Here is an 89,468-nt window from a genome sequence, read left to right as displayed (position 1 = left end):
AGAGCTAAAAGGAAGGTTTTAATTTTAAGTTTATCTTTTTTATGATGCTTCAGCAGTTTCAAACTGGCTGTTGTACAATGAAGCATAGAAACCGTTTGCTGCAAGGAGTTCCTCATGGTTACCCTGCTCTACGATATCTCCGTCTCTCATAACCAGAATCAAATCCGCATCTCTGATTGTAGACAATCTGTGAGCAATGATAAAGCTTGTTCTGTCTTTCATGAGGTTTTCCATGGCCTTTTGTATCAGTACTTCCGTACGGGTATCAACGGAGCTGGTTGCTTCATCCAGAATAAGAATCTTAGGGTCTGACAAAATAGCTCTGGCTATTGTAAGGAGCTGTTTCTGACCTTGTGATACGTTGCTGGCCTCTTCATTCAAAACCATGTTGTAACCCTCCGGAAGGGTCTTAATAAAGTGGTGTGCATGTGCTGCCTTGGCAGCTTCCTTAACCTCTTCATCAGTTGCATTCAATCTTCCGTAACGGATATTTTCCATTATACTTCCATTAAACAACCATGTATCTTGAAGAACCATTCCAAACAATTCACGCAAATCACTTCGTTTGAAATCATTAATATTAATACCATCAATGAATATGTCACCGCTGTTTAAATCATAAAAACGCATTAGCAGCTTAACCATTGTAGTCTTACCTGCTCCGGTAGGACCAACTATAGCCACTCTCTGACCAGGTTTCACCTTAGCTGAGAAGTCATTTATAATGATTTTTTCAGGATTGTACCCAAAGTGAACATTTCTAAATTCAACTCCGCCTTTAACATTAGCAGTATCTGCTGGGTTTGTAACATCCTCTACTTCTTCCTCTTCTTCAAGGAAGGCAAAAACTCTTTCAGCCGCAGCTGCTGTTGACTGAAGCACGTTTGCAATTTGTGCCGCCTGACCTATGGGCTGCTGGAAGGTACGAACATATTGAATAAATGAAACGATATCTCCAACCGCAATCTTGTTCTTAATTGTAAGCCATCCACCCAGCATTGTTACCAGAACGTATCCGATATTTCCTATGAAGCCCATTATCGGGAACATCATACCTGAAAGGAACTGTGATTTCCAGGCTGACTTAAACAGTGTATCATTCAGACTGTCAAATTGTTCAATTGATTTTTTCTCACCGTTAAAGGCTTTCATTATGTTATGTCCGCTGAATACTTCTTCAACGTGACCGTTAACATGACCCAAATATTCCTGCTGGGATTTAAAGTACTTCTGTGACTTTTTAACTATCAGCGATATAAATATAACCGACAGAGGTATTATAAGCACTGATGCCAAAGTCATAAGCCAGCTTATTGACAGCATCATTATCAATACACCGATAAGTATTGTAAAAGAAGAAAATATTTGTGATAAGCTTTGGTTCAAGGTCTGACTGACAGTATCAATATCGTTTGTAACCCTCGACAAAACCTCTCCATGGGTAACCTTATCAAAGAACTTCAACGGCATACGATTTATTTTCTGAGAAAGCTCTTTTCTCAGCTTGTATGAAACCTTCTGTGCGACCCCTGCCATTACATAACCCTGTATGAATGAGAATATAGCACTTATTACATACAAACCTATAAGAAATAATAACTTTTCACCAATATAGCCAAAGTCAATCCCCTTACCTGTACCACTGACTTTATCTACCAAACCGAGATAAATCTTTGTAACAGCATTTCCCAGTATCTTTGGTCCAACAATGGAAAATGCGGCACTGCCAATAGCAAATATAAGTACTATTATAATAGACAATCTGTAAGGCTTCATGTAGGCAAGTAATTTTTTCATTGTGCCTTTAAAGTCCTTGGCCTTTTCTGTTTTCATTCCCATTGGACCTCCACCCATTGGGCCACCGCCCATGGGACCCCGTCTTCTGGGTCTTTCATGCTTTACATTTTCACTCATGCCAATTCCTCCTTTGATAACTGAGATAAGGCAATCTGTTCATAAACATCGCAGGTTTCCATTAACTCCCTATGAGTTCCTATTCCCACAACCTGGCCTTCATCCAGAACAAGTATCTGGTCCGCAGACATTACCGTGCTTATTCTCTGTGCAACTACAAGTACTGTTGCACCTTCTGTCTTTTCTTTAAGTGCCTTTCTTAATGCTGCATCTGTTTTAAAGTCCAATGCAGAAAAACTATCATCAAATATAAATATTTCTGGTTTTTTCACCAAGGCACGGGCTATTGAAAGCCTTTGTTTCTGTCCACCGGACACGTTGGTACCACCTTGTGATATATCAGTCTTAAAGCCATCTTCCTTCTCGCTTATAAAATCCATAGCCTGTGCTATATCAGCGGCAGTTCTAATATCTTCCTCGCCTGCTGATTCATTACCGTATTTAAGGTTACTTTCAATTGTACCTGAGAATAAAATTCCTTTTTGGGGAACATATCCTATTTTCTGCCTTAAATCGTGTTGAGAAATGTCTCTTATATCAACCCCATTAATAAGAATCTGTCCTCCGGTAACATCGTAAAATCTAGGTATCAGATTAATAAGAGTTGATTTTCCGCTTCCTGTACTCCCTATAAATGCAGTAGTCTGGCCGGGTTTTGCCGTAAAGTTTACATTAGATATAACATCATCCTCTGCACCGGGATATTTAAATGAAACATTTTTAAATTCTACAGTACCTTTCATTCCACTTACAAAATCTTTAGAAACAGCAGGGTCTTTAATTGAACCTTTTGTATCAATAACTTCACCTATACGTGCTATTGAAACTGATGCACGCGGTAGAATTATTGAAACCATTGAAATCATAAGGAAGGACATGATAATCTGCATAGCATATTGTATAAATGCCATCATATTACCAACCTGCATATTTCCCAAGTCTACCTGATGTGCACCTACCCATACTATTAATATCATAACACCATTCATTAGAAGCATCATTGCAGGCATCATAGCTGACATGATTCTTCCGACAAACAGATTGGTTCTTGTAAAATTGGTATTTGCCTGTTCAAATTTTTCTTCTTCTGTCTTCTGAGTACCAAAAGCCCGGATTACAAGCATACCTGTTAAGGATTCACGTGTTACAAGGTTAAGCTTGTCAACAAGTTTCTGCATACTTCTGAATTTTGGCATTGCTACAGCGAATAATATCCCTACTATAACCATTATAGCTAAAACGCCCACTCCAATAACCCATGTCATTGAAGTATCTGTTTGTAATACCTTTAATACACCGCCTATACCAAGGATAGGAGCATAGAATACCATTCTCAGGAACATTACCAGGAAAATCTGTACCTGCTGTATGTCGTTAGTACTTCTAGTAATAAGAGAAGATGTGGAGAATTTATCAAATTCGGCATTTGAGAATCCAACAACATTTTCAAATACGTTCTTTCTCATGCTTCTTCCGACGCCGGCTGAAACTCTGGCTGCCATCAGCCCAACCGTAACAGTAGCACACATACTTATAAGAGATATAAGAAGCATCTTTAATCCGGCTATCAGTATATAATTGGACTGAAGATTTCCGGTATCTCTTCCGAGATCTTTGTACTCCGTCTGGACATATTTAACTGCCCCCTGTGTGATTATACTGTCAGGCATATCACTAAATTTGTCATTTACAGTCTTCATTATGCCCTGAAGCTGCTCTTTAGGGAGCTTGGTAATAACAGTAAAGGGGTCGGTTCCTTTTGGCACATTGGCGAATAATTTCTCCATCTCACTGTTACCGGTCGTATTGCTTTTGTTTTCCGATGAATTATCCGACATTTTGATTGAACCTTCGATAGCACCTACAAACAGCATAGGCTTTCCGACTGCAGTATTTATCTTATCAATAACCTCACTGTCACTTGTATTCAACTTGTATACATCGTTATTTTCAATTTCAGGATACCTTTTTAAGTACTTATCCATATCATCCTGAGATGCTTTACCTTTTTCAATTAAAGTATAATTGTCCAAAACAGTTTTTTTATCATTTTCATTCATAAAAAAAGTTAATTTTGTCCATCTCAGTTTTTCTGATTATATCAGGTACAGCATTTTTAATACCTCCCTGTTGAATACCTACATTGACAATATCAGACATATAGTCCGGCAGGGATAAATCACAATATGCCTGGACAAGTAAAAATAAAACTATGCCAATAATTGATATTATATGAGGTTTCAAATGTCTCATTAATTTCCCCATGTATTACTCCTTTCTGCAGTAGGGTAAAGTCTTGCCTTAGGACACATTTATGTTCAAGACTATATCCAATTTTACTTTTATAATTTGTTGTATTACCAGTTCATTTTTTAATTATATTTATATAACTATTATATGTCAATAATAATTTGATTGTATTATTAATTTAAATCGTTTATAATTACAATATAAAGTAATAAATCAGTAATACTACTGTATAACAAATAAATATACGCGGATATTTATTTTATGTCTTGTTTATTGGAAAATATAGTAGTTTATTTATTTAAAAGGAGTTAATGGAATGTTACCCGAAGAAGAAATTAATAGTATATCTGATGATTTGTTTATGCTTGTACTTCATCTAAGCGGCAGAATATTTAACCCGTCAACTATGTTCAAAGGACTGCCCATTCCGCCGTCCCATACGAAAGTACTGTTCAGGCTGGCAAAACTCGGCCCCTGTCCGGTATCGCAGCTGGCGAATGATTTGATAATTTCAAGGCCTAATATGACACCGATTATTGACAAGCTTATTGCCGAAGGTTATGCGGACAGATATGATGATCCCAATGACAGAAGGGTAATAATGGTTAAATTGACTGAAAAAGCATGTACTTTGTTGCACAATATTGAACATAAAGCCAAAAGTTTATTTGTAGAAAAGTTGTCATGTCTGGATGATAATGATTTAATGAATCTAAAAAATCTTGTCCCTGAGTTAAATAATATTGTTTTAAGAATTAAATAGAGGTTTATTTTAAAAGGCTGAGGAATGATTCCCCAGCCTTTTTAATGTTTTTATCAAAATTTAAGCAGTGTTACCTTTAATACACCGTTTATCTTTTTAATAAGTTCAAGGACATTTGCCGGAACTTCGCAATCAACGCTTACAAATGCAACTGCTTTTTCACCCTTGTGGTTTCTGCTCCACTGCATTGCAGCAATATTGATATCGCTGGCACCAAGTATAGTTCCTATCTGACCGATAATACCCGGAACGTCTATATTCTGAATTGCCAAAACATAAGGAGTAGGTTCAAAGTCAAGTTTATAACCGAAGAAATCCACAACACGTATTTCTTCTTTTGCAAAAACAGTACCTGAAACTGATAGTGTTTTGCTTTTTGTAAAGAATTTTACAGTAATCAGGTTAGTGTATTTTTCAAGCTGTGAGCTTTTGCTTTCTATAAGAGATATTCCCCTGTTCTTTGCAATGAACTCAGCATTTACATAGTTTACCTTTTCTTTAATTACTATTTCAAGGAAGCCTTTTAAAACTGAAAGTGACAGTATTTTTGTTTCCTGCTCCGCAAGTTCTCCACTATATACTATCTCAATCTTGTTAACTGTTTCCTTTTCGGCCTGGTAATATATTTTACCCAGTATTTCAGCCAAATCAAGATAAGGCTTCATTTCATTCAAATCCTTGCTCTTCATTGGAGGCATGTTAACAGCTGCAACCATTTCACCTTTTAACGCATCTGAAACAAGCTTTGAAACGGCCGTACCAACATTGTAGTTTGCTTCAGCAGTAGAAGCTCCAAGGTGTGGAGTGATTATTACATTGTCAAGTTCAAAGAGCTTGTTTTCATAATCCTGCTCTTCCGGCTTTTTGTCGTAGTTGGGTTCAGGATCAAGAACATCCAGTGCAGCTGCCGCTACATGTCCTTCTTTCATTGCGTTATACAAAGCGTCCTCATTAACCAGACCGCCCCTTGCTGCATTTACTATTCTTACACCTTTTTTACAAAGCTTTAATTGCTCCTCTCCTATCATTCCATAAGTTTCTGATGTCTTAGGAGTATGGAGAGTTATAAGATCACTCTGTTTCAAAAGGTCTTCAAGAGCTTCACATCTTTCTACACCAAGCTTTTTGAACTTTTCATCAGTTATATAGGGGTCGTATGCAACTACCTTCATATTGCATCCCTTTAATTTTGTTGCTACTATAGCACCAATTCTACCCAGGCCGATTATACCGGCTGTCTTTTCATCAAGCTCGTTACCATTAAATTTGCTTCTTCTGAAATCCTTCTGAGTTTTACCTGCCCAGTGTGCCTGAGGTATGTTTCTAAATATCGCAAATGCGTGTCCGATTGCCAGCTCAGCAGCAGCCATAATGTTACTTTCAGGGGTATTAACAACAATGATGCCTCTCTTGGTACATGCAGGCACTTCAATATTGTCGATACCGTTTCCTGCACGTCCTGCAACCTTTAATTTGCCGGCCCTTTGCAAGAGCTCTTCATTTACTTTCGTAACACTTCTTACTATTATAGCATCGTAGTTCTCTATAATCTCAAGTAAATCCTCATGGGATATTCCATACTTTGTATCTACTTCATGTCCATTCTCCAGAAGATAGTTAATTCCGCCTTCTGCGATTCGTTCTGCAACAATAATTTTCATATAACTAATACCTCCTGTTATTTATTCTTAACATTTTATAACAGTGCCTTCTGAACTGCTCCCACTGATGCTCCCATTTCTACTTTGTAGCCTGCCTCACTCAAGGAATACTCCAATGCTGCAAATGTTTTAATAAGGTCAAGGCTGTCTGTATATCCGCAGTGCCCTATTCTGAAAATTTTTCCTTTAAGATGCTTCTGTCCGCCTGTAATCATTATGTCATACTTCAGGTTCATAGTTTTTATAACCTTTGCAATATCTATACCTTCCGGCGCTTTAACAGCAGTTATTATGTAAGAAGATACTTTCTCATCAGGGAACAGCTCAAGTCCCAGTGCCTTAATTCCTGCCTGTGTCGCCAATGCCAGCTTTTTATGTCTTGCATAGACATTTTCAAGCCCCTCTTCCTTTATCATCTTTAAGGCTTCCGCCTGAGCCATTAATAAAGAAATTGCAGGAGTATATGGTGGATTTTCTGCTTCCTTCAGCAAACCCTTTTTGTACTTTTTGTAGTCCCAATAAAATTTAGGAAGTTTGGATTTACCAACTGCTTCCCATGCCTTGTCACTTAATGCTGCATAAGCCAGTCCTGGAGGTGCCATCAACGCTTTCTGTGAGCCGGTTACAACCAGGTCTATACCCCAGTTATCCATTTGAAGGTCCAGTCCTCCAAGTGAACTTATAGCATCAACAAGTAAAAGTCTTTCAGTATTCTTTGTAATTTTTCCAAGTGCTTCAATATCATTTGTTACACCGGTTGATGTTTCATTGTGTGTAACGAGAATTGCCTTGATCTCGTTATTAATATCTGCATCCAGTATTTCTTTAACTTCTGAGACATCTACCGCTTCACCCCAGTTAACTGACAGTTTTTGAACGTCAAGACCAAAAGTTGAAGCTATGTCTGCAAATCTATCTCCGAAAGCTCCTATGCTTATTGCCAGTACCTTATCTCCCTGTGAAAAGAGATTTACGATTGCAGATTCCATTGCACCTGTCCCTGATGATGCAAACATTAGTACCATATTTTTTGTTTGAAATAGGAATTTTAAATCTTCTTCCAGTTCATCATATATAGTTTCAAATTCCTTTGTCCTATGATGAATAATCTGTCTTCTCATAACTTCTAAAACCCTTGGTGGGACCATTGTGGGTCCTGGGGTCATAAGTAATTTTTCTTTTTCCATGACAAATCCCTCCAATATATTTATATTAATTTTTATTATTGAACATGTTTAGTCTGAGTATCCCCGATAGCTGAATTGTTAAAATTAAAAAAGGCCAAATAATAAAATTATTTGACCTCTGAAATGCACTAAAAAAACAATGGTATAATGCATCGTTTAGATACTCTGTCCTTTTGCCTGAGAGATTAAGCTATAATATTTCTAGCCCTTGCCCCTTCGGCGCCATCATAGGTCTCTCCAGAGGTCCGTCCTGTTGTAGTCTTTTTTACCTGAGAGTGCTACTCCTTCGGTGAGTTTTAGTATTCTAAAACGTCTCTCCCACAACAATCATCCGACTTATATTCAATTATTGTTTTTATTATAGTTAAATCAATAAACTATGTCAAGAAACCAACAAAGCTATGTACTAAATTGATTTTAAACAAAAATCCCGGCGGAGATATATCCGTCGGGATTTTTGCCAAATAATAAATCAGATGTTACTGCTCTTAATTGTCCTTACAAATTATTTACAACATCCAAATATAAAATTACCATATATAATCTATTTTGTAAATAATTCTATTGTAAATTATTGAACTTTATTGTAAATTATTGATTTCGGTTGTAATATCTTGAACTTTACTGTAAATAATTGCATTCCTAAAATGCACCAATAAAATACCTAACGAATATTAGGTTTTTATCTGATGTTCGTTAGGTATTTTTAAGTGGTCATATTTTTAAACATATGCGAATCTTTTTTTATACAATTCCATTTCCCTTAAAGGATCTATTTCGTTATCGGTTTTCATGTATTCTTCCAACTCACTGCTTAAATCTGTCGCGGTAATTAAATCGTTTAAGGCAAGACTCAGATTACCCATATGAACGTAAAAACAAGACCTGTTATAGTACAAAAAAGAAGCATCAGAGTTATATTTTATCCCATTCGAAATAACCTCTATGGCTTTACTTATGTCGTTTTCCTCCATATATATAAGAGAAAGATTCAAATAGCTATAAGGATATCTGGGATTCTTCTCCATAGACGTATTATAATACGCTATAGCCTTCTGGGTATAACCCAGCCTGTTCATAATTACCCCTGCATTAAAAAGCGCCTTAAAATGGTTGGGTTCCAGCTCCAAACCTTTTCTTATAGCAATCAGTGCTTTATCATACTTTCCCATTTCTTCGTAAACGGCTGCAAGGTTATTGTATGCCCAGAAATGGTATGGTTCAAGCTCTGCTGCCTTTTCGTAGTACTCAGCTGCTTCATCTTTTCTCCCGCCCTCATCACATGAATTGGCAAGAAAAAAATATGCTTTTGAGTAGTCAGGATTTATCTCAATAGCCTTTTTGTACATTTCTATGGCTTTGTCAAATTCCTTCCTGTCATCATAGATTATTGCCAGACCGTAATATGCTCTGGCCTCATGTGGATTAATTTTCAAAACTTCTTTGTATGTTTTAACCGCATCGTGCTGTTTTCCAAGGGAATCAAGGGTCACCGCAATATTCAGCAATAAATCTATAAAGTCAACTTCCAAACTTTTTTTAAAATAAATGTCAAGAGCTTTGTTATAAAAATAAAGGGAGAGTTTCGGGGCCTTATCCATCACCAACTCTCCACAAAAACAAAGAGTTTTATAACAAACTAAATACAATATTATCACTATCCCATATACTAAAATTGTTTTTATATAATATTAATCGATACTTTCCAAAATGATTCTATGTTCAACTAGTTCCATTTCTTTTATTCTTGCTCTTACGGTTTTTCTTTCGTTATAAATATTTTCTAATATTATTTCATCTTTATCAGGAATCACCTTGTCTACCGAATCAAGAACAAGAGTCTCCTTACCATTCTTATCTACAAGATATACATTAGCTTCGCACACTTTTATCACTCCTTATTACGCTTCCAACCATAGCTATTGCATCATCCAAATGATGTGGAAGCGGCTCATCACAAGTTCCGGTTACCAGAATGTTGCATCTGTTCAAAGGAATCAATATCTTTACCGCTTGGCTTTGTGCAATAGCCGCTGCCATTACAGGTGTAAGCTCGCCCAACATGGAATTTGCACATACAATCCCTATTGTCCCAATTATTATGTCCACCTTCGATGCATTAAATAAAATTGCATTTTCACCGGAGGCTCCCTCATTTGCACCGGCCTTGAGCATTAATGATGCGGCAAGTGCATTTGTTCCTAAGGCAAGCAACTCAATTTCATTGCCAAATGAAGCCCGGAGCTTTTCAATCATAAGTTTGCCTATACCTCCGCCCTGACCGTCTATCACTGCAATCCGCATATAACCTCCCTAAATTCCTCAAAGACAGCTTTAAACTGTTTACCTGGTCATTAAGTACTGTCGTGTCTGAACAAACATTCTACTACCATTATAAGTAATAAATACATTCTGTAAAGTATTGAACGCTATTTTTTAATATTTTTTTAAATAATCTCTTTTCATAAACGCACAACAACTCATAACAATTTAGATTTCTTACATACAGGACAATTTTGCATTGCAAGAGGTATCTCAAGCCCGCATCGGTCCATAAGACCGCTATCTCCCAAAATATCCACCGTAAGCCCGTCAGCTGCTATTTTGCCATTTTTCAGAACTATTGTCCTATCACACATATCCATTATCATGTCCAAGTCGTGACTTGTTATAATTTTTGTATGTCTGAAACCTTTAAGAATATTCATAACCTTGCGTCTTGCCTTCGGGTCCAATGAAGCGGTAGGCTCGTCCATTATAAGTATATCCGGCTCCATGGAAATGACCGCAGCTATAGCTGCCAGCTTCTTTTCACCGCCAGAAAGCTTGTATGGAGGACGGTCTTTCAGATGATTTATTCCAACTTCCTCCAGTGCATGGTTTACTCTTTGCTCCACTTCTTTTTCATCAAGACGATAGTTCCTTGGCCCAAAAGCTACATCATCATATACCGATGTCATAAACAGCTGATCGTCAGGTTCCTGAAATACAAGTCCTATACTACGCCTCACATCTGAAAGGGTTTTCTTTGTAACAGGGATATCCCCAACCCTTACACTGCCTTTCTGGGGGAACAGTATTCCTGATAATATTGAAAGCAGCGTTGATTTACCGGCTCCGTTGGCTCCAACAACCCCTACCGATTCCCCATGTCCAAGCATAAAAGTGACGTTATCAAGTGCCTGATGCCCGTCAGGATAATTGAAGCTGACTTCTTCCAGTTCTATTTTGTGATGACTCATAAGACCTCCATAAAAATTCTCAATGAAAAAACCCCGATATAAACATCGGTATATTTATCAATCTTGACATTATAAAAAACGCAACCCACACCGGCAGATAAATTCCCTCTGCATACCCGAAACCCTTGCCTCCCGAAACATTGTACCTTCCATTATAGCCTTTTAAAACCATGGATTGATATATTATCTGGGCTCGGTTAAAGCTTCTGATGAGCAGCTGTCCTATCATTGAGCCCCAAACCTTCATTTTTACACCTTTTTGGCCGGGTGCTCTTAGTGAATAACCTTTTAAAAGTCTTTCAGCCTCATCCATAAGGACAAAAATATATCTGTATGTCAGCAAAAACAACAGTACAAATATGGATGGTATTTTCACCAGACTCATTGCTCCTGCAATATCGTCAATCCCTGTAGTTGCAATTAGCAGAAAACCCGCCGAGACCATCAGTGTACTTTTTATTATAAGCGAAAATAGTGTCAGCCATCCGCCGGACATGGTTAAATTTCCAATATGAATGGTACTTTTATCCAATATGGGGTTAAGTATTCCGGCCACAATAATAAAGGGTTCCAAAGTCAGAACCCTTTTTATAATCTTGCCCACAGGTATTTCGCAAATAATCATGACGGCAGCAGGATACATTATAAACGGTATAAGTGCAGATACCTCGTATCGGTCAAAGGATGCAAGTATCCCTATATAACTCAGAGTAACAATGAGTTTTACCAGAGGGTGAATATTATTTATAGTATTATCTCTTTTAGCTAGTTCATCCAAATGCTTTATTTCATATAATGCTCCTGCTATGTCTGTCATAAAAATACTCCAAAATTAACTGTTTATTTAGCTTTCTTCCGCTTTATCAACTTTATCAAATAGCCTGCAACAAGTACTAAGCCCACGGTAATTCCTGAGCCCACCAACCCGGAAACAACCGTCCCCATGGATTCACCGGCATTTTCCTGTTTCTTAAAACTGTAGTCCGGCAACACCGCAATATCCTGCTGAGCTTTTTCAAGAGATTTGTGTACCCGGGTTTCCCCTTTTATTTCTTTGTCCCCTGCTACCTTGCCTATTGACCACTCCAAACCGTCGGGATTTGCAGATGCAAACAGTGATATACCCCCTGCCAGAAGCAATGCAGCAACAAGAAAACCAACAATTACAGACTTATAACCCTGCTTTTTACTTTTTTCTGAAGATTCGGTATTAATTATGTCAGGCCTTACCTTCCAAACAAAAGATACTACCGCAGCCGTCACCACACCTTCCACGGCTCCTATCGCAAGGTGGATTCCCTGCATGGCAAGTGCGAACTGTGCAAAGGGCAGCTCTGTTTTTCCTGACAGCAGAGTTTGAATTACTACACTGAAAGCCCCCATCTGTAATGCAGCCACACTCGACAGAATACTTCCAGTCATTAGCCTTGTTCTGGTCATTCCCTTTTTAGTTATAGTACGGTATATCAGCGGGTATGCAATAAAACATGCAAAAAACCCCATGTTTATTACATTGCAGCCATAGGCAAGCAGTCCTCCGTCAGCAAAAAACAGTGCTTGTATAAGAAGAATTGCCGCTATTGACAAAAATCCCGCATAGGGCCCCAGCAGAATTGAAAGCATTATTGCCCCTGCAAGGTGGCCACTTGAACCCGTTCCCGGTATGGTAAAATTAATCATTTGTGCTGCAAAAACAAAAGCGGATATTACCCCCATTAAAGGAATTTTTTTCTCGTCCATGTCCCTTACTTCTTTTATTGAAACTGCCGCTGTTCCCACAGCTGCCGTTATCATTGTACCTCCGACCGTCGGAGACAGCATAAAATCTCCCATATGCATTGTTGATCTTCCCCTTTTACATAATAATAGACCCATAAGGGTATGTAGATACTAGCCCTTCTTGGGTCTAATTAAATTTAAAATAAATAATAAGTGTTAATCAGGGAGACCTTCATGATCTCGTTTCATAGCTATTCTACAATAAAGAAATTTATGTGTCAAACATAATACATGTTACTCCATAAGTTCACTCTGTTCAAAAATACCCTTGCTAAGGTATGCCAATAATATTGAAATTACAACGTTTACAGCCAACATGCATAAAGATGTTTCTATAACATTCGGTACACCATTTGAAAGAACTGCTATTACAATTAATATTATTATGGCAGGTATACATGCAGCAATTACAAATAGCATTCTGAGCATTGTAACTACTACCGCATTGGAACTTGAACCAATTAACCTGTATGTAAAGATCTCTGCAAAAACAAAAAGTATGGCAAAACTAAAAAATACAAGTATAATATTAATCCAATTCGTAGGGCTGAGTTTATATGCTATAGCTGCAATGGTTAGAGCTATTCCGCCGCTTAACATTGTTTTAATTAATCCCGGCAATACGGAATAGATTAGTTTTTTGAATGAGCTTTCCGGAATCAGAAAAACATAGGGTTTTTTAAAATCCCTGTGCCATGAATCATTAAGAGACATTGTCAAAGCCCCGAAGCTCACCATTGCCATTACAAAGCTGAATTCAAATCCAAAAATCAAACCAAAGGCTACGTAGAACAGTTGTAGTAATATTTCCCTGTTGTTGGATACTAAACCGAGTTTTCTGCTTTCCAACATCTGCTTGGAATATATTGCAGCTGCTCCGGTTCCAAATTTAACAGAGACAGGCTTGTTTTTTAACTTTGAAAAGGCATGTGAATCTGCCTTACCCGATGTCTTAATATCATCCATTATTTTTTGGAGACTAACCGAGTCTTCCAAAGTTTTTTCATAGAAATCAACTTTTACATTGTACAACATAATGCAAAGCAATGCATTAACAGCCAGAAGCATACATACAGGCGGAATAAATCCGGTCAGTATATTTCCTGTCAAAAGAGAACTTACGGCCCATTTTGTCCAGCCAAAAAGTGGTACCCAATTATACCACGAGCTTTCAAAGTATTTTTTTACTGTTATTTTTAATTCAAAATCATTATTAAAGAACATAACTGCAAAAGCAACTGCAAGTATCCCTATAAAAGCCCAGAAAACCTTCTTTGAATTCTTCTTAAAGCCTGTATTCTCCGCATCAACTATATAAATATAATAGTACGAAAGAAAGATGACTCCAAGGAAAAGACTAATAACAATAAGAGTTACCAGATACTTAGTAAAACTCAATGCTGAACCCATTAACAAAGGAAGATAAAAACACATAAAGAAACCTATCATCAGCGAAGCAGGTGCCACAGAAATCAAAAGATACATCAGTACCTGCCTTTTTTCAAAGGGCCCGGTAAAAAGGAAGTTTGCGTCCGCCATTGTCAATATTCCCGTATCTCTTGAAAGAAACGAATTGTACAGTAATACTCCCAAGAAAAGTATGATTGCTGCAATAATTGTTTCTGTAGATATACTCTGCAATGGGGCTTTTTTCATTCTGAAAGACGAAATAAAAACAAATATAAAGCCGACCACACCCAAGACTGTCAGAATTGCAGACGGGATACTTTTAAATGTACGTTTTACCTTATTAATATAGGTTCTTCTAATTAAATACATTATTGCCTGCATTCTTCTTCCTCCCCGGTGAGTTCAAAGAATATTGTTTTTAAATCCCTTCCGTTAAGCTCCTGTTTTGTAATGTCTGAAACTATTTTACCCTTATTCATTATGTATGCTCTATCCCAAACATCATTTATTGTGTCAATTATATGAGTGCTAACCAGTACACTCTTCCCCTGTTCTTTAAGCTCCCGGAATATTTTCAGAACCTCATTTATTGCTTTGGGATCAAGCCCAACTAATGGCTCATCAAAAAGTACCGCTTTGGGTTCTATAAGCATAGCCAGTGCAATACTAAGCTTCTGAGTCATACCTTTTGAAAGCTCCCTTACGTATTTGTCCTTTTTATCAAAAATTTCGAGTCTTTCAAATATGGCTTTTATCTTGTCCTCCCATCCCGTTTCCAGCTTGTAAGCCTTGGCAATGAATTCTGCGTGTTCTATCGGAGTGAGAAGATCATACAAAGCAGGTGTTTCTGGTATATACCCGAACACCTGCTTTGCATCTACTGTTTTATTTGGGAAACCCCATATTGTTATTTCACCTTCAAATTTTAGAAGTCCGGCAATGCTCTTAATTGTTGTGGATTTCCCAGCACCGTTAGGCCCTAGAAGTATAGTTATTTCACCCGGTTTTGCGGTCAAGGAAATTCCATCAACCGCTTTGAACTTACTATACCTTTTTGTAAGATTGTTTATTGCAATCATTTTTTTCCTCCATGTTTTTATTATTTAACTAACAGTTTAGTACCTTGTATATTTCGCTGTTTGTGCAACCTGCATTTTTCATTGGGTTAACAATGTCGTTTATTAAGTCAGGTATATATGTTTTTAAAGCCTTTAATTTCCCGGAAACGGTGTATTCCCCCGAAGCCGCAGGCAGAAATACGGTTTCACCGGCATTGACTTTTACATTTGCTTCTCCTGTTTTAATCGCTCCGTTCCCTTCAAGAAATATGTAAATACAGAATTTGCTACCGTCACATTTTTCTATAACCTCACCATCTAATTCATATCGTTCACATGCAAAATATCTGTTGGCCACAAATACTGTTTTGGAACAGTTGTCATTAACTTCAACCTTTACGCCATCACATTTAACCTTTCTGCGCCCGGCTTCAAAGTTAATAACATCAAGTGCTTTATTCAAATGCAGCTGGCGTCCTACTCCGTTAATGTCAACCCTGTTGTAGTCAAATAGCCTGTAAGTTATATCTGAGGTCTGCTGGATTTCCGCTATTACTATACCGTCACCAATTGAGTGAACCGTTCCTGCAGGTATATTTATGACATCTCCCGGCATAACCTCCACTTGTAACAGACAGTCTTCAATACGGTTTTCTTTGACGGCTCTTAAGAATTTCTCTTTGGTTATATTTTCTTTAAGACCAGCAACCAGCTTTGAACTTGGCTTTGCAGCTATTACATACCACATCTCATTTTTTCCGAAGTCATTTTCAAAAACTGCAGCATAGTTATCATCGGGGTGTACTTGAACGGAGAGTTTATCATTTGCATCTATAAGTTTTACCAGTAGAGGTATTTCACTGCACCCTGAAGGAAATTTTGTTCCTACAACACCTATTGGGTCAGACTTTATTAGTTCAGTAAGTGTCCATCCTGCAAACTCTTCATTTGCTACGACACTAAGTCCGCTTTTATGGCAGGATACCTCCCAGCTTTCGGCAACTACACCTTCCGGCAGCTCCCTACCCAGCTTTTCAAAGTATCGGCCTCCCCAGATATAATCCTTATAGACAGGCCTAAATTTAATAGGATAATACATAAGCTCCTCCGTAGCTAAAAAAGCCAAATGGTATTATTTGGCTTTTTTTAATATGTATTATATTTTATTCTAAACCATATCATATAATGATTCAATATTATTTACTATTAACCGTCTTGTTTTCTTTTGAAAACTGTAGCAGCTTTCCTATTTTCAATCTGTCGCCATAATGAAGCACCGCATAGGAGTAGAGCTTTACTGAAATCATCCCGACAAATACTATAGTTATCAGTAATATTCCCAGCGATAGTCCGATCTGCCAAAGTGGTACGTCTGTCGTCACCAGCCTTGAAGGTACTGAAAAGGGGGAAGTGAACGGTATCAATGAGGCCACTTTTGCAGCAGTACTGTTTGGAACCGCAAATGTTCCGTATGAGAAGTAGAATGCTATAAGTGCTATAAAGGACATAGGCATCATAGCTGAGTTTACATCCTCTGCCTTGCTTACGGTTGCACCAACAACAGCGTACATAAGTGCATACAGGGTATATCCCAGTATGAAGTAAATTATCACCATTGCAGATGTAAAAGGTGTAAAGCCTGATAAATCCAGTTTCATACCTCCAATAGTAAAGTCTGATGGAAAAACAGTATTGTATGTCAGTGCACCAACCCCAATTATCAATGCAAGCTGTATAAGTCCCAGTGCTCCCATACCGGCAGTTTTTCCAATTATTATTCTTGAAGGTTTCACGGAAGTTATCAGCAGCTCCATAACCCTTGAGGTCTTTTCTGATGCAACGGACATTGATACTCCATAGCCATAGAAATATATTGCAAAGAACAATATTATTACTATAAATATGCTGGAAATATATCCTCCTACTTTACTGTTGCCCAACTCATTTACATTAACATTTAAATCTGCTAAAGTCTTTGTAATAACATCTTCCGAAACATTTTCCCCTTTCAGCATGGTTGTCACGTAAATATTCTTGAATACCTTGCTTATCATATCAGGGTCCGGGCCGCTTCCATACTGCTTTGTGAAGTACTCGCCATTTGGAATGTTATCTTTCAGGCTAACAACTATCATATAGCTTTCGCCCTTATCCTTTATCTGAGCTTTCAGGCCTTCCTCCTTGTCAGCAGTCACCTTTTCAAGCTTAAAGCCTGACATTTGTTGCTGTAATTCATTTATTCCCTGTTCAAAAATTCCGGTTTTGTCAACAACATATACTGTTTTGATGTTGCTAGAGTCTGTCTGGGTCTGCTCATTCAGATTATCATTGACTCCAGTTTTACTCTTGGAAATTGCAGCGGGTATTACCATAGCTGCTATAACAATTACAAGAATCAAAACAGTTGATATAATGAATGATTTTTTTCGTGCATTCTCTCTGAAAGTATACTTGAATACTTCTAAAAATTCTTTCATTTTGCTTCACCAGCCTTTTCTATAAATATTTCATGCAGTGATGGCTCTCTTATTTCGAATTTATCAAGCATAAGCCTTTTGTTAAGTATTTTTTCAAGCAGTTTGTACGCCTGCTCTTCATTTGAGATTTTAATTTCGTAGCCTGCCGCAGTGCGATTTACTTTTGTAATACCCTCTTGCGCAGCAAGTTCAATAATATCTCCCTCAGAATTTATTAACAGATTATTTCTCCCGTAGCTATGCTTGATTTTTTTAAGATCTCCGTTAAGTACGGTGTTACCGTTTTTAAGAATTACTATATCCCTGCAAAATTCCTCAACAGTGGACATTTGATGACTTGACATTATTATGTATTTTTCTTTCTTTATCAGTTCATGTATTACTCCCTTGAACAGCTCTGTATTCACAGGGTCTAGTCCACTGAAGGGCTCATCCATGAATATCAGGTCGGGATCATGCAATATAGATGCAATAAACTGTATTTTCTGCTGATTCCCTTTGGATAGCTTCTCTGCTGCCATATTTGCATATTGGCTTGCTTCCATTCTCTCCAGCCAGTAGCTTATGTCCTTTTTTGCCTTGGCTGCACTGATTCGTCTCAAACTCGCAAAATACATTAGCTGCTCCGTAACTTTTACTTTAGGATACAGCCCTCTTTCTTCAGGAAGATATCCGAAATTTGTAATCTGGCTTTCTACAGGTTTGTTGTCCCACATTATGCTTCCCGAATCTTTTTTTACAATATTCAATATCATCCTTATTGTTGTGGTTTTACCTGCTCCATTTGTTCCTAGTAGCCCAAACACACCCGGTTCGCTTACTTCAAATGAAATATCGTTGACAGCAAGCTTTTCTCCAAACTTTTTTGATACATTTCGTACTTGTAAACTCAAATTACCCACCTCTTTATTTTAATTTTTTATTGTTTCTTTCTGAATTTAGTTATTTGCATCACCACATTTGTAATTATAAATGAAAAAAATGCCAGAATCAGGGAACCAAATATACAAAGAACGGGCAGCATCGCTTTGCTACTGTCATTATATGTGTTCCATATCAAATTTCCAAATGACACACACTCCATTATTGAAGCAACCACTACTATTGCAAGCAATGCTTTATTTCTGGCAATAAGGCTTTCAAAATCAGTGTACAGTTCAGGCCTCTCATCCTCATACTGTTTCCTCAATATATACCAGCCCATTCCTATCTGATACAGCTCCCATCCGTCATCCCTAACCAGTGTAACATAATCAGGAGTAAGCTTGGATTGGTAGTCAATACAATATCTGGCTTTTATGGGTTGGCACCTTTCGAAGTAAAAGTATAAGCCTTTGACTCTTGTTTCAACCAGTCTGAGACCATTTGACTCCATTTCTTCCAGCCAGTTTTCAATTCTTTCGTACTCCCAGGCCCACCACCATTTAAATATCTTGATCATGATTATATCCCCCCAGAACCTTGTGCCCGTTCACATACATCTCGTCTATACGACTCATTTCCTGTTCAAGCAGCCATTTACCCTTCTCAGTTATCCTGTATAGTTTACGCCTGTCCTCTTCTCCTGACGGCTCAATAAGATTATCCTTTTCAAACTTGGTAAGAGTCCCGTAAATAGTCCCTGCTCCAAGATTTATCCTGCCCCCGGTTATGTCCTTTACATGGAGTATAATTCCATATCCGTGTCTGGGCTCATTGAGTGAAAGCAGAATATAAAAACCGGTTTCGCTCATGGGTAAATATGCTTTTATTAGTTTTTCATTCATACCCTCATTCTCCTTCGTATATATCACGTTGTGATATATCATGAATGTAATATATCACAGCGTGATATAACGCGTCAAGATATATTTGATATAATATTCATTTTTTTAAATTTTTTAGTGCATATCAAGGGGCTGTTAGGTTAAACAAGATAAAAATTAATTTTGCGACAACCCCTTTATTCTTAGTGCATAATAAAAACAGATAGTCTCATAGAGCTACCTGTTTTTTTATTATAATACCGGCTACACAGCTGCCTTATTTTTTCCCTTTTTTCTCACAAGCCTTACTATAATTACAATAGCAGCAGTTATAACAACAACAACAGCTAATACAACCAAGTATAACCTTACTGCTATACTGTTGGGGTTACCCAGAATAGCCGAGAGACTGTTTGTATTATCAATAATTTTTCGTCCTTGTAAAGTATTGTAATAGTATGGAATTTGCGGTACACCCTCTGTTTTCGGGAAAGATTGCAGATATCTGGCAGTGGCAAGCCATTCCTTTAGTTCAGTGGTATGTCCTCCCGAATTCGAATAAATTATATAGGAATCGAAGTCTTTGATTGGTTTGCCCTCCTTGGTTTTAGGCACTACAGGCAAAAGGCCGAAAGACTTAGGCCCCACGGTGGCCAGCATCTGCGCATTATACAATCCGCTTACTACCCTATAGAGTTTTTTGTCATCTATTCTTTCCTGTGTTCCATCAGGCTTCTGTAGGTGAGCCTCAGTAACCCTATTGAGTATCATTCTGTTGGGATTAAAGGTGTAGTCTACACCTGACATATACAGCTGTGCATAGCTCATCATAGGAGATATGGAGGCATCCAGTTCACACAAGTTTTTCAGTTCTTTTCCCGTAAGGTACACTGATATAAGAGGATACCCCGATTTTCCATCCGGCCCGATTCCAAGGCAGCTTGAAATAAATGCATCCTGAACGGTTATATCGCCTTCCACAAATGACCCCCTCATTGTTCCAACAGGTACAATTGCAACTGCTACAGGTTCGTAGTCTTTACCCTCCGCCTGCTTAACCGAATATATATATCCGTCAGAAATAAGGTTTCCCAAAGTATCCTCCTGTAGTTTTTTTCCTATCTGTTCAGTAGCAATAAAACTAAAAGGAGACCGGCATAAAACCTCATCGAACTGCATGTCAAAATAATTGAGATATTCCTTCTGAACTATAGTCTTAAATTTACTTATGCTTTGTGAAATCCCTGAATCCTCAGTAATTGATTGGTCAATATGCTTTAAATGGTAATTTTTAAGAGACCATCTTTCTCCAGGAATTTGTACAAGTTCAATAACCCCAAGATTGTTTCCGTATTCCCCGCAGGACCCGATTACAGCATTTCCATGTATAATAGGCATTTTTAGAAGAGTATGAGTGTGCCCGCTTACTATAACATCAATGTCAGGAACCTTCTTTGCAAGTATTTCATCCTCTGATTTGGAAGCCTTTTCCCATGTACCCGAATGAGATAAGCATATTATAAGGTCTACACCTTCTTGTTTCAGCTTTTTAACTACCCTCTTTGAACTTTCTACAACATTGTCAAAAGATACTTCAGTAGTTGTTATACAATCTTCAGCATCCTTTCCCATAAGACCGAATATGCCAATTCTGATTCCGCCCCTATTAAGAATTGTGTAATCTTTCACTCCATATGCCTTCATAGCCTGTTGCAGCTCATAAGAGGATTTAGTCATTTTATCGCCGCCGGGAAACACTATATTTGAGCTGACTATTTCAGGTAGCTTGTCACTGCTGTTTTTTGCAGAATACAAATGCCTTGTCAGGCCGGTATCCTTAAATTCGAATTCATGATTACCCAATGTTGTTACATCGTATCCCATCTGGCCCATAATCCTAAGCTCCGGTGCATCTGTTGAATACAATGATTGAAATAAATCTCCCATTGAATAGTCCCCGGCATCTACCAAAACTATATTTTTACTTCCGGATTTTTCCTCGTCAATTACCGTTTTCAATCTTGAATATCCGCCTGTCCAAACAGTGCTGCCATTATATTCCCCTTTATTTGGCAGCAGGTGATCATGCATGTCATGAGTAAACAGAATTTTTACTTCTCTAGGCTCCTGATCTGCATATGTTTTTGAGAATACGAAAATAAATATCATTATGGTTGCTACAGCAAATAAAGCCGCACTTTTATACCTCATCTTTTTTATCACTCCTGTTCAATAAGCTATACTGCTACTTATTCATATACTCAGCAGTTTATGCATTTTATCCGGGTTTTTGATATACTCTAGTTATTATACTAAAAACAGAGGAGGTTTTGTAACATATGTCATTATTTACAGATAAATCCATTATTGTAACGGGTGCAGGGCAGGGTATAGGAACAGCGATATCAAGAAAATTTGCCCAAGAAGGGGCTAAAGTTGTAATCGCAGATATTGACGAAGAAGCAGGATTGGAAAACGAAAAACATATAAGGAAGGCTGGTCTTGAAGCCATTTTTATAAAAACTGACGTTTCAGACCCGGCCTCTGTCGAAGAAATGGTTAATTATACGAATAAAAAATACGGCAGAATCGACGTACTGGTAAATAATGCGGTTCTCACCGGCTTTGGCAATATATTTGAAACGACTGTCGAAGAATGGGACAAGGCTATTGCCGTAAACCTTTCAGGTGCGTATTATTGTGCAAAATTCTGCGCCGGCTTTATGAAAAACCAAAACAGCGGATGCATAATTAATATGGCCTCAACAAGAGCCTTTATGTCTGAACCGGATACAGAACCGTACTCCGCCTCCAAGGGAGGGATTATTGCACTGACCCACTCTCTGGCAATCTCTCTTGGTAAATACGGCATAAGAGTCAATTCCATCAGTCCGGGCTGGATAGATGTTTCCTCCTGGAAAAAAAGCTCTGTTGCATGTCAGGATATTTTATCAATAGAAGATCATGCTCAGCATCCGGCCGGAAGAGTGGGTGTTCCCGATGACATAGCGGAAGTATGCCTTTTTCTGGCATCCGACAAATCCGGCTTCATAACAGGTGAAAACATAACAGTGGACGGCGGAATGACTAAAAAAATGATTTATATATAGTCACTGTCATCCCTCAACCTGAAAGCAGTTGATAGGGTGTTCAAGGTTAGTCTTGCAATATTTTCTGGGAGACATGCCATACATTTTTGAAAAAGTACGTACAAAACTTGAGTAGTCGTTGAATCCGCATTCACCTGCTGCATCGGACGGGGATTTTCCCTCCTTTATTAGAGCGGCACTTTTTTGAAGTCTCTTATTATTTACGTAACTGTGGATTGAGAACCCTGTGTTGGCCTTGAATTTATGCATAAGATAGTACTTGTTAATGTAGAACCTTTCGGATAATGCTGCTATGCTCAGATCTCCCGACAGGTTCGCATTAATAAAGTGTATGACCTTCTGAATCTGTTCGTCAAACTCTACTTCAATGTCTTCTACTTGTTTATCCGGTTTTAGGTATAGTCTATTTATGTAAACCATGAATTGTACAAAAAGTGCATTTGCAAGGATACCTGAACCGAAGGTAATATTTTTAAGCTCCTTTTCAAGATTCCCCAGTATAGGCTTAATATTATTGAGGGAATTTGCACCCAGCCTTACCAAATGTTTTTTTTCTCTGGCAAGGTTAAAGCACGTCAAAAGATCATTATCGCGATTCCCATGCTCCTCTAAAAATCTATTGTTTATCCATATAACTATTCTTTCATAGTCACGGTCAGGTGCTATTATGGGCTTATGTACCTGATTTCCCGGAACGAAAAGAACATCCCAAGGTTTGAGTTTATAGTTTTTACCCTCAATATTGTATATAACGTCACCAAGTAAGAATATTATTATTTTATTAAAATCGTGATAATGGTGTTCAAACTGAATATTGTTTCTGTCCTTCAAGTGAAAAAATTTAAAGTCATCCTCCAAATAGCCTCTTTTAATACCCGGCTCCTTTTCCATCTTAACCATCCCTTCATAGCTTTTGATAATACTTAGTAATACTATTCTATTATATGTTTCAAATAAAATAAATGGACAAAAAGCACTTTTTGCAAATTTTTAAACAGTTTATGCAATAAACTTGGCTAAAAGTTAGAATATAATATAATATGTAAACTAATTAATTTAGGTGGGTACATATTATGAACATTATTACAAAAAACAACGCACAAATATTTCTTATCTTAAATGCCATACTCTGGGGTTCATCATATATATGGTCCAAAATGCTTTTGGGATTTCTTCCTCAGTTTTCAATACTCTTAATATGTGCCATATTTGGGTTTTGTTCCACGGTGGTACTATTCAGGAAAAAACTGCAGGGTTTCAGTAAAAAAATTGTTGTCACCTGCGTACTTATAAGCCTTATTTCAGTTATAAGCAACACCTTCTGCATGCTGGCACTGAAAAATACCTCAGGCTCAAACACGGCATTTATAGTACAGCTGTCAATTGTAATAACACCTGTAATAATGGCTGTTCTAGAGAGAAAATCGCCATCCCGGAAAACAATTCTTCTGGCTATGACTGCGATGGTTGGCATTTACTTTATTACTTTTGCAGGAAAGGGTTTTAGTATAAATATGGGAGATATTTTCGCATTATTTAATGCAATTTTTTTCTCCTTGTTCATTGCACTTCAAAATAAGTTTTCAAATGTATTTACCGCAGTACAGTTTACATTTATACAGCATAGTACCAACATAGTTAGTTTTTTGGCTCTGGCTCTGATATTTGAAACAGGTAAAATAGCATTTTCAAATGTGGTAAATCCCGTATTCCTATTGCTTATTTGTCTAAATGCTGCTGTTACTATATTTACCTCTTTGTTTCAAAGCTCTGCAATCAAATTTGTACGGCCTGAAAACGCAGCCATTACATATGCTCTAGAGCCTGTAGTTACTGCAACTCTGGGTATATTGCTTCTTGGAGAACGATTCACAGGCATTCTCACCGTTATTGGCTGTGTTATTATATTGTTTACCATAATCGTATCAGCATTTAAGAAAGGCAAGGCTTTTTCAAGACATTCTTTGAAACTGCGTATTACAACAAAAGCATAAATAAAAGGACGCATCTTTGTAAATATGCGTCCTTTTTTGTCAGAACAAACTAATCATGTTTTTTATTTTCCATCTTGTCCATCTTGAATTTCGGAAAATCTTTGCCATCCCACTGATCAAGCTCTTTTTTTAACTCTGTCAGAAACTTTTGGCCTTCCTCATTTGTTAATTTTCCTTCTGAGACCTTTTTATCAATGTGTTTCTGGAATCGACTATAGATTTTAGCTTTCTTTTCAGGAAGAGGCAAGCTGTTGAATTCCTTGATTTTCTGTATGCGCTGGTCGATTTCCTTTATCTTTTCGTCAGCTTCTTCCTTGGAAATACGACCTTCTTTCAAGTCTTTTTCTACGCTTTGCTTTTTATCTTCAAGATATTTTAAGGGATCCTTACGACACTTCTGACATTTGTCTTTGTCCTTAATCTCTTCTTTATGTTGATCAACTGCACCATCTTGTGATTTGGAACCTATGTCGGACTCAACTGCAAAGACATTAGAAGATAGTATTGAAATAACAAATGCGATAGTAACAAGAATTTTAATTTTTTTCACTACTATCACCTCCTTTCTACACTATCTTTCTCAACTAATGTGTAAATATTGTGTAGATTTTGTAAATTACTTCAAACAATTTTTTCCAAGGTCTCTAGGCCAAATCCGCTTCAAACCAAAAAAGGACACCTTCCGGCTTGTTTAAAACACCGTAAGCATTATTATGGGCTTTCTGTATTGCTTTTACAATGGACAAGCCAAGACCTGTTCCACCATAAGCTCTTGTTCTTGCCTTATCTACTTTAAAAAAGCTCATCCAAATGCTATCTATAACGTCACCCGGAATGTTTTCTCCTGAATTGAATACCTCCACCCGCGCCTTTGTATCTGTTATTTCAAGGTCAACATTTATTATTCTTTTATCATCCAGATGATTAAGTGCATTGCTGAGATAATTCATAAAAACCTGTTCAACATAATAGTAATCGGCATTTACTATTACATTTTCTTTTACCTTTGAATTGAAGGTAACTTTCGCGTCCTTTTCGGCAAATAGAATAGCTTTCTTTTTTAAAACATCAGTTATAAGCTCATTTATGGAAAATTCCTCCCGGTCAAGGGAAATCTGATTGAATTCAAGTTCCGAAAGTTCAAGAAGCTTTCTTACCATACTGTCCATTTTATTTGCTTCGTCAATTATCACGTCACAGTAAAAGTTCTTATTTTCCTCGTCGTCATTGACGTTAAGCTTGAGTCCTTCCGCATAGCCTTGTACAATAGCAATAGGTGTTTTCAGCTCATGTGAAACATTACTGATAAATTCCTTTCTCATTTCATCAATCTGTCTTTCCTTCTGTATATCCTGCATTAACTTAATGTTGGCCTGTTGCAAATCGCTTATGGAGGATTCCAACTGTTTTGACAGTGAATTTATACTTTCACCCAGTGTCCCGATTTCATCGTTCCTATTTACATCATACTTTTCGCTGAAATCAAGGACAGTCATTTTTTTTGCAATGACGTTGAGCTTTTCAATAGGTTTTGTAACTCTTGAAGTAAGAATGTAAATAATTACTCCTCCAAGCACCAGCGTCAGCAGGCCTGTAAGAATGGAAAAGCTAATGGCTATTTGTGAACTTTCCTGAATTGCGGCAAAGGGTGTTCCCATGTATATATATATATTATCATCTATTTTTGCATAGAGTGATACAAAATTGGATTCCATTCTTTTGTCGTATCGGATTTCTATTTTAGGAGTATTATCCTTGAGTCTGTTTATTTTATCTTTTATCAGCTTTTTGTCAATGGATGGTGTTGTACCCATAATCCGTCTGTTTTCCCGAAGCATTTGCAAATTCTTTTGCCCTGATTGGTAAATTATATTTAAATCCTCGTCAAACAATAAAATGCCCATGCCCCGAAGGTTTTCTATTTTTTCAATGTCCATCATTATATTGTCAGAATCTGTATTATAAGCATTCTTTATAACGTCATAGCTCTGTCTCATTGTATTTCTTTGATTGTGATAGTAATATTTCAGAAGAAGTGAACTGTTTAAAACCCATGTTAATATAACGGAGAGTACTATCAATCCAAAAAATGTACCGAAGAGTTTGGTTTTTAATGAGATTTTCATTTAGTCACCTCAAACTTGTAGCCCAGCCCCCTTATGGTTTGTATGAAGTCACCCTTGTATCCCAGTTTCAGTCTCAATTTTTTTATATGGGTATCAACGGTTCTGGCATCCCCAAAATAACCATAGTCCCAAACGCAATTAAGAATCTTCTCTCTGGACAAAGCTATTCCCTCATTATCACAAAGATAGAGCAACAGCTCGAATTCTTTTGGTGTAAGCTCTATCTCTCGTCCCCCGGCATGAACTGTATGAGCAGCGGGGTCAATCTCCAAACCGTCAAAGGATTTTTTACCGTTTATATTAATATTTACTCTCTTGAGAAGAGCCTGTACTCTTGCCAATAATATCATCAGGCTGAAAGGTTTGGTTATGTATTCGTCTGCACCGATTCCAAAGCTCAGTAGCTCATCTGCTTCTGTACTTTTTGCTGTCAGCATTATCACGGGAACCTTTGAATACTGGCGAATACTTCTTAATGTCTCCCATCCGTCCATAACAGGCATCATTACATCAAGAATTACCAGACTGATTGATTCTTTCTGCTCAATAAATATCTTTAAAGCCTGCATTCCGTTATCTGCTTCAATTACGGTATATCCTTGCTTTTTAAGAAAATCGGCAACCAGCCTTCTCATTCTTTCCTCGTCATCTGCAATAAGAATTTTAATTGAACTCACGAAAAGTATGCCCCTTTCATATGAACTATTAAATAAAATTATAGTTTATATTTGTGAACAGTACGTGAATTTCCCCGGCAAATTTCGTCAGAAATTTAAGCTTGGTCGGTTGGGCCAGCTTTTTTGTTTTTTAAGTATGCCACAAAACCCGGCAGTACAGATATTGCAATTATAGCCAGTATTACAAGTGTAAAGTTCTCCTGAACAACGGCAACATTTCCGAAAAAGTACCCTGCTGCCAGAAACAGTGAAACCCATAAGACACCACCAATAATATTGTAGCCTATAAATTTCATATAACTCATTGAACCCATACCCGCTACAAAGGGTGCAAATGTTCTGATTATGGGTATAAATCTTGCAAGTATTATGGTTTTACCGCCGTGTTTTTCGTAAAAGTTATGAGTTTTTATCAGATGATCCTTTTTAAGGAACCTGACGTTATCCTTTCGGAATACCATAGGGCCGAATATCTTACCTAAATGATAATTACAGGTATCCCCAAGAATAGCCGCGGAGATCAATACTATTGTTATAATCTTTAAATCAAGCTCACCGCTCGCCGAAAGGGCCCCTAGCACAAATATCATGGAATCCCCGGGCAAAAAAGGAGTTACTACGAGACCTGTCTCACAAAAAACTATGGCAAATAAAATCACATAGGTCCAGATACCGAAGTTATTCGCCAGCATTGTCAGATTTTCATCCAAGTGCATTACAAAATTAAAAAAATTTACAATAATATCCATCTATACCTCTTTAATTAGTTTTATGTTTACTGCTTTATACAATATACTTAAATTTAACCCAAAAGTCTGTTTATATATACTTAATCTTTTTTAATTTTCTTTATTTTGGGGTAAAAAAGAACCGGATGGCTGATTAAAAGCTGTCCGGTTCAATTATATCGCTGATATTAATATTTGCAATCATTATTGTGAATTAAAAGATTATATAGAGAAGCATGCCTTAATTCATCCGTAATTATTTCTACCATCATGTTTATATGTTTTCTGTTTTTCATGGCCGCTAAAATCCTACGGTATTTTTTTACGGCATTAGTTTCACCCATAAGTGCCCCCCTGAGCCCGTCACAATATGTTCTAGGTTTTTCAAATGTAACATTTTCATCAGGCTTTACTGTCTTTCCCGTAAGTTCAAAATAAAGCTGTCTGAACATCTTTGCATGTTTTATTTCATTATCCCTTATCTCTGTAATAATTTCCTTGTCCAGCAGTGCCGGGGCATTGTCTAAAAGATATTGATAGAATAATCTGTCTTGTGTCTCACCTTTTATTGCCTCTTTAATCAACTCAAGTGCCTCTGACATATCTGCATCCATTTTTTCATGTTGCATCATGTCAGGACACATCCCGGGCTGCATCATCATGCCCTGTTGCATCATGTCAGGACACATTCCGGGCTGCATCATCATGCCCTGTTGCATCATGTCGGGACTCATCCCCGGCTGCATCATGCCCTGTTGCATCATGTCGGGACTCATTCCGGGCTGCATCATATTCTTGCCCATGCCCTGCTGCATCATGTCATTACCCATTTCAGACTGCATGTCTTCCTCGTGGTTTATATGTGGTGTGTATCCCGGCTGTAAATCAGGACTAATGTTTGGCTGCATAATCCAAGGGTTTGTCATCCCTGAACCTGCATTTTTATTTGAAGGGCCCGGAGCCATCATATTACTGCTTACATATGGCCAATTTCCGTAATTACGCACAATTATACCTCCTCTATGATTAACATAAATTTCCCTTATTACATGTTATGTAAGTTATGTGGGATTGTTTCCAAATAATAGCAACAGTTGCTAAATACGATACAATACATTTTATGTTAATATATTTCGGTAACAATTACACCAAAATGAGTATAAGATATCTGGGATATCACCGTTATATGATATTTATCATTAATGATAAATTAGATAATAGCATCAGAACTTTGAATTTCTTTGTGGTTTTCTATTACATAATGCATGTAGGCACATTTTATCTCTTTCCTGCCTGACTGTCTTATCGGAACAGTAGAGCTATTTTTCAAAACAAACTCATTCTCTTTGGTTGCAATTATATGCTGCATATTTACAATAAAACCGCGATGGGACCTTAAAAACCTTTTATCCGTAATAACATCACAAATTTTTGCCATAGGCATATGTATTTTATATTCTTCAAGTTCGGTAGTTATAACAACACCATTTCGGACAGCTTCAATATATAGGATATCCCTAAGATTAATTTTTACAGACTCTTTCCCAAAGGGCAGTTCTATGTACTGTGCATCAAAGGCTAAAACCTTCTTGCAACGGTTTAAGGCCTGCTCCACACGTTTATATGTAATAGGCTTAATCAGATAGTGTGTTGCAGCAACCTCAAATCCTTCACCTTTGTGATCCAAGCTGGAGGTTGTGAAAATAATTTTGCAGTCCTCATCAGTTTCCCTTATTCTCTCTGCAACTTTAACTCCGTCAATACCTTTCATATATATGTCCAGAAATACGATTTTATAATTTTCCTCTGAAAAAGACGACAACATCTCTTCACCACTGTCAAACTCAACAACATCTATATTTATAAAATTATTTTTTGCATACTGCAGTATGTACTCGCACAGCAATGTACGATCAAATCTTAAATCGTCACAAATAGCTATTTTCATTGTAACCTTCCTAAGATGCCTTAAAAATAATAATTGGTATATCTTTCCTGTTAAAATTATAACATGAAAGATTTGTTTTTTTCAATCGTATTGCACTTTTTGCCGTCGAATTGCACATATCGCTTCACTTTTGTCCAAAATACTGATATGATTAGCCTTGATAAGAAAAACGGGTATGGAGGGGATACTTTAGAGAGATACTAATCAAAAATTATCATTATGCATATAGTTACCTTATTTAAAAGCTTTCTTTCAGTAAATTTAAATGTTATTACTTAAAGAATAATAATGGTGTTTACAGCAAAATTTCAAACAAAGAGGCGAGGCAAATTGGATAGAATTAAGAAACTACGGTTAAGACCTATTGTAAATTTTAAGGTTGTCACCTTTTTGCCGGATGACGAAATCAACATATGTGAAACATGTAATCAGGCAAAAGTAGGCAATAAAGAGTTTCCTACACTGGAAAAGGCACTTAATTCCATAGATAGCCCGGAAGAAACTACTATCACTCTGCTCACAGATGTGAACCTTGGTGAATCCACGCTGACACTGGGTACTAATACTAATATAGTCCTTGATTTGGCAGGTCATAAAATCACCAGTAGAAATTTTGACGGTACAATATATCTGGAAGGTGCATTAACTTTGAAAGACTCCAGCGAAAAGGAAACTGGCGTAATTGAAAATTTATATCCAAAAGGTATGGGAATCTATTTTAATAGATCCGGTGTTCTTAAACTTGAAGGTGGAACAATAAAAGGCTATAGTGCATTATACAATTGGAGTAATACTCCCGCGCCTTTTGTAATAATGAACGGCGGAACATTGAAAGGTAGTTGGTACGGAATATCATATCTTGATGCAGCAAATATAATAATAAACAATGGCACAGTACAAGGCGGAGTTATGGCTTTTAATAATTGGGGTAAATCACAGCATTCATTCTACATTGGAGAATCCAGTTACATAAAAAAGGGTGCATTGCTACACAATGGTATAGCTAAGAAATATGATGCTACTGAAAATATTGTCATAGTTAAGAACCAATATGAAATTGTTAATTCGTTTTTTACACAGAGTGCTATTTCCTCTTCTTTTTCATTGGCTTAACTTATGATTTGATTAGTTACAAAATACCTGGTAAAAATATCGTCCGGTTAGGAAGTTAAAACTTCTAAACCGGACCTTTTTATATTTGTCTAATTACTACTTTTCGAATAAAAAAATTAATAAAGCAAATAATTTTTATATCTTATATTTTTGTATAGGGTTAATATTTCTCTTTTCATAATAATAATTATACTTGGAGGTAGTTATGAATAAAAAAGATGCACAACTAGACGGACGTGATAACAGGCGGAGGACAGCATACAGGCCCACAGACAATGAGGGAACGGCTGCCTGGACAAATGAGGCCACAAAGCAAAAGCACACTAATGTTGTAATTCCTAAAATTGAAGGTGTTTCAGAAGCAAAAAGCTGGGTAGATAATGGAAGTAAACTTTAATTACGGGGGTGTTTTTTAAATGTCAAAAATCAAAATGACGGTTGACGGTAATACTGCAGCTGCATATGTTTCCTATGCCTTTACCGATGTCGCTGCAATCTATCCCATAACACCATCATCAAACATGGCAGAGTCAGTTGACGAATGGTCTGCCAAAGGTAAAAAAAATATTTTCGGACAAAAAGTCCGGGTAGTTGAAATGCAGTCAGAAGCAGGCGCAGCAGGTGCCCTTCATGGTTCTCTTCAGGCAGGCGCCCTTACTACTACATTTACGGCTTCCCAAGGCTTGTTATTGATGATTCCGAATATGTACAAGGTTGCAGGAGAACTGCTGCCTGCTGTTTTCCATGTCAGTGCAAGAGCTATTGCAACCCATGCCCTCTCCATCTTCGGAGATCACCAGGATGTAATGGCAGCAAGGCAAACCGGAGTAGTCATGCTGGCTTCAGGTTCAGTTCAGGAAATAATGGATTTGGCACCTGTAGCCCATTTGGCTGCAATTAAAGGAAGACTTCCTTTCCTTCATTTCTTTGACGGATTCAGAACATCTCATGAAATACAGAAAGTCGAAGCACTTGAATATGAGGATCTGGCGAGTCTGGTTGATTATGAGGCAGTTAAGGAATTCAGAGACAGGGCCTTGTCTCCTAACCATCCTGTTACAAGGGGTACGGCTCAAAATCCTGATGTTTATTTCCAGGGTCGAGAAGCATCTAATCCTTTTTATAACGATATTGTTGGTATTGTTGAGGATTACATGAATAAGGTAGGGGCTCTCACAGGCCGCAAACATAGTCTTTTTGATTATTATGGAGCACCTGATGCCGAAAATATAATTGTTGCAATGGGTTCAATTACCGATGTTGTTGAAGAGACAATTGATTACATGAACAGTCAGGGTAAAAAGTACGGACTGGTAAAGGTTCACCTTTACAGACCATTTTCTGTAAAACATCTGCTTAATGCAATCCCTAAAACAGTTAAAAAAATAGCTGTTCTGGACAGGACAAAAGAGCCGGGTTCTGTAGGAGAGCCTTTATATCTTGATGTTAAAACTGCTTTTTACGATGTTCCCAATGCCCCTGTTATCGTAGGAGGAAGATTCGGTCTTGCTTCAAAGGATACTACCCCTTCGGATATCAAGGCAGTATATGACAATCTTGAACAGCAGAATCCTAAAAACCAGTTCACCATCGGTATAGACGATGACGTTACTCATACATCACTGCCAGCAAATGAAAAAATCAATGCAGAACCAAAGTCAACTATCAGATGCAAGTTCTGGGGGCTTGGTTCCGATGGAACTGTAGGAGCAAACAAACAGGCAATAAAGATTATAGGAGATCATACCGAGAAATATGCTCAGGGTTACTTTGCTTATGACTCAAAGAAATCAGGCGGAGTTACCATGTCCCATCTTAGGTTTGGCGATGAGCCTATAAAATCTGCTTATCTCATAAATGAGGCTGATTATGTTGCTTGTCATAATCAATCCTATGTGAACCAGTACGATTTGCTGAAAGGTATTAAAAAAGGCGGTATTTTTGTTTTAAACTGCCTGTGGGATGAAAAGGAACTGGAAGATCATCTTCCTGCTGAAATAAAACGGCAGATTTCCAGAAACAATATACAGTTCTACACAGTTAATGCAACAAAGATTGCTGAATCAATAGGTCTTGGAAACAGGATAAACATGATAATGCAGGCTGCTTTCTTTAAGCTTGCCAATATTATTCCTCTGGACGATGCCGTAAAATATCTCAAGCAAGCTGTTGTTAAGAGTTACGGCAATAAGGGTGAAAACATTGTCAAGGTTAATCATGAAGCAATTGACAAGGGTATTGACGCCATAGTAAAGATAAATGTACCTGACAGTTGGAAGGATGCACAGGATACGTCCAGCACTGACATTAAAGAGCCGGCATTTATAAGTGAAATCATGAGACCTATGAACGCAATGAAGGGTGAAGATCTTCCTGTAAGTGCATTTAAGGGAATTGAGGACGGAACTCTTCCAAACGGAACCTCAGCTTATGAAAAACGAGGCATTGCAGTTAACGTTCCCGAATGGATACCCGAGAACTGTATACAGTGTAATATTTGCTCTTTGGTATGTCCTCATGCAGTTATCAGGCCTATTCTTGCAACAGAAGACGAGTTGAAAGAAGCACCTGAATCCTTTGTTACCAAAAAGGCTGTGGGTAAAGGTCTTGAGGAGTACCAGTTCAGAATACAGATAAGTCCTATGGACTGTACAGGATGCGGCAACTGTGCCGATGTGTGTCCGGCTAAGGAAAAAGCTCTTGTTATGAAAAAGCTTAGTACTCAGACCGAACGTGAAATACCTAACTATGACTATTCAACCAGAAAAATCGGTTATAAAGGCGGTAACTTTGGAAATAAGACCATTAAGGACAGTCAGTTCAGAAAACCTTTGATGGAATTCTCCGGAGCATGTGCCGGCTGTGGTGAAACACCATATATTAAGCTTATAACACAACTTTACGGTGACAGGATGATGATTGCAAATGCTACAGGATGTTCATCCATATGGGCTGCCTCATATCCTACAAGCTCATATACGGTAAACCATGAAGGCAAAGGCCCGGCTTGGGCAAATTCCTTATTTGAGGATAATGCCGAATTTGGTTACGGTATGTACCTTGGTGTAAAACAAATAAGGGAACGTCTCAGAGATGTTGCCATTGAGCTTTTGGAACTTGACATTGAGGAAAGTCTGAGACCTTTATTATCAAAATGGCTGGAAAGTGTTGAAGACGGTGCAGTCTCCAAAGGAGCCAGTGAAGATTTAATTAATGCTCTACAGAGCTATTCAAATAAAGACCAGAAACAAATGCAGTTGGTTAATGAACTTCTTGAAAAGAAGGATTACCTCGTTAAACGTTCAATATGGGTAGTAGGCGGAGACGGCTGGGCTTATGATATAGGCTACGGCGGACTTGACCATGTTCTCTCTACCGGAGATGACATTAACATGCTTGTATTTGATACAGAAATTTATTCAAATACAGGTGGTCAGGCTTCCAAGGCAACTCCTACATCTGCTATTGCCAAGTTTGCTTCCTCCGGTAAGAAACAGGCTAAAAAGGATCTTGCCGCGCAAATGATGACTTACGGAAATGTCTATGTTGCACAGGTTGGAATAGGAGCGGACAGAAACCAGATGCTGAAGGCTATTGCTGAAGCCGAAGCATACAACGGGCCTTCCATTATTATTGCATATTCTCCATGTATAAGCCATGGAATCAAGGACGGCATGGGAAGAAGCATAGCAAATTCAGCAGCAGCTGTATCAGCCGGGTACTGGCACTTGTTCAGGTACAACCCTGATTTGAAGAAGGAAGGAAAGAATCCGTTTATACTGGATTCCAAAGAACCAAAGGAAAGCTTCAAGGAATTCCTGTTGTCACAGGTTAGATATTCATCTCTTGCCAAGATGTTCCCTGAAGAGGCTGAAGACTTATTCACTCGTGCAGAAGAACATGCAAAAGAAAAGTACGAGCGTTTAAAGCGTATGGCGGAAATGTAGACGAATAGTAAAAAACCAGTCCATTAATTTGGACTGGTTTTTTTATGAAAGATTTCTACTGATTCTCCTTAAAAGCCTTAACCAAAACTTTCAGATTCTCATCCATTGTCTTTATATAGCTGTCTGCGGGTGCATTTTTCTCACCTGTTACAACAGGATCAAGGAGATAAACCTTTGCACCGGTTTGTTTTGCAATTGATTCTGCCGCTTTTGCAGAATACTGAGGTTCTGCAAAGAGTACTTTTACGTTTGAACTTTTTATCTTGTCTATTAATCCTGCAAGCTCTCCGGCACTGGGTTCCGTTCCGGGTTCACGTTCCACCACAGATACTATATTCAAACCGAATTCCTTTGCAAAATACGGAAAAGCCTCATGAAAGGTGATAACATTCTTACTTTTGAAACCATCCAGTTCCTTGTGCATTTTTTCTCTCTGAGCCTCAAGCTGCTTTACATATTCAGAAGCATTTTTCCTGTAGGCTTCTGAATTTTTTGAATCTGCCTTTGCAAGTCCTTCAGAAATATTTTTGACTTCTTGTATCGCACCCGAAATACCTACCCAGACATGTGCATTATCTTCTCCGTTGGCATCTTTTAGGAGCTCCATGTCTTTTGAGGCTTCTACTATTTTAAGGGATGGCCTCTGCTTGATTACCTTGTCCATAAAAGACTCCATCCCTGCTCCGTTAATTACAAATATGTCTGCTTTTTCAAGGGTTTTTAAATCCGCAGGAACCATCTGGTAGTCATGAAGACAGCCTTGCTGTGGTTCTGTCATGTTTTCAACTTTTATACCGGGTATATCCTTAACAATGTTCTGAGTAAAAATATACATGGGATAAAAGGAAGTAACTATTGTAGTTTCTGCTTTTTTTGTAGTATTCGCCGTCCCGGTGGAACAGCCGGCTAATATAAAGGAGAACGCTAACGTTATTAACAACGTCCTTAAGAGTTTACCTTGTTTCAATAAAATTACCTCCGCCAAATGTTAAATGGGAATTATTCGCATTTATATTATATACCATTGTTATGATATATAAAACTATTATTTATTAATTAACTTATTTATTGTTCTCAAATCCGGAGGATACAATGCAAGGGGAAATCTGCTGCACACAGTTGCTGCCGTTGCTGCGGCAAATTGTACTATTTTTTCGTCACTCATTTTTTTTAGTACTCCATATATTGCCCCGGCCTTGAAAGAGTCTCCGGCACCCAGAGTACTCTGCACATTTACCTTGTAGGGTTTCATTCTTTTTATGGGTTGATTTTTTCGTCCGAACATGATGTCACGGGAGCCAAAAGTAAATATTACCAGACCTTCGGTATTTTCCGTATACTCTCTGAATAGTTCTTCTACATCCCTCTCATGATAATTGCTCCTGATAAACTCATTGGATACAATATTAACTTCCGAATATTTATGAATTACAGTATCATACTTGCAGTCAATAGTAACATACTTCTTCCCTAATTCGTGGCAGCAGTATGCAACTACTTCGGACTGTTCCATAAAGAAGGGGTCTAGTCCCACAACCTCGCAGTTTTCAATATCCTTACTGTCAGGCTTGCTCCATCTTTTTCTTTCATTACTGAAATATGCGCCAAATCTTCCGAAGCATGTTCTGGTATTTGTCCCTATTAACACCATGTCCTGCACCCCGTCAAAAGTCTCATCGAAGTAAACCCCTGACATATCAATTCCGAATTTCTCCACAAGATATTTTTCCAGAACTTCCTTGGTTCTTAGTCCCTGGAAGTTTCCATCAAGCTTTACGGTACAGCCAAGTGCAGACAGTACCACTGCACAGCTTCCGGTTTCTCCTCCCGGCAGTACATAGCTTTCCTTTATTTCGGAATATGTATCAGCTTCCGGGTACTCTCCTGCTAACAAATTCATTGTTGTAACCAAAGTCATGCCGTAAAGGTAAATATCGTATTTTTCCATTACATAACCCTCCTGAATATTTATTATTTTTAAAGGGGTTTCTTCATGAGTCTCACCGTAAATCTGGTACCTTTTCCCGTGGTACTGCTTACATATATTGACCCGTTCTGACCTTCCACAATAGTCTTTGTAATGTATAGTCCTATTCCGATATTTGTTGGATTGCAGCTGTAAGACCCTTTATAGAATCTGTCAAAGATTCTTGGAAGCTCATCCTTAGGAATCCCCTGCCCCTCGTCCTCAATGATTATCTGAACAAAAACATTATTTTCATCCCAGGATATCTTAATATCTCCTCCTGTATTGCTATGTTCTATACAATTTTTAATAATGTTTGAAAATGCTTCTGTAGTCCAGTTTATATCATGCTTTACTATAATGTTTGAAGAACCGTGGAGCCTTATATCCACATTTTTTTCAGAAGCAATTGCTTTAAGTGGGGAAAGACTTCTTTGAACCGTTTCAGAAATATCTGCTTCCTCCATTGTAAACTCAACTACTCCTGCCTCTAGTTTTGCCATTTTGAGTATATTTTTTATGAGCCATTCCATCCTATCCAGCTGATTCTTACTCTCCAAAACAAAACCATCCCTTTCCTCCTCGGAAAGAGTACTGTCATTTTTCATTATGTCGTTAAACATTATAAGAGAAGCAAGGGGTGTTTTAAGCTGATGGGAAATGTCTGCCATAATTCTTTTCAAAAAAATCTTTTCATTCTCCAGCGCTTGAACATTTTCACTTAAACGTTCACTCATGCAATTTATCTGATATATCAGATATCCGATATCGCCTTCTTGGGTATCCCCTTTTATTGAATCGTAATTTCCTTCAACAATGGCTTCCGCACTAATACTGATTTTTCTTATTTTAGAGAAAACTCTGTTAAAACAAAGGACACAAAATAAAATCAGAACCGCCCAAAACAATATAAGTGTTATTCCTATTCTGGTATTTGCCTTTCTAAAGCTATTTTCAACCATATAATTTTTTTCTACCCCAAGGCTTTCGTCATAGGAATATTTCTTTAAAATTGATTTTCCATACTCATAGTCTTCCTGGAAGCCCTTTGTGTAGTTCTTAACAATATCACTTTCCAACTGCGGATATTGCTTTACAATAGCACCTATCACCGCAGTATTTTGCTGGATTTGTATTTTATTAACAGAATTTGCAAAGTTTTTCACTGTGTAATAAGAAACAGCACCGCAAGCTATAAGTAAAACTGTAATTATCCCTATGATAAGCTGGATTTCTTTATTTTTCAGAAGCTTCAATATATAACCTCCATGTGTACGCTATCATTCTTTCCACATATACCCAAATCCTCTCACTGTCTCTATGTGCTTTTCATCTCCGGCTTCAATCTTTTCACGGAGTCTTTTCATATAAACATTGAGAGTATTATAATCAACAAAATTACTGTCAATATCCCATAGCTTTTCAATAATCGTGTTTCTGCTTATTACATTCCCTTTATTTTCAAGCAGCACAAGCAATAGCTTATATTCAACAGCTGTGAGAAAAACCTCCTCCGAATTTACATAAACTTTGCATTTCAAGGGTTCAACCACTACATTTCCACTGGTGATTTTCCCCGTATCCACACCCTCAACCTGCTTCTGCCTTCTCATAATGGCATTTATCCTTGATATCAACTCGCTGGTTCTTACAGGCTTTGAAATATAGTCATCACCGCCTATATCAAGTCCGAATACTACATTAGGCTCATCATCAAGAGCTGTCATAAAAATAATAGGTACATTGCTGGTCTGCCGTATCTGCTTGCAAAAATCATATCCATTTCCGTCAGGAAGAGTAACATCCAGCAGAATTAATTGTATATCTTCATTAAACATCCGGTGCGCGTCTTTAATATTCTTTGCGATTGATACCGCAAAATCCTGCTTTTTCAATGCATATTCAATCCCCATAGCAAGTGGTGCATCGTCTTCCACAAGTAATATATTCATGGATTGTTGCCTCCTTTATACATTAGGATATTAGTATAATTATACACTATAAATAAAATATATATAGCCTGCCGGGAATCCGGCAGGCTATATCAAACCTAAATAACCGACTTAAACTTACTCTTCAACACGAAGTGATTCCACAATGTTCATATCGTTCAATTTTCTCAATGGGAACAGTGCGGCTAACAGTGTTATTGCAATCATTCCCAGACCTCCGTATACGTATGGCCACCAAGCTGCTTGGTATCCAATATCGCCAACTGGATTATTGTTGATAATACCAAAATAGGTAAGCAGGAAGGCGATAGGCAATCCTATTATACAAGCAATTATTCCGAATAAGGCTCCTTCCAGCAGAACCAGCTTCTGAAATTGTCCCTTAGTCATACCGATAGCCTTAAAAGTAGCGTACTCTCTCTTTTTCACAAGAAGATTGATTGTTACCGTATTAATTATATTTACAGTTGATATAAGTATTATAAGGCTGATAAATCCGTAAACTAAAATCATCATCTGATTCATCTGGTCGTCAAACTGTTTTTTCTGCTTATATACATCAATGTACTGAGCCTTGTTTTCGTCAGCAAGCATGTTGAGCTTCTCATAATTTTGTTCAGCATGTTCCGGTGAATCGAAATTTAATGCCAGTATTGATAGTTCATTTGTTCCTGTCAGCCTCTTAAAACTGTCATGTGACATTATTATACCAAAGCTGTTGTATGGGATATTTTGTAATACTGTCTCATACTCAACCACACCTGCTACCTTAAAGGTAATGGTTTTGCCATTATCAATAAGTCGCTTCAGCTGTTCGGTATCAGGATTTTTTAAATAACTGCTGTTTAAAACAGGCATCTTTATTTCGTCCCCTACCTTGTATCTTGTAAAGCTGTCAAAGATTGTGGTTTTATCCATACGGCCTCTTGCCTTATTTACAATGATTACTTCATTTTTATTTTTAAAGCTGTCATAATCAATATTTGTTTTGTTTTCTTTGTTGAAAAGCTTAAGGCAATTCTCATCATAGCCTATCAGATTAACACTGTTGATAAAATAGTTCTGTCCATATTGTTCAGGCTTTTCGTTGTTGTTTAATGCATCCGTAAATTTCTCTGAAAGCATTTTCTTATCGAGGGCATACGTAATATACTTGTTAGTCATTTCGTATGTTTCTTTTATTCCATCCAGTTCCTTAACCTGTTTCGGAAGATTGCCCAGATTGACATCGCTGGTATTAACAAAAGTACCCTCAACCTTTACAGCTTGGGTTGCAATCTTGTTGCTCTGGAGAAATATATCAATAAAATTGGAGAAAAATACGAACATAACAATGGATATCATAAGTGATATACAAGTAATATAAAATCTCTTTCTGTTTCTTTTAATGTTCTTGTATGCAACCTGGCCCTCAAAGCTGAAAAGCAGTCTGGCCCAGAATCCTCCTCTTCTTTTAACCTTGTCTCCCTTTACAACTACAGTACCCCTTATTGCATCTATAGGTGATACCTTTGATGCTGTTCTTGCCGGGAAAAATGCAGAAATAAACACTGTGAAAATTCCTAAAATAGCAGCAACAATAATTACCTGCGGATAGAAGCCGATTTGGAATGCTCCAAGGAAGCCATTTATAAAGAGTCTAAATGTAATAAATATTCCTGCAAAGCCTGAAATAATACCAATTGGTATAGATATTGCACTCATTATTGCAGCTTCTCTGAAAACCAGCCTTCTTATCTGGGCTTTGGTTGCTCCGATGCTTCGGAGTATGCCGAAATGCTTGATTCTTTCCATTACTGATATATTAAATGCATTATAGATAACCACCACCGTACATATAACAACAAATCCTGCAATTATGGCAAATATCTCATCCATACCATCGTTTCTGGTTTTGTCTGGCCCTTCACCCATAAGGTATAAAAGGCGTGTGTTTATTTCCAGTTTTACATTATTTGCTTTTGCTATTTTTTGTGCGTTATCAACTATGTTTTTTCCGCTTTTCATATTTGCATAAAAGATATAATCCTTTGAATCGGAAGAAGTCTTGATATCCAGATAGGTTAATGCGGTGTTAGTGATATAGTTGCTATCGTATACCCCTACAATCGTATACTCTTTCTCACTTGACGAGTTGTCCTTTCCTGTCAAAGCACCCTTTAGTACGTTACTTATTTTTTTGTTTTTTAAAACAGCACTTATTTTTTTGTCTATCAATATTTCGGAGCTGTTCTTAGGGAGCCGCCCTTCTATCAGCTTGACATTGAATATATCTTTAAAAGCCGCAGCATCATAGCTTTTTATGTCAAGGGTTCTCAAGGATTCTGTCAATTTATCTGTTTCAAACTTATATGTGCCTTCCAGTCTTATTGCTCCGCCATTTTTTAACTCAGCATTGGAATATAAAGTATTAACATTTTCTTTTCCTAAATCGTAGAAATAAACTTCATAATCACCGTTTGCCTTTGCATTTTGAATTTCACCATCTATTGCACTGTAGTAAATACTTCCTATAGCCGTAAACATTGCTATGGCTATAATAATTCCGATAAGAGTAAGTATGGTTCTTCCTTTATGCTTTTTTAAATACCTCGAGGTAAGTGCTGAATAGTTTTTCATTGTCTCACCACCTCATCGGAAGAGATTTTACCGTCCACTATACTTATGACCCTGTCTGCCATGCTTGCTATATTCATGTCATGTGAAATGAGTATAAGTGTCTGGTTATATTTTTTTGCCGAGTATTTTAACAATTCCAGAACCTCTCTGGAGTTTTTTGTATCAAGGTTTCCTGTGGGCTCATCAGCGAGAATTATTGATGGTTTGTTTGCAAGTGCCCTACCTATTGAAACACGCTGTTGCTGCCCTCCCGAAAGTTCTGATGGCAGGTGTTTTCTTCTGTCTTTTAAATCAAGTATTTTAAGCAGTTCGTCAATGTATTGCTTATCTTCCTTCCTGTTGTCCAGAAGCAGGGGCATTAGAATATTCTCTTCTGCTGTTAATACGGGGATAAGGTTATATGCCTGAAATACAAAACCCACTTTTCTTCTTCTTAGTATGGATAAGTCCTTTTCCCTGAGTCCGTAAATATCCTTGTCGTCAATATATACTTTACCCGATGTAGGTTTATCAACTCCCCCGATTAAATGCAGCAGTGTGCTTTTGCCGGAGCCGCTTGGCCCTATAATTGCGACGAACTCGCCTTTTTCAACTGAAAAACTTATATTGTCAACTGCGGTTACCTCATTTTGTCCTTTTCCATATTTCTTTGTCAAATTTTCAATTCTTAAAACTTCTTTCATTTTTATTACCTCCATATATCCTTTAGTTCATTTAAACTAATAGTAAATTATTTTAAAAGCAATCCGCGGCGATGCTTATCCTTCATATACAAGATTATACGGAGCTAAAATTACAATTGCATAAATTTTAAAATTACAAATCTGTAAGGTTAAAATAAAAAAGTACAGAGACTATTTTTAAAATAATCATCTGCACATTTGTCTGTATCAAAAAACTAAATGTATATATTGAATTTACCTGCCAACATTAACAAGCTGAAAAAGTAAAGACAGTTATCGTAATACCTGCGTTCTCCTTTTCTTAAGGGGAGTTCCCAAAAGTCCTTAACCCACTGCTGTCTGTATTTCCCTTTTGCTGCCAAGGAACCGGCAGCATTGGTTGCAATTATTGCAACCGGGTGCATTGCAGGCTCATCAAAGGGTTCTCCTTTAATAGTATAGGCCTTGTATTCGCCCAGTTCGGTATTTTCGCTGAAAAATGCCTGCAATTTATCTACTAGCTCTCCCAGAGACTCGTCCTTGTTGAACCATGATGCATCCAAACCTATATTCATCGCTACCCGGTATGCATCTGAATAAAATTCATAATCCCGAAACAGCAACTTGGGAGTACCGTCAAAATTTGCGTACTCAGGCGCCATCCCGGTATCCTTGTTACATGACAGATGCAGATACCTTCTGCTTTCCTCTGCTGCTTTTTCCCAAAAGGGCCTGTCCTGTTCATCTGCCTTTAGTGCAAAAAGCTCATAAAAATGGGGCAAATGGTATGATGGGTCTGAATAAGCTGCTTCCGGGACAAATTTGATATAGTGGTTTGAATTGTCCCACATAGCTTTTCCGCCTTTAACAATTTCCGGTTGATGCAGACAGTGTCTTAAAATTTCTCTTGCCTGAACACTGTAGTCAAAAGGCGGAATCCCGTCACCCCACCTGCTGCCGGCAAAGAAAAGAGCCATTGCAAAATACTCTTCACCGTCCGGTGCAGGGCCGTCATAATTTTTAGTACCGTCGGTTGCCACAGACCATGCAAAATATCCCTGATACTTCCCCTTAGTATGTTGCATATATGTTTTTGAAAAGAGCCATAGTCTGTCAAATATGTCCTTTCGGTCCATCTGAACAGCCATCATCATGCCGTAACTCATTCCCTCAGTCCGTGCATCATTATTACCCGTATCCAATATATATCCCATGTCATTACCCATTTCAAAATAAATTCTCTCCTTGGGGTCAAAAAACATGGTATTAAAAGTTTCATCTATCTTTTTATTGATTAATTCATCGGAAATACCTATTTCAGAAAACAAATCAGGATATAGTTGTGTATAGTATGCTCCGTTTGTCATTATGTAACCTCCTGTTTTTTCTCATTTTATAATAAAATTTTGCATTCTTCAATGAATATTAGCTTTTACTACCACCACTTTTTCTTTTTGAAATAATAGAGCATAGAGGCGGCAATTGCAATCATTATCACCCATAAAACAGGATACATGTAAGGCCAGCCCAATTCAGGCATATTTCTGATATTCATGCCGTATATTCCTACAATAAAGGATAAGGGCATAAAGACAGTGGATATAATCGTGAGTACCTTCATAATTTCGTTCATACGGTTACTGGTACTTGAAAGATATATATCCAGCATACTTGAGAGTATATCTCTGATGGTTTCGGTTGTATCCATAGCCTGAACAACGTGATCATATAAATCTCTTATAAAAATGTTAGTAGACTCATTTATCAGCTCGATTTCACCTCGTTCAAGGGAAGACAGAACATCCCTTAAAGGCCAGACTGCCTTGTGAAGAAACAAAACCTGCCTTTTTAGCTTATGTATGGTTTTAAGGGTCTTTGAAGTAGTCCGTACTATCAGCTCATCCTCTGCAATCTCAATCTCTTCACTGAAGTCCTCCAGTACGGTAAAATAGTTGTCCACAATTATGTCCAGCAGACAATACATAAGGTAATCTGTGCCAAGCTTTCTTATTCTGCCTGCACTAAGACTTAATCTCTTAATTACCGGTGCAAAAATGTCCGTATCCTTTTCACAAAAGGATATAACAAAATTCTTACCGAGAACAAGGCTGATTTGCTCTATATCGAACTCTCCGAGCCTTCTGTCATAGGAAATCATCTTTGCACAAATATACATATAGTCCTGACTAAACTCGATTTTGGGACGTTGGTCAGTATTGAGGATGTCCTCCATAACCAGTGGATGCAGACCGAATTTTTCGCCTATTTCAGCCAGAACCTCCGTCTCATGCAGGCCTTCAATATTCAACCAAAGTGCTTTTCCTTCAGATTGTTTTATTTCAGACAAGTTTTTGGAAGAAATATTACTTTGCCTGAAGGTATCTTCTCCATACTCAATCTGAGTTATAACCGTGGTATCCCTTTTTTTCTCACCAATATGAACAAGACTTCCCGGAGGAAGTCCTAGTGTTTTTAAACGGGATTTTACAATTTTTTGCATATCATTAAACCCTCTGCTTTGCTTAAAGAATCACTTCCAGCTTTACCAGTCTGGCAATTACCTTAACTTCCTTAGTACCCACCGTTTCCGTTATAAGGGTCCCCCGGTTGTATACCAGAAGTAGCTTGTCCCCCTGAAGTTTCTTAACCTGTCTTACAGCTCTCTCTTCGTTATATTCAATAAGAAAAATACCGTCCTTGTCTATCTGATTTTCAAGAATGCCTAAGGCTCTGTCCCCTTTAAATATTCTGAAACCGGCCATGTCAGTGTCTTCAATATTCAGATAGAATACCTTTTCTTTTGCATAACCCTCAACCTTGTTTTTTTCGATTGGAAGCAGTTTTTTGTCAATAATCCTGTCCATTTTGTAGCCATAAACCGGTACAGTTTTCAAAATATTACCGAATGCATCATCCCACACCTGCTGTACAGGCTCATTAGAAACAACAGGTGCCACTTTTTTAACGGGACGGACACTATCATTATTTCCAATACCCGGTGCAAACTTATCATCTGAAGCAAAAAGTCCGATAGGCCCAAGTTCAAAGTCAAGTGCTTTAGAAATTCTGCCAATCATGTCGTCACTAACTATTTTTTTACCTGATTCTATATCCAGTACAAAACTTTCTGAAACTCCCAATGCCTTTGCAAGCTGCTTTGGAGTCTTTCCTTTTTTCAGCCTCACCTTATTTATTTCTTGGCCTATTCTGCTCATAAATAACAATCCCTTCCCCGTTAAATTACATCATCACCGTATACTAAAGACATGCTATCTTGCCCAAAGTACCAGCATATATGAGTTGTACTTGTCAAACTCATTCCCGTTAAAATCTGCAAAAAGCTTTACTCTTTTGAACCCTGCCTCTGAAACCGCTTCTACCAGATCATCCTCTCTAAGGGGATAAAGAGGTATTTCATTTTTGTATACTTCTCCGTCAACACTAAGACAAGTATTAAAATATATCCTGTTGCAGCCCCTGTCGTACCTGTAGTTTCTCTCAAAAGTAAGTCCTACATCTTTGTTCTCAATAGTCGGCAGGCTTTTAATATCTCTAAGTATTATTCTGTCAAAGTTTATTATCTGAAGAACAAGATTGCCTTCTTTACCCGTCAGCTGTTTTGCAGTCTTTACAAATTCTCTTATCTGTTCCAGATTTTCAAGATGCACTATGGAATTCCCAATGCAAAAAACCAAATCAAAGCTATCAGAAATCTTATTCTGCAACTCAAGCATATTTCCCTGCATAAACCTTACAGATTGATTATTTTCTTTTGCTTTAATTTCAAGTCTGTGTATCATTTCTTTGTCTAAATCCACAGCCGTTACATTGTAGCCCTGTCTGTTCAGTTCAAGAGAATACCCCCCTGTTCCACAGGCTATATCCAGTACGGATTTTGGCGGTTCTCCCGCAATCTCCCTAAGGAAATCAATCTGCTCTTTTCCCGTAGGAAAAATGTAATCATAATATTTAGATATCTTTTGATAAAATGACATAGTTAATTTTCCTCTTTTGTATTTATACCAATGCAAGCAACTTCAAGTATTTCCATTTTATATTCTGCAATCAGGAACTTTATTGGAATTCCATCTTCAGAGAACATTATCTCATGTTCTGTTGGAACATTCTCCTCAAAGCCGCTTTCATGTAAATTCCAGGTTTTATATTTTATTATAAACCCATTTTCTTCAAAATATTTTACTGAATCTTCAAAAAGACCGTCATCATCGGTCTTAAACCAAATTTCCGCACCTGACGTCATAAATTGTTTATACTTTACAAGCTGTTTACCATGTGTCAGTCTTTTTTTCTTATACGGAGTCTTAGGCCACGGATTGCAGAAGTTAATATAAATCTTGTCAATTGAGTCTGCAGTGTCCAGCATATTGTCAATTAATTCAATATTCTGGGACATAAGCCTGATATTCTTTATTTCTTTAATACCTTTTTCATTATATTCTTTCTCAATCTTACGTTTTGCAAGTCCAAGAACTTCACTTTTTAAATCTATAGCTATATAGTTGATGTTTTGATTATCAGCAGCAAGCCTCGATATAAAGCCTCCCTTGCCGCACCCCAGTTCCACATGTATGGGATTGCTGTTGCCAAAAAACTCCCGCCATCTGCCCTTATATCCGGGCGGATCACCCACATAAAAATCACATGCCGCCAGTTCAGGTCTTGCCCATGGTTTTCTTCTAAGCCTCACAGTATACACTCCCGTTTAATAAAATAAATATACAAAAATATTTTACAGTCCACACACACCCCTGTCCATAATAATTTATACCCATTATGCCATAAATAAGCTAAATTTTGTTATTTCCTATCCAATTCTCTTGAAACGGGTACATTTCAGACAATGGCGTCTCTAAAATCGTAAAATTAAATGTTATTACCCGGTGTCAAAGTTTGCTTGACTAACTTTGAGTATTTAAGTAACCTATATACAAAAGGCAATAGGCAGGAAATACAATTCAAATTTAATATGAAAAAAGGTGGTAGGAAATGGATACTTTGTTATTTGTGCTTAAATCAATAGTTCTGGGAATTGTTGAAGGTGTCACTGAATTTCTCCCTATTTCTTCAACAGGGCATTTGATTATTTTTGAAAATATAATGGGGTTTAAAAGTGCCAGCCCAAACTATGTTGAAATGTATACATATGTAATTCAGTTAGGTGCCATATTGGCAGTTGTTCTGCTATATTGGAAAAAGATAAAGGAAACTATTATAAATTTCTTTCCTCAGAAGGTTGGGTATGAAAAGTCAGGTTTCAAATTCTGGTTTATGATTTTTATAGCCTGCCTCCCCGGAGCAGCTGTTAAGCTTCTACTGGATAAGCCCGTTGAAAAATATCTTATGACTCCTGTCACAGTAGCTATTGTTCTGATACTAGGCGGTTTGTGGATGATATATGCAGAAAAGAGATTCCGAAACAACAATCTAGGTAAGCAAAAGCTGAGCGTAACTCCAAAGCAAGCCTTGATAATCGGTGCTTTTCAGTGTCTGGCAATAATTCCGGGTATGTCCCGTTCCGCCTCAACAATTATAGGTGGATGGGTCGCTGGTCTTTCTACTGTTGTAGGAGCAGAGTTTTCATTCTTCCTTGCCATTCCGGTCATGTTTGGCTATAGCCTTTTGGAAATTATCAAAATCGGAGGCCTGACCTCACTTCCGGCTGCCGAACTAATCTCCCTTGTAGTTGGGTTTGTAGTAGCGTTTTTAGTATCTGTAGCTGTAATCAGTCAGTTTATTTCATATCTGAAAAGAAAGCCTCTCAAATCCTTTGCAATATACAGAATGATTTTTGCAGTTATAGTTTTAATAGCAGGATTTATGGGATTCTTTTAAATAGTGGCAAATTAAAAGCCTTGCAGCGTATCAGACGGTGCAAGGCTTTTAATTTATTATGAGTTCAAATCACTTGGCATTTCTACCTCAAAGTTTCCGTTTATATCTGAAAAATTCATTTGGTAGGTTACTGAAAAATTGTACTTTGTACCTTCTATATCAGTAGTTCCTGATTCTTTTAATATAATTTTACTGATACAGTTTGTACTTGTATTTATAGTCAACTCAACGTATTTTGAAGAAATTTGATTTTTGATTAACTCCTGACTGGTTAAAAAATCGGATAATGTACTACCGATAATAACGTTTCCTTTAAGAATTACTTCGTTCTTATCTTTTCCGTTAACGGAAGTTAACGCAGATAAAATAGTATTGTCATACTTTACTAAAGAATTGAACGCAAAGCCGTCAGTAAATTCTTTCTCGCTCATATCCTCATGAGTCCATTCTCCCTGGTCAACCTGGGAATATTGCTTGTTGTCATTCATGGCAATAAGAATATTATTCTCTGTAACTTCACCATTTGTATTCATTTTGTAGTTAATAGTACTGAAGGCTTTTTTTGATTTTAAATCCATTAAAGTTGATACAGGTGCAGTAAGTTTTATATCAAGGCCAGTTCCCTTTAATGAAAGCTCTGCATTCTCTTTGACCTTTAACTTTGAAACTGAATTCATTGATTTTAGAACATTGTCTAAAAGTAACTTGTTTTTTGAAAATGAGGATTTATCTCTTAGGAAATATGTATTGGTCTGACTATCCTTATTTATATTTCTGCCAAAACAGTCTGCAACAAAATCAACCGGAAAATATGCTTTACTTTTATATAAAAATGGCTTTACGGAAACAGTTTTTTTAGTACCGTTTAATGTGGCAGTTGAACTGTTAATCTGCATAACAAGCTTTGTTTTTCCCTTTGTTAAAGTAAGCTTTGTTTTACTTTTATCCCAAACCTGACCGGTTTTAGCTACTCCCAAACCTGTAAACACTTCTGTGGACAGCATAAGCTTTTTATCCTTGATTATGGCCACATTGGAAAGCTTTAGCGGAACTCCGTCAATAATAATCTTTGCCGCCTTATCCTCTTGTACGGAGCTGGTCTGCGCTGCCATAACAATTCCGGTGTTAAGAAGCAACATAATACATAGAAGTACGGCAATAATTTTTTTCATTTAGATAAATCCTCCTTTGAATTGGTTAATATTTACTGATTAATCGCCAATATATATATCGGCAGATATCCTCCTATGCCTAAGCAATAACAAATGGGGTTGTCGAAAAATTAATTTTTATCTTTCTTAACCTATACTTAGAGTATAAATTATATCAATGGAAGCTTGATTAAAGATATTTGCAGTTGTTTATGGTTGAACATGGATATTTTACCGGAAAACTTACACGATGTAAGTTTTAGCGAAACCATGAATTATGGACGATGAATGTGAGCGACGGTAAAATATCCTATGATGAGCCGCCAGAAACTCTTGCAAATATCTTGGAAGCAATCATTGATATAATTTTATACGGTAGTACCAGTGTTAAAACAGAAAAACTATCTGTTTTTCGACAACCCCATTTTTAAAATCTTAGACTGTTTATTCAATTTATTCAGATGCCGGAGTCTCCTTACCGAATTTTGCTCTGGCACTTTCCGCTTGGGGATCATGTTTTATATTTTTTGAATGGAAAGCACCGTCTTGCTTCTGCTTATTACTTTTTTTAATTTTCTTATTGCTCATGACATTACACTCCTTATACCTATTTATTAAATCAATATACTTATTTTACCTGTAATTTACTTTTATATTCTTATAATTTATTGACAGAACAGGAACTTATATCGTATTATTTAAATATAATGATATATAAATATTATTGGAGGTCTTAATATATGAGCTTAAAAGTGATAATAGTAGGTGGAGTTGCAGGAGGTGCAAGTGCTGCCGCAAGACTTAGAAGACTTGATGAAAATGCAGAAATCATTCTGTTTGAGAAGGGGCAGCATATATCTTTTGCTAACTGCGGCCTTCCTTATTATGTTGGTGAAGTAATAACCCAAAAAGAGAATCTTATTGTAGTCACCCCCGAAAAAATGAAGCAACGTTTTGGAATAGATGTAAGAGTTAATAGCGAAGTTCTGAGAATAGACCCTTTAAAGAAAATAGTTGAAATTAAAGACCTTTCTGGAAATAGCACATATACAGAGTCCTATGACAAACTTGTGTTATCTCCCGGTGCAGAGCCTATCAGACCGCAGCTTCCCGGAATTAATTCCTCAAGGATTTTTACTTTAAGAAATATTCCTGATACATACAGTATCAAGGACTATGTGGATAAAATGAATCCTCGCAGAGCTGTGGTTGTAGGTGCAGGCTTTATAGGTCTTGAAATGGCAGAGAATCTCCATATGAGGGGAATTAACGTTTCAGTTGTTGAGCTGTCAGACCATGTTATCGGGCCTATGGATTATGACATGGCAGCTATTGTCCATAACCACCTGAGAATGAAAAACGTTGAACTTATATTAAAGGACGCAGTATCAGCCTTTGATGACAACGGAACCCATATAAATGTTAAGCTGGCAAGCGGCAAGTTGATTAAAGCCGATATGGTCATAATGGGTATTGGTGTCCGCCCCGATGTACGTTTGGCAGCAGATGCAAAACTTACAATCGGAAGCTCGGGTGGAATCAGTGTCAATGAGTATCTTCAGACTTCTGACCCTGACATTTATGCTGTGGGAGACGCTGTACAGGTAAAAGATTTTATAAGCCAAAATCCTGCTCTTATTCCTCTGGCAGGGCCTGCAAACAAACAAGGACGAATTGCTGCCGATAATATCTGCGGAGGTAATGAGAAATACGAAGGTACTCAGGGAACCTCTATTGTAAAAGTTTTTGATTTGGCAGTTGCCATTACCGGTAACAGTGAGCGCTTGCTGCAAAGAAACAATATTGAATATGAAAAATCTTTCACTCATTCAGCCTCACATGCAAGCTATTACCCGGGAGGTATCCCCATGTCCATTAAGGTTGTTTTTGAAAAAACCAACGGAAAACTTCTGGGAGCGCAGATTGTAGGATATGACGGCGTAGACAAAAGAATTGATATTCTCTCAACAGCCATAAGAGCCGGAATGACTGTATACGATCTTGAAAAGCTTGAATTAGCCTATGCCCCGCCGTTTTCATCGGCAAAGGACCCTGTGAATGTTGCAGGCTTCACGGCTTCAAACATACTAAAAAATAATTGCAGTATTTTTCATTGGAATGAAGTTGACAGCATAAATAAAGATAACGGGGTATTGTTGGATGTCCGGGAACGTGAGGAATTCCAGCTTGGAACTATAAATGGTGCAGTTAACATTCCTCTGGATGAACTGCGGAGCAGACTCCACGAACTCCCGAAGGACAAAACTATATTTATATTCTGCCAGGTGGGTTTAAGAGGCTATCTTGCAGCAAGAATACTCACTCAAAAGGGTTTCGATGCCAGAAATCTTAGCGGAGGTCTCAAAACATACAGAATGGCTGTTGAGAAGCAGACAAATGAAGGTATATTTGAAAACCAATTGCAGGAGTTGCACTCTTTGGAAGAAAGCCCTTCTTCCGTGATTGAACTTGATGCATGTGGTCTGCAGTGTCCCGGCCCAATTATGAAAGTATTCGACACAATGAAGTCTCTAAATGATAACGATATTATGGAGGTTAAAGCTACAGACCCGGCCTTTCAGGAAGATATAAAAACCTGGTGTAAATCCACAGGTAATGAGCTTCTTGGGGTTAAATTCGAAAACAAAACCTTTATTGCCAAAATAAAAAAAGGAATAAAAGAGGATAATGCAATGGAAGTGCAGTATAAAAACAAGAATAATAAATCTATGATTGTGTTCAGTAACGACCTTGATAAGGCTATAGCGTCTTTTATTATAGCAAACGGAGCAGCCTCAATGGGAAGAAAGGTTACAATGTTTTTTACCTTTTGGGGATTGAATATTCTTAGAAAGCAAAAAAATTCCGCCAGTATAAAAAAAGACTTTATTTCAAGAATGTTTGGTGTTATGATGCCTAAGGGATCAGGTAAATTGTCACTGTCCAAAATGAACATGGCAGGCGTGGGACCAAAAATGATACGTCATCTTATGAATAAAAAGAACATATATTCATTGGAAGAACTTGTTGCTCAGGCACAGAATAACGGAATTGAATTTGTAGCCTGCAATATGTCAATGGATATAATGGGGATTAAAAAAGAAGAACTTATTGACGGAGTTACTATTGGAGGCGTGGCCTCATTCTTGAGTTCTGCCGAAGAATCGGATATGAGTTTGTTTATTTAGGGAATAATTTATATCAGGGCTATGTTTTAAAAAGGGGGATTACAATTTTGATAGATTTAAAAATTTATGAAAAGAAAGCCGATAAAATAAAAGCACTGGCTCATCCTCAAAGGCTGTGTATTGTAAAAGGGTTAATAGAAGGTGGCTGTAATGTAACCAAAATACAGGAATGTCTTGGCCTTCCCCAGTCTACAGTATCACAGCACCTTGCAAAACTAAAGTCGGCAGGTATAATTGACGGAGAGCGAAAGGGGCTTGAAATTTGCTATCGTGTAATTGATGAGGATATTATCGACATTGTAAAAGTCCTTTTAAAAGACGAAATTAAAAACAGCTAGTAGCTGAACCAAAAACGTTTATTCAGTATGCTCTATAGGACTGCATCCGATTTTGCACCGGACTCAGTCCTTTTAGATTGCATTAATTTGTGTATTGTTACAACCGATATATTTTTCCATTTCATTATGACTATTTAATTGATTTAAACTAATACCTGTATCCATTCTACATCAGATTTAATATCTATATAGCATGTTAAAATCATATCTTTATCAACTTGAATACTGACAAATTTCATATGTTTACCATGGACTGTTTCATATAAACTTGCTATTTCAAATTCCTTGGAAACACAACGTGTTTGGTGAACCTTAAAATAACTTTCTTTTCTGGTCCAAGCGATAATTGCGTTTCTTTGCGGATCCGATGAATTAAGTACCGCCAATTGAGAATCCGAGTCAAGATAAAAGCAAATCCGTTTTTTCAAGTCCTCTCTTGTCCAATCCGTTCTTACTTTTTCAATGTCACATCCTATAGGCCGGGGACTTATACCAATGACAACATAACCATTAGAATGGCTTTTGGATATGTGCTCTGTTCTTCCGGTAGGCATGTCCTGCAAATCATTCTCCTTGGAATCCCTTAAATAGTCCTTAAAAGCATACTCACAAAGAATCTGCATATACTTTTTTTCATTCTGCTTTAATTGCTCCAAATTACTTTCATTTAAGGATTTAAACGACATGTAATATATTTTTGTTTTACCCTTCATTAAAATACTCCACTATTTTTGAAGCAGCTATGACACTTGCATTTCTGTTTTCATCTTCATAATAAGGTACAACTAGCTCCTTTAATTTCTTAGCATTATCAATATAAGAATTAGCTGAAATAATTTTATCTATGCTTTTCTTAAAATTTTCTGCATTTAAGTCGCTGACCCTTAAATGAATACAACTGCCGAATTTCTCTATATTTTCAAGGTTATATTGCTGTTCACTAAACATAGGAATTCCTATAAATGGTTTTCCGGCTAAAATAGTTGTGTAAACTGTTCCCTGTCCACCATGTATTATTGATAAGTTTACCCTCTCCGCCATTTCTTTGTGGGGAAAGGCTTTTGCAAAATAGAAATTATCAGGAAAAACCACTGTCTCCTCTTCAGCAAGTATTGATGTTGTTGAGACAAAAATGTCTGCATCTATATCCTTTAACAGCTCTAAGAGTTTTAAAAATATCTTCTTCTCTCCTGATGAACCCATTGAAACGAAGATCTTTTTTCGCCCAACATCATTATAATTAGTTACACTCTCCGGTAAATATATTTTTTCATAATTAAACAAAGGGCCACAAAAGCTATAGTTTTCAGGCAAATCCTTAAAGTCCTGAAATAACTCGGCAATATCTGACATCAGATTAAAGTCCCCGTTGAAAATATCCAAATCGGATTTAAAAGTCTTCAACCCATATTCTTGTGCAACCTTATTCCACACTTTCGATGTCCCGTTATTTTTAAGTGCAAGTGTACTGTAATACCTCGACTGAGTTTTTTTATCTTTAATATTTTTAACATAATCTAAGGGTGTACGTTCAGGCATGCTTGCAAGTCCCAGTTTAAAATATATAGGTGATACTACGGCTGATAATACCCATACTATAGGTATTTTTGTATACTTGCAGGAAAGGGACATTGTTGTACGGTATCCGGTAATCACTATATCAGGGTTAATTCTCTGCAGTAATTCTATTTCCTCAGATACTATAGTTTTTAGCTCAGCTTCGGTACAGTAATCATTTCCATAATCGTCCATATGCATTAACTTATGTATTCTGTCTTCCGAGTACCACATATCGTCTGCTTTCATTTTGAGGTGTATCATATTTTCCTGCAATAAATGTTCATAACACCCTTTTCCAATACTGTATACCTCATAACCCTTCTTTGAGAACACTTTTCCAATAGCAGCCATTCTATGAGTCTCTGCCCAATTATATGCTGCTGATGCAACTAAAACTCTTTTCACAAATAATCAATCCAATTCTATTTTAGGCTTACTAATGCGTTGTCTTCTGAAACTCTCAACACGCATTTTTTTGATTTACTGACCGCTGCATTTTCAGTCCAGCATTTTGCAATCAATTCACCTGTATTTTTGTTATACAATTTTTGTTCAAAATTATATTTTGCAAATATAAAGGGGGGCTTTGTAATACGGGTTTTAACAACTAATTCGTCTTTGAATCTACATGATTTTATGTATTTACATTTCGTATGCAGTGTAATATAAACCGTTTCCTCATCTGCTGCCATACTTGTTAATTTGTACCCGTTCGCTTCGGCATAATCAAATCTGCCCATTTCAAACCAAACAAAATAGCTGGAATTATGAGCTATTTCATAAGGGTCACATTCAACCAACCTAACCTTTATTTCTGTCTCAACCAGTTCATTTTTATTAAATTCCTTAGACATTTTTAATCCTCCAATTCAGCAATATTGTGTTGGTAACCTCTTACATAGCTTTCATATAAAAACAGGGACAGTGCTTGAGGAGACATTCCATAACTGACAAGCTTAAGCATGGATTTCGGTTCCAAACACCCAGCACACAAATCCAAACCATCTAATACAGGGTCCTTATATATTGAGCGGATTATATCAAGATTCTTTTTATATCCTTCTGCTCTGCTTTTGTCAAAATTCTCAGGATGCCATACATGATAACACCTGCTTTTAGTGTCGCACACAATAGGAACTCCTTTTTTCATGATACGGTAAGCAAATTCCGAATCTTCCAAGCCCCATCCTTTAAGATTTTCACAAAATTTCCCCGACTCAAAAAACTCATCCTTATTTATGCACATCGTATGGCTGTAAACCCAGAGCCAAAGAGTTTCAATTTTTTCGTAATTACCACCGAAGAACGAGCATACTTCCTCTCGTTCATCTCTGTCGCACCGGTATCTCCTGACCTCAGTAATTGAGTTTATACATGAATCTTCCGGCAACTTTTTTCGCAAAGCAAAAGAAAGCTTTTTCTCTTCCCTATGTTCAAGCCATGTATTTGAGAGAAAATCCGAAGATAAAATAATATCGCAATCCAGAAATACCAATACACTGCCTTCTGCCTTTTCTGCACCTTCGTTTCTCATCATGGCAAAGGGAAACCTTTCATAGGAACTTACATCGAAAGGTATATGTTTTATTATCATTTCACCTTGATTTAATAATGTATCATTTGCATCTCCAACAATAATAACTTCAAAATCACCAAAAGGCATCTTTTGTTTTTGCAAGCCCTCAAGGCAAAGCTTAATTTGGGTCCCGCGTTGACTATACGGTATGATTATAGAAATTTTCATCTTTTTCCCCTAAAACCCTATATTTCGTGTATCAATCTGTTCACCCATAGCCTGTATGCTTTTCTCAAGGCTTTGTCTGACAGCTTCTGAAAATTCTCCGCATAAAGCAAATTCTTTTCCTGCCAGAGTTACTGTGTTCAAGAAATTCTCAGTAAGTTCCTTATCCTTATTACTAACAGCAAGCGGCTGTGTAGAAAATATCCTCTGGTATCTTTTCCTGCTGATTAACTGCATTTGTGCATCTATGCAGTCCCATACACCGTCAAAGGCAACCTTACAGGTTGATATAACAGCTATATCTTTCGTAGACATATCTTTATATTTATCATCCTGCTCCGCTGGTATATAGATCGGCTTTATCAAAGGAAATGTGCGTTCAAGGAACTTCTGCAGATAACTTGATATGGCAAAAAAATGCATTGGTGTTGCCATAATTATTTTATCAGCGGCAAGGTACTTATCCATAAGGGGTGCCATATCATCTATATTTCTCTTGGTGATAACACATTCTCCCTCACATACATGGGACCAGCAGGCATAACAGCTTCTGCAATGCTGAATATTACATTTTGCAAGATGAACTATATCAATTTGTGGTTCAGGGTCTGCTTCTTCTATCCCGTTAAGAAAACTTCTGACAACATTCATAGTCATACTGCGTTCTTTTCTCGGACTACCATTAAGAACAAAATACTTCATAATATTATCCCCTATGGAACCTTTCCTATAATAACAGTTGTATAAGATCCGCCAAATGATGCTGCACTCACTGCAGCACAATCAATTGTCCCTGTATTTTGGGTACGGTTCAGTAAGCTATCGTATTCTTCTGAAAGTCCGTCAACATTCCCATGGTTTGGAACAGTATTTTTCTCTAATGCATATATGCAGCTCAAAAGTCCATATGAGCCCAGTGAACCCGATGTTGCTCCAATTAAACGAGGAATTGAACGGATAATAGTATCATCATCAAGTGATTTTGCCATAAGCTCCGCTTCCTTCCTATCAACCATCGGAATGCCGTAAGCTGTAGAAGCATAGTAATCAATATGAATATCATCTGCCATTTTACGGGCCAGCTCCACGCCTTCAATCCACTGGGTCCCTTCCGCCTCAAAGCTGCATAAGTCTGCGTTATCTGATGTCATAGAGTATCCGTAAACCTGGGCCAGTATTTTAGCTCCTCTTTGGAGTGCATAATCTTTTCTTTCCAGTACAAAAGCAGTAGAACCAGGTGAAAGAATCATTCCACTTGCATCCTTATCAAATGGTAATTTTCCGTTCTTTGTAAGCAAGCCTAATCTTTCATTTCCTATCTGCAATGCTTCATTCCATTCGTCGGAAGACAGTACTATAACTGCATCTGCTTGATTATTTTTCAGTAATTCAGATGCATATATGAATGCATCAAGCCCGGATACACTTCCGGCCGAAATTGTTGATGTAGGCCCTTTAAGCATATTGGCTATAGAGAAATTTCCGGGGGCCGCATTTAAAACTGTATTGGGAAAGTTGTTGGGGTCAATGCTGTTTAATCCGCCTGTAATCATTTTTCTGCTGACATTTTCAATTGTTTCAAGAGGCCCTGTACCAGTACCGTATAAGACACCAATACGTGTACAATTCTGTGGTGTTACTTTCAGACCACTGCTATTTAATGCTTGTTTTCCGCTAGTCATGGCCATTTTAGTAACTGTATCCATCCTGCGTAATGTACTTCCCTTAATATACTTTTTATAATCAACCTCTGGCATTTTTCCTACATATTTTGTATTAAAATCCCTATTTTGGACATCAATTTCTTCTATCCAGTTTGAGCCGTCTTCAAAAGTTTTAAATAATTTTTCTGCTGTTCCACCGCCACTGCCAATACAGCCTATTCCGGTTATGACAATATCACATTCTTTGTTTTGTACGGGTGTTCTTTTAATGTATTTTGAAAGTAAAACAGAACAGTTATTACCTCCAAAGGCATAAGAATTTGAAATTACATTATTTACTTCACAAGGTATGGCCTTGTTTGGAACAAAATTAATCTCATCAATATCTTTAGCTTCTTGAGTATTGAAGTTGACGGTAGGAGGAATTTGATCATTTTCAATTGACATAACAGAAATTGCAATTTCAACAGCTCCTGCCGCACCCATACAATGCCCTAATGCTGCTTTATTGCTCATCAAAGGAATATCTGTATTTTCCTTAACAAAAGCTCTCCATGCCTTTTTTTCTGCACTGTCGTTTGCCAATGTACCGGTGCCGTGTCCGTTTATGTATGTAATATCACCTGTTTCACAAATTCCGTTTTCCTTTGCCGCAGTCATTGATCTGAAAGCACCATTTCCACTTAAATCAGGCGCTGTAGGATGATATGCATCGGCAGTAATACCATATCCCCGAACCTCAGTAATAACTGAAGCCTTTCTCTTTTGAGCATATTCGTCTGACTCGAGTATAAAAAATGCTGCCCCCTCACCCAGATTGATTCCGGTACTTCCGCTGAATGGCCTGCAAGGCTTTGAATCAATTGCTTTCAAGGATGTAAAACCTGCAAAGGAAAACCTTGAAATAGGGTCAACACCACCGGCCAAAACTATATCATACATTCCTCTTTTCAGAAGATCATAGCCTAAGCCAATGGCATTCGCACCGGAGGAACAGGCTGTAGATATAATTATTTTTGAACCATTAAACCCATACTCTTTGGCAAGAATATCTGCAACTGCATGTAATGGATATTGCTTTAGCAGATTACTGTCAGTTTTGTCAATTCCCTGTTCTATCCATTGCTTGTGAAAAACATCAGCACTTCTCATTCCACCGAGGGATGTACCTACAACAATTCCAACCCTTAAAGGATTTATAGTGTTAAAGTCTATATTTGACTGCTTAATACACTCGTCCGCCGCTATTAACGCCAAATTTGAGGCCCTGTCGGGATATAAATCATACTTTTCATAGAAGGGATGTTCAGGAAGCTCCCGGGTTATTACCCCTGATGGGGATGCAAATACGCCATCCTTATATTCAAATTCACAATTTGATATACCTTGTTTACCTGCAAAAACATTTAATCTGTTCTCTTCCTTATCAAGACCCATTGCAGAAACAATTCCATAACCTGTGATAACAATCTGATTTTTTGGTTTCATATGGTTAATTATACCTTTCTATGTATTTGAAAAAATGATTATTCCATTTTTTGATCCCAGCTCAAAGGACGTATAAATGGACCTGAAATTGTCTGTATATTTTGCAGTACTCCATCTGGGGTTTTTACTTCAAGTGTCAGGCCGGCATTTGCATAAGGATTGTTTAGCAAAGCTATTCCTAAAGGCTTGCAAAGCTTTATTGAGTAAAGAGAATAAACAACATGTCCTATACAAGCTTCGTTCAGATATATTTTGTCGCCTGCCTCATAAGGAATTTGGCTTTCATTTGCTACAAAGCCTACAGCACCTTTCGAATTTGCCGTTTTAAATATTTCCATCATTTTTTCGTATCCGATATAGTCTTCTTTGTCATATTGTATTTGCCATTGCTGAGCAAGTTCAAATATATTTCCGTGTTCGGAGGTTTCTCTTAAAAAATTTGGCTGGTGAACTTCAAGCATTGCAAGTTCAATACATTCCAGTCCGCCTTCATTCACCGGGAAATCCCATTGACCTTCCTCATTCAAAAGTTTATCGTATATATTTAATCCGCCTTCAATTGATGATATTGCAATATATCCGTACTCACTTGAACGACCTGCACGTATAAGAAGGATTTCCTGTCCGCTCCATGAAAATGACATGGAGGCTCTAAGTGCAAGATTTTCAATTTCAACACCAAAAATCTTTTTAACAACTTTCCATGACTTGGGGCCTTCTGTTGATACGATTGCCATTGTATCAAACAAATCTTTTATCTCAATTTCATATTCTGACTCCTTAGCCTGTATAACAAGCCATTCTTTAACATCAGCTGCCTTCTCCCATGGCGAAATCACAATAAAATCATTTTCTCTACGTACTACAAATACATTTCCTACAATTTCAGCCTCTTCATTGAGAAAATAACATTCGCTGACATTTCCTACATTAAGGTATTGTATGTCCTTTGTAGCGAGATTTTCAAGGAACAGCTCAGCTTTATCCCCATGTACTGAAAACAAGCCGTATGTACTGCAATCATAAAACATAGCACCTTCTCTAAGTGCCGTATACTCTTTTTGAAGGTTTCCTAAGGTTTTTACCACTTTCCGATCCTTAACTTCAATAAACTCTGCTCTCTCACTGTACTTATTTTCCAATTTGCTTGTAAACATATAAACCTCCTATAAAAATTATATTTCTTGTTTTTTGCGTCTGAAATTAATAAAAAACAATATTAATGAAATAAGTAAAACTCCTAAGATAAATATGATTGAAATGTATGACCTGATTTCACTTCCATTCCAGACCAGATTCACCCCAAAATCACGGGTGTAACTATCACGCACCGACATTGGAGCATTTTTAAAGCACAAATCAACCGACTCCTGCATAAGTACACGTCTGAAAAGTGAAGCGATATGCCCGAAGGGCAGGAACTTTAATACACTTTGAATGGTTTCTGGTAATGATCCCATAGGCACATAAAGCCCATTTAAAAATCCTATTGTTGTTCCGATTATCAAACTGGCAGATGAATATGCACTGTTTGTTGAAAAGAATGACACCATAAAGCCCATCAATGCAGCACTCATCATAGCAGACAGGCAAATCAGTCCAAGACATTTTAAAATCATTCCGATACTGAAGAAATACCCGGTACCAAAATAAATGTAACCCCCATAAACTGCAAAGGATATAACACTTATGATAGTTCCAACTGTAAATGATGTTATTACACATGAAACAGGATATGTCATTGCTGAAAGGGGGGAACTTTTAAAGTCCATTACAATTCTGTTCTCCCGGTCATTTACCATTGTTCCTAATGCACCTAATGTACTTGTCAGTGTAGTAATGGACAACAGTCCTGCTAAAATCCAGCTATTTATGAGATAGGATAAATCGTCTCCGTTAAGTATGCCATTTGTTTGCTGATTTACGGCATCTACCTGCAACTTTGCTAAAAACAAAATATATAATGCTATCACAATCAGAACTGCCAGCATAGAAAAAAATACAGACGTCCTGTCTCGGAAGTAAAGTTTGGAATTACGATAAATTAGTTTTCTTAACATTCAGCTTCCTCCCTACTTTGTCCTATTGCCTTTAAGAATACATCATCCATATTACCGTGTATCATTTCAAAAGAGGTAATACAACCCTTTAAATCAGCTAATATGTTTATTGCACTTTCAGCAGCCTTGATATTAATCGAAACTACATTCTTGTCCATGCTATAAAGTATCTTTTTTTCGTTTAAATACCGAACCACTTCTTCCTCGGCATCATAAATCTTGAGTAAATCATCGGTGTACTTTTCCTTTAAGTTGTATGGAGTACCTTCAGCAACAATTTGCCCTTGATTTATAATTGTAATTGTATCTGCATTTGCAGCTTCTTCCATGTAATGTGTTGTCAGAAAAACAGTCATTCCTAAGTGCTTTTGCATTTCTCCGATTGTATTCCAAATGGATGTCCTGGTTTTAGGGTCCAGACCTGTTGTAGGCTCATCTAAAAATAATATCTTTGGCTGATTTATCAATGCCCGGGCAATATCCGCCCTTCTTTTTTGTCCTCCGGAAAGCTTTCCATACCTACGGTCCATGAATTCATCACATTCCGTTATTTTAGAGGCCTCGGTTATCCTCTCCTTTAATGCAGAGCCGCTTAAGCCGTAAAATGAGCCTCTTATAGACAGATTCTCTCTTACTGTAAGTAAATTATCCAGAACACTGTTTTGGAACACGACCCCGATATCTTTGCGGATTTTTTGGTCGTCTTTTCCCAGTTCCAACTCATTAATCACAACACTACCTGAATTTTTTGTTATCAACGTTGATAGTATATCTATTGTCGTGGATTTACCGGCTCCATTCGTACCTAAAAAAGCAAACAAACTTCCTTTTTCAACTTCAAAAGATATATTCTTTACAGCTTCAACGGATCCGTAATTTTTTATCAAATTATTTACTTTAATTATTTTTCCCATGAATTAGCCCACCTTTTGTCAATGTTATGGAGTTTATTAGTTTTTTTCTGATACTGAAATCTTTCCTTCTGCAACGATTTCATTATCCACCACAACTTTAGCTTCTATCAAAGAGAGTGAAGCAAATGTAGTTTTTTTCCAAACTTGAATATGTAAAGTATCACCCGGATGAACCGTTTTTTTGAATTTCATTGATTTAATTTCAACAAGATATCCTACATGCTCTGCTATTTTCTTAGCAATATCAACCTCACTCAGGTTATTTGCCGAAGCGTCCTGTTTCATTGACTCCATAAATTCAGCACAGTACATTACAGCAGTTACCTGTGCTATAGATTCGACAATAAGAACGCCCGGTAATATAGGTTCTGTAGGGAAATGACCTTGAAAGAACGGTTCATCAATAGTCACATTTTTTATACCTAATGCATATTTGCCCGGTTCACACTCAATCACCTTGTCTACAAGTAAAAATGGGGCTTTATGGGGAAGTATCGACATAATTTCTTTGGTCGTAAATTTCATTTATTCAACCCTCGTTTTCCAGTTTTTGAACCTCTATATAGTCTGCCATTGTATTAACAGAACTAAAGATTGTAGTGTTATCATCTGTTACAGATATTTCAAACTTGTCATATATGCCAACAGCCAACTCAAGAGCATCAATTGAGTCCAGTTCCAGACCACGTCCGAAAATTGGTTGATCATTGGTTATAAATTCAGGGTCCATTTCAATATCAAGCTGTTCAACCATCATGCTCTTGATTTCTCTACAAAGTTTTTCTCTTTCTTCTGCTTTCTTATAAATATCATTCATAGTTCATTCTCCTTACCTTAATTTTAATTTTATATAAAAACAAGTTTTGTCTTAATCGATTAAGCCTCCATCCACTGTTAGAACTTTGCCGGTTATGTATTTTGAACGGGATGAAGCCAGAAATGCAACTGCATCTGCAATATCCTGAGGCTCTCCGAAATGCTTGAGAGAAATAAAATCCATATATTTGTCTTTAAGAGATTTACCTCCTGAGTCGTTTGTCATATCTGTTTCAATAAATCCGGGTGCTACAACATTACATCTTATTCCGTATCTGGCATATTCCTTTGCAACTACCTTTGAGAAGGCAATTATGCCTGCCTTGGATGCAGAATAGTTAGCTTGACCCTCTTGTCCCACAATTCCGCTTGTTGATGCAATATTAACTATTACTCCTTTTTTCGCAGAGCACATCATTTTCAATGCCTCCTGCGAAATCCTGAAGCAGCCCAAAAGGTTCGTATCTATAACCTTTTGAAAACTGGCCTCGCTCATCATCATAAGATAACCATCCTTAATTATTCCGGCATTATTTACAAGAATGTCAATATGTCTAAACTGGCTTTTTATTTGCTTGAACATTTGCTTTATTTCATCAGGGTTTTGCATATCTGCCTTAATAATAAGAGCCTGGCGCCCCATTTCTTCTATTTCTTCTTTTAAAGATATAGCCATTTCTTCATTGGAGCGATAATTTATTGCAACATCAACTCCCTGCCTTGCCAATTCCAAGGCAATTGCCCTGCCAATACCTCTTGAAGCACCGGTTACTAATGCTGTGCATCCTTCATCAAATAACTTCCACATATGTACACCTCCATTCATTCCTGGTTTATTTTTTTACTGAGCATCATTACACTTTTTTTATCTTCCGAGCACCAAACCTTTACTTCTTTTGTCAGATTTCTGAACAGCCCCGATAAAGAATGTCCAGGCCCAACTTCAATTATAACAGGGTTCTCAACTTCCAATAATGTATTCATTGTCTGGAGCCACCGAACAGGCTTGTGGCATTGTTCAATCAGCTCGTTTTTTAAATCCTCACCGTTGTTTTTTTCAATATAATAATCACCGGTACAATTTAAGATCACCGGTATTGAGGGCTCTTTAACTGAAATATCATTAACATGATTTCTGAATTCTGGAAGCATTTCATCCATAATAGGAGTATGAAAGGCCTGTCCAACTGGCAGAATTGTTGCTTTGTATTCAACATTTTCCTTAATTTCTTCATAAAATTTTTCTATAGCAGGTTTTGCTCCGCCAACAACTATCTGTTTATTTGAGTTATAAAGAGCTATCTGCAGACAGTCATTTGTAGCTTTTGAAATATCAGAACACATTTGTTCTACATACTCTATAGACATACATGGAGAAGAAACAGCACATAAACGTCCATGCGTTTTCAATTCACTCATTAAGCGGCTTCGCTCTCTGATTAAGCAGCTTGTTTCATACAAATCAAGTACACCTGCGGCAACCAAAGCGCAGTATTGTCCCAAACTGTGTCCCGCTGTTACATCCGGCTTAATTCCAAGGCCGCTTAAGACCTTCACATATGCCATATTCATAGCGAACATGACAATCTGTGTATAATTTGTGAGGCTCAGCTTTTCCTGTGTTGCACTCTCTAAAAAAGATATTACATCAAATTTACACGCTTCAGAAACAGTGTCAAATACCGGTTTAATTTCATTAAGCGAATAACCCTTGATATCTTGAAGCATCTGGGGATTTTGTGCCCCTTGTCCAGGGAAAATGAATATTTTTTTCATATGCTTCATCCTAACTTTCTAAATAATCATTAATCAGTTTTTTAAAATTGTCGTCTAGACTTATAAGTAGTCCGTTCTTTGCTGATAACACCCCTACAGTTGTAGTTGCAACGGCATATTCTTTACCATCCAATTCACCTGTCGCAATATGTTTAAAAACAAGTTTTGCAGCCTTCGGCTTTTCTAGTTTTGTACGCAAAATTAAATGAGTACCCATAGGAATAGGCAGCAAGAATTTGCACTCGGCTTCAAGAACAGGAAATATAATTGAATCCCCTTTCTCTTTAGCCATTTTTTCTACATAAGATGACAATTGCACCTGTTCGGCAATTGCAAACCTGGAATTTTCAAACCATACAAAATACTTGGAATTATAAACTGTTTTAGACGGGTCACATTCATTAAATTCAACGATGTGTTTTTCATGATACCATTTACTCATTTATCCCCTCTCCCAACTTTGAATATTTTATAGAATATTACATTAATTTAGTTGCCTTACAATAGGTCATAAATTCAATCAAATTACACCGGTAGTTTTGGTATTTACATTTTTACAATTTTTTGGAACTTTTACTATAATATTACTAAATATTCCATTATGATTCAATATTATTTTTGTAAATTATTTCAAAGATTTGAATTTTATCAAAATAGACTAAGATATGAGTGTAACAATGAAAAATTTATGTGAATGTGTAATACATAGATATATTAAAACATTAAGAAAAGAGAACATGTCTTGAGAACATAATTTCTGACTGTATTTCTTTTTAAATATTCTTTATATTCCAACTATTATCTGCAAATTTAACAAAAGTTTTTGGTGGACATAATAGGCTATTAAGCTTTTGCTCTGTTTCATCTGAAAAAGATCGATTAAAGGCATATTCTTCACCAGCTTGTTTAACATATAATAAGTATTCATTGATTCTATTACTTAGTTGCTTCTGGGAGAATAATTCTCCTTCAGGGCAAATAATCTTGGTATAATTAGTTCCATACAATATATCAAATTGTTTTATTAATGCTTCATAGTTATTAATGGTCGAGTAGAAACCACAAGTTGAGATTAAGATAATCTCAGCGTGTTTGCTTTTATAGCGAAACGGATGATTACTCCCACCGTCATCACGATTAGTTATATACGGTAATAATAAGGGCAAATTTCTATCAAGCAGTGCCTTAACCTTTGAAGGCATTCCATAGTAATAAAGCGGAAAACTCCAAACAATAATGTTTGCATTTATAATTTTAGACAAAATTTGTGTCATGTCATCATTTATAATACATTTTCCAGGAGTTGAAGTCCAACAACAAAAACAACCTTTACAATGATTAATATTACTGGTGCTTACTACAACCATGTCGATTTTAGCAAATCCCTGATATTTTACCTTAATACCATCTAGAAATGCATTTGTTATTTTAAGCGTATTACTATTTATACCTTTAGGACTCCCATTTATAACAAGGATGTTCACTTTATTATTTTTTTGGTTCATATAATCTGTTCCATTCTACGACATATTTTCTAGTTTTTACATTTATTTGAATAAATATTCAATCTGTGGGGGGTCTCCTTTTGTATATAAAGAAATATATTATCTGTAAATAATATATTTCTTTAATTCTATATTAATGCAATTTTCTAAATTAAAACTATATTCAATTTTTCTTTATACAATATTATAAGCATCAACTATTCCTGTTGATGCTCATGCTCTTTTGTATAATTTTTACATACAACTATGATATTATTTGTGTTTCAAAATAAAAGAAAAGAGCAGCCTCTTCCCATCGCCTGAGTGAATGTGAAAAAACTGAATTTATTATAAACCCGTAAGTGCGTCTACCTCTGCTTTTTTCTCAAATAACAGGCAGCCTCCCTTGTGGTCTCCCAGCAGCAGTCCTTCACTGTCAAGCCTTCCGAACAATGGTGACTTCAAGGCATCCTTAAGGCTTACTTCTCTGAGATTTGTATCTGATTGAGGCGAAAAAGGACATGGCTCTGCCCCACCGCCAGCATTTATATGAAAAAATCCTCTTCCTGCTGCCAAGCAGCCTCCAGTTGCTTTTTCATCTCCCGGAAAGGACAAAAACAAAATGTCCTTGTAATCTGACCGCAACTCTGTAAGCCTTTCTGCCAGTGACTCACGTTCCTTTTCAGTTGGAGCGAGATAATCGGTTCCTTCTTCTGCCGGAACATATTCCACGTAAAAAATGATTTTACATCCCAGATTTGATAGCATATCAATAAAATTTTTACTGGAAACTTCCTCAATATTTTGTGTCGTTACCGTCACAGATGTACCGTAAACTATTCCACTGTCATCCAGCCTGCCCATCACCTCTGACAATGCTTTGTATGTACCCGGTCCCCGCCTTTGGTCAGTTTCCTCCTGATAACCCTCAATGCTTAATACTGGTATCAGATTTCTATTTTTGCTGAACAAGTCTATGTAAAAGTTATCTATAAGTAAACCATTGGTAAATATGGGGAAAATTATATTCTTGCTGTCAGCAGCTTTTACGACAACATCTCTTCTCATCAAAGGCTCTCCTCCGGCCAAAAGTATAAATGAAATCCCCAAATTCTCTGCCTCCCGGAATATTTCATTCCACCGCTCACATGTAATCTGACTGTCCAGTACTTCAGCAGAGCAGGTATGTAGTTCTCTTGCATAGCAGCCACTGCATCTTAAATTGCAGCTTTTAGTTATACTTGCTATCAGGAATGGAGGAATGTGAAGTCCTGCTTTTTCACTTTTCTTTCTCCTGGCTGCTGCTTTTTTTGTAGTGAGCAAATATTTCATTAGAAAAGCTGTTTCCTTGGGATTTTTTAAAGTGGACCTGATGGTTTGGCTCACAATATTCTCTACGGTTTTGCTCATGTAATCGGAAAGACTGCTGCTATCCATAACTTCCTCCTTGACCTTTCATATATAACATTTAGAATTTTATAACAAAATTACTATTAATATATATTTACGTATAAATCACTATTTTGTCTAAAGAGAAATTAAATAAAGGGTAAATCCACACTTTAATGGATATACCCTTTTTCATTAATATACTTTTTTTGTATCATCATCTTTTCGAGATTTTAATTCATGTTCCGTAAGTTCGTCTACATAGGACTTCAAGAGAAATTCTTCTGCTATACAGCTTTGCTTGTAATACCAATCTTTTACAGCTTTCTCAATCTCTTCATCCGTACCGTCAATTTTATAGGGATATACAGCAAGAAGCTGTCTTGTCTCCTTATCCCTTATCCCGACTTTTTCAGCACCTTCGAATCTTCCCATAATAAGTATCCCTTCTTTAAGTTTTTATTTCAACTATTAAATAGGTTTACCTAGATTATCTGATTAAATTCAAATTTTTCTTTTTTCTATTTCAAGAAGCTTTTGCTTTATTTCTAAGCCACCTCTATATCCAGTCAGACTTCCGTTTGCCCCAACTACACGATGACAGGGTATAAATATGGGGATTGGGTTTTTATTGTTGGCCATCCCTACTGCCCGGCATGCCTTTGGGTTTCCTGCTGCTTCAGCAATCTGTTTATAGCTTTTTGTATCTCCATATGGTATTGTATTTAGACAATTCCAAACGGTTTTCATAAAATCTGTTCCTTTTGGAGCCAGTGGCAAATCAAAGGCTATCCTTTTACCTTTTAGATACTCATCAAGCTGATTACCGGCTTCTCTCAAAAGAGCTGTTTCATTCAGATAAAACCCTGACTGTTGCAGGAACTTATCTCCATTAAACACAGCTTCCTTATTGTAATCGGTTTCAAAAAAAACGTTTGTTATTCTGTTATCTTCCTCTGCGATGCCTATTGTCCCGATTTGTGTTTGAAAAAAGTATATATTTATCATTTTATTTTTTCCTTTTCCGGCATTATTATTTTCAAAGTAATTTATAAAGGCATTACCGTTTGTTATCGGTAATGCCTTTATATACTACTATATTTATTTTAAATCAAAATCAGCTTTAAGTAAATCATTGCAGGCAGAAGATGCACCAATCATTGCAACATACTGTATATCCTCGACCGCCCACTGCTTTGATTCAGGACAATAGTATGCAAGGTCGTCCTTATTTATCTCAATTACCCCAGTCTTTTTCTCTCCCGGCTCAAGGTGTATTTTGGTGAAGCCTTTAAGATCCTTTACATGGCGTTCAACCTTTGAACCCCTGTAGCCTATATATAATTGAACAACTTCATCTCCGGCCATTTTTCCGGTATTGGATACATCAACCGAAACAGAAATTATGTCACCCTTCTTTGAAACTTTTGGATTGCTGTAGCTGTAAGTTGTATAACTGAGTCCGAATCCAAAAGGGTATGAAACAGGGTACTTTTTCTTGTCAGCTAGGAAGTAGCCGTGATAATAGTCATATACAATGGAAGTTGCATTCATATCATAGTAAGGCAACTGCTGGGGAGTTGCAGGTACTGTAACCGGCAGCTTGGCAGAAGGATTTACTTTTCCGAAAAGTATATTTGCCAGAGCAGTTCCGCCTTCCATACCGGGATACCATTGGATAAGAATGGCCTTAGCCAAGTTCTTCCAAGGTTCAACAATAATAGTACTTCCGCCCTGCAAAACGACAATTACATTCTTGTTTACCTTTGATACAGTCTCAATAAGGTCTTCATCTTCAGGGTGCAGTCCGAGATATTTCCTGTCGCCTCCCACGTCACCGCCATTTGTAATAAATTCTCCCTCATCAAGAGAGGTTAATCCTGCTACAATAACAACTGCGTCTGCATTCTTTGACAGCTCCTGAGCCTGATGGGGTGTTCTACCGTCTACATATTTAACTTCTATTCCGCTTCCTGCCTCATTAATAATACCCTGAAGCGGTGTTATGACATAGTGAGGAAATACCGCACTGCTTCCCTTTAAATCACCTGTATTAGGTTCAACAGCCAACCTTCCAACCACTGTAATTTTCTTAACCTTATCTTTTTCAAGTGGAAGTATTCCTTCGTTTTTAAGTAGTATAGTTGATTTTTCAGAAACCTCACGAGCCAGCTCAGCATGTTCCTTACTTCCCATTTTTTCCGGGGAATATTGTGCCTTATCTCCAACAAACGAGAATCTGATTTTTTGTCTCAATATTCTCTTTACTGCTGCATCTATCTTACTTTTATCTACTTTTCCGTCTCTGACAGCCTCAACGAGTCTTTTACCAAAGTACTGAGTTGCATACATCTCCATGCATTGTCCGCCGTTTGCCGCATCTACAGTATCTCTGACACCCCAGATGAAGTCAGACATTACAAATCCTTTGAAACCCCATTCCCCATTTAGAATCTGATTCAGCAGGTAATCATGGTGACCACACCACTCTCCTCTTACACGGTTATATGAGCTCATAATTGCTGCAGCACCCGCGTCTACACATTCCTTGAAATGAGGAAGGTATATTTCACGCAGGGTTCTTTCATCCATTTCAACACTGACTTTAAATCGTGCATTTTCCATACTGTTGGCAACATAGTGTTTTATACACGCCATCATATGCTTTTGAACGCCCTTCGTTAATGCAGCACCCATTTTACCTAAAAGGACAGTATCCTCACCATATGTTTCCTGAGCACGTCCCCACGCAGGATGGCGAAGGAGATTTATACATACTCCTGCAAAAAAGTTTGCACCTCCTGAGCGGCCTTCTATACCTATTATATTTCCCACACGTTCCTCAAGTTCCGTGTCCCATGTTGAACCACGAGCAATTGATACCGGAAAAGCAGTAGCATTATAGCTCATAACAATACCTGTAGGTCCGTCTGTAAATTTAACGGCCGGTATGTTCAATTCCAAGTCCTCACCTGCGTAATATGGAATATAATTATATCTTGGAGGGTTTAAAGGTGCATACCGTGCGTCATTGTCACATGACATCTGGTAAACTTTCTGCTCTAGAGTCATTTCAGATAAAACATCTTCTGCCAGCTTGTCGATTTCTTCCTCTGTCATCTCAGGAAGATTTTCAAAACGGCCCCATTCAGTATCCAGATGTTTTACAGGGTTTTCTTCCAGTTCCTTTTTTATAATACTTTCAAATTCCTTTTTTTCTTCCCTTGAAAGTCGGAAGAATTCATCACAGTGAAAAATTCGAGTGTTAACAGCCATAGTTAAATCTCCTTTTTTAATATAATGTTTACTGCGATTGTAATGTTTATTCTTTATCTATTTTTAGCATAAAACTCGTTATAATCCTGCAACTGTACTTTAAGAAGATTTGGAGTATCAATACTATATGGGCAGTGGTTTTTGCATTGTCCACATTCAATACACTTATTAATAAGTTCCATCTTTCCTTTAAACTCATCGCTCAAAAACGGTCGATAGGGTGCTCGCCGAATAAGCAGTGATATTCGTGCCTGAGTCGGAATCTCAATTCCTGCCGGACAAGGCATACAGTAGCCGCAGCCCCTACAGAAATTCCCTGCCAGTTCTGTACGATCTCTTTTTATGACCTCCCATAATTCATCATTGAGTATAGGAGGGTTTTTTTCTAATTCAAGAAACTCGTCAAGCTCAGCTTCTCTTTGTATCCCCCAAATGGGAACAACATTATCAAACTGCCTTAAAAAAGCAAAAGTTGACGCCGCATTTGTAATCAAACCACCTGACATGGCTTTCATAGCTATTAGCCCAACATCCATTTTTCTGCATGCCTCAACAAGTTCAAGATCAATATCCGAAGAAAGGGAACTTAGTGGGAACTGCATTGTGTCATACAGACCTGATTCAACTGCTTCCACTGCGGTTTTTATTCTATGGTTTGTAATTCCTACAAAGCGCACCATACCCTTCTTTTTAGCTTCCATCATGCCTGCATATGAGCTTTCAGGGTCCTCCGGGTCAGGCAGGACACCGGGATTATGAAGCTGAAGTATATCAACATAATCTGTTTTCATATTTTTCAAGCTGGTTTCGAGATGTTCAAGCAGTGTCTTCCTATCTGTTGCAACACTTTTTGTTGCAATTATTATATCTTTTCTTATATCAGAAAAGGCATATCCCAGCTTCTCTTCACTATCTGTATACATATGGGCAGTATCATAAAAATTAATACCCCCGTTGTAAGCCTTTAAAAGAATTTTTCTTGCTTCATCAAATGAAATTCTCTGTATAGGTAGTGCACCAAAGCTGCTTCTTGCAACCATCAGCTCTGTCCGTCCCAATCTTATCTTCTGCATGTCAAACCTCCATTAAGAACTTTTTACTCCGGATTATTCTGTCTGTCCCTGAATTCTGTAGGAGAAAGTCCTGTATTCTTTTTAAATGCAAGAGAAAAATAATTAGTATCGTGATATCCTACCTGTTCAGCTACCTCATAGGTTTTAAGTCTAGACACAGTAAGAAGATGCTTTGCTTTTTCGATACGTTTACGAGTAATATATTCGTTGCAGCCCTCTCCCATTTCCTTCTTGAAAAGTCTGGAGAAATAATTTCTTGCAACATGGAACTGTTCTGCCAAAGTAAAAACTGTCAGATCCTCAGTAAGTCTTTGATTGATAAATACAGTTGCCGCCTCTATTATCTCATGCATTTGCTTCTTATTAGTATACATTAGTTTTACAATAAACATTTCGGTAAATACACAGCAATTTTCTAAATCGTTGGTTTGAAGAGTTGTAATCAGTGTTTCCAGCCTGCCGTCCGCCGGATTTCCTGTAGTTTTAAGGTATTCCCAATAAAAAGCTGATGCCAGATCGTAAAACTTTTGCTCGGCTATAGACTTTGAAACTCCTGATATTTTAACTTCGTTTATGTACTTTTTAAGATATTCCTTTGCTGCTTCGGTATCATGGAAGCTGGAAAGTATTTTTTCTTTTAGAACTAAAAGTTTATCCTTTTTGCTTGGGTAGTCATTCCCAAGCTTGGAGTTATGATGTTTGTCAGAATTTAATTTCTTAATACCGCATTTTTCCCTTGCATTTCCATAGGAAAATTTTATCCGTGACATGTTTGGAACAACGGGGCCTATTCCAACCCTCATTTCTACATCAAATTCCACATTAATGATTTCCTGCAATTTTGAAATCTGTTCTTCGGCATTTTCAGATTTTTTATCTACATAAAATATAACAACTATATCACCATCAGAATTCTGAAAAGTCCAGCCTGAATTTTTTGCATCCACCATATCAATAAAAAAACTCTTTACTGACATCATAAGCAAATTCCTATGCTGATTCCAGATACTATTCTCAGATATTTCAGGAGTAAGTACCGCAACCTGATATTCACAATTATCTGCAAATTTTATACCTTCCGGTACTTCAATGGCATAAGCGTGATCAACTGCTTTTTCAGTAAGCTTAATCAGTGACTTTTCAAACTCTCTCTGGTTTTCAATCATCCTTTTACGGCTCATAATGCTATTTTCAACTGCAGATTGTATTTCAGACTGTATATGGTCTATTTGTAGTTTTATACATTTAATAAGGCTGGTCTCATCTACCGGCTTTAATATAAAGTCCTTAACACCCAGTGAACAGCTTTTTTGAGCGTATTTAAAGTCATCGTAGCCTGTCAGGACAATTACTTTCAAATCAGGCACCTTTTCAAGCATAATTTTGGTCATTTCCAGCCCGTCCATTTCAGGCATGCAAATATCCGTAAGCATTATATCCGGTTTGGTATCCTGCACTATTTTCAGGGCTTCCTTTGCACACGATGCTGTCAGAACATCGCTTACTCCTAAATTTGACCATGGTATCATATTGTAAAGGCCATTGCGAATTATACTTTCGTCATCTACAATCAACACTTTGTACAAATTCATCACCCACCGTTCTTTGTATTTCACTGCGGAGTCTGACGTTAACGGTTACTCCGCCATACTCATTACTTTCGTAATACAGTCCATAAGGGCTGCCAAGAAATAGTTTTATCCTCTGGTGAACATTTCTGACACCATATCCCACGCTTGGATCATTATCCTCCAAGGTCTGGTTCAACCTGCTTATTTGCTCTGCTGTCATTCCGGTTCCATTATCGATGGTTTTAACAATAATGTCATCTCCGTCTCTTTCAGCCGTTATTTTAATAAACCCCTTTGCTTCCCTTCCTCTTAATCCATGGTATATAGCATTTTCAACCAAGGGCTGCAAAGTCATTTTGGGAATTTTGACGTCATAAAATTCCTCAGGTATGTCAATATAGCTTTCCATTTTTTCCTTATACCGTATTTCCTGTATGGTCATATAATTGTCGACATGCTCTGCTTCATTTTTTAAAGGAATAATAGCCTCTCCCTTACTAAGGCTAATTCTGTAGAAGCCCGCTAATGCCTTTACCATAGTAGAGATTTCATGATGTCCGCAAAGCAGTGCCTGCCAATGAATTGATTCCAGTGTATTGTACAGAAAATGGGGATTAATCTGGGACTGTAGAGCCTTAAACTCTATTTCTTTCAGTTGCCTCTGTTCCTCATATATCTTTTTCATTAATTCATCTATATGCTCAACCATTATATTAAAGCCCTGTGAAACCTGCTGAAAATCAGATCCGTAAGTAGGCAAACTTATTCTCGTTTCCATGTCTCCCGTTGACACTCTGGACATTCTATATATAAGCTCATCAAAGGGTCTGAACAAATGCTTACTGAATCCATAGGAGATAAAAATACCAACTATCAAGGTTATTATGACTATAATAAAAATTGCTAACAGCATAACATTATTATCTCGGAGGAGATAACTGATAGGCAATGTGCCTACGACATACCAATCCCAATCCTTTACATACTTGTAAACAACAAGCTTTCCATTTATCTCCTTAGAACCATCCTGCTTGTGTACTATGTTTTTAAGTCCGGCATCGGCATATATCCTGTTTTTATTCATATGTGATATTATCATGCCATTTCCGTCCATGATAAAGGTTTCAAGGGGAAGATTCGTATTTGTATGTGAATAGAATCGGGCAACAACATCCTCTGAAACAGAAATACCCAGTATACCTATTGGCTGTCTTATTCTATACACATCAAATATAGGTCGGTAAATGGATAGGGTATATTCCTTGTTTATGACAGGGTCTTTCCTAAAACTTGTTCTTATAGGACTACCTGTTATATCATTTTTAGATAAATATCCTATACCCGTTGAAAAGTCCGACTTATTTCCGGCTTTTGTGGGCCCCAGATATAATTCCTTGCCATTGAGAAGTTTATAAACATATACATATAATATATTTCTTTTTGAGCCAAGTATGTTGGACATCAATTTGTATACATCGTCAACCTTATCAGTAAACTCCAGATTGTCTTCATCGGGGTTTGAAAGGTATTCCTGAAAACTTTTGTCATTTATAATATTATCCGGGGTACTCTCAATATTTTTGAGATAGTCCTCCAGATTCAGTGTATTCTGTTCCAGCTGTTGCATTGTCATATTCTTTGCCTGCTCTTTTATTGAACGGCTTGTAATCGTGTATGAGCAAGCCACTACAATCAAAACTGTGATACAAATCGTTATTACAAGAAAATACGTAATTTTTGATCGGAATGTCAAATTTCTTATTGTTTTTTTTACTGACTGTAATAACCAATTTTTCATATCCTCACCTGTTACTGATTATAGTATTGTTTTGTAATCTTTTCCAATTGCTCGGCTGCTCTTTTTGGGTCTTCACCTCCGAATATACGTCGTGAAAGGATTAAATGAGCTTCCGACAGCTTTGGAGGAAGGTACTGGTCATACCAGAATTGAACATTTGGAGATTGATTTATATAACCCAATATTTCATTAATCAAAGGATCTTCTAAGTCCAGATCCTTGACAGGCGGTATTTTTCCTGCATCTATACGCTTTTCTACTGCAGTATCATCAATTAAGTATTTTATAAGCTCAAAGGCTTTATCAGGATACTCACACGAACTGGCAACGGAGTAATAATTGTCTCCAAGTGTTCCGATAGTATTACGGGGATCCCCTTTTCCCCCTGGAATTGAAGGAAATGGAAATACTCCTATCTTTTCCACAAAATCAGGCTTTTCGTATCTGACATTGCTTATAAACCAACTACCGGCTAATGTCATACAAGCTGAATTATTGTACAAAAGATTTCTGGAATCCCCGGCATCTTCGTCCATCCAGTTGAAGCCTTTTGGGAAAGCCCCCATATTTACAAGCTCCTGCACCATTTTTCCGGCCTGCACAAATACATCGTTATCAAATGAACCATTATTCTTCCTGTTTGCTGCATTGTCAAAAACAGAAGGCCCACCAAGGCGATCTACAAAATACATGTAGAACATCGACCCTGTCCAGGCTGTCCTGTTAGCAAGTGCAAATGGGATGTATTGCTTTTGCTTTAACCTAACTATTATATCCTTGAGTTCATCAAAAGTCTTTGGTTCGGATAATTTCAAGGCATTAAAGATGTCTTTGTTATAGAATATAAGTGCGATTGACATATTTTCAACAGGCACACCCCATATTCCGTTCTCATCGGTAACCATCTTTAACGCCTTGTCATTAAACCGCAGACTGTAATTGTCGGTCTTCATGTATTTTTCAAGATTTACTACTCCACCAATACTTATGTACTGCTTTAAAATTCCCCCGGACCAGGTGGGAAAAACATCCGGCATTTGATTAGTTGCTACACAAACAGATAGCCTGTTCTTGTACAAGTCGTTGGGTATAAGTTCGTGTACTACTTCAAAACTACTGTTATCCTTTTCAAATCTGTACACAGAATCGGCAATTACCTGGTTTACAGATGAATCACCCTGTATGGTATACAAAGTCAATTGCTTTTTAGAAGGGTTTGGCTTAACCAGCACGTTATCTCCGTCATAAAAGCATCCAGAAGAAATTAGTACGATCATCAGTATAATAAGGGCTTTAAATATTTTTTTCATATTATACCTCATTAGTTAATTTATAGCCTTATTATATACCATCTGGAGGCTTATGTCTGTAGCAAACTACTGCGATTTTACCCTGTTTTATGTTAAAATTATCCTTTAACCGCACCGGCCATCATTCCTTTTATGAGTTTATCCTGACCAATGGCAAATGCAAGAATCATCGGCAATGCACATAAGGTCAAAACAGCCATAATCATAGGTATGTTAGCATTATACTGTCCTTGGTACTCCCATATTGAAAGGGGAAGTGTACGGCTTTTCTGTGACTGTGTAAGTACAAGAGCAAAGCTGAACTCATTCCACATGTTTACACTGTTGTATATGGCGAGTGTTGCAAGTCCCGGCTTTGAAAGTGGTGCTATAATGTTGAAGAATGTGCGATACTTGCCGCATCCGTCAATTTCGGCCGATTCCTCCAGTTCTTTTGGAATTTGTGCCATAAATCCTGTAAGTATGAATACGGATATAGGCAGATTGAAAGCGGTATATGGGCCAATGAGTGCAAATATTGTATCATACAGGTTCAATTTTTGTGTAAGCTGGAATACAGGTATCAAAGTTACATGTATCGGTACAGCCATTGCAGCAACTATTATTCCGAAAAGAGGCTTGTTAAGTTTAAATTTGAATCTTGAAAAAGGATATGAAGCAAACAGAGATGTAAATAATATCAATACTAATGATACTCCAACTACAAATATACTATTAAAAAGGTACTTGTAAAAATCCCCCTCAATGACCTTGTGAAAGTTCTGCAAGTACAGGCCTTTCGGTATTGCAAAAACTCCTGTTGTAAATATCTCAAACTGTTCTTTGAAGGCTGATGCCACCATAAAGTAGAAAGGAGCACCTGCAATTGCAAGCCATATCAATGCCAGTAAGGCAACGATTATTTTTCCGACTTTAAATTTCTTTTTCATGTGCATCAGGCCTCCTCTTTTCCGTTTATCACTCTGAGTGTTACCAAGGAAATAACGGTAATTATTATAAACATTCCGGATGCTACCGTAGCACCGTATCCCATTTTACCTATGGTAAATGCATTCTTATACATGTACGTCGCCATGAGCTCTGTGGCACCGTCAGGACCGCCTTGTGTCATAACGTAAATCAAATCGAAATATTTGAGAGAACCTACAAGTGACAGGACAGCTGCACTTTTAATAGTTCCCTTCATGGATGGTAAAGCAACCCTCCAAAAATATTGGCTATGGGATGCACCATCAATAATTGATGCTTCATATATTTCAACCGGCAACGAACTTAATGCTGCCAGAAAGTAAACCATGTAAAAAGGTATAAACTGCCAGCATATAACTGCTATTACACCAAAAATGGCTCTATGCGGGTCTCCCAGCACATCAACCATTCCCTGTCCGCCTAACATAGTATCAACTGCACTGATTAATCCGAACTGAGGGTCATATGTATACTTAAATAAGAATCCAACTGCTACTGATGACATTAGCATTGGAAGAAAATATATCATTTTAAGGAAATTAAGTTTCTTCCCCCCCGTGTCGAGAAGAAAAGCAATAGCCATTGCTATAGGGAGCTGGATTGCAATGGACAATACCACTATAATCATGTTATTTAAAAAAGCTTTGAAAAAGATTTTATCTCCCAGTAGAGTCTTCCAGTTTTCCAGACCCAAGAAAGCTTTTCCGGAAGTAATGCCGTTCCATTCATGTAGACTCAGCCAAAATGAATCAATTATAGGATATATAATAAAAATAAGAATAAAAAAGAATACGGGCAGAAGAAATACTGTTGTTGCTGTTAACGTACTCCTTTTTCTGTATTCTGATAATGAGCGGGTAGCTTGCATTATATCTTCCCCTTCCTGAATTGCATTGATTTTAGAGAAATAAGGATTATATATCTTTTTTTCTTACGTTAAGTTTATTCTGTATAAATTGATTGGGTACCTGTAAGTTAGTACCCAATCAATTTATACTCTGAATTTACTTTACGTCACTCTAATACTTATTTTTTAGCTGCTAACTCCTTAGCCTTTGCTTCCATTTCCTTATCAACCTGGTCAGGAGTCTTTGATAATCCGAATAAAGCCTGTGTAGTACTCTTATGGAGATCGCTCAATTCAGGTGACAGGTACTGGTCATACCATAACTGAACAGAAGGAGCTTTTTGAACTGCATCCAAAACGTTCTGGAGAAGAGGATCGCTAACCTTTACACCCTTTACTGGAGGAACTCTTCCTGCTTCGATACGTTTTGCAACTGCTGTATCATCTATCATGTACTGGATAGCCTTGAATGCGCCTTCAGGGTCTTTACAAGTCTTTGCAATATGATAGAAGTTGTCTCCAACAGTACCAACAACTGCATCCGGTTCACCCTTACCGCCTTCAGCAGCCGGGAATGCGAATGAGCCTACTTTTTTCATAAAGTCTTTGTTTTCGCCTGCAGCTGTTGAAAGGAACCATGAACCCATAAGAGTCATAGCTGCTTTTTCAGTGTAAAGAAGTGTACGGGATTGTCCTGAATCTTCATCAAGACCGTTGAATCCCTTGTTGAAGTAATCCTTTTTAACCCAATCCTGTATAATAGTCCCAGCCTGCTTAAATGATTCATCTTCAAATGATCCGGTACGTGCAGCTGCATTCTTGAATGCATCTGCTCCACCAATACGGTTAGCAAGGTACATATAGTACATTGAACCTGTCCATTGGGTCTTGTTTGCCAGTGAGAATGGGATTATACCATTTTTCTTTAAAGTATCACATACAGTTTCAAGTTCCTTTATAGTCTTTGGAACCTGAAGGTTATATTTAGCAAATAAGTCTTTATTGTAGAAGAACATTGCAACTGATGTATTTTCTACAGGAACACCCCATATCTTATCTTTGTATGTAGCCTGATTAATACCTGCATCCATGAAACGGTCCTTATAATTGTCTTTATCCATGTAAGGTGTTAAATCTACAATCTTGTCTGCATCAACATATTCGTTCATTGAACCGCCGGTCCAGCTAAAGAATATATCAGGTGCAGTATTTGAACTCAACGCAATTTTCAGCTTTGTTTTGTATGCATCGTTCTGCATAACCTGAACATCCACTGAATACTTTGGATTGTCTTTAGCGAACCTGTCAATATCTGCCTTAACGTTGGATGTCATAGGCTCAGTTGTCTGAATATGCCACAAAGACAACTTTACAGGATCGCCTGATGCTACAGTAGTTGTTGTAGCCGCTGATGAAGTATTTGCTGCCGACGAAGAGGATGATGATTCGGATTGGTTCCCTGAACCACAAGCCGCAATTGATACTGTCATAGCTAGTGCTAAAGCGGCAGAAAGGGTTTTTCCAATTACTTTTTTCATATTTTTGCCTCCTTTATTAATATGTTCTAATTCTAACACGATAAAGGAGGCATTTTAATTTAGAAAACTTACTTCTTCATATAAAATTGTGACATTTATATAATTTTGTTACTATAAGTTAGCAGTATTGCATAATACGGTAATTAGTGCTCGTACAAGACGTGATATCATCAAAACTGAAAATAAATAAAAGAATTGGTATTGAAAACTCCAAATATAATAATAAAAATTAATGCTGAATAGTAAACAATCCACCTAGACGCAACATGTCGCGTATTTAGATCATTAATTATCTTTCTATTTCGTTGATATAACTGCACTGCCAGTAATAAAATAATTACTCCACAGCTCAATAACAGTTGGTATCTGGAAACTCCTGCTCTTCCTATGTCAATTTTCAGGCTGAAATCCATAAAAATACGCTTAATAATTGTGACGGCCTCTGCAAACGAACTAGCTCTGAAGAATATCCATGAAAAGCATATCAAATTAAATGTACAAAATACTTTGACCACTTTGTTTACATTTGGGAATTTATCTATGCCTGTCCATTTTGTAATTTTGCCTCTTATGTCCTTACTAATTATTGCAAAGACTAAATAGAAACCGTTTAATCCGCCCCAAATAACATAGTTCCAATTGGCTCCATGCCAAAGTCCGCTAAGAAGAAATACTATCATAGTATTCCTAAACCACTTCCATTTAGCACATCTGTTGCCGCCTAAAGGGATATACACATAATCAGTAAACCAGCTTGATAGTGATATATGCCATCTCCTCCAAAATTCAGATATTGTCTTTGAGAAATATGGCCTTTTAAAATTCTGCATCAATTCAATTCCCATTACTCTCGAAGCTCCGCGCGCAATATCTGTATATCCTGAGAAGTCACAGTATATTTGAAAAGCAAAGAAGTAGGTTGCAATTACTAAGGAAAAACCGTTTACTGCCGTTGGATTTCCATAAACACTATTTACTACCAGCGCCAGATTATCTGCAATTACTATTTTTTTGAAAAACCCCCAAGCCATAAGCTTTAAACCATCTGAAACCCTCTGAGCATCAAAGCTATGCTCTTTATGAAATTGCCACAGCATGTTTTGAGGTCTCTCAATTGGCCCGGCAACTAACTGCGGGTAGTACATAACATATAAGGCATAAATTCCAAAATGCTTCTCCGGCTGTTGTTTACCCCTATATACTTCAATTATGTAGCTCATACTCTGAAACGTGTGGAATGAAAGACCAATAGGTAATATAATGGAAAGACCAGCTATTGGATAATTCCAATTTAACATGTCCGATAAATGCTTTATATTCTCATTAAAGAAGTTAAAATATTTAAAGACAAATAACATTCCTATGTTTGTAATTAAGCTTACAATAAGGAATATTCTCTTACTGTTACCTTGCATCCGTGAAATAATTATCCCCGCAAAGTAATCAACAACAATAGTAACTCCAAGTATTAATATGTATTTAGGAACAAATGCCATATAAAAAATACAGCTACTAATTAAAAGCAAAAACCAACGAATTTTGTGTGGTAATAAAAAGTACAACACTGTTACTACAGGAAAGAATATTAAAAACTCGATTGAATTAAACAGCATTTCTATATCTCCTTGTCAAATTTATTCCATAAATCCTGTGCAATGAATGCATATCCATCCGGCAGTAAATGTACATGATCGGAAAAAAGTTTATAGTCAACTTTATTATTGTAATTTAAAAATTTTGCATTCTTATCGTTAAAAAGCTTTTCTATAGCAGCAATGTTATCCTTATAGCCCTGTTTTGCTGTCTCATTTTCAAGCAGTTGGTTATTTGTTGCATTTAATATAAATATTATATTTTTATCCTTTTGTAACTCAATAATCTTGTTTATAAAATAAATTTGTATACCGTTTTCAGTCAGATTAAACTTCTTATCCGAGAAATACCATCTATTTTCGGGCTTTGTCATAGCATTTTTCAAATCTGCCTTTGAACTCCATACGCTCAAAGCCGGTTTAGATTCTTTTAGCAAGCTATTTGTTATTGATTTTATCTTATTTGTTACAAATCCACTATTTCCAATAATTCCGATATTTCTATTGGCAAAATGATATATCTCTGCTTTGATGTTTTTCCAAAGTGAATCTTCTTTTATTGCACCTAATTCCACCATTTTATTATAGCTATTATTATCTAGCTCCTTTAAATAATGGTTAAACCAGTATGTCGGAGTCTTTGCATTTATTTCCCAATAAGAAAAATTCAAGATAACATTATCTATTGAAACATCATATTTCTTCAACAAAAGCAAAACTGTGTAATAATCTCCGAACATAGTTGACGGTAGTGCTAAATTAAAAAACTTAACATCTTTGCCTTCATTTTTTGAAATAGTATTTAAGTAACTACTGATTGTTTTGTCTGGAGGACATGGGGTTCCATAACCAACTGAATCTCCAATAAATATGTAATAATTTTTTATGTTTTCTCTTGAAATAGTTTGTTTAATGGATTTAACAGCCAACTCTATAGAATAAACATTATCTTTAAACACTTCATAGTTAATTCTTTGATTATAAACATATCTTGCAGGGAAAGCATATGTAAAAATAATCTCGGTTGATATCAAAAAAATTATTAAAAACACAATTGATTTTCTTAGAATTTTCATATTTCACCTTTAATTAGTATTTTTTACCACATCCTCCACATAATACTATATTCCTATTTGTTTTTCAATATTGTGTAGCATACATACATATACTACAATTTACAAAAAATACGGAAAGTGTATTACAGGTTTATATTTAACCCGAAATACACTTTCCGCATAACCAGAAATACCGTCTATCAATTACGATAATCTGCCTTCAAAATCCTCATATCCGAACCGCTTTATTATCCTTATTCCTTCCTTTTCACTGTAAAGTGCAATGGAGGGAAGGTTTACACCGTTGAAGGTATTGTTCTTAACCATTGTATAATGTGCCATATCACAGAAAACAAGTCTGTCGCCCGGTTTCAGGTTTTGTTCAAAAGAATAGTCTCCGATAATATCCCCAGCCAGACAGGTATGTCCTCCAAGCCTGTAGGTTATCGGGCTTTCATCCGGCTTTCCAGCACCGATTATGTTGGGCCTATATGGCATTTCCAGTACATCCGGCATATGGCAGGCTGCCGAAGTATCTAATATTGCAATATTCATTCCGTTTTCTACTGTGTCAAGTACCTTTGCTACAAGATAGCCGGTATTTAATGCGACTGCCTCTCCGGGCTCCAGATATACGTCAATACCGTATTTATCCTGAAAGTATTTAATTGAACGTTCAAGTGCTTCTATGTCGTAATCAGGTCTGGTTATATGATGGCCTCCGCCAAAATTCAGCCATTTCATATCCTTGATATAATGTCCGAATTTTTCATCAACTACTTTAATTGTTCTCTCCAGTGTATCTGAATTCTGCTCGCACATTGTATGGAAATGGAGCCCTTCAATACCGTCCAGCTCCTCAGGCTTGAAGTTGGGAAGGGTTACGCCCAGTCTTGAGAATTTGTAGCATGGGTCATATATTGGATGCTCCAATTCAGAATACTCAGGGTTTATACGAATTCCACAGCCTATTTTTTTATCAGACGTCTTTACCTTGTCTTTATATTTGTTCCATTGATGAAATGAATTGAACACTATATGGTCACAGTATTTCATTATCTCATCAAACTCTTCTTCTATATATGCAGGGGCATAAATATGAACCTCTTTGCCCATTTTTTCGTAACCCAGTCTTGCCTCAAACAAAGAGCTTGAAGTAACTCCTGCCAGATATTTTCCAACCAGCGGATATACAGAATGCATGGAAAAACCTTTTTGTGCCAGAAGTATTTTGCAACCTGTGCGCTTTTGAACTGAATCCAGAATTTCAAGATTCTTTACAAGAAGACGCTCATCAACTATGTAGCATGGCGTCGGCAAGCTTTTTATATCAATATCTAAATTTTTAATCAATTTATATTAGCCTCCATGAGCCGAAATTTATTTAAAAAAGTTAATCAGCCGCCGCCAGCCTCAACTATTCAGTAGTTTTGACATTTGGCAGCGGCCGCTTGATGTACCTTACTAGTCTATAAGCTCTGGTGCGAAGCTTTCTTTCCAAGGAAGTCCGCATCTGTTTAGTTCTTCCATAAACGGATCGGGATCAAATTCTTCAATATTGAAAACACCCGGCCCTTTCCAGATTCCTTTTAACATCATCATAGCTCCTATCATTGCAGGAACTCCTGTTGTATAGGAAATTGCCTGTGAACCTACTTCCGCATAACATTCCTCATGTACACATACGTTATACACATAATACGTTCTTGGCTTTCCGTCTTTAATACCTTGTATAATACAGCCGATGTTTGTTTTCCCCTTAGTCCTTGGCCCAAGTGAAGCAGGATCAGGAAGTACAGCCTTAAGGAACTGGAGAGGAATAATCTTCTGGCCTTCGAAATCAATGGGTTCAATGGATGTCATACCTACGTTCTCAAGGACTCTTAAGTGTGTAAGGTATTTCTCCGAGAAAGTCATCCAAAACCTGATTCTTTTTACACCTTTGATATTTAGTGCCAAAGACTCAATTTCTTCGTGGTGTAACAAATAAACATCCTTTGGTCCTATTTCCGGAAGATTGTAAACCCTTTTTAATTCAAGGGGTTCTGTTTCAACCCAGTCTCCGTTTTCCCAATAGCTTCCTTTTGCAGTTATTTCACGTATATTTATTTCAGGATTAAAGTTTGTAGCAAATGGGTATCCGTGATCTCCCGCATTTGCATCCACTATATCTATATAATGTATTTCATCAAAATAATGTTTCTGAGCATATGCACAGAAAACACTAGTAACTCCCGGGTCAAAACCGCTCCCTAAAAGTGCTGTTATTCCTGCCTTTTCAAATTTGTCTCTGTATGCCCATTGCCATTTATATTCAAACTTTGGTATCTCTGGCGGCTCATAATTTGCAGTATCAAGGTAATCCACACCTGTCGCAAGACATGCATCCATTATAGTCAAATCCTGATATGGAAGTGCTACATTTATAACAATGTCCGGCCTAAATTTATTGATAAGGTCGATTAGCATATCAGTATTATCAGCATCCACCTGTGCTGTTTGAATCTTAGTTTTGCTTCCTGCCAATTTATTTTTTATAGCCTCGCATTTTTCCAAAGTTCTGCTGGCTATACATATTTCTTCAAATACATCGGGGTTCTGACAGCATTTATGGATAACAACACTTGCTACACCGCCCGCACCAATTATCAAAGCCTTTCCCATATCATCAATACCTCCTGATTTACATATCTTAATTACTTCACGGTGATTATACAGAAAATAATATCAAAAATCAATATAATTTATACGCATATGAATATATTATGTGATTATCATTAATTTTCTATCCGCTTTTGTCTCTACTTATAGTTTTTTCATACTTATAATTAATAAAACGGAACCTGTAGATAGAAAAGGTCTATTCATACAAGTTCCGTTTTTTAAACATATTTATTCATATATCAAGCGACTTCATTACTCTCTGTATTAGTTTCGGGCTTTGCTTGTTTCATATATTCTACTATTAATTCATCAAGTTTTTGGCTCAAATCTAAAACTTCCAGACTCATGCCTCCATTTTCCAGACAATCTTCCAGCTCTAGGTTCAGTCTTTCTCTTAATTTCTCCATATCGTTATATAATTGTTGTATATCCAATTAATGTATCTCCCCCTTAATATAACAGAGAACAAGCCGTTTGATACGGTTGTTTTACTGTGCTGCCGGAGTCGTTGCTGGCTCTGTCGGTGCTGTTGTCGGCTGTGCCGGAGCTGTTGTTGGCTCGGTTGGTGCTGTTGTCGGCTGTGCCGGAGTTGTTGTTGGCTCGGTTGGTGCTGTTGTCGGCTGTGCCGGAGTTGTTGTTGGATCAGTTGGTGCTGTTGTCGGCTCTGCCGGTACAGTTGAAGTCGGATTTTCAATCTCAACTACCTGTGAATCACTGTCCCATTTTACCAATAATCCCATCTTCTCAACAATAAATTTTATTGGTACAACAGTTCTTCCGTTTATTGAACATGCTGGTACATCAATCGTTGACTCGACGCCGTTTACATATATTTTATTATTATCTAATTGAAGAACTATTTCAGTACTATCTTTTGTAATGACAACCTTTCTTTCTGCAGAAATCCATTTAACCTCAGCTCCGAAAGCTTCTGACAATGCCTTTACCGGAATTAGTGTCCTACCGGATTTTATAACCGGAGGTGTATCAAATTTTACTTTGGCACCCTTAACAATTATGTTTTCTACCGGCAATACTGCGACATTCTTATTGTTTTTTTTGTATTTTATCACCTGCAATTTTCAGTTTTGCAAGCTCATCCTCGGAATAAGTAGCTCTGATAGCTGCCTTTTCTGCATCTCTTTCCTGCTTCTTAATGCTGTTGGCATTTTTACCCGATTTTTCGCTTTTAGCTGTCACATGTGTTGAGGGTGTATTACTGCTGTTTGCCAGCACACCCGGCATTACTAAAGATGTCATAAGAATTGTAAATGCCAATGACCCAATCAATACTTTTTGAAATTTCATTTGAATTCCCCCCTGATAAATATAATTTGCAGACAATTTTTGCTGCCAATATATTCATTCGTCATAATTTGTTTTTTTGAGGGGGGAACATTTTTTATATATTTCCTACAATTCCCCACTGATTCATCAGCTTATCAAATACATCGGCACAATTTGCCGTATCTTCAAGGGGAATTATATCACTTTCAAGCTTGCCTTTTTCAAATAATTTATTAAAATGCCTTATTTGATAAACAAAACCATCCTGGCAATAATCTTCAAAAGATTCAACCAGGTTATTATTATTGTCGTAAAGCTCACATTTCTTTGAACTGAAAAACTCATACACTACAATTCTTCCATTTGTTCCGTAAATTCCCGCATCCTTGTTCACGTGGGCCCGGGTTCCACAGCTCAACATTGCCAGTGCACCTGATTTAAAGCTCATATTTATTACCGCAAAATCATCTACACCGGTCTCTGCTATCGTTGCAAATCCACTGACTGTTTCAGGCTTTTCTCCAAGAATTCCTGTTGTAAATTCTATAACATATACACCTGTATCATATAGGCTGCCGCCTGCGAGTCGAGGATTAAACAGTCTGTGTTTAGGGTCATAGGGTGCGTTAAAGCAGAATTTTGCATCTATCAGCCTTACATCACCTATTTTGCCTGAGTCTACCCATTCTTTTGCTTTTTGAAAGGAAGGCAGGCAGCGAGTCCACATGGCTTCCATTAAAAGCACCTTGTTTTTCCTTGAAAGAGCAATCAGTTCTTCTGCATCTTTTTTATTTATAGCAAGAGGTTTTTCACATAAAACGGCCTTACCGTTTTCAAGACACATCTTAACTATATCATAATGAAAATTGTGTGTGAGTGCGACGTATACGACATCTACTTCCTTATCATGTATCAGGTCAATATAGCTGTCATAAATTTTTGATGCTTCGAATTTTTTGGAAAAAGCTTCTGCTCTTTCCCTGTTGCCGGAAGCTACAGCCGTTAATTCTGCATCCGGAATGGTATTTAAAGCTCCGGCGAATACCTGAGCTATACCACCTAACCCTATAATACCATATTTGATATTCATTTGGAACCTCCACATATAAAATACAGTGGTATAATGATACATTATACCACTGTATTTTATTTTAAAACAATAGTTATTAAAATACTTTTTAAAATACTTTTTAAAATCATTTTCTGTAAACTATTAAGTTCCATGAAGAATCCAGCTCTGTAAGGAAAACTTCATGAACATAATCATTTATTCCCTGTTTTTTTAATTCTTCTACCAACCAGGCTTCACTCCTGCCAACATACTCAAGATTTTCCCTCACAATTTTTCCATTCATTATCAGAGGCATACTGATTGGCTCATGGGAAACGTTTATATTCATATCCTTTTTGGTAACGGGCTTATTCTGTGAATTGGCAAAAACAGAAAGTGTACCGTTAGGCTCGAAAACTGCCGCTTCAATATCTGAAATCCGGTTGAACCCTTGTTGCCTTATCATTCCGAAAAGCACATTTAAACTCATGTTCAGTCTTTTTATTTCATTAAAGTCTATCTGACCGTTATTTATGACAACAGAAGCACTGTGCTCCATTATTTTTGTGAACCTGTCTGAAACAGCTATCCTTGACGTTAATAACATTAATAATATTAACAGACCTGTTCCATAAACGGATTTAACCATTACCTTGTCAACCAGTGGTTCTGCTGCAACATTTCCTATAATCATAAGTCCTGCAATCTCATATGCAGTCATCTGAGCAATTGCCTTTTTTGTAAGTATCCTTGTTGATAAATAAGTAAAAAAGTAGACTAAAACTACTCTTACAGAATAAGTTAAAACTGTTTGCATATTTTTCTCCCATACTTATTTAAATGCTGTTTTACGGTTCTGCAAATGGCTGCACCGCATATCCAAGTGCCGCTTTCAATAATCCGGTGTACTCCATGGCGCTATCCTGTTTATTTTTTACAGCAACAGCAAGTTGTTCCACTGTATGGTTAAATGTAATATTTATTTCGCTTGAATTATTAATTTCAATAAAATATTTTCTGGCCTTGTAAGTAGCTGTGAATTTTTCTGTTTCTTTTTCCGCCCTTGTCCAATCTTTATTTGTAACTGCCTGTTCAACAGCTTCCAATTGGCTTCGCATGGTTCCTGTCTTAAAACACACAGTAAAAACTATCCACATTATCAAAAACAGCACAAGCCACACAAATGCAAGTTTTCTTCTTATATCAGCCCCGATTAACACAATGCTACACCTCCCCGGTACAATTAACATTATTGTGCTTAAATTGCATAAAAAATATTTACTTTAGGATAATAACTTATTATCTGTTATCAGGAGGAATTGAATTGAATGAAGGACTGGTAGTATGTGTCAGATCAATTATAAGCTTTTTTTCGCTGCTGATATTTACCAGAATATTGGGCAAGGAGCAGATAAGCCAACTGACATTTTTTGATTATATTCTTGGAATAACTATCGGCTCAATTGCGGCCACATTGTCAACAGACCTTTCCAGCCGTTCATGGCCCCACTGGATCGGGATACTCGTATGGGCGGCTTTGGGTCTATTATTGGAATATATAACTATGCGATGGAGATATGTAGCCAAGTATTTGGAAAATGAGCCTACTATTGTGATTATGAACGGTAAAATAATGGAGAAGACCTTGAAAAAAATGAAGTTCAGGGTTTCAGATATTACTGAGTTA

The 89,468-nt window shown here is 37.2% G+C and carries 84 protein-coding genes, 1 pseudogene and 1 riboswitch (1 of these 86 only partly in view); of the genes and pseudogenes, 11 read left to right on the top strand and 74 right to left on the bottom strand.

Features of this window, described 5'->3' with window-relative positions; all coding sequences use genetic code 11:
- Positions 1–39: 39 nt before the first annotated feature.
- On the bottom strand, positions 40–1,914 hold the full coding sequence (locus tag L323_RS30405; protein WP_020815436.1) for an ABC transporter ATP-binding protein: 1,875 nt from the start codon (positions 1,912–1,914) through the stop codon (positions 40–42).
- Positions 1,911–4,179, bottom strand: a pseudogene (locus L323_RS30400) (ABC transporter ATP-binding protein). The gene L323_RS30405 and the pseudogene L323_RS30400 overlap by 4 nt, the downstream one beginning before the upstream one ends.
- A gap of 301 nt (positions 4,180–4,480) precedes the next feature.
- On the opposite strand from L323_RS30400, the gene L323_RS30395 reads away from it, so the two are divergent.
- Positions 4,481–4,927, top strand: a complete 447-nt coding sequence (locus L323_RS30395) for a MarR family winged helix-turn-helix transcriptional regulator (protein ID WP_020815435.1) — start codon at positions 4,481–4,483, stop codon at positions 4,925–4,927.
- A gap of 53 nt (positions 4,928–4,980) precedes the next feature.
- On the opposite strand, the gene serA is transcribed toward L323_RS30395, so the two are convergent.
- The 16 genes from serA to L323_RS30315 form a co-directional block, all read right to left on the bottom strand.
- Positions 4,981–6,588 carry a phosphoglycerate dehydrogenase gene (gene serA, locus L323_RS30390; RefSeq protein ID WP_020815434.1) on the bottom strand — a complete coding sequence of 536 codons (1,608 nt, stop codon included), beginning with the start codon at positions 6,586–6,588 and terminating at the stop codon, positions 4,981–4,983.
- Between the two features lie 35 nt (positions 6,589–6,623).
- On the bottom strand, positions 6,624–7,775 hold the full coding sequence (locus L323_RS30385; protein WP_020815433.1) for a pyridoxal-phosphate-dependent aminotransferase family protein: 1,152 nt from the start codon (positions 7,773–7,775) through the stop codon (positions 6,624–6,626).
- Positions 7,776–7,930: 155 nt separating this feature from the next.
- Positions 7,931–8,026, bottom strand: a riboswitch (glycine riboswitch).
- A gap of 471 nt (positions 8,027–8,497) precedes the next feature.
- Positions 8,498–9,376: a tetratricopeptide repeat protein gene (locus L323_RS30380; protein ID WP_020815432.1), complete on the bottom strand. Its 879-nt coding sequence runs from the start codon at positions 9,374–9,376 to the stop codon at positions 8,498–8,500.
- A 90-nt stretch (positions 9,377–9,466) separates the two neighbouring features.
- Positions 9,467–9,661 (bottom strand): CooT family nickel-binding protein, encoded by a 195-nt coding sequence (locus tag L323_RS30375; protein ID WP_014314381.1) that lies wholly within the window; start codon positions 9,659–9,661, stop codon positions 9,467–9,469.
- Entirely contained in the window at positions 9,648–10,079 is a 432-nt protein-coding gene (locus L323_RS30370) for a DUF3842 family protein (RefSeq protein ID WP_020815431.1), read from the bottom strand. Before L323_RS30370 ends, L323_RS30375 begins: the two co-directional genes overlap by 14 nt.
- A gap of 176 nt (positions 10,080–10,255) precedes the next feature.
- Complete coding sequence (locus tag L323_RS30365) at positions 10,256–11,017, bottom strand: energy-coupling factor ABC transporter ATP-binding protein (protein WP_020815430.1); 762 nt, start codon at positions 11,015–11,017, stop codon at positions 10,256–10,258.
- 19 nt (positions 11,018–11,036) lie between these two features.
- A complete protein-coding gene (cbiQ, locus tag L323_RS30360; protein WP_020815429.1) occupies positions 11,037–11,834 on the bottom strand; it encodes a cobalt ECF transporter T component CbiQ in 798 nt (265 codons plus the stop codon).
- Positions 11,835–11,857: 23 nt separating this feature from the next.
- A complete protein-coding gene (locus tag L323_RS30355) occupies positions 11,858–12,856 on the bottom strand; it encodes an energy-coupling factor ABC transporter permease (protein WP_020815428.1) in 999 nt (332 codons plus the stop codon).
- A gap of 174 nt (positions 12,857–13,030) precedes the next feature.
- Positions 13,031–14,587 carry a putative ABC exporter domain-containing protein gene (locus L323_RS30350; RefSeq protein WP_020815427.1) on the bottom strand — a complete coding sequence of 519 codons (1,557 nt, stop codon included), beginning with the start codon at positions 14,585–14,587 and terminating at the stop codon, positions 13,031–13,033.
- Entirely contained in the window at positions 14,575–15,285 is a 711-nt protein-coding gene (locus L323_RS30345) for an ABC transporter ATP-binding protein (RefSeq protein ID WP_020815426.1), read from the bottom strand. The genes L323_RS30350 and L323_RS30345 overlap by 13 nt, the downstream gene beginning before the upstream one ends.
- A gap of 28 nt (positions 15,286–15,313) precedes the next feature.
- The gene (locus L323_RS30340) at positions 15,314–16,363 is read right to left on the bottom strand and encodes a type I phosphomannose isomerase catalytic subunit (protein ID WP_020815425.1); all 1,050 of its coding nucleotides are present in this window, start codon (positions 16,361–16,363) and stop codon (positions 15,314–15,316) included.
- 97 nt (positions 16,364–16,460) lie between these two features.
- Positions 16,461–17,741, bottom strand: coding sequence for an ABC transporter permease (locus tag L323_RS30335; RefSeq protein ID WP_020815424.1), 1,281 nt, complete (start codon positions 17,739–17,741; stop codon positions 16,461–16,463).
- Complete coding sequence (locus tag L323_RS30330; RefSeq protein WP_020815423.1) at positions 17,738–18,634, bottom strand: ABC transporter ATP-binding protein; 897 nt, start codon at positions 18,632–18,634, stop codon at positions 17,738–17,740. The genes L323_RS30335 and L323_RS30330 overlap by 4 nt, the downstream gene beginning before the upstream one ends.
- Before the next feature lie 26 nt (positions 18,635–18,660).
- The gene (locus tag L323_RS30325) at positions 18,661–19,182 is read right to left on the bottom strand and encodes a DUF2812 domain-containing protein (protein ID WP_020815422.1); all 522 of its coding nucleotides are present in this window, start codon (positions 19,180–19,182) and stop codon (positions 18,661–18,663) included.
- The gene (locus tag L323_RS30320) at positions 19,166–19,507 is read right to left on the bottom strand and encodes a PadR family transcriptional regulator (RefSeq protein ID WP_020815421.1); all 342 of its coding nucleotides are present in this window, start codon (positions 19,505–19,507) and stop codon (positions 19,166–19,168) included. The genes L323_RS30325 and L323_RS30320 overlap by 17 nt, the downstream gene beginning before the upstream one ends.
- 243 nt (positions 19,508–19,750) lie before the next feature.
- Complete coding sequence (locus L323_RS30315) at positions 19,751–21,697, bottom strand: bifunctional metallophosphatase/5'-nucleotidase (RefSeq protein WP_020815420.1); 1,947 nt, start codon at positions 21,695–21,697, stop codon at positions 19,751–19,753.
- Positions 21,698–21,825: 128 nt separating this feature from the next.
- On the opposite strand from L323_RS30315, the gene L323_RS30310 reads away from it, so the two are divergent.
- Positions 21,826–22,596 carry an SDR family oxidoreductase gene (locus L323_RS30310; protein WP_020815419.1) on the top strand — a complete coding sequence of 257 codons (771 nt, stop codon included), beginning with the start codon at positions 21,826–21,828 and terminating at the stop codon, positions 22,594–22,596.
- A gap of 6 nt (positions 22,597–22,602) precedes the next feature.
- Here L323_RS30310 and L323_RS30305 read toward each other — a convergent pair whose 3' ends face one another.
- Positions 22,603–23,487, bottom strand: a complete 885-nt coding sequence (locus tag L323_RS30305; RefSeq protein WP_020815418.1) for an AraC family transcriptional regulator — start codon at positions 23,485–23,487, stop codon at positions 22,603–22,605.
- Between the two features lie 182 nt (positions 23,488–23,669).
- Here L323_RS30305 and L323_RS30300 point away from each other — a divergent pair, with 182 nt between their 5' ends.
- The gene (locus L323_RS30300; protein ID WP_020815417.1) at positions 23,670–24,590 is read left to right on the top strand and encodes a DMT family transporter; all 921 of its coding nucleotides are present in this window, start codon (positions 23,670–23,672) and stop codon (positions 24,588–24,590) included.
- Between the two features lie 49 nt (positions 24,591–24,639).
- On the opposite strand, the gene L323_RS30295 is transcribed toward L323_RS30300, so the two are convergent.
- The 6 genes from L323_RS30295 to L323_RS30270 form a co-directional block, all read right to left on the bottom strand.
- Positions 24,640–25,140, bottom strand: coding sequence for a hypothetical protein (locus L323_RS30295; RefSeq protein ID WP_020815416.1), 501 nt, complete (start codon positions 25,138–25,140; stop codon positions 24,640–24,642).
- Positions 25,141–25,234: 94 nt separating this feature from the next.
- Entirely contained in the window at positions 25,235–26,716 is a 1,482-nt protein-coding gene (locus tag L323_RS30290) for a sensor histidine kinase (RefSeq protein ID WP_020815415.1), read from the bottom strand.
- The gene (locus L323_RS30285; RefSeq protein WP_020815414.1) at positions 26,713–27,393 is read right to left on the bottom strand and encodes a response regulator transcription factor; all 681 of its coding nucleotides are present in this window, start codon (positions 27,391–27,393) and stop codon (positions 26,713–26,715) included. The genes L323_RS30290 and L323_RS30285 overlap by 4 nt, the downstream gene beginning before the upstream one ends.
- A 95-nt stretch (positions 27,394–27,488) precedes the next feature.
- Positions 27,489–28,142: a DedA family protein gene (locus L323_RS30280; protein WP_020815413.1), complete on the bottom strand. Its 654-nt coding sequence runs from the start codon at positions 28,140–28,142 to the stop codon at positions 27,489–27,491.
- Between the two features lie 167 nt (positions 28,143–28,309).
- A complete protein-coding gene (locus tag L323_RS30275) occupies positions 28,310–29,128 on the bottom strand; it encodes a ferritin family protein (RefSeq protein ID WP_020815412.1) in 819 nt (272 codons plus the stop codon).
- Positions 29,129–29,331: 203 nt separating this feature from the next.
- Positions 29,332–30,069: a LytR/AlgR family response regulator transcription factor gene (locus L323_RS30270; protein WP_020815411.1), complete on the bottom strand. Its 738-nt coding sequence runs from the start codon at positions 30,067–30,069 to the stop codon at positions 29,332–29,334.
- Positions 30,070–30,399: 330 nt separating this feature from the next.
- On the opposite strand from L323_RS30270, the gene L323_RS30265 reads away from it, so the two are divergent.
- The 3 genes from L323_RS30265 to nifJ all read left to right on the top strand — a co-directional run bounded on the left by L323_RS30265 (position 30,400) and on the right by nifJ (position 35,129).
- Positions 30,400–31,182, top strand: coding sequence for a hypothetical protein (locus L323_RS30265; protein WP_020815410.1), 783 nt, complete (start codon positions 30,400–30,402; stop codon positions 31,180–31,182).
- A 205-nt stretch (positions 31,183–31,387) separates the two neighbouring features.
- Entirely contained in the window at positions 31,388–31,579 is a 192-nt protein-coding gene (locus L323_RS30260) for a CDIF630_02480 family spore surface protein (protein WP_014314405.1), read from the top strand.
- Positions 31,580–31,598: 19 nt separating this feature from the next.
- Positions 31,599–35,129: a pyruvate:ferredoxin (flavodoxin) oxidoreductase gene (gene nifJ / locus L323_RS30255; protein WP_020815409.1), complete on the top strand. Its 3,531-nt coding sequence runs from the start codon at positions 31,599–31,601 to the stop codon at positions 35,127–35,129.
- Between the two features lie 55 nt (positions 35,130–35,184).
- Here nifJ and L323_RS30250 read toward each other — a convergent pair whose 3' ends face one another.
- The 11 genes from L323_RS30250 to trmB all read right to left on the bottom strand — a co-directional run bounded on the left by L323_RS30250 (position 35,185) and on the right by trmB (position 47,036).
- A complete protein-coding gene (locus tag L323_RS30250) occupies positions 35,185–36,096 on the bottom strand; it encodes a metal ABC transporter substrate-binding protein (RefSeq protein ID WP_020815408.1) in 912 nt (303 codons plus the stop codon).
- Between the two features lie 78 nt (positions 36,097–36,174).
- The gene (locus tag L323_RS30245; RefSeq protein WP_020815407.1) at positions 36,175–37,077 is read right to left on the bottom strand and encodes a carbohydrate kinase family protein; all 903 of its coding nucleotides are present in this window, start codon (positions 37,075–37,077) and stop codon (positions 36,175–36,177) included.
- A gap of 29 nt (positions 37,078–37,106) precedes the next feature.
- Positions 37,107–38,351: a sensor histidine kinase gene (locus tag L323_RS30240; protein WP_020815406.1), complete on the bottom strand. Its 1,245-nt coding sequence runs from the start codon at positions 38,349–38,351 to the stop codon at positions 37,107–37,109.
- Positions 38,352–38,375: 24 nt separating this feature from the next.
- The gene (locus L323_RS30235; protein WP_020815405.1) at positions 38,376–39,047 is read right to left on the bottom strand and encodes a response regulator transcription factor; all 672 of its coding nucleotides are present in this window, start codon (positions 39,045–39,047) and stop codon (positions 38,376–38,378) included.
- 117 nt (positions 39,048–39,164) lie between these two features.
- Positions 39,165–41,666, bottom strand: a complete 2,502-nt coding sequence (locus L323_RS30230; protein ID WP_020815404.1) for an ABC transporter permease — start codon at positions 41,664–41,666, stop codon at positions 39,165–39,167.
- The gene (locus L323_RS30225) at positions 41,663–42,349 is read right to left on the bottom strand and encodes an ABC transporter ATP-binding protein (protein WP_020815403.1); all 687 of its coding nucleotides are present in this window, start codon (positions 42,347–42,349) and stop codon (positions 41,663–41,665) included. Before L323_RS30225 ends, L323_RS30230 begins: the two co-directional genes overlap by 4 nt.
- A gap of 215 nt (positions 42,350–42,564) precedes the next feature.
- Positions 42,565–43,695 (bottom strand): glycosyl hydrolase family 8, encoded by a 1,131-nt coding sequence (locus L323_RS30220; protein WP_020815402.1) that lies wholly within the window; start codon positions 43,693–43,695, stop codon positions 42,565–42,567.
- A gap of 68 nt (positions 43,696–43,763) precedes the next feature.
- Positions 43,764–44,828 (bottom strand): magnesium/cobalt transporter CorA, encoded by a 1,065-nt coding sequence (gene corA / locus L323_RS30215; protein ID WP_020815401.1) that lies wholly within the window; start codon positions 44,826–44,828, stop codon positions 43,764–43,766.
- 22 nt (positions 44,829–44,850) lie between these two features.
- Positions 44,851–45,543 (bottom strand): helix-turn-helix domain-containing protein, encoded by a 693-nt coding sequence (locus tag L323_RS30210; protein WP_020815400.1) that lies wholly within the window; start codon positions 45,541–45,543, stop codon positions 44,851–44,853.
- A gap of 54 nt (positions 45,544–45,597) precedes the next feature.
- Complete coding sequence (locus tag L323_RS30205; RefSeq protein ID WP_020815399.1) at positions 45,598–46,323, bottom strand: class I SAM-dependent methyltransferase; 726 nt, start codon at positions 46,321–46,323, stop codon at positions 45,598–45,600.
- A 2-nt stretch (positions 46,324–46,325) separates the two neighbouring features.
- On the bottom strand, positions 46,326–47,036 hold the full coding sequence (gene trmB, locus L323_RS30200; protein ID WP_020815398.1) for a tRNA (guanosine(46)-N7)-methyltransferase TrmB: 711 nt from the start codon (positions 47,034–47,036) through the stop codon (positions 46,326–46,328).
- 299 nt (positions 47,037–47,335) lie between these two features.
- Here trmB and L323_RS30195 point away from each other — a divergent pair, with 299 nt between their 5' ends.
- Positions 47,336–48,181, top strand: coding sequence for an undecaprenyl-diphosphate phosphatase (locus tag L323_RS30195; RefSeq protein ID WP_020815397.1), 846 nt, complete (start codon positions 47,336–47,338; stop codon positions 48,179–48,181).
- Between the two features lie 56 nt (positions 48,182–48,237).
- Here L323_RS30195 and L323_RS30190 read toward each other — a convergent pair whose 3' ends face one another.
- Complete coding sequence (locus L323_RS30190; protein ID WP_020815396.1) at positions 48,238–49,353, bottom strand: copper amine oxidase N-terminal domain-containing protein; 1,116 nt, start codon at positions 49,351–49,353, stop codon at positions 48,238–48,240.
- A gap of 269 nt (positions 49,354–49,622) precedes the next feature.
- On the opposite strand from L323_RS30190, the gene L323_RS41355 reads away from it, so the two are divergent.
- Positions 49,623–49,763 (top strand): hypothetical protein, encoded by a 141-nt coding sequence (locus L323_RS41355; protein ID WP_165582686.1) that lies wholly within the window; start codon positions 49,623–49,625, stop codon positions 49,761–49,763.
- 22 nt (positions 49,764–49,785) lie between these two features.
- On the opposite strand, the gene L323_RS41900 is transcribed toward L323_RS41355, so the two are convergent.
- Complete coding sequence (locus L323_RS41900; protein ID WP_020815395.1) at positions 49,786–49,920, bottom strand: CPC_1213 family protein; 135 nt, start codon at positions 49,918–49,920, stop codon at positions 49,786–49,788.
- A gap of 152 nt (positions 49,921–50,072) precedes the next feature.
- Here L323_RS41900 and L323_RS30185 point away from each other — a divergent pair, with 152 nt between their 5' ends.
- Both L323_RS30185 and L323_RS30180 read left to right on the top strand, forming a co-directional pair.
- Entirely contained in the window at positions 50,073–52,520 is a 2,448-nt protein-coding gene (locus L323_RS30185) for a CoA-disulfide reductase (protein ID WP_020815394.1), read from the top strand.
- Between the two features lie 47 nt (positions 52,521–52,567).
- The gene (locus tag L323_RS30180; protein WP_020815393.1) at positions 52,568–52,858 is read left to right on the top strand and encodes an ArsR/SmtB family transcription factor; all 291 of its coding nucleotides are present in this window, start codon (positions 52,568–52,570) and stop codon (positions 52,856–52,858) included.
- Positions 52,859–53,001: 143 nt separating this feature from the next.
- On the opposite strand, the gene L323_RS30175 is transcribed toward L323_RS30180, so the two are convergent.
- From L323_RS30175 to L323_RS30005, 36 genes are all read right to left on the bottom strand, one after another.
- Positions 53,002–53,571, bottom strand: a complete 570-nt coding sequence (locus L323_RS30175) for a 4'-phosphopantetheinyl transferase family protein (RefSeq protein ID WP_020815392.1) — start codon at positions 53,569–53,571, stop codon at positions 53,002–53,004.
- Entirely contained in the window at positions 53,561–54,823 is a 1,263-nt protein-coding gene (locus L323_RS30170; RefSeq protein WP_020815391.1) for a glycosyltransferase, read from the bottom strand. The genes L323_RS30175 and L323_RS30170 overlap by 11 nt, the downstream gene beginning before the upstream one ends.
- A gap of 17 nt (positions 54,824–54,840) precedes the next feature.
- Entirely contained in the window at positions 54,841–55,272 is a 432-nt protein-coding gene (locus L323_RS30165; protein ID WP_014314432.1) for an acyl-CoA thioesterase, read from the bottom strand.
- Between the two features lie 2 nt (positions 55,273–55,274).
- Positions 55,275–56,162 carry a glycosyltransferase family 2 protein gene (locus tag L323_RS30160; protein WP_020815390.1) on the bottom strand — a complete coding sequence of 296 codons (888 nt, stop codon included), beginning with the start codon at positions 56,160–56,162 and terminating at the stop codon, positions 55,275–55,277.
- Positions 56,163–56,171: 9 nt separating this feature from the next.
- The gene (locus L323_RS30155) at positions 56,172–56,861 is read right to left on the bottom strand and encodes a flavodoxin family protein (RefSeq protein ID WP_020815389.1); all 690 of its coding nucleotides are present in this window, start codon (positions 56,859–56,861) and stop codon (positions 56,172–56,174) included.
- 11 nt (positions 56,862–56,872) lie between these two features.
- Positions 56,873–59,311 (bottom strand): beta-ketoacyl-[acyl-carrier-protein] synthase family protein, encoded by a 2,439-nt coding sequence (locus tag L323_RS30150; protein WP_020815388.1) that lies wholly within the window; start codon positions 59,309–59,311, stop codon positions 56,873–56,875.
- 38 nt (positions 59,312–59,349) lie between these two features.
- Entirely contained in the window at positions 59,350–60,468 is a 1,119-nt protein-coding gene (locus tag L323_RS30145) for a glycine cleavage T C-terminal barrel domain-containing protein (RefSeq protein ID WP_020815387.1), read from the bottom strand.
- Between the two features lie 18 nt (positions 60,469–60,486).
- Positions 60,487–61,371 carry an ABC transporter permease gene (locus L323_RS30140; RefSeq protein WP_020815386.1) on the bottom strand — a complete coding sequence of 295 codons (885 nt, stop codon included), beginning with the start codon at positions 61,369–61,371 and terminating at the stop codon, positions 60,487–60,489.
- Positions 61,365–62,285, bottom strand: a complete 921-nt coding sequence (locus L323_RS30135) for an ABC transporter ATP-binding protein (protein WP_020815385.1) — start codon at positions 62,283–62,285, stop codon at positions 61,365–61,367. The genes L323_RS30140 and L323_RS30135 overlap by 7 nt, the downstream gene beginning before the upstream one ends.
- 36 nt (positions 62,286–62,321) lie before the next feature.
- On the bottom strand, positions 62,322–62,810 hold the full coding sequence (fabZ, locus tag L323_RS30130; RefSeq protein WP_020815384.1) for a 3-hydroxyacyl-ACP dehydratase FabZ: 489 nt from the start codon (positions 62,808–62,810) through the stop codon (positions 62,322–62,324).
- A gap of 4 nt (positions 62,811–62,814) precedes the next feature.
- Positions 62,815–63,102, bottom strand: a complete 288-nt coding sequence (locus L323_RS30125; protein ID WP_020815383.1) for a phosphopantetheine-binding protein — start codon at positions 63,100–63,102, stop codon at positions 62,815–62,817.
- Between the two features lie 51 nt (positions 63,103–63,153).
- Positions 63,154–63,909, bottom strand: coding sequence for a 3-oxoacyl-[acyl-carrier-protein] reductase (fabG, locus tag L323_RS30120; protein ID WP_020815382.1), 756 nt, complete (start codon positions 63,907–63,909; stop codon positions 63,154–63,156).
- A 14-nt stretch (positions 63,910–63,923) separates the two neighbouring features.
- Entirely contained in the window at positions 63,924–64,877 is a 954-nt protein-coding gene (locus tag L323_RS30115) for an ACP S-malonyltransferase (RefSeq protein ID WP_020815381.1), read from the bottom strand.
- A 10-nt stretch (positions 64,878–64,887) separates the two neighbouring features.
- Positions 64,888–65,319 carry an acyl-CoA thioesterase gene (locus tag L323_RS30110; RefSeq protein WP_020815380.1) on the bottom strand — a complete coding sequence of 144 codons (432 nt, stop codon included), beginning with the start codon at positions 65,317–65,319 and terminating at the stop codon, positions 64,888–64,890.
- Between the two features lie 331 nt (positions 65,320–65,650).
- The gene (locus L323_RS30105) at positions 65,651–66,382 is read right to left on the bottom strand and encodes a flavodoxin family protein (protein ID WP_020815379.1); all 732 of its coding nucleotides are present in this window, start codon (positions 66,380–66,382) and stop codon (positions 65,651–65,653) included.
- 327 nt (positions 66,383–66,709) lie between these two features.
- Positions 66,710–67,798, bottom strand: coding sequence for a radical SAM protein (locus L323_RS30100; protein ID WP_020815378.1), 1,089 nt, complete (start codon positions 67,796–67,798; stop codon positions 66,710–66,712).
- 147 nt (positions 67,799–67,945) lie between these two features.
- Positions 67,946–68,185 carry a hypothetical protein gene (locus tag L323_RS30095; protein ID WP_020815377.1) on the bottom strand — a complete coding sequence of 80 codons (240 nt, stop codon included), beginning with the start codon at positions 68,183–68,185 and terminating at the stop codon, positions 67,946–67,948.
- Positions 68,186–68,254: 69 nt separating this feature from the next.
- Positions 68,255–68,758: a methylated-DNA--[protein]-cysteine S-methyltransferase gene (locus L323_RS30090; RefSeq protein ID WP_020815376.1), complete on the bottom strand. Its 504-nt coding sequence runs from the start codon at positions 68,756–68,758 to the stop codon at positions 68,255–68,257.
- Positions 68,759–68,851: 93 nt separating this feature from the next.
- Entirely contained in the window at positions 68,852–71,026 is a 2,175-nt protein-coding gene (locus L323_RS30085) for a beta-glucosidase family protein (protein WP_020815375.1), read from the bottom strand.
- A gap of 53 nt (positions 71,027–71,079) precedes the next feature.
- Entirely contained in the window at positions 71,080–72,099 is a 1,020-nt protein-coding gene (locus L323_RS30080; RefSeq protein ID WP_020815374.1) for an aldo/keto reductase, read from the bottom strand.
- A gap of 23 nt (positions 72,100–72,122) precedes the next feature.
- Positions 72,123–73,691 (bottom strand): response regulator transcription factor, encoded by a 1,569-nt coding sequence (locus L323_RS30075; RefSeq protein WP_020815373.1) that lies wholly within the window; start codon positions 73,689–73,691, stop codon positions 72,123–72,125.
- Positions 73,660–75,468 (bottom strand): sensor histidine kinase, encoded by a 1,809-nt coding sequence (locus L323_RS30070; RefSeq protein ID WP_020815372.1) that lies wholly within the window; start codon positions 75,466–75,468, stop codon positions 73,660–73,662. Before L323_RS30070 ends, L323_RS30075 begins: the two co-directional genes overlap by 32 nt.
- A gap of 11 nt (positions 75,469–75,479) precedes the next feature.
- Complete coding sequence (locus L323_RS30065) at positions 75,480–76,778, bottom strand: extracellular solute-binding protein (protein WP_020815371.1); 1,299 nt, start codon at positions 76,776–76,778, stop codon at positions 75,480–75,482.
- Between the two features lie 98 nt (positions 76,779–76,876).
- Positions 76,877–77,707 carry a carbohydrate ABC transporter permease gene (locus L323_RS30060; protein ID WP_031342015.1) on the bottom strand — a complete coding sequence of 277 codons (831 nt, stop codon included), beginning with the start codon at positions 77,705–77,707 and terminating at the stop codon, positions 76,877–76,879.
- A 5-nt stretch (positions 77,708–77,712) separates the two neighbouring features.
- Positions 77,713–78,615 (bottom strand): carbohydrate ABC transporter permease, encoded by a 903-nt coding sequence (locus L323_RS30055; protein WP_020815369.1) that lies wholly within the window; start codon positions 78,613–78,615, stop codon positions 77,713–77,715.
- A gap of 158 nt (positions 78,616–78,773) precedes the next feature.
- Positions 78,774–80,132 (bottom strand): extracellular solute-binding protein, encoded by a 1,359-nt coding sequence (locus tag L323_RS30050; protein WP_020815368.1) that lies wholly within the window; start codon positions 80,130–80,132, stop codon positions 78,774–78,776.
- A 170-nt stretch (positions 80,133–80,302) separates the two neighbouring features.
- Positions 80,303–81,745: an MBOAT family O-acyltransferase gene (locus L323_RS30045; protein ID WP_020815367.1), complete on the bottom strand. Its 1,443-nt coding sequence runs from the start codon at positions 81,743–81,745 to the stop codon at positions 80,303–80,305.
- A gap of 2 nt (positions 81,746–81,747) precedes the next feature.
- Positions 81,748–82,800, bottom strand: coding sequence for a hypothetical protein (locus tag L323_RS0120675; RefSeq protein ID WP_031342014.1), 1,053 nt, complete (start codon positions 82,798–82,800; stop codon positions 81,748–81,750).
- 183 nt (positions 82,801–82,983) lie between these two features.
- Positions 82,984–84,132 carry a carboxynorspermidine decarboxylase gene (gene nspC / locus L323_RS30040; RefSeq protein ID WP_020815366.1) on the bottom strand — a complete coding sequence of 383 codons (1,149 nt, stop codon included), beginning with the start codon at positions 84,130–84,132 and terminating at the stop codon, positions 82,984–82,986.
- Positions 84,133–84,243: 111 nt separating this feature from the next.
- Positions 84,244–85,443 carry a saccharopine dehydrogenase family protein gene (locus L323_RS30035; RefSeq protein ID WP_020815365.1) on the bottom strand — a complete coding sequence of 400 codons (1,200 nt, stop codon included), beginning with the start codon at positions 85,441–85,443 and terminating at the stop codon, positions 84,244–84,246.
- A gap of 239 nt (positions 85,444–85,682) precedes the next feature.
- Positions 85,683–85,877: an aspartyl-phosphate phosphatase Spo0E family protein gene (locus L323_RS30030; RefSeq protein WP_020815364.1), complete on the bottom strand. Its 195-nt coding sequence runs from the start codon at positions 85,875–85,877 to the stop codon at positions 85,683–85,685.
- A 54-nt stretch (positions 85,878–85,931) separates the two neighbouring features.
- Positions 85,932–86,516, bottom strand: a complete 585-nt coding sequence (locus L323_RS40560; protein ID WP_242835267.1) for a copper amine oxidase N-terminal domain-containing protein — start codon at positions 86,514–86,516, stop codon at positions 85,932–85,934.
- Positions 86,491–86,751 carry a hypothetical protein gene (locus L323_RS41625; RefSeq protein ID WP_038275579.1) on the bottom strand — a complete coding sequence of 87 codons (261 nt, stop codon included), beginning with the start codon at positions 86,749–86,751 and terminating at the stop codon, positions 86,491–86,493. The genes L323_RS40560 and L323_RS41625 overlap by 26 nt, the downstream gene beginning before the upstream one ends.
- A gap of 94 nt (positions 86,752–86,845) precedes the next feature.
- The gene (locus L323_RS30015) at positions 86,846–87,820 is read right to left on the bottom strand and encodes a Gfo/Idh/MocA family protein (protein WP_020815363.1); all 975 of its coding nucleotides are present in this window, start codon (positions 87,818–87,820) and stop codon (positions 86,846–86,848) included.
- A 106-nt stretch (positions 87,821–87,926) separates the two neighbouring features.
- Complete coding sequence (locus tag L323_RS30010; RefSeq protein WP_020815362.1) at positions 87,927–88,598, bottom strand: DUF421 domain-containing protein; 672 nt, start codon at positions 88,596–88,598, stop codon at positions 87,927–87,929.
- 31 nt (positions 88,599–88,629) lie between these two features.
- The gene (locus L323_RS30005; protein ID WP_020815361.1) at positions 88,630–89,001 is read right to left on the bottom strand and encodes a DUF4363 family protein; all 372 of its coding nucleotides are present in this window, start codon (positions 88,999–89,001) and stop codon (positions 88,630–88,632) included.
- A 104-nt stretch (positions 89,002–89,105) separates the two neighbouring features.
- Here L323_RS30005 and L323_RS30000 point away from each other — a divergent pair, with 104 nt between their 5' ends.
- Positions 89,106–89,468: the start of a YetF domain-containing protein gene (locus L323_RS30000; RefSeq protein WP_020815360.1), read on the top strand. Its footprint extends 366 nt past the window's final position; only the first 363 of its 729 coding nucleotides appear in the window; its start codon is at positions 89,106–89,108; the stop codon falls past the right edge of the window.

The sequence above is a fragment of the Ruminiclostridium papyrosolvens C7 genome, from assembly GCF_000421965.1.
Taxonomy (GTDB): domain Bacteria; phylum Bacillota; class Clostridia; order Acetivibrionales; family DSM-1351; genus Ruminiclostridium; species Ruminiclostridium papyrosolvens_A.
The sequence above is the reverse complement of the archived record's forward strand: the minus strand, read 5'-3'. Positions and strand labels throughout refer to the sequence as shown.

Bases quoted from the DNA above. Each gene is read 5' to 3' on its own strand.
- L323_RS30380 (WP_020815432.1), bottom strand. From the start codon at position 9,376: ATGGATAAGGCCCCGAAACTCTCCCTTTATTTTTATAACAAAGCTCTT.
- L323_RS30300 (WP_020815417.1), top strand. From the start codon at position 23,670: ATGAACATTATTACAAAAAACAACGCACAAATATTTCTTATCTTAAAT.
- L323_RS30095 (WP_020815377.1), bottom strand. From the start codon at position 68,185: ATGGGAAGATTCGAAGGTGCTGAAAAAGTCGGGATAAGGGATAAGGAG.
- cbiQ (WP_020815429.1), bottom strand. From the start codon at position 11,834: ATGACAGACATAGCAGGAGCATTATATGAAATAAAGCATTTGGATGAA.
- L323_RS30385 (WP_020815433.1), bottom strand. From the start codon at position 7,775: ATGGAAAAAGAAAAATTACTTATGACCCCAGGACCCACAATGGTCCCA.
- serA (WP_020815434.1), bottom strand. From the start codon at position 6,588: ATGAAAATTATTGTTGCAGAACGAATCGCAGAAGGCGGAATTAACTAT.
- L323_RS30305 (WP_020815418.1), bottom strand. From the start codon at position 23,487: ATGGAAAAGGAGCCGGGTATTAAAAGAGGCTATTTGGAGGATGACTTT.
- L323_RS30210 (WP_020815400.1), bottom strand. From the start codon at position 45,543: ATGAGCAGAATAGGCCAAGAAATAAATAAGGTGAGGCTGAAAAAAGGA.
- L323_RS30345 (WP_020815426.1), bottom strand. From the start codon at position 15,285: ATGATTGCAATAAACAATCTTACAAAAAGGTATAGTAAGTTCAAAGCG.
- L323_RS30100 (WP_020815378.1), bottom strand. From the start codon at position 67,798: ATGGATAGCAGCAGTCTTTCCGATTACATGAGCAAAACCGTAGAGAAT.
- L323_RS30125 (WP_020815383.1), bottom strand. From the start codon at position 63,102: ATGAATGATATTTATAAGAAAGCAGAAGAAAGAGAAAAACTTTGTAGA.
- fabZ (WP_020815384.1), bottom strand. From the start codon at position 62,810: ATGAAATTTACGACCAAAGAAATTATGTCGATACTTCCCCATAAAGCC.
- L323_RS30015 (WP_020815363.1), bottom strand. From the start codon at position 87,820: ATGAATATCAAATATGGTATTATAGGGTTAGGTGGTATAGCTCAGGTA.
- L323_RS30070 (WP_020815372.1), bottom strand. From the start codon at position 75,468: ATGAAAAATTGGTTATTACAGTCAGTAAAAAAAACAATAAGAAATTTG.
- L323_RS30045 (WP_020815367.1), bottom strand. From the start codon at position 81,745: ATGCTGTTTAATTCAATCGAGTTTTTAATATTCTTTCCTGTAGTAACA.
- L323_RS30340 (WP_020815425.1), bottom strand. From the start codon at position 16,363: ATGTATTATCCTATTAAATTTAGGCCTGTCTATAAGGATTATATCTGG.
- L323_RS30060 (WP_031342015.1), bottom strand. From the start codon at position 77,707: ATGAAAAAGAAATTTAAAGTCGGAAAAATAATCGTTGCCTTACTGGCA.
- L323_RS30350 (WP_020815427.1), bottom strand. From the start codon at position 14,587: ATGCAGGCAATAATGTATTTAATTAGAAGAACCTATATTAATAAGGTA.
- corA (WP_020815401.1), bottom strand. From the start codon at position 44,828: ATGCAAAAAATTGTAAAATCCCGTTTAAAAACACTAGGACTTCCTCCG.
- L323_RS30055 (WP_020815369.1), bottom strand. From the start codon at position 78,615: ATGCAAGCTACCCGCTCATTATCAGAATACAGAAAAAGGAGTACGTTA.
- L323_RS30270 (WP_020815411.1), bottom strand. From the start codon at position 30,069: ATGAAAATAGCTATTTGTGACGATTTAAGATTTGATCGTACATTGCTG.
- L323_RS30175 (WP_020815392.1), bottom strand. From the start codon at position 53,571: ATGAAGGGTAAAACAAAAATATATTACATGTCGTTTAAATCCTTAAAT.
- L323_RS30335 (WP_020815424.1), bottom strand. From the start codon at position 17,741: ATGAAAGAATTTTTAGAAGTATTCAAGTATACTTTCAGAGAGAATGCA.
- nifJ (WP_020815409.1), top strand. From the start codon at position 31,599: ATGTCAAAAATCAAAATGACGGTTGACGGTAATACTGCAGCTGCATAT.
- L323_RS30365 (WP_020815430.1), bottom strand. From the start codon at position 11,017: ATGAGTCATCACAAAATAGAACTGGAAGAAGTCAGCTTCAATTATCCT.
- L323_RS0120675 (WP_031342014.1), bottom strand. From the start codon at position 82,800: ATGAAAATTCTAAGAAAATCAATTGTGTTTTTAATAATTTTTTTGATA.
- L323_RS30225 (WP_020815403.1), bottom strand. From the start codon at position 42,349: ATGAAAGAAGTTTTAAGAATTGAAAATTTGACAAAGAAATATGGAAAA.
- L323_RS30220 (WP_020815402.1), bottom strand. From the start codon at position 43,695: ATGACAAACGGAGCATACTATACACAACTATATCCTGATTTGTTTTCT.
- L323_RS30405 (WP_020815436.1), bottom strand. From the start codon at position 1,914: ATGAGTGAAAATGTAAAGCATGAAAGACCCAGAAGACGGGGTCCCATG.
- L323_RS30085 (WP_020815375.1), bottom strand. From the start codon at position 71,026: ATGGCTGTTAACACTCGAATTTTTCACTGTGATGAATTCTTCCGACTT.
- L323_RS30160 (WP_020815390.1), bottom strand. From the start codon at position 56,162: ATGAAAATTTCTATAATCATACCGTATAGTCAACGCGGGACCCAAATT.
- L323_RS30260 (WP_014314405.1), top strand. From the start codon at position 31,388: ATGAATAAAAAAGATGCACAACTAGACGGACGTGATAACAGGCGGAGG.
- L323_RS41625 (WP_038275579.1), bottom strand. From the start codon at position 86,751: ATGAAATTTCAAAAAGTATTGATTGGGTCATTGGCATTTACAATTCTT.
- L323_RS30290 (WP_020815415.1), bottom strand. From the start codon at position 26,716: ATGAAAATCTCATTAAAAACCAAACTCTTCGGTACATTTTTTGGATTG.
- L323_RS30205 (WP_020815399.1), bottom strand. From the start codon at position 46,323: ATGTCATTTTATCAAAAGATATCTAAATATTATGATTACATTTTTCCT.
- L323_RS30140 (WP_020815386.1), bottom strand. From the start codon at position 61,371: ATGTTAAGAAAACTAATTTATCGTAATTCCAAACTTTACTTCCGAGAC.
- L323_RS41900 (WP_020815395.1), bottom strand. From the start codon at position 49,920: ATGAGCAATAAGAAAATTAAAAAAAGTAATAAGCAGAAGCAAGACGGT.
- L323_RS30230 (WP_020815404.1), bottom strand. From the start codon at position 41,666: ATGAAAAACTATTCAGCACTTACCTCGAGGTATTTAAAAAAGCATAAA.
- L323_RS30185 (WP_020815394.1), top strand. From the start codon at position 50,073: ATGAGCTTAAAAGTGATAATAGTAGGTGGAGTTGCAGGAGGTGCAAGT.
- L323_RS30010 (WP_020815362.1), bottom strand. From the start codon at position 88,598: ATGCAAACAGTTTTAACTTATTCTGTAAGAGTAGTTTTAGTCTACTTT.
- L323_RS30150 (WP_020815388.1), bottom strand. From the start codon at position 59,311: ATGAAACCAAAAAATCAGATTGTTATCACAGGTTATGGAATTGTTTCT.
- L323_RS30035 (WP_020815365.1), bottom strand. From the start codon at position 85,443: ATGGGAAAGGCTTTGATAATTGGTGCGGGCGGTGTAGCAAGTGTTGTT.
- L323_RS30090 (WP_020815376.1), bottom strand. From the start codon at position 68,758: ATGATAAATATATACTTTTTTCAAACACAAATCGGGACAATAGGCATC.
- L323_RS30165 (WP_014314432.1), bottom strand. From the start codon at position 55,272: ATGTCTAAGGAATTTAATAAAAATGAACTGGTTGAGACAGAAATAAAG.
- L323_RS30065 (WP_020815371.1), bottom strand. From the start codon at position 76,778: ATGAAAAAAATATTTAAAGCCCTTATTATACTGATGATCGTACTAATT.
- L323_RS30195 (WP_020815397.1), top strand. From the start codon at position 47,336: ATGGATACTTTGTTATTTGTGCTTAAATCAATAGTTCTGGGAATTGTT.
- L323_RS30110 (WP_020815380.1), bottom strand. From the start codon at position 65,319: ATGAGTAAATGGTATCATGAAAAACACATCGTTGAATTTAATGAATGT.
- L323_RS30115 (WP_020815381.1), bottom strand. From the start codon at position 64,877: ATGAAAAAAATATTCATTTTCCCTGGACAAGGGGCACAAAATCCCCAG.
- L323_RS30145 (WP_020815387.1), bottom strand. From the start codon at position 60,468: ATGTTTACAAGCAAATTGGAAAATAAGTACAGTGAGAGAGCAGAGTTT.
- L323_RS30050 (WP_020815368.1), bottom strand. From the start codon at position 80,132: ATGAAAAAAGTAATTGGAAAAACCCTTTCTGCCGCTTTAGCACTAGCT.
- L323_RS30235 (WP_020815405.1), bottom strand. From the start codon at position 39,047: ATGAATATATTACTTGTGGAAGACGATGCACCACTTGCTATGGGGATT.
- fabG (WP_020815382.1), bottom strand. From the start codon at position 63,909: ATGTGGAAGTTATTTGATGAAGGATGCACAGCATTAGTAACCGGTGCT.
- L323_RS30105 (WP_020815379.1), bottom strand. From the start codon at position 66,382: ATGAACCAAAAAAATAATAAAGTGAACATCCTTGTTATAAATGGGAGT.
- L323_RS30075 (WP_020815373.1), bottom strand. From the start codon at position 73,691: ATGAATTTGTACAAAGTGTTGATTGTAGATGACGAAAGTATAATTCGC.
- L323_RS30315 (WP_020815420.1), bottom strand. From the start codon at position 21,697: ATGAGGTATAAAAGTGCGGCTTTATTTGCTGTAGCAACCATAATGATA.
- L323_RS30280 (WP_020815413.1), bottom strand. From the start codon at position 28,142: ATGGATATTATTGTAAATTTTTTTAATTTTGTAATGCACTTGGATGAA.
- L323_RS30325 (WP_020815422.1), bottom strand. From the start codon at position 19,182: ATGATCAAGATATTTAAATGGTGGTGGGCCTGGGAGTACGAAAGAATT.
- L323_RS30320 (WP_020815421.1), bottom strand. From the start codon at position 19,507: ATGAATGAAAAACTAATAAAAGCATATTTACCCATGAGCGAAACCGGT.
- L323_RS30080 (WP_020815374.1), bottom strand. From the start codon at position 72,099: ATGCAGAAGATAAGATTGGGACGGACAGAGCTGATGGTTGCAAGAAGC.
- L323_RS30190 (WP_020815396.1), bottom strand. From the start codon at position 49,353: ATGAAAAAAATTATTGCCGTACTTCTATGTATTATGTTGCTTCTTAAC.
- L323_RS30355 (WP_020815428.1), bottom strand. From the start codon at position 12,856: ATGCATATGGGAGATTTTATGCTGTCTCCGACGGTCGGAGGTACAATG.
- L323_RS30370 (WP_020815431.1), bottom strand. From the start codon at position 10,079: ATGCGGATTGCAGTGATAGACGGTCAGGGCGGAGGTATAGGCAAACTT.
- L323_RS30155 (WP_020815389.1), bottom strand. From the start codon at position 56,861: ATGAAGTATTTTGTTCTTAATGGTAGTCCGAGAAAAGAACGCAGTATG.
- L323_RS30310 (WP_020815419.1), top strand. From the start codon at position 21,826: ATGTCATTATTTACAGATAAATCCATTATTGTAACGGGTGCAGGGCAG.
- L323_RS30395 (WP_020815435.1), top strand. From the start codon at position 4,481: ATGTTACCCGAAGAAGAAATTAATAGTATATCTGATGATTTGTTTATG.
- L323_RS30135 (WP_020815385.1), bottom strand. From the start codon at position 62,285: ATGGGAAAAATAATTAAAGTAAATAATTTGATAAAAAATTACGGATCC.
- L323_RS30245 (WP_020815407.1), bottom strand. From the start codon at position 37,077: ATGGAAAAATACGATATTTACCTTTACGGCATGACTTTGGTTACAACA.